A 94,965-nucleotide genomic window follows, 5' to 3' on the forward strand; every position below is an offset into this window, starting at 1 on the left:
ATGTGGTCGCCCGCGATGACCAGGTGCACCCCGGCGCTCGCGCCTTCCCGGTGCAGTGTCTGGATCAGATTGGTCAGCGACCCGCTGTCGTACTCGCTGAGGGTGCCCATGAACCCCTCCCAGCGGTCGAGCAGCAGCACGATGTGGGGCAGCCGTTCGGCCTCGGGCCGGGCCGCGCGCTGCTCGGTCACATCGGCGAACCCGCCCTCGCCGAGCAGTCGTTGACGGTTCTGCACCTCGGCGTGCAGCCGCCTGAGCAGCCGGGCGGCGCGGTCGGTCTCCGAGCGCTGCACCACCGCGCCGCAGTGCGGCAGCCGGGTGAGCGGCAGCAGGGCGCCGTTGCCGCAGTCGAGCCCGTACAGGTGCAGGTCGGCGACGGTGGACTGGCTGGCCGCCGCGGCGGCGAAGGTGCGCAGCGCCATGGAGCGGCCCGAGCGGGGCGCGCCGACGATGTGCAGGTGGCCGAAGGTGGCCAGGTCCACCGTCACCGTCTCCTGGCGCTGCCGCATCGGCAGGTCCTGGATGGCCCACGAGAAGGACGGGTCCTGCCGGGAGCCGCGGACCGGGTCGGCCGTCAGGTCGACCACCGCGGACAGCGGCAGCGGCGGCAGCCACGGGCGGCGCTGCGCGGCGATGCCCAGCATGGCGTTGGCCTGACCGATGGCCGACACCAGGACCGACAGGTCGGTCACCTCGTCGGTCTCGGCGACGGTGCGCGGACGCTGGGGCGCGGGCAGGCCGAGGTCGAGCCAGGAGACCGGGCGCAGGAAGGGCGCGGCCGTCGCGGCGGTCCTGTCGGCCATGGGACGGCGGCCCCCGACCCGGCCGGTCTGGAACGGGATCAGCGAGCTGTGCCCGAGCCGCGCGTACGCCCGTCCGGGCGTGGCCGTCGTGATGGCCGCGGCCTCCCGGGCGTCGATGACGTCGGTGCTCTCCCCCGCGTCGGTCACCCGCAGGGCGACCCGCAGGTTGGTGTTGGCGCGGATCTCCGCCGACACCACGCCGGACGGGCGCTGCGTCGCCAGGATCAGGTGGATGCCGAGGGAGCGCCCGCGCTGGGCGATGTTGACCAGGCCGGTGACGAAGTCGGGCAGTTCACGCGCCATCGAGGCGAACTCGTCGATGACGATGACCAGTCGGGGAATGGGGGGCAGTTCCGGCCTGCGGCCCGCGTAATCGAGGTAGTCCTCCAGGTCCTTGGCGCCCGCCGCCGCCAACTGGTGCTCGCGGTGGGTGAGTTCGGCGCTCAGCGAGGTCAGGGCCCGCTCGACGAGGTGCGGGTCGAGGTCGGTCACCAGGCCGACGGTGTGGGGCAGGTCGACGCAGTCCTTGAACGCGGCGCCGCCCTTGTAGTCGACCAGGACGAAGGTCATGGCGTCCGGGCGGTTGGCGACGGCCAGCGAGGCCACCAGGCTCTGCAGGAACTCGGACTTGCCCGAGCCCGTGGTGCCCGCGACGAGTCCGTGCGGGCCGTGGTTGACCAGGTCCAGGGCGAACGGCCCGTTGAGCGAGTAGCCGACGACGGCCTTGGTGCCACGGCCGGAGGAACGCCAGCGGGCGGCGATCGCCGCGGGGGTCGGCTCTTCGAGGCCCAGGATCTCCAGCAGCCGCGCGGAGGCGGGCAGGGCGGCGTCGCCCTGGTTCTCGCTGACGTCGCGCAGCGGCGCCAGTCTGCGTCCGGCCGAGGCGTACCAGCTCTCCGGGACCTCGTCGGAGACGATGCCGTCGACCTGCGCGGCGCGCTGTCTGCGCAGGGTGGCCGGCCGCGAGCCGCCGCCGATGACGACGGTCGCGCACTCCTCGGGCAGTGTCCGCTCGTCGGCGTCCACGCAGATGCTGTAGACGCCGACCGCGGGGCCTTCCTGGAGGATCGCCACCACTCCGGGCAGCGCCCGCAGCCGCCGGGCGCCGTCCATCAGCACGACGACGTCGGGGTCCGCGAAAGCGGCGCCGACCCCGGCGTTGAGCCGGGCCTGCTGGCGTACGTGGATGAGTTCGCTCAGTTCCGCGACCCGGCGGCCGAGGGTCTCGGCGTCGGCGCCCATCAGGGACAGGGCCTGCTGGCCCAGCAGCGGCCGGGAGTGCGGCAGCCAGGCGGCCCACTCCCACAGGGACTCGCCCGCCGGGTCGGTCAGGATGTACAACTGCACGTCGCGGGGGCTCTGGAGGACGGCGAGCTGTCCGGTCAGCCAGCGCGCCATGTGCCGCGGCCAGCCCTCGGGTCCCACGACGCCGACGACTCCGGCCTCCGCGATGGAGAAGGCGGCCGGTACGTCGGGGGCCGCGCGCAGGTCCCGGCCGCGCCGCGTGCCGTCGCCCTGTTCGACGGCGATGGCCGTGGGCAGGTCGGCGATGCCGACCCTGACCAGCAGGTGGTCGGGGTCGGTGCGGCGGCGTTCCCAGAGCCGGGACCGCGGGCCGGTGGCGATGACGAGCAGTTCGGCGGGGTCGGGGCTCGCGGCGCGGCGGTCGCGGCGCTCCTGTTCGAGCGCCGTCGCGATCTCGGCCTCGGTCGCCTCCAACTGGGCTCCGTACTCGGCCACTTGGCGGCGGTGGCTGATCCGGCCCTGCCGCCGTCCGGTGAACCAGCTCCCGAGCATCATGACCGGCGACATCGCCGCCATCATCAGGAACATCGGGTTGTGGAACATCACCGCGATGAGGCTGCCGAGGACGGCGGGCAGGGCCGCGGTCAGCCACGGAAGCGCGTTCAGGGAGGGCGGCCTGGGCTGGGACGGCAACCGGAACACGGTGTGCTGCACGGGGGGAAGCAGCCGGGGAGGGCGGTTGTAGTCGAGGTACTCGCCGTCGGGCGAGGGCTCGACGACCGCGTCGGGGCGCAGCAGGGGGTGCGCCTCCAGGAAGGTCTCGCCGACCAGGAGTTGGGCCGTCTCGGGCCAGGCCACGTCGTGGTCGGGCAGGGCGACGCGGTCGAGCAGCGCGGAGTGCCCGACGGCGCGCACCCGTACCGAGGCGTCGAGGGAGATCCGGACGACGGCGGCCACCGGCGGCCCGCCGCCCACGTCGACCTGGCAGTCGGCGCCCGATCCGACGCGGTACTCGCCCGCGCCGAGGAACCAGATCCGTCCCGCGCCCGCGCCCGCGACGGCCCGGACGGTCACCAGGCCGACGGGCGGGGTCTCCGCGGGTCCGGGCCGGTCGAGCCAGAGCACGGTGCCGTCGTGGATGCCGCTGCCGGCCAGGGGCAGCGAGAGGTCGAGCGGCTGGTCGGCGAGGTAGACCGCCGCCTCCGCCGGGCCACCGAGCGTCGGGGGCCGCGACCCGTCGAGACTGTCCAGCAGATTCTTGACGACATCGCGGAGCGGGGTGGTGGGATCGGCGTCCACCGCGACGTCGGCCGACCAGTCGGGGGATCGGGCGATGGTGATCATCATGGGCATGGTTCCCCCCTCGTGGATCGGACGCCCGCACGCCCGGCGCGGGGTGCGGGCGGCGCCGGTGGACCGGCCGCGGCCCGCTACTTCTGGTTGAGCGAGCTGGCGAGCTGGGTGTCCATGTCCTGCATCGCGTCCACGGCCTTGTCGAGCCACTGCGACAACTGGTCCAGCGTCTCCATGGCCTGGTTGGCCGACGTGACGAATTCGGTGTGCACCTCGTCGAACCTGCCGGACGCCTGGTCGGTGACGAACCCCGAGCCGGTGAGGTTGTCGACGATGTTCTTGCACTCGGTGAGCTTCTGGTCGATGTCGGCCTTGTTGTTGCGCATCTTGCTCGCGCTGTCCGACATCTCCTGATACGTGATGTTCAGATTCGTCATCGTGCGTCCCTTCTGACGTTGCCGGGCTTGCCGGTACGCGGCGGCACGCCGGGCCCGGACGCGGTCGATGCTAGGAACGGCTCCGATGCCTGGTCCAGGGCTCGCGGGCGACCTTGGGCCCCTGGGCCCAAGGGGGCGCCGCCGCCCCGCGCCCGGCGTTGACACCCCCGTGGCGGGCTACCACCGTTCACAGGACACAGCGTGCGCGGCACACCGCGGGCGCGGCGCGACCGTCCCTGTGACGACGTGAGTGAACGTGCTGACGGCGTGGGCGGACGCGAGTGAAGACGTGAGTGAAGGAGACACAGGTGACACCCCCGTCCCGATCCGCCGATCGCCTTCCTCGCCGCACCGACTGGAGCGCCCGGCTGCGCCGGTCGCGAAGGTCCGGGCAGCGACCGGGTTCGGCGCCGCGTGCCGATCACGGTCTGTGGACCGTGGACCGGGTCATCCGCGTCCTGGCCACCGCCTGCGACCGCGAGAACCGCGCCGTTCCGGTGGCCCATGTGGTGGTCGTCGGGCCCGAGACCGTCTGGTTCCACCTCAGGACGCCCGATCAGCGGCCACCGGCCGGGTGGACCGCAGACCAGGACGGGCGGACCTGGCACGCCCAGTTGCGCTGGCTCCAGAGCGCGAGCGTGGCGGAGTCGCTGCCGGAGCCGTATCCGCGGCTGGTCCCGCTCGGCAACACCGGCAAGGGCTTCGTGCTGCTCAACCTCGGCGAGGTCGGCGGGCTCATCGGTCTGGAGGGCGACGCCCGGCAGGCGCGGGCCCTGGCCCACGACTGGGCCCGCGAACTGGCCGCCAGCCCCTGGTCCCGCGAGGTGCGCGTGGTCCGCGTCGGCTTCAAACCGGTCCCCGGCGCGGGGGCGCCGGCCGAGCCGCAGGAGCCGGCCGACACCGACGCGGCGCTGGAGGACGAGGCGGGCGGGGTGCTGCTGCTGGGCGGCTCGCCCGGCGGCCGGGACCGCGAACGCTTCCAGCGGCTGGCCGACGACCCGGACGGCCGGTGGACGGTCGTCGTCGTCGGCCGCACCGATCAGCCCCGCTGGCGCTTCACCATCGACTCGGCCGGCGTCGTGGACACCGGGCTGCTGGACGAGCGGGTCGCGCACCGGCTCGACCCGGACGCGGAGTTGCCCCCGTCCCAGGAAGGCGACGACATTCCCGTCGGCCGCACGGCCGGGAGGCCCGCCGAGCCCGGCCCGCGGACCAAACCCGTCGTCACCCGGGGCCGGGTCGTCGTCGCGTCGGTCGCCGTGCTCTGCCTCGCGGGGGTCGGGCTCGGGCTCGCGCTGCACGGCTCCTCCTCGCCCTCGACCACCGTCGCGCACGCCTCCGACACCACGACGGCGCCCGCGCCGACCACGGCCGGTCCGTCGCCGTCGGCGGCCTCGCCGTCCGGTGCCGCGCCGGGCTCGGCGCCGCCCGCGTCCGCACCGCCCGCGTCCGCACCGCCCGCGTCCGCGCCGGCCTCGGGACCGGCGTCGGCGGCCAACGCGCCGAAGCCGCCGGGGGCTCCGCTGAAGAACGCGGCGACCGGCAAGTGCCTCACCGCGGGCGCGGGTACGGACGGCACCCCGCTGGCGCTCGCGGCGTGCGACGACAGCCTCGTCCAGCGGTGGCACATCAGCCCCGACGGGACCATCCGCGCCAACGACCTGTGCATGGACGCCGCCTGGGGCGGGACCACCCCCGGCACGGTCGTCCAGGTCGCGAATTGCAGCGGCAACGTCGCGCAGAAGTTCTCGCTGCGCGGCAGCACCGTCTACTCCGCTCACGCGGCCCTGTGCCTGAGCGAGGTCGACAACGGCAGCGGCGTCCGTCTGGCCCCCTGCGGCGCGGGCGGCCCCGAAGCCTTCAAACGGCCCTGACCCGAACCTCGGCCCCTCTCCGACGCCCGGCCGCCGCGATGGCCGGACGGCGGACAGGGGCCCTGTCACACCCCCGCTGTCGGCCCTCCGCCTGTCCCGGCCTGTCGTCGGCGGGCGGGAAGAGGCAGGCTTGGCCGGACAGGACAAGATCGCCGCCGTCCGCCAGGAGAGAAGAAGCGATGAAGCACATCACCCTGCGTGACCTGGACGTTGCCCGGATCGGCCTGGGCGCGATGGGCATGTCCCACGCCTACACCGGCGCGGGAACCGACGACACGGAGTCGGTCCGTACGCTGCACCGCGCCCTGGAACTGGGCGTCACGTTCATCGACACCGCCGAGGTCTACGGCCCCTACACCAACGAAACGCTCGTCGGCCGCGCGCTGAGGGGCCGCCGCGACGAGGTCGTGCTGGCCACGAAGTTCGGGCTGATCTCGCACACCGGCCGCCAGGGCGCGGACAGCACTCCCGCGAACATCCGCGCCGCCGTCGAGGGCTCGCTGACCCGGCTGGGCACCGACCGCATCGACCTGTACTACCAGCACCGGGTCGACCCCGGCACCCCGATCGAGGACACCGTCGGGGCGCTCGCCGAGCTGGTCGCCGAGGGCAAGATCCGGCACATCGGCCTGTCCGAGGCCGGCCCGGAGACCATCCGCCGCGCCCACGCCGTCCACCCGGTCACGGCCGTCCAGTCGGAGTACTCCCTGTTCACCCGCGACCCCGAGGCGCGCGTGCTGCCGGTGCTGCGCGAGCTGAACATCGGCTTCGTGCCCTTCTCACCCCTCGGGCGCGGCTTCCTGACCGGCGCGATCCGCTCCACCGACCAGTTCGACGCCGACGACTTCCGGGCTGACAACCCCCGATTCACGAAGGAGAACTTCCAGCACAATCTGCGGCTGGCCGACGAGGTCGCCGCCGTCGGCGCCGAGATCGACGCCACCCCGGCGCAGGTCGCGCTGGCCTGGCTGCTGGCCCAGGGCGACGACATCGCGCCCATCCCCGGCACCCGGCGCGTCACCCGCGTCGAGGAGAATTCCGCCGCCGACGCCGTCCGGCTCAGCGCGGAACAGCTCGACAGGCTCAGCAGCCTCCCCCCGGCCGCGGGAGACACCCACAACGAGGCCCAGATGCGCATGATGGAGCGCTGACCCCCGCCGCCGCACGACTGACGGGCCGCACGGGAGCGAGCGACACCCGGCCGGGGAGGCGACACCCGGCCGGGGTGCGACGGCCGCGCGGGGGTCCACGGCCGCGCCTCAGCCGTCCTCCGGTGACGGTCCGTCAGACTGGGCATGACGCGTCCCCGCGTGTCGTCCCCTGCACCCCGAGGTACCGATGACCTTCGGTCTGGCCCGCCGCGAACTGCGGCCGAGAGTCCCCCTGCGGCCGGGCGAGGGGGACAAGCAGCACCTGACCAGCATCGAAGGGCTGGCGGCACTGTCGCTGGACGCGCTCAGCTCGGTCGCGTACGGCCCCGAGGCGATCGTGCTGGTCCTGATCGCCGCCGGTTCCGGGGCGCTCAGCGCGACACTGCCGGTGACGCTGGTGATCGCCGGGCTGCTCGCGGTGCTGGTGGTCTCGTACGGGCAGGTCATCGCCGTGCACCCGGACGGCGGCGGCGCGTACGCGGTGGCGAAGAAGGACCTGGGGCAGGGCATCAGTCTGCTCGCCGCCGCGAGCCTCGTCGTCGACTACGTGCTCACCGTCGCCGTCAGCCTCGCCGCGGGCGCCGCGAGCCTCGCCTCCTCCTACCCCTCCCTCGCGCCGCATCTGCTGCCGGTGTGTCTGCTCGGGCTCGCCGTGCTCACGGCCGTGAATCTGCGGGGCGTGGCCGAGAGCGCCCGGGTGCTGATGCTGCCGACGGCGCTGTTCATCGCGAGCGTGCTCGGGATCATCGTCTTCGGCCTGGTGCGCTCGCACCCCGTGGCCGTCGTCGGCACTGCCCAACCCGTGCACATCACCGAGTCGTTGGGGCTGCTGCTGCTCCTGAAGGCGTTCTCGGCCGGCTGCTCCTCGCTGACCGGCGTGGAGGCCATCGCCAACGGGGTGCCCGCATTCCGCGACCCGCGGGTCAGGCGGGCGCAGCGCACCGAGCTGATGCTGGGCGGCCTGCTCGCCCTGATGCTGGTCGGGCTCGCGGTGCTGATCCGCCGCGACCATGTGGCGCCGCGCGGCGACGTGACCGTCCTGGCGCAGCTCACCGCGGGCTCCTTCGGGACCGGCTGGCCGTACGACGCGACGAATCTCGTCGTCACCCTGGCACTGGCGCTGGCCGCCAACACCAGCTTCGGCGGGCTGCCGGTCCTGATGAGCCTGCTGGCCCGCGACCACCGGCTGCCCCACCTGTTCGGTCTGCGCACGGAGCGCCCGGTGTACCGCTGGGGCGTGGGCGCCCTCGCGCTGCTCGCCGCGCTGCTGCTGATCGCCGTGGACGCCGACACCCACCGCATGCTGCCGCTGTTCGCGATCGGCGTGTTCATTGGCTTCACCATCAGCCAGATCGGCCTCGTTCGGCACTGGCGCGGGGAGCGTCCCCGCGGCTGGCGCCAGCGCGCGACGCTCAACGGCTTCGGCGCGGTGCTGACGGCGATCGCCGCCGTCGTCCTGCTCGCCGACAAATTCCTCGCCGGGGCCTGGGTGGTGGTGGTCACCGTGCCGCTGCTGATGCTGCTGTTCGCCCGTATCCAGCGCTACTACACCGAGGTCGGGAAGGAGTTGGGGCTCGGTGAGGTCCCGCCGCCGGTCCGGCGCACCGTGTCCCTGGTGATCGTGCCGGTCGGCGAGGTCAGCAGGCTCACCCAGCAGGCGCTCACGGCGGCCCTCAACCTCGGCACCGCCGTCGTCGCCGTCGCCGTGCAGGGCGACCCCGACAAGGCCCGCGCCCTGCGGGAGAGTTGGGACCGCTGGAATCCGGGCGTACGGCTGGACATCGTGGAGAGCCCGCACCGTTCGCTGGTGCAGCCGATCGTCTCCTACGTCGAACGCGAGGTGGCCAAGGGTCAGCACGTCTCCGTTCTCATCCCCGAGGTGGTGCCGCGCCACCGGCGCTACCAGATCCTCCAGAATCAGCGGGGCCTGCTGCTGGCCTCCGCGCTCAGAGCCCGTACCGACGTCGTGGTGTGCACGATTCCGTACCGGCTGAGCCTGTGAGCGGCCCCTGTCGCCCAGCCGGGGCTGTTGCGAGGGCATCGCACCTGGTCACAGGTGGTATTTCGGGAGTGGCCGCAAGGGGTTCCGTGTGCCACGGTGTTCGACATGGCGGGGACTGAGCACACCCACGGCGAGGCGCACGGCGCCGGTCACCCACACGACCACGACCATGCCGACGACCACGGCCACGGCCATCACCGGGCGCACGGCCACGCACACGCGACGGGCGGTCGTACGCACCCCGGATCGCGGCTGCGGCACCGGCTCGGACATCTCCTGCGGCCCCATTCGCACGAGGCGGCGGACAGCGTGGACGCGGCGCTGGAGTCGTCGGCGCGCGGGATGCGGGCGCTGTGGGTGTCGCTCGCGGTGCTGGGCGCGACCGCGCTCGTCCAGGCGCTGATCGCCGCGGTGTCCGGGTCGGTGGCGCTGCTGGGCGACACCGTGCACAATGCGGCGGACGCGCTGACGGCGGTGCCGTTGGGCATCGCCTTCGTCCTCGGGCGCCGGGCCGCCAACCGCCGCTATACGTACGGCTACGGGCGGGCCGAGGATCTGGCCGGGGTCGCCGTCCTGCTGGCCATCGCCGCGTCGAGCGCCTTCGCGGCCTGGACGGCGGTGGACCGGCTGCTCGATCCGCGTACGGTCACCCACCTGTGGGCGGTGTCCGGTGCGGCGCTGGCCGGATGCGTGGGCAACGAGTGGGTGGCCGGATACCGGATCCGCGTCGGGCGCGACATCGGCTCCGCGGCCCTGGTCGCCGACGGCCTGCACGCCCGTACCGACGGCTTCGCCTCCCTCGCGGTCCTCCTGGGCGCCGCCGGTACGGCCCTGGGGTGGCGCCTCGCGGACCCGGTCGTGGGGCTGCTGATCACCGTGGCGATCCTGGCGGTGCTGCGGGACGCGGCGCGCGGGGTGTTCCGGCGGCTGATGGACGCCGTCGACCCCGAGCTGGTCGACCGGGCCGAGCGGGCGCTCGGCGCGGTGCCGGGGGTGGAGGGGGTGGGGCCGGTCAGGATGCGGTGGATCGGGCACGCGCTGCGGGCCGAGGCGGCGGTCGTGGTCGACCCCGGCATCAGCGTCGTCGCGGCGCACGCCGTCGCCGTGCGGGCCGAGCACGCGCTGCTGCACGCCGTGCCGCGGCTGCGGGCCGCGACCGTCCACATCGACCACGCACCGGCCGGTGCCCACGCCCACGTCCACGGCGCCGGGGACCCGCACGCGCTCCTCGCCCACCACCAGCCCGTCTGACGCCCGGCGCCGGGCGCGGTCCCGTCCCTGGACGAAAGCCGTCGCGGGCGGGAGGCTGGTACGAGAACGCCGACGCATCCGGCGGTCGGCGGATGGGAGCCCCGTGATGGACGCCACCAGGTCCGATACCGCACGGTCCGACACGGCCTTGCCCGGCCCCGCCTCGCCCGGACGTCCCGTGGGGCGCGTCGAAATGACCCCGGCCGCCGAAGCGATGGTCGACCAACTGGCCCGACGGCACGGCCCCCTGATGTTCCATCAGTCCGGCGGCTGCTGCGACGGCAGCTCACCGATGTGCTACCCGCACGGTGAGTTCCGGGTGGGCGGCGCGGACGTCCTGCTCGGCCGGGTCGCCGGGGACACCCCGTTCTGGATGAGCGCGAGCCAGTACGCGTACTGGAGCCACACCCACCTCACCGTGGACGTCGTGCCCGGCCGCGGCAGCGGCTTCTCGCTTGAGGCCCCCGAGGGCGTCCGCTTCCTCCTGCGCTCCCGGCTGATGACGGACGAGGAGGTCGAGCGGATGGAGGCCGAGCCGCCGCTGCCCACCGGGAACACCGTGGACGCCGAGGACACCGAGACCGCGGGCTAGGACCGGCGCGGCCCCGGAACCGGGCCGGGCCCGAAGACGGCCGGACCGGAGCCGGGCCGCGCGTCCGGCACAACCTCCTGGTCTGCGCTCTCGACCGGACGATCACGTCTCCCTAGGATGGAAGTCGTCACCGCAGCTTTCGATCAACGAACCACCGTGAGGGGCCCGATGGAGCACCGGGACGCACCGCTTTCCGACAAGATAGATGTGACGGTGCCCGCTGTGGCACGCATGTACGACTACTTGCTGGACGGGAAGGACAACTACCCGGCCGACCGCGAGGCCACGGAGCAATTACTCCTCCAGGTCCCCAGCATGAAGATCCTGGCCCTGAACAACCGTCAGTTCCTGCGCCGGGTGGTGCGCAGGCTCGCGGAGGACTACGGCATCAAGCAGTTCGTGGACCACGGCTCCGGTCTGCCGACGCAGGACAACGTGCACGAGATCGTGCAGCGCATCAACCCCGACGCCCGCGTGGTGTACGTCGACAACGACCCGATCGTGCTCGCCCACGGCCGCGCGCTGCTCCAGCAGAACGAGAACACCTCGGTGATCCAGGCGGACTTCCGCGACACCGAGAGCATCTGGCAGCACGAAGAACTGACGCGGCTGATAGACCTCAACGAGCCGGTCGCCGCGCTCTTCGTGTCGGTGCTGCACTGCATCCGCGACACCGACGACCCCGCGGGCGTCGTCCGGCGCGTCGCCGAAAAGCTGCCCAAGGGAAGCTTCCTGGTGGTCTGTCAGCTCGTCAGCGACGACCCCGAGACCCGCCGCTTCGTCACCGAGTTCATGGACCAGTCCACCGGCGGCCACTGGGGTGAGGTGCGCAAGCCCAGCGACCTCGCCGGTTTCCTCGAAGGCTACGAGATCATCGAGCCGGGCCTGGTGGAGGTCTCCACCTGGCGCCCCGACAGCGACCTCGGCCTCAAGCAGCCCAGCAAGGAATGGATCGAGTACGGCGGCGTGGCCCGCGTGTAGCAACGCCCCCGGCAGAGCTTCGGCCCGCACCCCCGGCGAGGGGGATGCGGGCCGGCGTCGTTCTCGGGGGCCGCTCTACTTGTAGCGCTTCAGCGCCTCTTCCAGCAGCACGCGGCTCTCCACCGGCGTCGCCGCCAGCGCGCTCAACTCATCGAGCGCGGCACGGTACTTGTCCAGCTCTTCCAGCCGGTCCAGGTACATCGCGCTCGTCATGTGCTCCAGATAGACCACGTCGGGCAGGAAGCCCTGGGCGAACCGCAGATACGTGACCGCGGAGCCGGGCGTCGCCGCCGCGCTCGCCGACCAGGAGGCGATCTGGAGCCGCACACCGGGCTGGCGCAGCACCACCAGCAGATACTCCAACTGCTCGCGCATCACCGCGGGACCGCCGACCGGGCGGTGCAGCACGCCCTCGTCGATCAGCGCCCACAGCACGGGAGCGCCGGGCTCCGCCATCCTGCGCTGGCGTTCCAGCCGCAACTCCACGCGCCGCTCGACCTCTTCGGGCGAGGCGAGCCGGTGGCCGCTGCGCACGACCGCCTGCGCGTACGAGGGCGTCTGGAGCAGGCCGGGCACGAACTGCGTCTCGTACGTACGGATCACGTGGGCGTCGCGCTCCAGACCGATCAGGCCCTGGAGCCAGTCGGGTACGACCTCGCCGTACGGCTGCCACCATTCGGGCTTGGCCGAGCGCTGGACCAGGAAGGCGATCTCCGCCCGTTCCTGCTCCGCGACGCCGTAGAGCGCGAGGAGGTCGTCGACGTCCCTTAACTTGAGGGAGACGTGCGCCGTCTCCATGCGGCTGATCTTCGAGGCGTGGCCACGGATACGCTCTCCGGCCTGTGCCGGGCTGACCCCGGCGGCCTCGCGCAGGGCACGCAGATAGTTGCCGAGCACACGTGCCAACGCCTTGGCGCCCATGTCCGGGCGGCGCTCCAGCAGTTGCAGCGGTGATACGAGTTGCGGCTGAGCGGACATGCGGGCTCCCGGTAGAAACTGGACGCACGCCAGTATTGCACTGCGAGGCGCGCTGTCGCGCCCCTACCGGAGTCACGAATTCCCGACTTCACGCCGTCGCGCTCAGCCGTCAACTGTTCTTGTCGTCATTCACTCAGACGGACGCGCCTGAGCGTAACCGCCTCACGCGGTGAGGAAGTCGAAGTCCCCGTCCTTGGCGCCACCGATGAAGGCGACCATCTCGTCGTGCGTGTAGACGAGCGCGGGACCGTGCGGGTCACGGGAGTTGCGGAACGCAACGCCGCCATCAGGCAGTTTGGCGGCCTCGACGCAGTTGCCGCTCTGATTGCTCCGCCCGCTCTTGACCCACTCGACACCCGGGATCTCGTCCGCCCGCACTCCGTTGTCGAACTGCTTCATCCGGCACCACTCCTCTGTGAGTTGTACTCGATCGCTCGCAGTCACAAGCATGCCCGCGACCGCAACTGCGGATGCAATTCCAGATGCAATTGCATCCAAAGTCGTCCCGCTGATGATACTGACAACGGAGGTGTGATCGAGACTCCTGAGCCCCACCAGTACGTGAAGAAACGGCGGAGGACGAGGCACGGACGCCCTCGTACGCGGACAAAACCGGTTGTCCGTCGCGTACCGGCTCTGCTGTACTCCCGACGACAGTCCAACGGCCCCCGTACGACCGGACCGGCCGACCGTACCCAGGAGATGATCATGCGCGGAACTTCAGTCCCCACCCAGACGGCACCTCCCACCGATCTAGAGGACTTGAAGCTTCTTGCGTACGTTGAACCTCGGCATCCTGGCGCACGTCGACGCTGGTAAGACCAGCCTGACCGAGCGGCTGCTGTTCGCCGCCGGAGTCATCGACGAGGTCGGCAGCGTCGACGACGGCAGCACGCGGACCGACACCCTGGCGCTGGAGCGCCGACGCGGCATCACCATCAAATCGGCCGTCGTCTCCTTCGAGGTCGACGACGTCACCGTCAATCTCATCGACACCCCCGGCCACCCGGACTTCATCGCCGAGGTGGAGCGCGTGCTGAGCGTGCTCGACGGCGCGGTGCTGGTGATCTCCGCGGTCGAGGGCGTGCAGGCGCAGACCCGCGTCCTGATGCGGACGCTGCGACGACTGCGCATCCCCGTCCTGATCTTCGTCAACAAGACCGACCGCCGCGGCGCCCGCTGCGACGAGGTGCTGCGGAGCGTCCGGGGCAAGCTCGCGCCAACGGCCTTCCCGATGGGCCGGGTTGAGGAATCCGGCACGCGGGGCGCGCGCAGCGTGCCGTTCACCGCCGCCGACCCGGACTTCGTCGCCGGTCTGGCCGGCCTGCTCGCCGAGCACGACGACGCGTTCCTCGCCGACTACGTGGCCGACGAGTCCGCGGTCTCGTACGGCCGGGTGCGCGCCGAGTTGGCGGCGCAGACCGCGCGCGGACAGGTGCATCCGGTCTTCTTCGGTTCCGCGATCACCGGCGCGGGCGTCGCCGCGCTGACGGCCGGTCTCACCGAACTGCTGCCCGCGGCGGCCGGTGACGTCCACGGCCCGGTCTCGGGGCGGGTGTTCAAGATCGAGCGCGGACCGACCGGTGAACGGACCGCGTACGTAAGGCTGTTCTGCGGGACGGTACGCACGCGGGACCGGCTGCCGTTCGGCCCGGACTCCGCGGTGGGCAGCGAGAAGGGGCACAGGGACAACGGTGCCGACGGTCCCGACGGGGCCGCGTCGGCCGGCGAGGCCAAGGTCACCGGCATCAGCGTCTTCGAGCGGGGCGCCGCCGTGCCCGCCGCGTCCGTCTCGGCCGGGCGGATCGCGCTGCTCAAGGGCCTGGCCGACATCAGGATCGGTGACACGGTCGGCGATCCGGGCGCCGCTCCCCCGGACGGCCGGCACTTCTCGCCGCCGACGCTGGAGACGGTGGTCGTTCCCACCCGCGCGGGCGACAGGGGGACGCTGCATGTGGCGCTCGCCCAACTCGCCGAGCAGGACCCGCTGATCAATCTGCGGCTGGACGGAGTGCGGCAGGAGATCTCGGTCTCGCTCTACGGCGAGGTGCAGAAGGAGGTCGTCCAGGCCACGCTGGCCGACGAGTTCGGGGTCGATGTCACCTTCCGCGAGACCACGACGATCTGCGTCGAGCGCGTGGTGGGTTCCGGGGAGGCCGTCGAGTTCAACAAGAAGGACGCCAATCCGTTCCTCGCGACGGTCGGGCTGCGCGTCGAGCCCGCGCCGCCGGGGTCAGGGGTGGCGTTCCGCCTCGGGGTCGAACTCGGCTCCATGCCCTACTCGTTCTTCAAGGCCGTCGAGGAGACCGTGCGCGAGACGCTGCGCCAGGGCGTCCACGGCTGGGAGGTGATCGACTGCGTCGTGACGATGACGCACTCCGGCTACTCGCCCCGGCAGAGCCACGCGCACGCCGTGTTCGACAAGAGCATGTCCAGTACGTCGGGCGACTTCCGCAATCTGACGCCGCTGGTGCTGATGGACGCGCTGCGCGGGGCCGGGACCAGGGTGCACGAGCCGATGCACCTCTTCCGGCTCGACGTCCCCGCCGACACCTTCGGTGCGCTGCTGCCCGTCCTGTCCCGGCTCCGCGCCGTACCGCGCGCACCCGAGCCGCACGGCGACTCGTACATCCTGGAAGGCGTGGTGCCGGCCGCGCGGGTGCATGAACTGGAGCAGTCGCTGCCGACGCTCACGCACGGCGAGGGCGTCCTGGAGTCGGCCTTCGACCACTACGAGCCGGTGGTCGGCGCGGTGCCGGAGCGGCCCCGGTCCGACCTCGACCCGCTGAACCGCAAGGACTACCTGTTGCAGGTGCGGCGCCGGGTGAGCGCGGGCCGGGAGGAGGCATGAGGCGTGTCCCGGGCGCGGCGGGGCGCGGGACGGGTACGGCGGGGCGCGGGACGGGTACGGCGGCGGGTCATGACCGCGGGCGCGTCCGGGACGGCCCGGCAGGCGGCGCCGACGATTCGGGCGGGCCCGTAGGCTGAGACCGGCGGAGCCGCCGACCGGCAGGCGCGGCACGATGGATCGGCCACGGGTCCGGCCCGGCCGCCGCCCGCCCCGCACCCGCCGCACCCGCACCCGCACCCGCACCCGCACCATCGGATCGGACACCGCGCATCGTGAAGCCCCGCCCGGCACGTCGTACCGCCACGCCCGACCGCGCGTCGGCACGTCCGCCCGGACGTACGGCGGCGGCCAGCGCGTCCGGCGTGGAGCCCGGCGGGGAATCCGGTGCCGGCCGGCGGTCGGCGCCGCGCCGCAGGCGGCTCGTCGTCACGGCCGTCGTGGCCGCGCTGCTCACCGGCGCCGCGACCGCCGTCGACCTGGCCGTCGAGCACACCGCGCGCGGCCGTATCGCCGAGGCGGTGGCCTGCCGCCTGAAGCCCACGGGGCCGGTGACCGCCGAGCTGACCAGCGCCTTCGCCGGGCTCCGGGTGCTCACGGGGAATCTCGGCAGCGCGCACATCGCCGCCGACGGTGTGCGCAGGGGCGACACCGAGGTGAATGTGGCGGTCGACCTGCACGACGTGTCGACCGACGGCACGACCAGCGGCGGCACGGCGACCGCGACCATCGCCTACGCCGAGTTGCAGAAGCGGCTGGCCGCGCGGGACGGCAAGGTCGCGGGGCTGGCCGTGGGCGGCGACGGCGGCGGGCTCGTACTCACCGGCAGCATCGGCGGTCTGCGCCTGCCCATCACCGTGCACACCCGGGTCACGACCGGGAAGGACGGTCTCACGGTCACCCCGACCACCGTCCGCGTGCTCGGCCGGGACGTCGCCGTCGCCGATCTGGCGTCGCTGCCCGGCGGCGGCGATCTGGCCGGGCGGCTGGGCCCGCGCACCGTGGCCCTCCCCGAACTGCCCGACGGCGTACGGCTGACCGGCGCGCGCACCGACGGTACGGGGCTCGCGCTCTCCCTGGAGCTCGCGCGGGGCGCGGCGGGCAAGGACAAGGACGCCGCCTGCGCGTGAGCGCCTCGGTGCTCAGTGCGCCAGCGCCACGACGCCGGGCGGGACCGCGCCTCGTGAGCCGCCCACGACACGTATCCGGCGCACGGAAAATGCCTCGCGGGGCGGCCTGGTCCGCGCGGTACGGTGCCTGGCATGCCGGAAACCGCTGACCACACGACCGGGCCCGTCACGGCCGACGACCTCGACCGCTCCGTCCAGCTCGCCGTCGCCGCGCTGCGCGAGGCGCCCGCGTCGGCGTGGGAGGACCGCAAGGCCGGGTCGCTGGAGTGGGACTGCTGGGAGACGGTGGAGCACCTGGCCGACGACCTGTTCGCGTACGCGGCCCAACTGGGCCCGAGGCAGCCCCCGTTGAGCACGGACGTGCCCTTCTCCTGGTCGCCGCGCCGGCCGGGCGGCCCGCCCAACGCCATCCACGCGGACCGGAAGGCGGGCCCGGAGGGCCTGTTGCAGGTGCTGGAGGCGACCGGCGCGCTGCTGGTGGCCATGGCGCGTACGGCGTCGCCCGAGGTCCGCGCCCACCACAGCTACGGCGTCTCCGACCCCGAGGGCTTCGCCGCGATGGGCATCGTGGAGACCCTGGTCCACACCTACGACCTGGCGGCCGGGCTCGACCTCGCCTGGAATCCGCCCGCCGATGTGTGCGCGAGGGCGCTGGCCCGGCTGTTCCCGCACGTCCCGCTGACCGCGGACCCCTGGTCCACCCTGCTGTGGGCCACCGGCCGGATCGACCTCCCGGACCACCCGCGCGTCACGTCCTGGCGCTGGTACGGCGCGCCCCGGCCGTAACCCGCCGCCCCGTACCCGGCGGCGCCTCTCCCCCTGCCCGAACCCCGAAACGGACATATCGTGCATCCTGTCGCCCCACGCCACTAGGAGGCCCGTGATGTCCGAACTCATCGTGATCGGTTACGAGGACCCGACCGTCGCCAAAGACGCCTACACCGCCGTGCAGAATCTCCAGAACGACTACGTGGTCAATCTGACCGGTCTGGCCATCGTCTCGGTGGACGAGGAGGGCAAGACGCACGTCGACACCCCGAGCAAGATCGTCGGCGTGTCCGCCGCGTCGGGCGCGCTGTGGGGCATGGTCTTCGGCATCCTCTTCCTCGTCCCCGGCCTGGGCCTGCTCATGGGCGCCGCGATGGGCGGGCTGCTCGGCAAGCTGGGCAAGTCCGGGATCGACGACCAGTTCCGCGGCCAGGTGCAGGCGCTGCTCACGCCGGGCACGACCGCGGTCGTGATCATGGCCTCGAAGATCACCGAGGACAAGTTCGCCGACGCCATGCAGGCCTACGGCGGCACGCTGCTCAAGACCTCGCTCTCGGACGAGGACGAGGAGGAGCTGTCGGAGCACCTGGCGGGCGCCCAGCAGAAGTGACACCGCCCCGCGCGGCCCCGCCTCCGTTCAGTGCGGCGGCAGCGGGGCCGCGCGGGCGGGGTCGAGGAGCGGCGCGAGCAGGTCGCCCTCGACGCTGAGCCGCGCGGGCAGGTCGGCCAGGGTGAAGGTGAGGTCGTCCGGGGTGTGCGCGGCGGCGATCTCCGGCCAGGACAGCGGCGCGGAGACGGTCGGCGTCGGGCGGGCGCGGACGGTGTACGGGGCCGCGGTGGTCTTGTTCCCCGAATTCTGCGACCAGTCGATGAAGACCCGGCAGGAGCGCGCGGCCTTCGTCATCCGGGAGATCACCCGGTCCGGGTGCCGGGCCTCCAGTTCCTGCGCGACCCGTTTGGCGTAGGCGGTCGCCGTCGCCGGGGTCGCGTCCCGCAGCGCGGCGAGCAGGTGCAGGCCCTTGGAGCCGCTGGTCTTGGCCCAGATCTCGATGCCGTCCTCCGCCAGCCGTTCCCTGAGCAGCAGTGCCACCCGGCAGCAGTCCACGACCGTGCAGCCGTCGCCGGGGTCGAGGTCGAGGACCAGCCGGTCGGCGACGCCGGGCTCGTCGGCGCGCCACTGCGGGGTGTGCAGTTCGACGCAGGCCAGATTGGCCGCCCACATCAGCGTCGGCAGGTCGTTGACCTGGACCTGCTCCATGAATTCGCCGCTGCGCCTGACGGACTGCGAGACGGTCACCCAGTCGGGCGTACCGGCGGGCGGCCGTTTCTGGAAGAAACGCTTGCCGTCCACACCGTCCGGGGTGCGGACGAAGCTGACGGGACGGCCGCTGACGTACGGCAGCAGGCCGGTGGCGACGCTCGCGTAGTAGTGCAGCAGCTCGCCCTTGGTGGTGCCGGTCTCCGGCCAGAGCACCCGTTCGAGGTGGCTGACCTTGATCCGACGACCCTCGACTTCCGTGATCGGCATATCATAAAGGTCCCATAGCCTGACAAAAAGGACTCGCTATGCGCAGTGTCTGGTCGGGGAATCTGGCCTTCGGGCTGGTTTCCATACCCGTGAAGCTCGGTTCCGCCGTGTCCAGCCACAAGATCAGCTTCCGGCAGGTCCACCTCACCGACCAGGGCCGGGTGCGGTACCAGAAGACCTGTGAGCTGGACGAGGAGGTCCTGACCGCCGCCGACATCGGCCGCGCGTACGAGACGCCGGACGAGCAGCTGGTCGAGATCACCGACGCCGATCTCAGGGCGCTGCCGCTGCCGACCGCGAAGACCATCGAGGTGAGCGGTTTCCTCGACGCGGCCTCCGTCGACGCGATGCAGCTCGACACCCCGTACTTCCTGGCCCCCGCCTCCCCCGCCGCGAACAAGCCGTATGTGCTGATGCGGGAGGCGCTGGCGCGCGCGGGCAAGGCCGCGGTCGGCAAATTCGCCATGCGCAACTCCGAGCATCTGGCGCTGATCCGCGCCCACGACGACGTCCTGCTGCTCCAGACCCTGCGCTGGCCCGACGAGTTGAACTCCCCCGCGGAGGCCGCCCCCAAGGGCAGTGTCAGCATCAGCGATTCGGAGCTGAAGCTCGCCGACACCCTCATCTCGGCCCTCGGCGAGGCGGATCTGACGAGCTATCACGACGAGTACGCGCAGGCCGTGGAGGCGCTGGTCACCGCGAAGCTGGAAGGTTCCGAGCTTCCGGCGGCCGAACAGGCCGGACCGGGCAAGGTGGTCGACCTGATGGCCGCGCTGCGCGCGTCGGTGGAACAGGCGAAGGGCGGGCGCGGCGAGGGCGCGGGGTCGGGCACCTCGGGTGCCTCCGGTGCGTCCGGCGCCTCCGGCGCTTCCGCTACGGACGAGGCGGCGGACGGCGACGACCGCACCGGGCACGCCAGCGTCACCGAGCTGAAGTCGTCCCGCAGGTCCGGCGCGAAGAAGACGGCGGCCGGGAAGAAGGCGACCGCCTCGAAGTCGAGCGGTACGCGATCGGGCGGCACGGGGTCGGGCGGCACGCGATCGAGCGGTACGCGGTCGGCCGGGGCGAAGTCCGCGAGCGCCAAGTCGGCGGGGACGAAGTCGACGGCGTCGAAGACGGCCGCCGCGAAGGGCGGCACCTCGAAGGCGGGCGCGCGGAAGACGGCGGCCACGAAGAAGACCGCCGCCGCGAAGAAGACGGCCGCCTCCCGGCGGAAGGCGGGCTGATCCGCCGCCGGAGCGCGAACCCCGTCCCCGGTCGGCCCCTGATCCGCCCTCCGTCCGCGAGGCGCGCCCGGACCCGGCCTCCCGCGCGGCCCCGCGCCTCCGGACGGCCCCGCGCGCCTCCGTACGGCCTCGCTCCCCTGCCCGCATGATCTTCCTCTGCGCAAGTCGCGTCATTTTCTTGCGTTACTGATCTTTGTTTTTGCGCACCATCCTGTAGATTGCCTCTGTGACGAAACGACTCTCCCAAGTGGCCAGGTTCGCGGGTGTCAGCGAGGCGACGGTCAGCCGTGTGCTGAACGGCAGCCCTGACGTGGCGCAGTCGACGCGGGACTCCGTGCTCACCGCACTGGACGTCTTCGGGTTCGAGCGGCCCGCGCGGATGCGCAGCGCGCGGGCGCCGCTGGTCGGCCTTGTCGTCCCTGACCTGCAAAATCCCATCTTCCCGGCGTTCACCGAGGCGCTGGCGGGGGCGCTGAACAAGCGGGGGCTGATCCCGGTGCTGTGCACCAGGACCGCGGACGGCGTCTCGGAGGCGCACTACATCCAGATGCTGCTGGAGCAGAACATCGAGGGGATCATCTTCGTCGGCGCGAGCTACGCGGACGCAGGCCCGGAGCACGGGCGGGACCTGCGCGAGCGCCAGGTGCCGATCGTGCTGATCAACGCGGCGGACGAGAACCGGCAGATATCCCAGGTCTCGGTGGACGACGCGGCGGCCTCCGAGCAGGCGCTGACGCATCTGACGGGGCTGGGCCACGAGCGGATCGGCCTGGTGCTCGGACCGGTGGGGCATGTCCCCTCGGCCCGCAAACTCGCAGGTTACGCGGCTTTCTGGGAGCAGCGGGGGCTGTCGCCCGCGGACTGGCGGCCCCTGGTGGCGCACGCGATGTTCTCGATGGAGGGCGGGGCGACGGCGATGCCCCGGCTGTTCGCGGAGGGGGTCACCGCGGTGGTGTGCGCGAGTGACGCGCTCGCGCTCGGCGCGATCCGGGCGGCCCGGCGGCACGGGATGAAAGTCCCGGACGATCTGTCGGTGATCGGTTTCGACGACTCGCTGTACATGGTGGCGACCGACCCGCCGCTGACCACCTCGCGCCAGCCGGTGCAGGCGATGGCCGCCGCGGCCATCGCGTCGCTCGTCACACAGATCGACGGCCACGCGGTCACCGACGAGGTGATGCTCTTCGAACCGGAGCTGATCGTGCGCGGCTCCACCCGGATGCGCAAGGTCGTGAAAAGCGGCTGACCTGCACCGTCGTCCGTAGGGCGACGGCTTTCCGACTCCGCGCGAGGGCGGGGCGCCAGGACCGGTTCACGGTCCCGGAGCCCCGCCCTCCGCGTATGCGCTCGCGCCCTCTGCCGGTCCCGCGCCGACCCGCGTCCGGCGACGGGCGGACGCGTACCGCCGCCCGTCCGGACACCCCGGCCGGCCCGCGTGTCGATGACACTGCGTTACGGGCACAAATCCTCCGGATTACTTTCTTGCGCGGATTGATTGACATCTTGCGTGACCCGATCCTACTGTCGGCGCCAACGCCAGGCGGCCGGACGTCCTGGTAACCCCGCCGTTACGCAAGCGGACGCAAGCGCACTCGCCCCTCGGGACGGGTACGTCCGCTGCCGTTTCCCAGGAAGGTCCGATCCCCATGGACGGCTCCAGAACCCGCCCCGCCCTCGGCGTCACCGCCATCGCCATCTCGCTGGTCCTCGGCGTCACCGCATGCGGCGGCGGCTCGTCCCACTCCTCCGGGGCGGACAAGAACGGCGTGGTCACGATCAGCGTGAACGGGCTGCCTCCGGCCACCCAGACCGTCGACCGGAAGAACTTCGAGGACGACATCAAAGCCTTCGAAGCGAGCCACCCGAAGATCAGGATCGACGCCCGTGAGGGTCTGATGGACCCGAAGACCTTCGCCGCGAAGCTCGCGGGCGGGCAGTTGGAGGACGTCTACTACGTCTACTTCACCGATCCCGCGGGGCTCATCCAGCGCCACCAGGCCGCCGACATCACCGCGCAGCTCAAGGACTTCCCCGCCCTGAACGACGTGCGGCCGGAATTGCAGAGCGTCTTCAAGGACGCGGGCGGCAAGGTCTACGGCCTGCCCACCGGCAACTACTCGCTCGGACTGGTCTACAACCGGGCGCTGTTCACCAAGGCCGGGCTCGACCCGGACAAGCCGCCGACCACGTGGGACGAGGTCCGCGCCGACGCCAAGAAGATCAGCGCGCTCGGCGACGGCACCACCGGCTACGCCGAGTTCAGCAAGAACAACCAGGGCGGCTGGCACCTCACCTCGTGGATCTACTCCGAGGGCGGCGACGTCGCGGTGAAGGACGGCGGCGCCTGGAAGGCCGCGTTCAACAGCGACGCGGGCCGCAAGGCGCTCCAGACGCTGCACGACATGCGCTGGACCGACCGGTCGATGGGCACCAGGCAGCTCCTGGAGATCCCCGACGTGCAGAAGATGATGGGCGCGGGCAAGCTCGGGATGTACATGGCGGGCCCGGACAACATCCCCACGATCGTCAAGCAGTTCGAGCGGAAGTACGACGACTACGGGCTGGCCGCGCTGCCCGGCACCGCGACGCTCGGCGGCGGTGACGGCTTCATGTTCAACCCGAAGGACAGCCCGGCGAAGATCAAGGCCGGTCTCACCTGGATCCAGTGGAAGTACCTCGACCCGGACCGCGAGGAGGAGATCACCAAGAAGTCGGCGGGCACCGACATACCGATCGGCCTGCCGCAGCCGAACCTGTGGAGCGGGGCCGGCCAGGCGAAGGTCGACGCGGCGCACAAGAAGTACGCGAACGTGCCGCAGAAGAACTACCAGCCCTTCGTGGACCGCAGCGGCGAGGTCGCGGTGAAGGTCGAGCCGCCGAACGCCCAGCAGATCTACACCGTGCTCGACGGTGTCATGCAGGCGGTGCTCACCAAGAAGGACGCGAACATCGACCAGCTTCTCAGCGACGCCGAGAAGAAGGTCAACACCATCCTGGCCACGGTCAAGTGACAGCCGAACCGCTGACGTCGGCCCGCGCCGCCACCGCGCGGACGCCGAAGGCGCCTGCCGGGGCGGGGCGGTCCGGCCGGTCCCGCCCCTCGCGGGACCGGCTGCGCCGGGCCGTCGTCGACAACCTGGTGGCGTATCTCTTCCTGGTCGCGGGCGTCGCCGCCTTCGCGGTGTTCTCCTGGTACCCGATCGTCCGCGGTGTGCTGCTCAGCTTCCAGCAGGTCAACTACGCGGAACCGGCGCGGTGGGTGGGCCTGGACAACTTCCACCGCCTGTTCGCCGACCCGCTGTTCGTCACCGCGTGGCGCAACACCGCGTACTTCAGCCTGCTGGCCCTGGTCTTCGGCTTCGCGGCGCCGTTCGTGACCGCGATCGTGCTCAATGAACTGCGGCACGGCAAGGCGTACTTGCGGATGACGGTCTATCTGCCGGTGATGCTGCCGCCGATCGTCACGATGCTGCTGTGGCGCTGGTTCTACGATCCGGGGCCCGGCCTGTTCAACAACGTGCTGCGGATCGCGCACCTGCCCGCGCAGTCGTGGCTGGAGTCGCAGAATCTATCGATGATCTCGCTGGTCCTGGTCTCCACCTGGGCCAACATGGGCACCACCACGCTGATCTACCTCGCGGCGCTCGGCGGTGTGCCGGGCGAGCTGTACGAGGCCGCCGAGCTGGACGGCGCGACGGTACGGCAGCGGCTGTGGCATGTGACGATCCCTCAGATGCGGTTCATCCTGATGATCACGCTGCTGCTCCAGGTGATCGGCACCATGCAGGTGTTCATCGAGCCGTTCGTGCTGACCGGCGGCGGACCCGACGACGCGACCGTGACCGTACTGCTCCTGTTGTACCGCTACGCGTTCGTCTACAACGACTTCGGCCTGGCCAGCGCGATGAGCACGGTGCTCTTCGTGGTGCTGGGGATCTTCGCCGGGGTGTACCTGCGGCTGACCCGCAGCAAGGGCTGAGAGGGGAACGACCATGGCCGCACAGACCGCTGTCCGCACGCTGATCGCGCCGACCGAGATGAACCGCCGCACGGGGAGGTTCCTCTACCGGTTCGTGCTGGGCGCGACGCTGCTCGGCTTCACCGCCGCCTTTCTCTTCCCGCTGTACTGGATGGCCTCGGGCGCGCTCAAGTCGTCGTCGGAACTGGCCCAGCCGAGGCCGACGATGGTGCCGCACTCCTGGCATCCGGAGGCGTACTCCGAAGCCTGGTCGTCGGTCGGGCTCGGCCACTACTTCCTCAACACGCTGCTGTTGGCGGCCGGGGCGTGGGCCTGTCAGCTCGTGGTCGACGTGGCCGCCGCGTACTCGCTGTCCAAGCTGCGGCCGGTGCTGGGCAATGTGGTGCTCGCCATGATGCTGGCCACGCTGATGCTGCCGGTGTCGGCGCTGCTGGTGCCGACGTATCTGACCGTCGTGAACGTGCCGTTGATCCACGTCAATCTCATCAACACGCCGATGGCCGTCTGGCTGCCGGCCTGCGCCAACGCCTTCAACATCTTCATCCTCAAGCGGTTCTTCGACCAGATCCCCACCGAACTGCTGGACTCCGCCCGGATCGACGGCGCGGGCACGGTACGGATCCTCGTGTCGCTGGTGCTGCCGCTGTCCCGGCCGGTGCTCGCGGTCGTGTCGATCTTCGCGGTGGTCGGTGTCTGGAAGGACTTCCTCTGGCCGATGCTCGTGCTGCCCGATCCCGCGAAGCAGCCGATCACGGTCGCCCTGAACCGGTTGGCGGACGACATGCCCGCCAACCAGTTGCTGGCCGGAATGGTGATGGCGAGCATTCCGCTGCTCGTCCTCTTCCTCATCTTCCAGCGCAGCATCATCAACGGCCTCACCGCGGGCAGCCTCAAGGGCTGACCGGGCGCGGGCCCGCGCTCACCCCCCACGCATGGCAACCCCCGCCGCACGACGTCGTGCGGTGCTCAGGGAAGGATCACCCATGTCTCCAAGCGCCCCAACCCACCGCGCCAGAACGCTCGCGGCGGTGCTGCCCGCGGTGCTCGCGGTGCTGATCGCACTGCTGGTCTGGCAGGCGTCGCCGTCGGCGCACGCCGCGACCACGGTCGTCGAGGCGGAGTCCGCGACGCTGTCCGGCGGCGCGGTCGTCGCCACCGACCACACCGGCTATACGGGCAACGGCTTCGTCGGCGGCTACACCGACGCCAACAAGGGCACCGCGTCCACCGCCTTCCGGGTCACCGCCACCTCGGCGGGCGCCGGAAGCGTCACCATCCGTTACGCCAACGGCACCACCGCCACCATGACACTCAGCCTCTACGTCAACGGCGCCAAGATCCGCCAGATCAGCCTCCCCGCCACCGCCAACTGGGACACCTGGACCACCACCGACCAGGCCATCACCTACACGGCGGGCACCAACACCATCGCGCTCACCTTCACCACCGCCGACAGCGGCAACGTGAACGTCGACAACATCACCGCGACGACGCCCAGCGGCAGCACCACACCGCCCGCCGCGACCGGTCAACTGGAGGCGGAGTCCGCGTCGTTGGGCGGCGGGGCCGTCGTCAGCAGTGACCACACCGGCTACACGGGCAGCGGATTCGTCGGCGGCTACACCGACGCCAACAAGGGCACGGCCTCGACCGGCTTCACGGTCAGCTCGGCCGTCGCGGGCGCCGGAAGCGTCACCATCCGCTACGCCAACGGCACCAGCGCCACCATGACGCTCAGCCTCTACGTCAACGGCGCCAAGATCCGCCAGATCAGCCTCCCCGCCACCGCCAACTGGGACACCTGGACCACCACCGACCAGGCCGTCACCTACACGGCGGGCACCAACACCATCGCCCTGACCTTCACCACCGCCGACAGCGGCAACGTGAACCTGGACAACGTCGTGGTGACGACGCCGACGGGCACGACGCCGCCGACCACACCTCCCACGACGCCGCCCACCACACCCCCGGCCGGTTCGCTCACGCACCAGGCGGAGGACGCGTACTTCTCGGGCGGGCCGAGCGTGGCCACGACCGCCTCGGGGTTCAGCGGCAGCGGTTATCTGACGGGCTTCGGCGCGCCGGGCGCGCGGGTGGTCTTCGCCGTCAGCGCGCCCGGCGCGGCGAGCTATCCGGTGGCGGTCGCGTACCGGACCGGGAGCGGTTCCGCCGCGTCGATCACGCTGACGGCCAACGGGCTGAAGGTGGCGCAGGTCGCGCTGCCGGGTACGGGCGGGGCGTGGTCGACGGCCACGGTCAGCGCACCGCTGCGGGCCGGGCTCAACACGCTGACGCTGCGCACCGAATCCGGTGACTCGGGCGCACCCGACATCGACGGCGTCGCGGTGACCGGCTCGGTCGCCAACGCCACGCGCGGCGCCACCGTGCCGTACACGTCCTACGAGGCGGAGAGCGGCACCACCAACGCGAGCACGATCGGCCCCGACCGCACCTATCTGACGGTGGCGTCCGAGGCGTCGGGACGCAAGGCGGTGGTGCTCAACAGCACCGGCCAGTATGTGCAGTTCACCCTGACCAAGCCCGCCAACGCGATGACACTGCGCTACTCGATCCCGGACAACGCGGCGGGCACCGGCACCTCGGCGCAGCTCAGCCTCTACGCCAACGGCAGCAAGGTCCGCGATCTCGACCTGTCGTCGAAGTACGCCTGGGTGTACGGCGGTTACCCGTACAACAACGACCCCTCGCAGGGCTCGGCGCACCACTTCTTCGACGAGTCGCGGTTCAAGATCGGGGACTTCCCGGCCGGGACAGTGCTCAAGCTCCAGAAGGACGCGGGCAGCACCGCCGCCTCGTACACCCTGGACCTGATGGAGACCGAGCAGGTCGCCGCGGACCAGGCCATGCCCGCGACCGGCTTCGTCTCCGCGACGACGCTCGGCGTCACCCCGAACGACGGGAGCGACGACACCTCGGCGCTCAACAACGCGGTGGCGACGGCCAAGTCGCAGGGAAAGGGCCTGTGGCTGCCCGCGGGCACGTACAACATCTCCGGGCACGTCAATCTGACCGGAGTCGCGCTGCGCGGCGCGGGCGAGTGGGCCACCGTGCTCCAGGGCCTCAACGGCAAGGGCGGGCTCTTCGGGCAGGGCGGCACCAACACCGTCCAGGACCTGACGATCTCCGGTGACGTGTCGTACCGCGACGACGCGAATTTCGACGCCGCGATCGAGGGCGACTTCGGCAACGGCTCGACCATCCAGGACGTGTGGATCGAGCACACCAAGGTCGGCCTGTGGATCGACGCGCCGACCAACGGCCTGTACGTGGGCGGCCTGCGAATCCGCGACACCGCCGCCGACGGCGTCAATCTGCACAAGGGCACCGCGAACACCGAGGTGTGGAACACCAGCGTTCGCAACACCGGGGACGACGGTCTCGCGATGTACTCCGAGGCGAGCGCGGTCACCAACTGCGCCTTCCGCTTCGACACCGTGCAGATGCCGCTGCTGGCGAACGCCGCCGCGATCTACGGCGGCAACGGCAACCGGATCGTGGACAGCGTCGTCGCCGACACGGTGACCGGGGCCTCGGGCATCGCGGTCAGCACCCGCAACTTCAATCCCGCGCCGGTCCCGTTCAGCGGCACCACCACCGTCGCGCGCAACACCCTGCTGCGCACCGGCGGCTACGAGCCGAACTGGCAGAGCAAGCTCGGCGCGCTGTGGATCTACGCCGACGGCTCCGACATCACGGCGCCCGTCGTGGTCAAGGACCTCGACATCACCGACAGCACCTACAGCGCGGTCCTGATCTCGTATCAGAAGACCGTCACCGGGCTGACGTTGAACAACGTCAAGATCCAGACGGCCGGCGCGTACGGCCTGGAGATCGACTCGAAGGGCTCCGGCAGCTTCGGCGGCGTCACGGTCAGTGGCGCGGCCTCCGGCGGGCTCAGCACCACCGGGACCTTCACCATCAACCGGGGCTCCGGCAACACCGGCTGGTAACGCCCCCGCACACCCCGGTCCGCCCCGCACCCCTGACGGGGCGGACCGGCCCCCGCGCATGCCCTGCGGCCCTCCGGGCCCTGGCTCTCCACGACCGTCAAGGAGACTCCCGTGACACTGTCCGCCTCCCCCACCGCACCCGCCTGGTGGCGGCACGCCGCGATCTACCAGATCTATCTGCGCAGCTTCGCCGACGGCAACGGTGACGGCATGGGAGACCTCGCCGGGGTCCGCGAGCGCCTCCCCTACCTGCGGGATCTCGGCGTCGACGCGCTCTGGTTCAACCCCTGGTACGTCTCCCCGATGGCCGACGGCGGCTACGACGTCGCCGACTACCGTGACATCGACCCGATGTTCGGGACGCTCGCCGAGGCGGAGCGGCTCATCGTCGAGGCGCACGAGCAGGACCTGCGGGTCATCGTGGATCTGGTGCCCAACCACGCGTCCGACCAGCACCCCTGGTTCCGGGCCGCGTTGGCGGCGGGTCCGGACGCGGCCGAGCGGGAGCGCTTCTGGTTCCTGCCGGGCCGGGGCGCGGACGGCGAACTCCCGCCCAACGACTGGCAGTCGTACTTCGGCGGCGCCGCCTGGACCCGGATCACCGAGGCGGACGGCACGCCGGGCCCCTGGTACCTGCACATGTTCGCGCCCGAGCAGCCCGATCTGAACTGGGAACACCCGCAGGTGCGGGCGGAGTTCGAGAGCATCCTGCGGTTCTGGCTGGAGCGCGGCGTGGACGGCTTCCGGATCGACGTGGCGCACGGCCTGGCCAAGAAGCCTGGGCTGCCCGACGTCGGCCGGGACCCGGACGTCACCGACCTTCCCTACCAGGACTGCGACGCGGTGCACGAGATCTACCGCGACTGGCGGAAGATCGCGGACGGCTACGCGCGCAGCCCCCGGCCCGGCGGGGCGCCCGGCGAGCGGGTGTTCGTCGGCGAGGTGTGGCTGCCCACGCCCGAGCAGTTCGCCCGCTATCTGCGCCCCGACGAGCTGCACTCCGCCTTCAACTTCGAGTTCCTGTGCTGCGCTTGGGACGCGGCCGGGCTGCACGAGGTCGTCGACGCCACGCTCGCCTCGCACCGGCTGGTGGGCGCGCCGCCCACCTGGGTGCTGTCCAACCACGACACGATCCGGCACGTGACGCGGTACGGCCGCGAGGACACGTCCTTCGACATGGGCGACAAGCGGCTCGGCTCGCCGAGCGACACCGTCCTCGGCCGCCGCAGGGCCCGCGCCGCGGCGCTGCTCACGCTGGCCCTGCCGGGCGGTGTGTACGTCTACCAGGGCGACGAGCTGGGCCTCGCCGAGGTCGAGGACATACCCGACCACCTGATCCAGGACCCGACGTATGCCCGCTCCGGGGGCCGCGACCGGGGCCGGGACGGCTGCCGGGTGCCGTTGCCGTGGTCGGCGGAGCCGGGCTCACTGGGCTTCTCGCCGGACGGCGCGAGCGCCGGACCGTGGCTGCCGCAGCCCGCCGAATGGTCGGGGCGGTCCGTCGCGGCCCAGCAGGGCGATCCGCACTCCGTGCTCGCCCTGTACCGGGCCGGTCTCGCGCTGCGCGGGGAGTACCTCCGGTGGCTGCCGGAGACGCTGGAGTGGGTGGACGCGGGTCCCGGCACGGTGGCCTTCCGCCGGGACGGCGGCTTCCAGTGCCTGGTCAACCTGTCCGCCGAGCCGGTCGCGCTCCCCGCCGGGCTCCGGGTGCTGCTGGCCAGCGGCCCGCTGGAGGACGGCCTGCTGCCCTCCGACACCTGCGTCTGGCTGACCGCCGAATGACCGGCGCGCCCGCGCGCTGATCCCACGAGCCCCGGCCCGTCCCCGCTGATCGCGTAGAAGACCGCGTCCCCCTCCGGTCCCGCGGAAGACCCCCTCCCCGCCGATCCCCGTGTCCCGTCCCGGCCGACCGCCGGGGGACGCGGGGATTTGTGCGTGGCGGTCGGCGGACCGCGCGTCCCACCTGGCGGAATTCACAACGCGTTCATTGACGTGGCACGCGCCACCTGGCTGACTTACGCCCAGGCCGGACCGCTGTCCGGCCCGGACTCACGACGCGAGGCCCCTACGGGCCGGCACAAGGGGAGGTGACCAGGGTGTACGCAGCTACGAGGACGGCCGCCGCCTGGCGCCGTCATCTCCGGGACGACGCGTACCGCAACCGGCACATCGACCTGCTGCGTGTCAGCAGCGCTCTGTGTCGACGCTGAATCCCGGGCCCGCCGCACGCTTCTGACGCGTTGTCACATCGGGCCCCCGCGCACTCCACCGCCCCTTCTCATGGGGCGGCTGCCGACGTCTCCCTTCGCGCTGGAGTTCCCCGATGAGCGAGCCACCCCGCCCCGCCGTGCCCGCGGGCGCGACCGACACCGTCACCACCCCTGCTCCACCGCCGCCGCGCACCCCGCCCGCCGACGACAGACGCGTCGGCCGGTCTGCGCAGCGCGTCGTCCCGCTGCGGCACCCCTGGCGCTGGGCGCTGACCGCCGTCGCCCTGGTGCTCGTCGCGCAGATCACGCACGGCCTGGTCACCAACCCCTTCTTCCAGTGGGACCGCTTCCGCTACTGGTTCCTGCGGCCGGTGATCCTGGACGGGCTGCTGGTCACGCTCCAAGTCGCCGCCTGGAGCGCCCTGTTCGGACTGCTCGGCGGCATCCTGCTCGCCCTGTGCCGACTGTCCAGGAGCCCGGTGCTGCGCTCGGTGAGCTGGATCTACATATGGCTGTTCCGCTCGGTGCCGCTGATCGTCATCCTCCTGTTCCTGTTCAACTTCTCCTCGCTGTACGCCACATTGAGTCTGGGCGTGCCCTTCGGTCCCGGCTTCGTGCACTTCGACGAGTCGCGGCTGGCCACCGACATGGTGGTGGCCGTGGTCGGCATCAGCCTCAACGAGGCCGCCTACGCCGCCGAAGTGGTGCGCGCCGGAGTGCTCTCGGTGGACCAGGGACAGCACGAGGCCGCCGCCGCGCTCGGCCTGCCGCGCGGCTACCAGTTCACCCGGATCGTCTTCCCGCAGGCGCTGCGGGCGATCGTGCCCTCGTACGTCAACCAGTTGATCGGGCTGATCAAGAGCACCTCGCTGGTCTTCTACGTCTCCCTGCTCGACCTCTTCGGCAAGGTGGAGAGCATGGGCAGTACGTATCCGGGTGACGTCGTCCCGCTGCTGCTGGTGGCGACCGTCTGGTACGTGATCCTGACCAGCGTCGTCTCGGTGGTCCAGTTCTACGTCGAGCGGTACTTCTCACGCGGCGCGCTGCGGACCGTACCGCCGACGCCGTTGCAACGCCTGCGTACGGCAGTGCGCGATCTGCGGGCGCGCGCCGAGATCGGATCGATCGCATGAGCGCCGACCGCTTCCCCGCCGACACGTTGGTCACCGCGGTGACCGCGCGCCCCGCCGCCGTGACCGTCCACGACGCGCACAAGTGGTACGGCACGCACCAGGTGCTCTCCGGTGTCGATCTGACCGTGCAGCCCGGACAGGTGACGGTGATCCTCGGCCCGTCGGGCTCCGGCAAGTCGACGCTGCTGCGGGCGATCAACCACCTGGAGAAGCTGGACATCGGCTACGTCAGCCTCAACGGCGAGCCGATCGGCGTACGGCACCACCGCGGCCGGCTCAAGGAGATCAGCGAGCGGGCGATCCTCGCCCAGCGCCGCCGGATCGGCTTCGTCTTCCAGGGCTTCAACCTCTTCCCGCACCTCAGCGTGCTGGACAACGTGGCCGCAGCGCCGGTCGCGGCCCGGCAGAAGACCAGGGCCGAGGCGGAGGAACTGGCCCGCGCGCTGCTCGGCCGGGTCGGGCTCGCCGACAAGGTCGACGCCTATCCCCGGCAGCTCTCCGGCGGCCAGCAGCAGCGGGTGGCCATCGCCCGCGCGCTGGCCCTCGAACCCGGCGTCATCCTCTTCGACGAGCCGACCTCGGCGCTCGACCCCGAACTCGTCGGCGAGGTACTGGCCGTCATCCGGGATCTCGCCACCAGCGGTACGACGCTGATCGTCGTCACGCACGAGATCGGCTTCGCCCGCGAGGTCGCCGACACCGTCGTCTTCCTGGACGGCGGCCGGATCGTCGAACAGGGCCCGCCCGACCAGGTGTTGGACAACCCCCGGCACCCCAGGACCCGCGAATTCCTCAGCAAGGTCCTCTGAACCCTCCTCCGAACCCCCGTACGCCGCGGGCCAAGGCGCGGACACAGGCGCCTTCCACAGCGACGGCCGCCTGCCCGCGGGCGCCCGATACGTCACCCCCCGCACATCCGCTCACCATCAGCGAGGTTCACCATGCCCGACATCCGTACCACCGCCACCAGACGCGTCGCCGCGGGCATCGCCGTCGCCGCCCTCACCTTCGGCCTCGCCGCCTGCGGCAGCGACAGCGGCTCGGACGCCGCGGCACCGGCCGCCGCGGACGCCAAGGGCACCGTCGTGGTCGGCGCGCAGTCCAACGGCGCCGCCAAGGAGATCACGCTCACCGTCCCTGAGGTCGCCGCCATCCGCGCCGAGCTGCCCAAGTCCGTGCTCGACAGCAAGCAACTCGTCATCGGCCTGGGCTTCCTGCCCGCCGGCTCGCCGCCGATCGGCTACGTCGGCGCGGACCAGAAGACCATCACCGGCTCCGAGCCCGACCTCGGCCGGCTGATCGCCGCCGTCTTCGGCCTCAAGCCCGTGCTGTCCAACGCCACCTGGGACAACCTCTTCGTCGGCATCGACAGCGGCAAGACCGATGTCGGCTTCTCCAACATCACCGACACCGAGCAGCGCAAGGAGAAGTACGACTTCGCCAGCTACCGGCAGGACAATCTCGGCTTCGAGGTGAAGAAGAGCGACACCTGGAACTTCGACGGCACCTACCGCAGCCTGGCGGGCAAGACCGTCGCGGTCGGCGCGGGCACCAACCAGGAGAAGATCCTGCTGAAGTGGCAGAGCGAGCTGAAGGCCGACGGCAAGAAGCTCACGATCAAGTACTTCCAGGACTCCAACAGCACCTATCTGGCGCTCAACTCCGGCCGGATCGACGCCTACTTCGCGCCCAACCCCAGCATCGCCTACCACGGCACGCAGACCGCGGGCTCGCCGAACGCCACCCGCAGCGCGGGCAAGTTCTCCGGCGCCGGGGCGTCCCTGCAAGGGCTGATCTGCGCCACGGCGAAGAAGGACAGCGGCCTGGCCAAGCCCCTCGCCGACGCGATCAACCACCTGATCAAGAATGGTCAGTACGCGCAGTGGCTCGCCGCGTGGAATCTGGCCAACGAAGCGGTGCCCGCCTCGCTGGTCAACCCGCCGGGGCTGCCGCTGACCAACTCCTGACCCCGTACCGGCCGCGGCACGGCCCCGCACCGACCGAAAGGAAGTCGACCGCCATGACACGCAGGAAAGTCGTCGTCGTCGGAGGCGGGGCCATGGGCTCGTCCGCGGCCTGGCACCTCGCCTCGCGCGGCGCCGAGGTCACGCTGCTCGAACAGTTCGCGCCCGGCCACGACCGGGGCAGCTCGCACGGCAGCTCCCGGATCTTCCGGCTCGCGTACGCCGATCCGTTCTACGTCGGCCTCGCCGTACGGGCGCTTCCGCTGTGGCGGCGGCTCCAGGACGAGACGGGCAGCACCGTACTGACCCTGACCGGGGCCGTCGACCACGGGCCCGCGCGGGCCGTCGCGGCGCTGCGGGACGCGCTGCGCGGGGCCGGGCGGCCCAGCCAGGAGCTGACCGCGCGGGCCGCCGCCGAGCGCTGGCCGGGGCTCGTCGCGGACACCACCGCGCTGTTCCACCCCGAGGCCGGGCGGCTGCACGCCGACGACGCGGTGGCCGCCTTCCAGCAGGCCGCGCGGGCCAAGGGCGCGACCGTACGGCACGGCGTCAAGGTCGGCGCGCTGCGGCGGCGCGGCTCGGGCGCCGAGGTGGTCACCGCGCAGGACGAGGTGATCGCCGCGGACGCCGTGGTCGTGGCCGTCGGCGGCTGGGCGGCCCGCACGCTCGGCCAGGTCACCGAGGGCCCGCCGCCGCTGCGCGTCACCCAGGAGCAGCCGGTGCACTTCCCCGCCCCCGACGCGCCGGACTGGCCCGCCTTCATCCACCACGGCGGGGCCGGTATCGACGAGGCCGCGGGCGTGTACGGCCTCGGCAGCGCCGACGGGGTGAAGGCCGGATTCCACGGGATCGGCCCGGTCGTGGACCCGGACGACCGGGACCGCACGCCCGATCCCGTGGTCCTCGGCAGGCTCCAGGAGTACGCCGCCCGGTGGCTGCCCGGTGTCGATCACACCCGGCCCACCCCGGTGACCTGCTTGTACACCACGACCCCCGATCATGACTTCGTGATCGACCGTGTGGGACCTTTCACCGTCCTCGCGGGATTTTCCGGGCACGGATTCAAGTTCGCATCAGTGGTCGGCGAAATCGCCGCCGACCTCGTGGACGGCCGTCCGGGGTCAGGACGGTTCGCGATCGGCCGTCCGTACCGCCCGGCGACAGCGCAGTGACGGCGACACGCCGTACGACAGCAGAACGGAGAGTCACGGCGACCATGTCGACCAGCCTTCAGCACCCGCAGCAGCAGCCCCAGAGCCCCGGACCCACCGGCGACCAGGTCTTTCCCGCGTCGCCGCACCCGCTGGACAACCCCGCCTGGGCCGCGCTGACCGGGGCGCACCGCCATCTCGCGCAGATCGTCGGCTCCGCCGCGCGCTACCCGGAGGACGTCTCGCCCTTCGTGGCGCTCGCCGACCCCGCCGATCCGGCCGCGTGGGCGGACCTCGCCGCCCTCATGGGTCCCGGCGCGACCTTCGCGCTGGCCGGCGTCCCGGCCACGCCCGACGGGTGGCGCAGCGAGTGGGGAGCCGAGGGCGTGCAGCTCGTCGGGACCGACGCCCTGCTGGACGAGGCCGATCCGGAGGCGCGCCCGCTCGGCCCTGCGGACGTACCGGAGATGCTGGACCTGGTCGAGCGGACCAAGCCGGGTCCGTTCAGGCAGCGCACCATCGAACTGGGCGCCTACTACGGCATCCGCCGCGACGGAAAGCTCGTGGCCATGGCCGGTGAGCGGCTGCGGCTCGACGGCTGGACCGAGATCAGCGCCGTGTGCACCGACGACGCGTTCCGCGGCCAGGGCCTGGCGTCCCGGCTGGTGCGGCACACGGCGGCCGGGATCCGCGGCCGGGGCGACCGCCCGTTCCTGCACGCGGCGGGCAGCAACGTCAACGCCATCCGGCTCTACGAGTCGATCGGCTTCGCGCTGCGCCGCACTACGCACTTCCGGGGCGTACGGGTGCCGGGCGGCGACGGCGACGCGGAAGGCACCGGCGGCGCGGGCGAATGAACGCCGGTGACGGACACCGGTGACGGACGCCATTGCGCGGGACGGTATCCGCGAGATAGCGTCGAATTCAGGTGATGAGTGTCAGCGACAAGCCCTGGCTGGCTGACCGGCAACCCTCCCTCGCGGCGGGGTGCTCCAGGTGACAACCAGGCGGGTCCCGACCGGACCCGCAAGCGCGACTCCGGTACGGCCCCCGGCCGTACCGCCCGGACGGGGGTGACGACAGTGCGAGCGGACTTCGACCGCGCCGACGTGCGCACCCTCGTCCCGCGCGGACCCGTCGTGCATCTGTACGGGCGCCAGCACATCGATCTCCAGCGCGTCGCCGGCGCGCTCTGTTGCGCCTGATCTGACCCCGCCGACGCGACCGCCATGGGGCGGCCGTGTCCTCCTCCGGTCGATCAGGAAGGCACTTCGCCGTGTCCGCACACCCGTCATCCCTGTCCTCCTCCGCCTCCCCCGAGCCCGCTTCATCACCTTCGTCCGTTCCGTCGGCGTCCGCCGCCCGTCCGCCGCTGCACCTCGCGGTCGCCCTGGACGGCGCGGGCTGGCACCCGGCCGCGTGGCGGGAGCCGGACGCGCGACCCGGCGAACTGTTCGACGCCGCCTACTGGGCGGACGCCGTGACCGAGGCCGAGCGCGGCCTGCTGGACTTCGTCACCATCGAGGACTCCCTCGGGCTCCAGTCGACCGGGTACGGCGACCCCGACGAGCGCACCGACCAGGTGCGCGGCCGGCTGGACGCCGTGCTCATCGCGGCCAGGGTCGCCCCGCTGACCAGCCACATCGGTCTGGTGCCGACCCTGATCGCCACGCACACCGAGCCGTTCCACCTGTCCAAGGCCATCGCCACCCTGGACTACGTGAGCGGCGGCCGGGCCGGGCTGCGCATCCAGATCTCCGCCCGACAGCACGAGGCCGCGCACTTCGGCCGCCGCGAATTCCCGCCGTTCCGCATCGAGGAGTACAACCAGCCGCACGTCCAGGACCTGGTCACCGACCTCTTCGACGAGGCCGCGGACTACGTCGAGGTGCTGCGGCGGCTGTGGGATAGCTGGGAGGACGACGCGGAGATCCGGGACGTGGCCACCGGCCGCTTCGTGGACCGCGACAAGCTCCATTACATCGACTTCCAGGGCCGCCACTTCGGCGTCAAGGGCCCCTCGATCACACCGCGCCCCCCGCAGGGCCAGCCGCCGGTGACCGCGCTCGCGCACGCGACCGTGCCGTACCGGCTGGTGGGGCGCGCCGCGGACATCGGCTATGTGACCCCGCACGACGCGGGGCAGGCGGCGGCGATCGTCGCGGAGATCCGCGCCGAGCAGCGGGCCGCGGGCCGGGAGGCCGAACCGGTCCATGTCTTCGGCGATCTGGTGGTCTTCCTCGACACCGACCGCGCTGCGGCCGAGGCCCGCAGGGACCGGCTGGACGCGCTGCTCGACCAGCCGTACACCAGCGACGCGACCGTCTTCGCCGGGACGCCCGCCGAACTGGCCGACCTGCTGCTGGAGTGGCAGGACGCCGGGCTGACCGGTTACCGGCTGCGGCCGGCGGCGCTCGGCCACGACCTGCCCGCGATCACCCGCGGCCTGGTGCCCGAGTTGCAGGCGCGCGGCGCCTTCCGACGCGCGTACGAGGCCGGCACACTCCGCGGCCTGCTGGGGCTCGCGCGCCCCGCGAACCGTTACGCCACCACCAGCGCCTGAGCCGGAGGATCCGACCGTCATGAGCAAGCCCCTGAAGCCGATCCATCTCGCGGCCCACTTCCCCGGCGTCAACAACACCACCGTGTGGAGCGACCCGGCCGCGGGCAGCCACATCGAGTTCAGCTCCTTCGCCCACTTCGCGCGCACCGCCGAGCGGGCCAAGTTCGACTTCCTCTTCCTCGCCGAGGGCCTGCGGCTGCGCGAACAGGGCGGCCATATCTACGACTTGGACGTCGTCGGCCGCCCGGACACCTTCACCGTGCTCGCCGCGCTGGCCGCGGTGACCGAGCGGATCGGCCTGACCGGCACGATCAACTCGACGTTCAACGAGCCGTACGAGGTGGCCCGGCAGTTCGCCAGCCTCGACCACCTGTCCGCGGGCCGCGCCGCGTGGAACGTCGTCACCTCCTGGGACGCCTTCACGGGCGAGAACTTCCGGCGCGGCGGCTTCCTTCCGCAGGACGAGCGGTACTCCAGGGCGCGGGAGTTCCTGGCCACCGCCAATGAGCTGTTCGACTCATGGCACGGCGACGAGATCGTCGCCGACCGGGAGACCGGGACGTTCCTGCGGGACGCGCGGGCCGGGGCCTTCGTCCACAAGGGCCAGCACTTCGACATCCAGGGGCAGTTCAACGTCCCGCGCAGCCCGCAGGGCCGCCCGGTGATCTTCCAGGCGGGGGACTCGGAAGAGGGACGCGAATTCGCCGCGTCGAGCGCGGACGCGATCTTCAGCCGGTACAGCACTCTCAAGGAGGGGCGGGAGTTCTACACGGACGTCAAGGGGCGCCTGGCCCGGCACGGCCGCAGGGCGGACCAGTTGCTGATCCTGCCCGCCGCCACCTTCGTGCTCGGCGACACCGACGCCGAGGCGGAGGAGCTGTCCCGCGAGGTGCGCCGCGCGCAGGTCAGCGGTGCCACCGCGATCAAGCACCTGGAATTCGTCTGGAACCGCGACCTGTCCGGGTACGACCCGGAGGGCCCGCTGCCCGAGATCGACCCGGATCTCGGCGAGCACACCATCGCCCGCGGCCGGGCTCAAGTCCGGATGTACCGCGACCCGTTGGCGACCGCCCGCGAGTGGCGGGAGCTGGCGGCGGCCAACAAGTGGTCCATCCGCGACCTGGTCATCGAGACCGGCAACCGCCAGTCGTTCGTCGGCTCCCCCACGACGGTCGCGGAGACCATCAACTCCTTTGTGCAGGCCGACGCGAGCGACGGTTTCATCCTCGTCCCGCACATCACCCCCGGCGGTCTCGACGTCTTCGCCGACACCGTCGTGCCGCTGCTCCAGGAACGCGGTGTGTTCCGTACCGAGTACGAGGGCGGCACGCTGCGGGACCACCTCGGCCTGGCCCACCCGGACGCCGGGGGCGACATCGCGGACGTACGGGAGTCGGTGGCATGAAGTTCCTCGCCATCACGCTGATCGTGCACCGGCCCGACCCGGTCACCGGCATCCTGAAGTCCACTCATGAGCGCTTCAGGGAAGTCCTCGACAACGCGGTGCTCGCCGAGGAGTTGGGCTTCGACGGGTTCGGGGTGGGAGAGCGGCACGAGCGGCCTTTCATCTCCTCCTCGCCGACGGTGGTGCTCAGCCATGTCGCGGCGATCACCCGGCGCATCCGGCTCTTCACCGCGGTCACCACGCTGAGCCTGCTGGACCCGGTCAGGGCGTACGAGGACTACGCGACGCTCGACCATCTCTCCGAAGGCCGCCTGGACCTGATCATCGGCAAGGGCAACGGCACGGCGCAGCGCGAGCTGTTCCACGTCACACCCGAGGACCAGTGGGACCGCAACGCCGAGAGCTACGAGGTGTTCCGGCAGATCTGGCGGCAGGACAAGGTGACCGCGCGGACCCGCTTCCGCCCCGAGCTGAAGGACGCGGAGGTCTGGCCGCGGCCGTACCAGCGGCCGATCCGGGTCTGGCACGGCAGCGCGACCAGCAAGGAGTCCGTGGACCTCGCCGCCCGCTACGGCGATCCGCTGTTCTCGGCGAATGTCACCAACCCCATCGAGCCGTATGCCGAGTTGATCCGCTACTACCGGGAGCGCTGGGAGCACTACGGCCACGATCCGGCGGACATCGCGGTGGGCGCGGGTTCCGCGGGGCTGTACGTGGCCCGCACCTCGCAGGAGGCGCTGGAGGTCTACCGGCCGATCTTCGAGAGCAATCTGGCGTTCCAGAAGGAGGTGGGCCTGCCGGTGGTCTTCGGGACGCTGGAGGACTTCGTGGAGCGCAGTTCGGCGCTGATCGGCAGCCCGCAGCAGGTGATCGAGAAAGTGCACCGCTATCACGAGGAGTTCGGGCACACCGTGCTGCATCTGCACGCGGACGCGAGCGGGCTCGGCGAGGCCGAGCACCGTACGTCGCTGGAGCGTTTCCAGTCCGAGGTCGCGCCCGTGCTCCGCGCGGAGATACCCGATCCGCCGTGGAACTGGGGGCCGGTGAACACGGCCTCTCCGCGTAAGGACACCGTCGGCGCAGGCACCATCGCAAAGGAGGGCGACGCCGCATGAGCGTTCCCGCAGCTTCCGGCTCATCGAACCCCTCACGTCCGTCGGACCCTTCGAGTTCCCCGGACCCTTCCGCCTCTTCGGCTTCCTCGAACTCGGCGTCGGTGCCGCTGTCGATTCTCGACCTGTCGCCGATCAGTTCGGGCTCCACCGCCGCGCAGGCGCTGCGCAACACCGTGGACCTGGCACAGCGCGCGGAGGCCGCCGGATACGCGCGCTACTGGCTGGCCGAGCACCATCTGACGACCGGGGTCGCCGGGGTGTCGCCCGCGCTGGTGATCCAGCTCGTGGCGGCGGCGACCGCACGAATCCGGGTGGGCGCGGGCGCGGTGCAGCTCGGGCACCGCACACCGCTGTCGGTGGTCGAGGAGTTCGGGCTGCTCGACGCGCTGTACCCGGGCCGGATCGACCTGGGCCTCGGCCGTACCGGATTCCGTAAGCCGTCCGCGTCCGGCGGCGCGCCCGCCGCTCCCCCGGCGCCGCGCCGCACCGAGGCCCGGTACACACCGGAGGGGCTGCTGATCCCCGCGCCGTACGACTTCAGCCGGCTGATCGGCTCTCCGCTGCTGACCCGCTACACGCAGCTCGTGCAGTACCCGGGGGCCGAACTGCCCGAGTACCGCGACCAGCTCGACCAGATCCTCGGGCTGCTGCGCGGGGACTACCGGACCCCGGAAGGACTCGACGCGCACGCGGTGCCCGGCGAGGGCGCCGATCTCCAGGTGTGGGTGCTGGGCAGCAGCGGCGGGGCGAGCGCGCAGGCGGCGGGCGCGCTCGGCCTGCCCTTCGCGGCGAATTACCACGTGAGTCCGGCCGCCGTCCTCGAAGCGGTGGACGCGTACCGCAAGGCGTTCGTGCCCTCCGCCACACTCGACGAGCCGCATGTGCTGGTCTCGGCCGATGTCGTGGTCGCCGAGGACGACGCCACCGCGCGGCACTTGGCGTCGCCGTACGCGCTGTGGGTGCACAGCATCCGCTCGGGTCAGGGCGCGATCCCCTTCCCGAGTCCGGAGGAGGCCGCGGTCCACTCGTGGACGGCGGACGAGCGGGCGCTGGTCGAGGACCGGGTGCGCACCCAGTTCACCGGCACACCCGAAAGTGTCGCGGACCGGCTGCGGGTGCTCCAACAGGCCACGGGCGCCGATGAGTTGCTGGTCACCACCATCACCCACGACCACCGGGACCGGGTCCGTTCCCACGAGTTGCTGGCGGACGCCTGGCGGCGGACCGCATGACCTCACCCGTATGACGTCACGCATGACGTCACCGCTCAGCGCGATCAGGAGGCTCCCATGACCGACCACCCCACCGCCACCGACGGCTATCTGGAGAACAACACGGCGTACGCGGCGGCCTTCGAGGGTCCGCTGCCGCTGCCGCCCGCCCGGCACACGGCGGTTCTGGCGTGCATGGACGCCCGGCTCAATGTGTACGGGGCGCTCGGTCTCGCCGAGGGCGACTCGCATGTGATCCGCAACGCGGGCGGGGTGGCCACCGACGACGCGATCCGTTCGCTGGCGATCAGTCAGCGGCTGCTGGGCACACGGGAGATCGTGCTGATCCACCACACCGACTGCGGCATGCTCACCTTCGGCGACGACGCCTTCCGCGAGTCGATCCGCGAGGAGACGGGCATCAAACCGCCGTGGGCGGCCGAGGCGTTCACCGATCTGGAGACCGACGTCCGCCAGTCCGCGGCCCGGATCAGGAACAGCCCGTTCATCCCGCACACCGACGCGGTGCGCGGCTTCGTGTTCGACGTGGCGAGCGGCAGGCTCGCGGAGGTGGCACTGCCCGACTAGGTCCTGTCCGGCGGATCATGGGCGGTCCCGGCGGTGCCCGGTGCTCCCCCCGGACTCCGTCCGGGGGGACCCGCTGAGCGCAACGCACCGGGATGCCCGCAGAGCGGAGCTATTCGGGCATTCCGGCAACGCGACGGGGGTGCGTGCCAGCTGCCGAAGGGGCCGTTCGTGATCCGCCGCGCTGTCAGACCCTCCTCACCGTCAGACCCTCCTCACCGTCAGGCCCTCCTCACCGTCAGGCCCGAGGAGCCGTCAGGCCCGAGGAGCCGTCAGACCCGAGGAGCCGTCAGACCCGCCGCGTCCAGGACGGCGACGGCCGTGCTCAGCGCCAGGCCGTCCAGGACCTCCGCCTTGATCCCGGCGCGGGCGCTGGCGCCGTCGAAGACCAGGGTGAGCTGGCGGGCCAGCAGTGCGGGGTCGGCGGCTCCGCCGCGCGCGGCCTCCGCGCGGAAGAAGTCGGTGAGCACCTGCTTGTTGCGGCGGGCCACGACACTCGCCGGGTGCTCCGGGTCCTTCAGCTCGACCTGCGTGGCGAGGAAGGGGCAGCCGCGGTAGTCGGCCGAGGCGGCGGTCTCCTCCAGCCGCTCGAAGACGTACAGGACGCGGTCGCGCGGCGCCGCGGGCGCGCCGGGCGGCGGCAGCAGCCGGGCCTCGACGGGCGGCCCCTGCCGGTCGAGCGCGGCGGCCAGCACCTCGTCCTTGCTCGCGAAGAGCTGGTACATCGAGCGCTTGGACACCCCGGCGGCCTTGCACAGCGCGTCGATGCCGGTGCCGACGCCTTCCCGGTAGAAGAGCCCGGCCGCGGCGTCGAGCAGGCGGTCGCGCGTGCCGGACTTCTCCGTAGCGCCGGACTTCTGTGTCGTGGTCATACCCCGAGGTTACCGCTCCGGCTTGGCATCGGAAACCGATCGGTATACGGTGGTGGAAACCGATCGGTTTCCATGGTCGGCCGCATCCGTGCGGACCGCACGCGACCCCCGGGCCGCGCGCGTACCGGCCACGGACCGCTCTCCTCCCGAAAGGCACTCCCATGCAGATCAACGGCGCTGTCGCCCTCGTCACCGGAGGCAACCGCGGCCTCGGCGAGAAGTTCGTCCAGGCCCTGCTCGACGGGGGCGCGGCCAAGGTCTACGCCGCCGCCCGCAACCCGGCCTCGGTCACCGTGCCGGGCGCCGTACCGCTCGCGCTGGACATCACCGATCCCGAGTCGGTACGGGCGGCGGCCGAGGCGGCCGGTGACGTCACCCTGCTGATCAACAACGCGGGCGCGTCGAACGGGGTGGACCTGCTCACCAGCGAGATGGACGTCGTCCGGAACGAGTTCGAGACCCACGTCTTCGGCACGCTCGCCGTCAGCCGCGCCTTCGCGCCGATCCTGGCCCGCAACGGCGGCGGCGCGGTGCTCAACGTGCTGTCGGCCCTGTCCTGGTTCACCACGCCGGGCAGCGCCGTCTACTCGGCCGCCAAGTCCGCCGAGTGGTCCCTGACCAACGCCACCCGCCTGGCGCTGCACGGCCAGGGCACCCTCGTCACCGGCCTGCACGTCGGCTACATGGACACCGACATGGCCGCGGGCGTCGACGCCCCCAAGTCGGACCCCGCCAAGATCGCCCGCATCGCGCTCGACGGCGTCGAGGCCGGGCTGTACGAGGTGCTGGCCGACGACACCAGCCGTCAGGTCAAGGCCGGCCTCGCCGCAGACCCTTCGGCTCTCTACGCCGAACTCGCCGCGCGCTGAACGCTGAACGCTGAACGCTGAACGCTTCTGAGGATGCGTCAGTCAGCAGTGCGGGACGTGCGGCTGCCACTGGGCGGCGGAACCGGTCGTCAGATACCAGTCGTTGACGTAGCCGCTGTCGCCGTCGAAGTCGAGCATGAACCAGTAGTGGCCGCCGTGCCCGTCGGCGTCGCCGTCACCGGTCGTCCAGCAGGCGAGTTCCCTCTCCTCGCCGTTGTAGTAGCGCCGCCTGGTCTGACCGGAACCGTAGCTCGGCCCGTAGTGCGAGGCCAGATACGAGCCGGGGTCGACGGCCGTCACGGTGGCGCACCATTAGGAAGGCCCCCGTCCGCGCCGCTCCTGACAAACGTCAGGGCACATCCGCCGCGGCCATGACCGCGGTCAGCCCCGGTACTCCTCCAGCAGGCGCAGCCACACCTCACTGATCGTCGGGTACGCCGGGACCGCGTGCCACAGCCGCTCGATGGGCACCTCGCCCGCGACGGCGACCGTCGCGGAGTGCAGGAGTTCGCCGACGCCGGGGCCGACGAAGGTGACGCCGAGCAGGATGCCCCGGTCGAGGTCCACGACCATGCGGGCCTTGCCGCGGTAGCCGTCGGCGTAGAGGGAGGCGCCCGCGACCTGGCCGAGGTCGTAGTCCACGACCTTGGTCCGGTGTCCGGCGCGCTCCGCCTCGCTCGCCGTGAGGCCCACGGAGGCCGCCTCGGGGTCGGTGAAGACCACCTGCGGCACGGCGGCGTCGTCGGCGGTGGCGGCGTGCGGGCCCCAGGGCGCGTCGTCGACCGGCTCGCCCTTGGCGCGGGCGGCGATCACGGCCCCGGCGATCCTGGCCTGGTACTTGCCCTGGTGGGTGAGGAGCGCGCGGTGGTTGACGTCGCCCGCCGCGTAGAGCCAGCCGTCCGGCACACCGGTGACCCGGCAGGTGACGTCCACGCCAAGCCAGTCCCCGGGGCGCAGGCCGACCGTCTCCAGCCCGAGGTCGCCGGTGCGCGGCGAGCGGCCGGTGGCGAAGAGGATCTCGTCGGCGACGACCCGCTGGCCGCCCTCCAGGCCGACCCGTACCTCGCCGTCCGCGCCGTCGCGCTCGACGATCGGCACGTTCGTACCGAAGTGCACCTCCACGCCCGCCTCGCGCAGGCCGTCGGTGACCAGTTCGCCGACGAAGGGCTCCATGCGCTCCAGCAGGCGGTCGCCGCGCACGAGCATGGTCACCCGCGAGCCGAGCGCCTGCCAGGCGGTCGCCATCTCGACGGCCACCACACCGCCGCCGACCACGACCAGGCGGCCGGGGACCTCCTTGGCGCTGGTCGCCTCACGGCTGGTCCACGGGTTGATGTCGGCGATGCCCGGCAGCTTGGGCAGCGCGGCGGAGGTGCCGGTGCAGACGGCGACGGCGTGCCGCGCGGTCAGCCGTACGGTCTCGCCCTCCGGCGTCAGCACCGCGACCTGCTTGGGACCGTCCAGGCGGCCCTGGCCGCGTACGAGATCGACGCCGACCGACTCCAGCCAGCCCACCTGGCCGTCGTCCTTCCAGTGCGAGGTGAACTCGTCGCGGCGGGCGAGGACGTCAGCGGCGTCCAGCGGTCCCGCGACCGCGCGGGCCAGCCCCGGCAGCCGGCTCGCGTCGGCGCGGGCGACCACCGGGCGCAGCAGTGCCTTGCTCGGCATGCACGCCCAGTAGGAGCACTCGCCGCCGACCAGCTCGCTCTCCACAACGACCGTGCTGAGCCCTGCGGCCTGCGTGCGGTCGGCGAGATTCTCACCGACCGGTCCGGCTCCGATGACGATCACGTCGTAGGTACGGGCAGCGTCGTTCATACCGGCTCCTGGGCTGCTGTCTGAATCACGCGGTGGTGTGCACACGTCTGTGCACACACATCTGTACTCACATGTCGGTGTTCACACATCCGGGTCGCGCGCGGAGAGGGGTGGCCAGGCCGTCATCCTACTGACGGGACCGGGCGGACGTATGATCACTTCGGGGCGCCGAGGGGCGCCGCGGGAGGTGTACCGATGGGCGAACTGGTACTGATCCGTCACGGCGAGACCGAGTGGACGCTGACCGGCCAGCACACCAGCTACACCGATCTGCCCCTCACCCCGAACGGCGAGGAGCAGGCCAGAACGCTGGCTCCGATGCTGGCCAGCAGGCACATCTCCACCGTGATCACCAGCCCGATGCGGCGCGCGCGGGACACCGCGAAGCTGGCCGGGCTCGAGCGCACACGGGTCGACGCCCACCTGTGCGAGTGGGACTACGGCGGCTACGAGGGCGTCACCACCCGTGACATCCACCGCACCCGTCCCACCTGGGATCTGTGGACCGACGGGGTCCCCGAGGGCCCCGAGGGCCATCCGGGGGAAACGGCGGAACAGGTCGGCGAGCGGGCCGACCGGGTGCTGGCCCTCGCCGACGCGGCGTTCACCAACAGCGACGGCGGCGATGTGGTGCTGGTCGCGCACGCCCACTTCCTTCGGGTGCTGACCGCCCGCAGACTGGGGCTGCCCCCGGCCGACGGCGCTTTGTTCCAGCTCGCCACCGGCACCGTCAGCCGACTCGGCCTGGAACACGGCCGCCATGTGCTGACCGCGTGGAACCGGCTGCCCTGAGCGCGCGGTGACGTCTGCGACGGCGGTGGCCTCCGGACGAGCAGTGGTCTCTGTACGGGCGCCGGTGTCCGTCCGAGCGATGGCGTCCGGACGAGCGGTGGTATCCGGACGAGCCGCGAGGCCGGTGTCAGCCGTGTAGCCCGTGTCAGCCGTGTAGCCCGGACGGACCGCCAGGAGCGGCGGCATCCGGTGGGGTCCGCGAAGACTGGGAGCAGCCCGGCGGTCCGGAGTCGGACCGGGACCGGGGCCCGGCACCAGGAGAGGACCCGGTCATGGCACTCGCGCACCGCAAGGACATCGGACTGCTGGCGTTGCGCGCGGGGACCGGCGGGGTGCTCTTCGCGCACGGCGCGCAGAAGCTCTTCGGCTGGTTCGGCGGCGGCGGGATCGACGGCACCTCGGCGGCCATGGAGCAGATGGGCTTCAAGCCGGAGCGGGCGAGCGCCGTCGCGGCCGGGCTCGGCGAGGCGGGCGGCGGGCTGCTGCTGGCCCTGGGGATCGCCACCCCGGCCGCGGGCGCGGCGGCGGCTGGCGCCATGGCGGGCGCGGTCTCCGTCCACGCCCCCGCCGGTTTCTTCAACACGTCCGGCGGCTACGAGTACCCCGCCTTCCTCGGCTTCTGCGCCGCCGCTTTGGGTGTCACGGGACCCGGCCGCTACTCTCTGGACCATCTGACCGGCCATGTCCTGAACCGCCCGTGGGTGGTGGCCGCCGCCTTCACCGGCTCGGCAGCCGCCGCTTTCACGGTCGTACGCCGCCGCGCCGTCGGCAACGGTCCCGCGCCCGAGGATCTCGCCGTGCTGGAGGACCAGGACGGCTGAGCCGCCCACGGACCGGTGCGGGGAACGCCGTACCGACCGGGGCAGCGGCACGCGCGGCGGCCACCGGCGGGTGCGCGGCGACGCGCGGGCGACGGCAGGGACACGGCGGCACGGGGACGGCGGCATGCGGACGACACGCCGTCGTCCGCATGCCGCCATCCGCGCAGGGTAGGCCGGAGCCAGGAACGCCTGAGCGGATTCGGCGCGGATGGCGGCATGGGGACGGAACAGGGCGGAACAGGGCGACGGTGAACGGCGGCGAGGGAGCACGCATGACGGTGACGGCGCAGGAGCAGCGGTCACGGCTGTCCTCGCCGTGGGCGCGCGGGCTGGGCGCCGCCGCCGCCGGGGCGCTCCCGGCGCTCGCCTTCCCCGCGCCGTCGCTGTGGTGGCTGGCGTACGTGGCGCTGGTGCCGTGGATGCTGCTGGTGCGCTCCGCGGGCAGTGCGCGGCGGGCGGCGCTGGACGGCTGGCTGGGCGGCGCGGGCTTCATGCTGGCGGTGCACCACTGGCTCTTCGCGAGTCTGAACGTGTTCATCGTCGTGCTCGCCCTGCTGCTGGGCGCGCTGTGGGCGCCGTGGGGCTGGCTGGTGCGCAGGCTGCTCGGCGAGGGCACCGGGTCGCGGCGGGCCGCGGCGGCGATGGTGCTGGTGCCGTGCGGCTGGCTGATGGTGGAGCTGGTGCGCTCCTGGCAGTATCTCGGCGGCCCCTGGGGACTGCTGGGCGCCAGCCAGTGGCAGGTGCGGCCCGCGCTGCGGCTGGCCTCCGTCGGCGGGGTGTGGCTGGTCAGCCTCCTGGTGGTGCTCGTCAACACCGCGCTGACCGCGCTCGTCGCGGTGCCCGCCGTCCGCAGGCCCGCGGCGACCGCGCTGGCAGCGGCCGCCGTGCTGACCGGCATGGTGTGGCTGTGGGCACCGCACCCGCAGCAGTCCGGCGCCGTGCGGGTCGCGGTCGTCCAGCCGGGCGTCGTCGTGGGCCCCGAGGCCCGGATCGACCGGCAGGTGGCGCTCACCCGCGGCCTGGTGGGCAGCCACCCGGATCTCGTGGTCTGGGGTGAGAGCAGCGTCGGCTTCGACCTCACCTCGCGGCCCCAGCTGGCGGAGGAGCTGGCGGCCCTCTCCCAGCAGGTCGGCGCCGACATCCTGGTCAATGTGGACGCGGAGCGCGCGGACGGCACCGGCATCTCCAAGACGTCGGTGCTGATCGGCCCGGACGGCGTCACCGGGCCCACGTACGACAAGATGCGGCTGGTGCCGTTCGGCGAGTACATCCCCTTCCGGTCGCTGCTCGGCTGGGCCACCTCGGTCGGCAAGGCCGCGGGTGAGGACCGGCAGCGCGGCGACCACCAGGTCGTGATGGACACCGGGACGGTACGGATCGGGCCGCTGATCTGCTTCGAGTCCGCCTTCGCCGACATGAGCCGCAATCTCGCGGACAAGGGCGCCCAGGTGCTGGTGGCGCAGTCGTCCACGTCGTCGTTCCAGGGGTCGTGGGCGCCCGCGCAGCACGCCTCGCTCGCGGCACTGCGGGCCGCGGAGAACTGGCGGCCGATGGTGCACGCGACCCTGACCGGGATCAGCGCCGTCTACGACGCGAACGGCCACCCGGTCGGGCAGCGGATCAGCGAGAGCAGCAGCACGGCGCGGGTCTACGCGGTGCCGCTGGCCACCGGCCGCAGCCCGTACGACCGGTTCGGCGACTGGGTGCCGCGTCTGGCGCTGCTGCTGGTCGTGCTGGCCGCCGCCTACGAGATCCGGCGCGTGGTGCTGGTCAGGCGGTCAGCTCCCGGACCTCGGTGACGACCCGCTCGCACAGCTCGTGGGTGCGCAGCGCGTCCTGGGCGTCGAGGTGCTTGCCCGCGCGGACGGCGTCGAGGAAGGCCAGGGTGATCTGCTCGATGCCGCGCTGCCGGGCCACCGGCACCCAGTCGCCCCGGCGGCGTACCGTCGGCTGGCCCTTGTGGTCGATGACCTCGGCGAGATTCAGCACCTGACGGCGGGTGTCGTCACCGCTGACGTCCAGGCTCTCCTCGGTGGACCCGCTCATCCGGTTCATGGAGCCGATCGCGGTGAAACCGTCACCCGACAGGTGCAGCACGATGTGGTGGACGAGGCCGGCACGGACCTTGGCGGAGACGTGGACGTCCCGGACGGTGCCGGGGGCCAGGAAGCGCAAGGTGTCGACGACGTGGATGAAGTCGTCGAAGATCATCCCGCGGGCCTCTTCGGGGAGGCCGACGCGGTTCTTCTGCATGAGGATCAGGTCGCGCGGGTGGTCGAGACACTGCGCGTAGGCGGGCGCGTAACGGCGGTTGAAGCCCGCCATGAGCGGGACGCCGCGCTCCTCGGCGAGGGCCACCAGTTGCCGTGCGCCGTCCAGATCGCGGGCGAGCGGCTTGTCGACGTAGACGGGGACGCCCGCTTCGATCAGCCGTCCGGCGATCTCGACGTGGAGGTCGGTGGGCGCGTGCACGAAGGCGGCGTCGAGGCCTTGGTCGAGCAGCGTGTCCAGTGAGGTGTGGCGGTGCGGCAGCCGGTAGGCGTCGCCGATCCGGTCGAGGGTCGCCGGGGTGCGGGTCTGGAGGTGCAGTTCGAGGTCCGGCTGCGAGGCGAGGACCGGCAGATACGCCTTCTGCGCGATGTCACCGAGCCCGATCACGCCGATCTTCCGTGGGGCGCTGCCGGATGCCATGCGCTGCTCCTGTCGTTCCTTCTCGCGGTGTCCCCGCAGCATACGGGGACGGTTCGGGAACGCTTCCGGGGCCTTCGGGCAGCGGGAGTACGGCGCGGCCCCGCGACGGAACGGCCCCGGACGGGTGAGCGCGCGGTACGCCCCGCCCGGCCGCTCACCCCTGCGGGGCATACCCGGCTCCGCCATGTTTCGGCACAGTTGTCGGAATGCGCCGCCTACCCGTGGTCGTGTTCCTGGTGGCGGCCTCCGCCGCGGCCGGGTGCACCACCGTCTCCGCTCCCCCGGCCCCCGTCCCCGTCCCCGCTCCCGTGCCCGGCAGGGCCGCGCCACGGGTGGCGGCGCCGGACGGCGGGCCGCTGGTGCCGCGGCCCGACCATGTGCTGCTGGAGACGGCCGAGCCGGATCCGGCCCCTTCCCGGACGCCCTCGCCCGAGCCGGAGCGCGGTGCCGGTGAGTCGGGCGGCCGACCGGGCGCGGCCCCGTACTCCGCGGGTCAAGGGCCGCGGCCTGGCCCTGAGCCGCGGCACCGGCCGGTGCCGCGCTCCCGCTCGGTGCCGCCGCCGAGGTCCCTCCCGCGCGGACCGGCAGCAGCGCTGCCCGGCGCCGCCGACGTCTGCGCGCTGGGCGAGACCTACGGCGGCTGGGCGAAGGACGGGGACGCGGCCCGGATCTGCCGTCAGTCCTACGGCCGGTGAGCCGGGCCGGACGGGCGGCACGGCTCGCGTCGGCTGACGGCCGAAGGGTGACGGGGGACCGCTGACCCCTCACGGCTCACGGCTCACAGCTACGGAAGCTGGTCGGAGCCCAGCAGCCGCAACTCCATCCGGGCCACGGCGGCCCGCACCCCGTCCCCGTACGCGTCGTCGGCGAGCGCGTCGCACGCCTTGCGGGCCAGGCCGAGGTGGCTGCGGGCCAGCCGGTCCTCGTCCACCTTCGCGTAGGAGGCGGCGAGATTGAGGTGGAGCGAGGGGTAGAAGCCGCGGATCTGCGCGGCGCCGGTGGAGCGGCCGGGGCTGTCGGGGCCGCCGGGGCTGTCGGGGCCCCCGCGGGGCTCGGTGCCGCCGCGCGCCGTGACGGCGTCGGCGGCCCGCAACGCCCGCAGGTCCCACGCCAGTTCGTCCTCGGGGTCGTCCTGCGTGTCGGCCATGTAGTGCGCCAGCGTGCAGCGGTGCAGGGGGTCGCCCCGCTCCCCGATCTCGTCCCACAGCGCGCCGAACCGGGTTCTGGCCTCCTCCCGGTCCCCGGCGTGCAGCAGCATCACGACCTGTCCGATCCTGGTCATGATCGCGTCCGGTCCACCCGGCTCGTCCCGTCGCTCCACCCGAGCCTCCTCGCCTCACCCACGAAGCTAACTCGCGGACGCCCCGAGATCGGGGATGCGCCAGTCGATCGGGGTGTGCCCCTGGTCGGCGACGGCCTTGTCGATCTGGGTGAAGGGGCGGCTGCCCATGAAGAGCTTCGCCGACAGCGGCGAGGGGTGCGCGCCCTGGACGACGGCGTGCCGCTCGGTGTCGATCAGCGGCAGCTTCTTCTTCGCGTAGTTCCCCCACAGGACGAAGACGGCCGGGTCGGGGCGGGCCGCCACGGCCTTGATGACCGCGTCGGTGAACTTCTCCCAGCCCTTGCCCTTGTGCGAGTTGGCCTCGCCCTCGCGGACCGTCAGCACCGCGTTGAGCAGCAGGACACCTTGATCGGCCCACGGCATCAGATAGCCGTTGTCCGGAATGGGGTGGCCCAGCTCCTCCTTCATCTCCTTGAAGATGTTCCGCAGCGAGGGCGGCGTCTTCACGCCGGGCCGCACCGAGAAGCACAGCCCGTGCCCCTGTCCCGCGCCGTGGTACGGGTCCTGACCGAGGATCAGCACCTTGACGCGGTCAAACGGCGTCGCCTCCAGCGCCGCGAAGACCTCGTCGCGCGGCGGGAAGATCCGGTGCTCCTCCCGCTCGGCCTCGACGAATTCGGTGAGTTGCTGGAAGTACGGCTTGTCCAACTCCTCGCCGAGAACGGTCTCCCAGGAGTCGGGCAGCATGCTGGGCACGTCAGGAACCTCCGGCAATCGATCCGTTTGCTACTGCCCCAGAACGTACCGCCACCCACTGACATCCCCGCACCCCCGGCCAACTCACCGGCCGGCCCGCCGATCAGCTCGCCGATCGGCGTCGGCCGCCTCACCCGCCCGCCGCGCTCAGACGGCGTCCAGCCGGGCCCGCAGCTCCGGGTCCAGGTCCAACTCCACGGCGCCCAGGGCCTCTTCGAGCTGCGCGAGGCTGCTCACCCCGACCACGGGAACCACCGGCAGCGCGCCGCCCATCTGCCAGGCCAGGACGACCTGGTTGGGCGTCGCGCCCGCCTCGGCCGCGACCTCCCGCAGCACTTCGAGCCTGCGGTGCGACAAGGGGTGGTCGTACTGCGCGAGCAGTTCCTTGTCGGTGCGGGTGTACGCGCCGCTCATCAACGGCCCGTACGCCATCAGCGTCATGTCGTCGTTCGAGGCGACCAGGTCCTGCATGTCGTCGCGGGCGTACCACTGCGCGCCCCACTCGCCGCCCGGCACGGGCCACAGGTAGGTGTAGCGCTGCTGCACGCACGTGTAGCCGGGCAGCCCGTGGTCGGCGGCGTACTGCCGGGCCGCGCCGACGCGCCAGGCGGCGTGGTTGCTGCACCCCAGGACGCGGGTGCTGCCGCCGCGCACGACGTCCGCGAATGCCTGGACGGTCTCGGCCATCGGCACGTCGCGGTCCTCGACGTGCGCGTAGTACACGTCGACGTGGTCGGTGCCCAGCCGCCGCAGGCTGCCCTCGATCCCGGCCTCGATCGCCTTGGCCGACAGCCCTTCCCAGGCGTCGGGCCACACGGCCGTCGATCCGACGGGCGGCCGGGCCCCGACCTTGGTGGCGACGACGGTACGGTCCCTGGCGCCGCGGCTGTGCAGCCAGCGGCCGAGCAGCAGTTCGCTCTCGTCGCCGGTGCCGCCGGGGGCCCAGACCGAGTAGTTGTTGGCGGTGTCGACGTAGGTGCCGCCCGCCTCGGCGAAGCGGTCCAGGATGGCGAAGGACGTGGCTTCGTCCACGGTCGTGCCGAACGGCAGGATGCCCAGGCACAGGGCGCTGACCTCGGGCCCCGCGCCTCCTGCGAGTGTGCGGTAACGCATGTGCGGTCTCCGTAATCCGTAACGTGGGAAGTCCTCGGCGGGCGACCGTCGCGGTCACCCACACGAGGACTGTGCACGTTGGAGTACGGACGAAGGCAAGCCCGCGCGTCCGGGCCGCGTCCGTACGGGCCGGCTCGCGGACCCCTCGGACGGCCGCCGCTACGCGACCCCCGCCTGGAGGAAGAGCCCGCCGTCGAGGACGAGATTCTGCCCGGTGATCCAGCTCGCCTGGTCGGAGAGCAGGAAGGCGGCGGCGCCGCCGATGTCCTCGGGCAGACCGAGCCGCTTGAGCGGGTACGCGGCCGCGGCCTCCGCCTCCCGGCCCTCGTACAGCGCGGCGGCGAATTTCGTCTTCACCACGGCGGGCGCGACGGAGTTGACCCGGACGCCGGGCGCCATCTCCGCGGCGAGCTGCACCGTGAGGTTGATCATCGCGGCCTTGCTGATGCCGTAGGCGCCGATGAGCGGCGAGGGGGCGAGGCCCGCGACGGAGGCGACGTTGACGATCGCGCCGCCGTTCTCCTTCTGCCACGCCTTCCACGTCTGCTGGGCGAAGCCGAGCGCGGAGATGACGTTGGTCTCGTACACCTTGCGGGCGACGCCGAGGTCGAGGTCGGCGAGCAGCCCGTAGACCGGGTTGGTGCCCGCGTTGTTGGCGAGGTAGTCGACGCGGCCGAACGCCTCCATGGTGCGTTCCACGGCGACGGCCTGGTGCGCCTCGTCGTGGGCCTTGCCCGCGACGCCGATGGCGCGGTCGGCGCCGAGCCTCTCGACGGCTTCCTTGAGCGCGTCCTCGTTGCGCCCGGTGATGCACACCCGGTCGCCGCGGGCGACGAGGGCTTCGGCGATGCCGTAGCCGATGCCCCGGCTGGCGCCGGTGACGAGGGCGACACGCCCGCTGTCGGGGGGCTGGGTCATGGTCTGGGGCCTCCGGCCTGTCGGTTGTGGGGTGTCACTCGGTCGGCGCGGCGCGCGTCAGTCGAGCGGGCCACCGGCCACGTACAGGACCTGGCCGGACACGAAGCCGGCCTGCTCGCCGGTGAAGAAGGCGATGGCGTTCGCGACGTCGTCGGGGACGCCGACCCGCTGGACCGGGATCTGGGTGGCGGCGGCGGCCTTGAAGTCGTCGAAGCCCATGCCGACGCGCGCGGCGGTGGCGGCGGTCATGTCGGTGGCGATGAAGCCGGGCGCGACGGCGTTGGCGGTGACGCCGAACTTGCCGAGTTCGAAGGCGAGGGTCTTGGTGAAGCCCTGGAGACCGGCCTTGGCGGCCGAGTAGTTGACCTGGCCGCGGTTGCCGAGCGCGGAGGACGAGGAGAGGTTGACGACGCGGCCGAACGCGGCGTCCACCATGTGCTTCTGGACGGCGCGGGTCATCAGGAAGGCGCCGCGCAGGTGCACGTTCATGACCGTGTCCCAGTCGGACGCGCTCATCTTGAACAGCAGATTGTCGCGGAGCACACCCGCGTTGTTCACCAGGATCGTCGGCGCGCCCAGTTCCTGGACCACCTTGGCGACGGCCGCCTCGACCTGCGCCTCGTCGGACACGTCGGCGCCGACCGCGATGGCCTTGCCGCCCGCCGCGGTGATCGTCTCGACGGTGTCCTTGCAGGCGCTCTCGTCGAGGTCGAGTACGGCGACGGCGCGGCCCTCGGCGGCCAGGCGCACCGCGGTGGCGGCGCCGATTCCGCGCGCGGCACCGGTGACGATCGCGACGCGCTGCTCGGTGGTGGACATCTGATCTCCTCAGCCCTGTGGTGCGGCGCCGTCCGTGCCCGGCCCGCGCCTGGCACATGAGCGACCGCTTAGTAGGTCCCGTTGCCGAAACCGTAGGAGCGCCGTGACCCTGTGTCAACGCCACCACGGCCGATGTGGCTCAGGGCACGGCTTTGACGAGATGGCTCAGCGCACCAACAGCTCCAGCAGCCGGTCCGCCTCCCGGCCCGCGTCCGCGGTGAGACCGGTGTGGATCGGGCCCGGCTGCACGATGGTGCTGCGCGGCGCGGTGAGCCAGCGGAAACGGCGTCCGGGGTCGTCTCCCGCCGCCTGTCCCGCCCGCTCGCCGCCCTCGCAGATGTCCTCGTAGCCGCGCAGCGCCACCCGCACGCCGAGCACGTCCACCTCCGCGTCCAGGCAGCGCAGCCTGGCCTCGTCCAGGTGCACACGGGCCCCGACGAAGCCCTGCGCGCGGCAGTACACCAGCACGCCCGCGTTGATCATCTCGCCGCGCTCGATCCGCGGCACCACGCGCACCAGCGCGTACTCGAAGACGTCCCGGCCGGTCACTGGGCGTTCTTCCCCTCGACCCAGGTCCGCAGCCACTCCGGCGGCGGCTGTTTCTCCTCCTGCCGGGGCGCGAGCGTGGTCCGCAGGTGTACGTCCCCGGCGCGGGCCAGCAGCAGCTCGCGGTAGGCGCGGCGTACGTCGTCGGGCGAGTCGAACCCCGGCTCGCCGGTCAGCCACTCGTCGGGGACCAGCGCGGTCACCTCGGCGAGCAGCGCGTCGGTGACGAGTGGCCCCAACTCGGCCGCCGCGGCGGCCGGATCGGGCGAGAAGCGGGACAGCGCGTGGTCGGCGGCGTTGTACGGCTTGTCGGAAGCGGCTCGCGCCGTACGCCAGTTGTGGTGCCAGATCAGTGAGGCGCCGTGGTCGATGAGCCACAAGTCCCGGTGCCAGACCAGCATGTTAGGATTCCGCCACGATCTGTCGACGTTGCCGATGAGCGCGTCGAACCAGACGATGCGGCTCGCCTCCGCGGTGTCCACGGGGAAGACCAGTGGATCGAAGCCGAGAGATCCGGGCAGGAAGTCCATTCCGAGATTGAGCCCGCCGCTCGCCTTCAGCAGATCCTGGATCTCCTGGTCGGGCTCGCCGGGCGCGATGGCCGGATCGAAGTGGAAGCGCACCAGCTCCGGCACCCGCAGGCCCAGCCGCCTGGCCAGCTCGCCCGCGATCACCTCGGCGATCAGCGCCTTGCGGCCCTGGGCCGCGCCGGTGAACTTCACGACGTACGTACCGAGATCGTCGGCCTCGACGACACCGGGCACCGAGCCGCCCTCGCGCAGCGGCGTCACATAGCGGATGCCCGTCACTTCTCTCAACATCGCTCCAGGCTAATGGGCCAGAGTCCCCTCATGGACACCGATAACCCGGCACCTGACCTCGCGCGTGACCCGGCGCGCCCCCCGCTCCGTACCCCTTCCGGCGGCCTGCCCCGCCAACTCGCCCGCACCCAGCGCTTCTCGCTCGGCGTGCCCCGCTCCTTCACCCTCTCCCCCGACGGCGGGAGGCTGCTCTTCCTCCGCACCCGCGGCGGCGAGGACCGTACGAGCTGTCTGTGGCTGCTCACGGACGGCGAGGAGCGGCTGCTGGCCGACCCGGACGCGCTCGGCGCCGCGCCGGGCGAGGTGCCGGAGGCGGAGCTGGTCAGGCGCGAGCGGACCAGGGAACGCAGCGGCGGCATCGTCGCGTACGCCACCGACGCCGCCGCGCACACCGTCGTCTTCGCGCTGGACGGCGCCTTGTGGACGGTGCGGACCGACGGCGGCGCGGCGCGCCCGGTCGCCACCGCCGGGCCCGCGGTCGACCCGCGGCCGGACCCGACCGGGCGGCGCGTGGCGTATGTGACGGAGGGCGCGCTGCGGGTGGCCGACCTCGACGGCGGCGCCGATCTGCTGCTCGCCGCGCCGGAGACCGCGGACGTGACGTACGGGCTCGCCGAGCACGTGGCGGCGGAGGAGATGCACCGGTACCGCGGCCACTGGTGGTCGCCCGACGGCGCCGCGGTCCTCACCGCCCGCGTCGACACCGCCCGCGTCCGACGCTGGTGGATCTCCGACCCGGCCGATCCCGCCAAGCCGCCGCGCGCGGTGCCCTACCCGACGGCGGGCACGGCCAACGCCGATGTCTCGCTGCACGTGCTGGGTCTGGACGGGACGCGCACCGAGGTCCGCTGGGACCGCGCGGCGTACGAATATCTGACGAGCGCGGACTGGGACGCGCACGGCCCGCTGCTGGCGGTCCAGAGCCGGGACCAGCGGACGGTACGGGTGCTCGCCGCCGACCCCGGCAGCGGCGGGACACGGCTGCTGCACGAACAGCGCGACCCGGCGTGGGTGGAACTGATCCCCGGCACGCCCGCCAGGACCGCGTCCGGCGCGCTGGTGCACACCGCGGACACCGGCGGGTCCCGGCGGCTGACGGTCGGCGGCGAGCCGGTGACGCCGGACGGTCTGCACGTCCGCGAAGTCCTCGGCGCGGCGGGCGAGTCGGTGCTCTTCACCGCCTGCGACGAGCCGACCGAGGAGCACCTGTGGTCGTACGACCGCGAGCGCGGCCCCGTACGGCTCAGCTCCGGACCCGGCGTGCACACCGGCCTGCGCGCGGGCGGCACGCTGCTGCTCGACTCCCGCACCGAGCGCGGCCACCGCACGACGCTGCTGCGCGACGGCGGTCAGCAGACCGCGGTCGGCTGCCTGGCAGCGGAGCCCGTCCTGACCCCGCGCGTGACCTGGCTGCGGGCCGGTGAGCGGGAGATCCGCACGGCGCTGCTGCTGCCGTCCTGGTACGAGCCGGGCGGCGGGCCGCTGCCGGTGCTGGTCGCCTCCTACGGCGGGCCCGCGATGCGGCTGGTGACGCGCGGCGGGGGCTGGTCGATGTACGAGGCGCAGTGGTTCGCCGAGGAGGGCTTCGCGGTGGTCGTCGCGGACGGGCGCGGCACACCGGCGCGCGGCCCGGCCTGGGAGAAGACCGTGCGCGGTGACTCGCTCAGCGCGCCGATCGAGGACCAGGTCACGGCGCTGCGCGCGGCGGCCGAGCACTGCCCCGACCTCGACCTCGGGCGCGTCGGGATCCGCGGCTGGTCGTACGGCGGCACGCTCGCCACCGCGGCGGTGATCCGCCGGCCCGAGGTCTTCCACGCGGCGGTCAGCGGCGCGGCGCCGAGCGACCAGCGGCTGTACGACACGCACTGGCGGGAGCGCTTCCTCGGCCACCCGGACGAGGAGCCCGCCGCGTACGACCGCTCGTCGCCGATCGGCGAGGCCGCGGACCTGCGGCGCCCGCTGCTGCTGGTGCACGGCATGGCGGACGACAACGTGGTGGTGGCGCACACGCTGCGGATGTCGGCGGCCCTGCTCGCGGCGCACCGCCCGCACCAGGTGCTGCCGCTGTCGAACGTCACGCACTCGCCGACGGACGAGACGGTGGTGGAGGGACTCCTGAGGCACCAGGTGAACTTCTTGCGTGCGGCGTTGAACGTTCCGGAGCGGACGCCCGTATGAGACAGCACGCGTGACACCACGCTGCCGGGCGGTGTCCCTCCGCCGCCCGGCCCCACGAACGGACAGGACGCACCTCATGGCAGAGACCCCCCGATTCTCCGTGCCTCCCACGCGTCGCGGCTTCGTAGCGGCGGCGGGCGGCGTGGGACTCGCCGCGGCCTTGGCCGCCTGCGGCAGCTCGGACGACTCGTCGAACGCCGCCTCCGACTCCGCGTCGCCGTCGGACGCCGGGGCGCCGACGACCTCGGCCGACGCGGACCCCACCACGTCGGACGCGGGCACGGCGCCCACCTCGTCCGCGGCCTCCGGTGGCGGCGGCACCGCGCTCGGCAAGACCTCGGACGTCCCGGTCGGCGGCGGGAAGATCTACGCCGACCAGAAGGTGGTCGTCACCCAGCCGACCGCCGGGCAGTACAAGGCGTTCTCCTCGACCTGCACCCACTCGGGCTGCCAGGTCGGCAGCGTGTCCGACGGCACGATCAACTGCCCTTGCCACGGCAGCAAGTTCCACGTGGCCGACGGCAGCGTCGCCAGCGGCCCGGCGACGAGGCCGCTGCCTTCGGAGAACGTGACGGTGTCGGGTGACCAGGTGATGCTCGGTAGCTGATCGGTCCGGACGTACGGCTCACGGGCTCACGGGTCTACGGGCTTACTGGCTTACGTCGTCGGCTGCGGTGCCGGGCGCGGCGGGTGGGTGCCGCGTCCGGCGCCGGGTGGCGACCGGAATCCGCAGCGGCCAACAGCGCTTCGGGGCAACGGTGTTGTGGCGCTCGCGTCACCGCTTCCAGGCGGCCAGGATGTCGTCGGTCGTCGTCACCGTGGCGACCAGCGACAGGCTGTGCCGGACGACGGCCGCCGCGTAGTCGGCGGGGACTCCGGCGACGGCGTCGGCGGGCAGCACGACGTCGTAGCCGAGGTTGACGGCGTCGAAGACCGCGTTGGGGACCGCGATGTTGAGCGAGACCCCGGTGACGATCAGGGTCCGGCAGCCGAGGTTGCGCAGCAGCGCGTCGACGTCGGTGCCCGCGATCGGCGAGAGGCCGTGCAGCCGGGTGACCGTCAGGTCGGTGTCGGCGAGCGGGATCTCCTCGGTGAGCCGTACGGCGTCGGTGCCGTCGAGCTGCTTGACCGGCAGCCGGTCGGCGGCGCGGAACAGCCGGGCGTTGCGGTTGGCGCCGCGCCCGTCCGGGCGGCGGATCGCGACGGCGTGCAGGACGGCGGCGCCCGCGGCGTGCGCGCCCGCGACCAGGCGGCCGACGCGGTCCAGCACGCCCGAGTCGCGTGCCGCGGCGGCCAGTTCGGGCAGCGCGCTGTCGCTCCCGACCACACCGCGCTGGCACTCGACGGTCAGCAGCGCGGTGGTCGCGGGCCGCAGCAGTGCGGCGAGGCGGTCGGCGGAGGTCATGGCGCGCACCATAATTGACGGTCCGTCAGATCAGAAGGGATCAGGGGCTGGACCCTCGCGGTCCGGTGCCGGATGATTCCGGCGGAGGACCTGACATGGGATCAGCTCCTCGTCAGCCATGGGCGATGCGCACGGAGGTGCCATGACCGCCACCCAGCGTCGGGGCCGCAGGATCATGATGAGCGCTGCGGAGATCGACGTCTTCCTCGCCGGACACCGCACCTGCCGGGTCGCGACCGTCTCGCCGGACGGCCGTCCGCACGCGGGCGCCCTGTGGTTCGCCTGGGACGGCACCTCGCTCTGGCTCTACTCCCTGGTCCGCAGCCGCCGTTGGGCCGACCTGCGGCGCGACCCGCGGATCGCCGTGGTCGTGGACGACGGCGAGGACTACGGCGAGCTGCGCGGCGTCGAGCTGTCCGGCTCGGTCGACTTCGTCGGCGAGGCCCCCCGTACCGGCGTGCCGCACCCCGAACTCGACACACCGGAACGCCTTTTCTCCGAGCGGAATTTCGGCCTGCCCGCGATGCCGCACGACGGACGGCACGCGTGGCTGCGGCTGACACCGGAGCGGGTCGTCTCGTGGGACTTCACGAAGATGGCCGCCGCGGCGGCCGGGCCGGAGCCGGGGCGCCCCTGAATCCGCCGGCCGGCGCGAGCCTCACCGTCCGACCGGATTCCGGAGGCCACTGCGGGCCGGGCTCCGTACCGCTTCGCCGGGGGTCAGTCGCCCACGCGTCCCGCCGAGCGGCGCAGGGCCTCGACCGCCACGCGGATGGCGGGGCGGCGGTCCGCGTCCTCGCGCCAGACGGCGTAGACATGGCGGCGCATGGTGTGCTGGACGGGGGCGATGCGGACGCCCCCCGGCATCGGGTCGCGGCCGAGACGGGGCATGACGGCGACGCCGAGACCGGCGGCGACGAGCGCGAGCACGGTGGCGTGCTCCTCGGCGTGGTGCGCGATCCGCGGTTCGATGCCCTTGCCGCGCAGGGTGAACAGCAGCCATTCGTTGCAGAAGCCGCCGTCGGGCCAGGCGATCCAGTCCTCGTCGATCAGTTCGTCCAGCTCGATCTGGTCGCAGCCCTCCAGCCGGTGCCCCACGGGCAGCGCGATGTCGGCGATGTCGTCGACGAGGGGCGCCTTGGCGAGGCCGCCGGGCAGCGACAGCGGCTTGTTGTACCAGTCGAGGACGACCGCGAGGTCGATGTCGCCGCGTGCCAGCCGGGCCAGCGACTCCTGCGGCTCCAGCTCGTGCACGACGGTCCTGAGCTGCGGGTGCTCGCGCCGCAGCGCGTTGAGGGCGTCGGGGAACAGGCCCCGGACGGCGGTGGGGAAGGCGCCGGCCCGCAGTTCGCCGACGGCGGCGCCCCGGTGCGCCTCCAGGTCGGCGTGCGCCAGCTCGACCAGGGACAGTATCCGGTCGGCGTGCCCGGACAGCAGCCGTCCCGCGTCGGTCAGCCGTACCCCGCGGCCGTTCTTCGTGAGCAGGGACTGGCCGGTCTCCCGCTCCAGCTTCGCCATCTGCTGCGACACGGCCGAGGTCGTCACACTCAGCACGTCCGCCGCGGCGGACACCGAGCCGTAGGTGTCGATGGCGTGCAGGACGCGCAGGCGCTCCAGACTCAACATGTTAGTAATCCTACGTCGTCCGTGTACAAATTCTCGCTTGTTCTACGAGGTCGAACGCGCCATCGTAGTCGCATGACCGCACCCGCCGAGCCCAGGACAGCCGCTTCCGCTCCCGTCTCCCCGACACCCGCCTCCTCTTCGCCCCGCTCCGGCCGGACCTCGCGCCGCATACCGCGCAGGACCGTCGACTGGCGGATCCGCTTCGCCGCGCTCGGCCTGGTCTGGGGCTTCAGCTTCCTGTTCATGAAGGTGGGCAACGAGGCGTTCGCGCCCCTCCAGGTCACGCTCGGCCGGATGGTCTTCGGCACGGCGGTGCTGGCCGTGGCCGTCGCGGTCAAGCGGGAGCGGCTGCCGCGCGGACCGCGCGTCTGGCTGCACCTGGCGGTCGCCGCGGTACTGCTCAACGCGCTGCCGTTCTCGCTCTTCGCCTACTCCGAGCAGACCATCCCGTCGATGCTGGCAGGGATATGCAACGCGGCGACACCGCTGTTCTCGATGCTGGTGTCCGTGGTCGCGCTGTCGGAGGACCGGCCCTCGCGGCAGCGCTTCGCGGGAGTCGGCCTCGGCTTCATCGGCGTGCTGACCGTGCTCGGCGCCTGGCAGGGCTTCTCGGGACAGGACCCCAAGGGCACGATCATGGCGCTCACCGCGGCCTTCAGCTACGCGGTCGGCTGGGCGTACGTGCGCCGCACCCTGTCCGGCACGGACAGCTCCCACCTGGCCATGTCCGCGAGCCAGTTGAGCCTCGGCACCGCGCAACTGCTGCTGGTCACGCCGTTCTTCACCTCGATGCCCGACTCGTACCCGCTCAAGTCGGTGCTGTCGGTGCTGGCGCTGGGCGCGCTCGGCACCGGGGTCGCCTTCCTCATCCAGTACGGCCTGGTCGCGGAGAAGGGGCCGACGATCGGCTCGATGGTCACCTACCTCATCCCGATCGTGGCCACCGCCGCCGGCGTCCTGCTGCTCGGCGAGGCGCTGAGCTGGAACGAGCCGGTCGGCGCCGCCGTCATCCTGATCGGCGCGGCCCTCACCCAGCGCCGCCCCAAGGCCGCGCCCGCACCGGAACCGGACCCGGCCGCCGTGCCCGTGGAGGCCGACGTCCGGCTCCAGACGCTGATACGGACGGAGGACGCGCTGCCCGCCGCGGAGCCCCGGTCCGCGGCCGAGCCCGAGGCGAACGCGACCGCTTCGGCCGTCAGGGCTCAGCCGTAGCGGCCCGCGCCTGACGCCGCGCCCGGCCCCGCGGGGCGCAGTACGGCGGCGACGGCGTCGGCCAGCGGGACGACGTCGGCGGGGGCGAGCGCGGAGACGGTCAGCCGGATGCCCGGCGGTGAGGCCAGCCGGAAGCGGGCGCCCGGCGCCACCGCCCAGCCGCGCTGGAGCAGCCCGGCCACCGCGCCGGTCTCGTCACTGACCGGCACCCATACGTTCATGCCGCTGCGGCCGTGCGCCGTGATCCCGCGCTCGGCCAGCGCCCGCACCAGACCGTCGCGCCGCTCCCCGTAGGACCGCGCGGTGCGGACCGGATCGACGGCGCCGGACTCCCAGAGGTGGACGACGGCCCGTTGCAGCAGGTGGCTGACCCATCCGGCGCCGAGGCGGTGCCGCCCGCGCACGCGGTCGACGGTCACGGCGTCGCCGGTGTAGAGCGCGAGCCGCAGGTCGGGGCCGTACGCCTTGGCGGTGGAGCGGACCAGCGCCCAGTGGTCGGTGACCCCGGACAGGCAGTGCAGCGGCAGGTCGACCAGTCCGTGTACGTGGTCGTCGTCGATGACCAGCACCTGCCGGTGGTCGGCGAGCAGGGCGCGCAACTCGCGGGCGCGGGCGGCCGAGACGGCCGCGCCGGTCGGATTCTGTCCCCGGTCGGTGACGACGAGCGCCCGGGCGCCCGCCCGGACGGCCCGCGCCACGTCCTCGGTGAGCGGTCCCTCGTCGTCCACGCCGACGGGGACGGCGCGCAGCCCCATCGCCGGTACGAGGTCGAGGGTGCTGCCCCAGCCGGGGTCCTCGACGGCCACGGCGTCGCCGGGCCGCAGATGGGCGGCCAGGACGCGCTCGATGGCGTCCAGCGAGCCGGAGGTGATGCCGATCGGGCCGCCGGGAACGCCGTCGGCGTCGAACGCGGCGCGGGCCGCCGCCGCCAGTTCGGGATCGACCGGGACGGCGCCGTAGAGCGCGGGTGCCTCCGCGTGGCGGGCTGCGGCGGCGGCGAGCGCCCGGTCGAGCGGCGGCAGCAGCGCGAGGTCGGGGTTGCCCGAGGCGATGTCGCGGACGCCCGCCGGGACGTCGATCCGGATCTCGTCGCGGGGCGCGGTGGCGGGCCGTGACCGTACCCGGCTGCCGCGCCGCCCCGCCGTCTCGATCACCCCGCGGTCGCGCAGCAGCCGGTAGGCGGCGGCCACGGTGTTCGGGTTGACGTCCAGCTCCTGGGCCAGTTCCCGCAGCGGCGGCAGCGCCTCACCGGGACGCAGCGCGCCCGTGCCGACCGCGCTCTCGACGCTGGCGGCGATATCCGATGCGCCCCGACCTGTGATCCGGTAATCTCCTAGCACAAACCTTATTATGCACTAGTGCAAAGGATCTCGCCATGGCCTCCGCACCTCCCGTCGGATATCCGCCCACCGACCGCACCGTCCCGACCCGCAGCCGCGAACGCGCCGCGTACGACCGGGAGGTGGTGCACGGCATCCTGGACGAGGGCTATGTGTGCCACCTCGGCTTCATCCGCGACGGCGCGCCGGTCGTGCTGCCGACGCTCTACGCCAGGTCGGGCGAGCGGCTGTACGTGCACGGTTCGACCGGGTCCCGGCCGCTGCGCGGGGCGCGGGCCGACGACGGGCTCGCGGTCTGCCTCACCGTCACCCACGTCGACGGCCTGGTGCTGGCCCGCTCCGCCTTCCACCACTCGATCAACTACCGCTCGGTGGTGGTGCACGGCATCGCCCACCAGGTGACCGACCCGGCCGAGCGGTCGCTCGCGCTGGACGCGATCGTCGAGCAGGCCGTGCCCGGACGCGCCGCCGACTCCCGCCGGGCGGACGCGAAGGAGCTTGCCGCCACCGCCGTCATCCGGCTCGACCTGCTGGAGGTCTCGGCGAAGCTCCGCACCGGCGGCCCCAACGACGAGCCGGAGGACATCTCGCTCCCCTACTGGACCGGCGTGGTCCCGGTCGCCAGGACCTACGGCGCCCCGATCCCGGCGGACGACCTCGACCCGTCGATACCGCTGCCCGGCTACCTGCCCGGCCGACCGGGAAAGTGAGGGCCGCGGCATGCTGATCCACCCCTGGGACGCGCCCACCTCCGACAGCGAGTGGCAGGAGTGGCTGGCCCTCCACGACTTCGGCCAGCTCACCGTCAACGGCCTCGACGGAGAGCCGCCGTTCGTCCAGCCGCTGCACTTCGCCTACGACCCGCGGGCCGGCGCCGACAGCCCCGGACCGGCCGGGCTGGGCGAGGCCATCACGCACCTCGCCCGCCCGAACCCGATCTGGCGAGCCCTGGAGGCGAGCCCGCGGGTCACGCTCAGCGTCGTGGACGACTACACGTTCATCCCCGGCCCCTGGCACACGCCCGAGGGCGCCCCCACGGAACACGGCACACCGACCAGCTTCTACGCCGCCGTCCTGCTGTACTGCACCGCCCACATCGTGGACGACCCGCAGCTCAAGGCCGACCTCCTGCGGCGCCAGGTCGGCCACTTCCAGCCCGGAGGCGGCACCGCGCCCGTGGAACCGGGCCAGGAGCCGTTCGGCCGCATGCTGCCCGGCATCCGCGGTGTCCGCCTCGACGTCACCGACGTACGGGCGAAGTTCAAGTACGGCGGCAACAAGCCGGAGCAGATGCGGCGGCGCGTCATGGACCTGCTCGCGGACCGGGACGGGCCGCACGACGCGGCGGCCCGTACCCATCAGATCCGCCGCCTGTCCGCGGCGGCCGACGCCGGGACCGGCGCCTGAGGGCTCACCCCACGGGCGCCGCCCTCCGCTGCGCCGACGCGGACCTGGCCTCCTCGAGACCGAGACCGGTCACGGCCGCCAGCAGGATCACGGTGCCCGTCACCGTCGCGGCCGTGAGATGTTCACCGAGCAGTGCCACGGCGATGACGGCCGCCGAGACCGGCTCGATCAGGGCGATCACCGAGACGGTCGCGGCCCGCAGGACCGCGGCGCCCGCGAAGTACAGCCCGTACGCGGCGGCCGTCGGCACCGACGCCAGGTAGCAGAGCAGCAGCACCGTACGGCCGAGCCCCGCCGCCTGCGGCAACAGCCCCTCGGCCCAGGCCGCGGGCAGCAGCGCCACCGCGCAGATGCCGAACGACCACAGCGAGGTGTCCAGCGGGTCGCCCGCCGAGCCCGTGCGCCCCAGCCACCGGGTGAGCAGCGTGATCGCCGCGTACCCCGTGGCGGACAGCACCGCGAGCAGCACACCGAGCGGCCGTACGCCCGTACCGCCGTCGCCCAGCACCAGCACCGCGAGGCCGCCGAGCGCGCCCGCCACGGCCGCCGTACCGCCGCGCCCGAGCCGCTCCCCCATCGCCAGCCGCGCCACGACCGCGATCAGCACCGGGCCCGACCCGAGCGTCACCACCGTGGCCACCGCAAGCCCGGTGGACTTGACCGCGCAGAAGTACGCGGTCTGAAAGAGCGTCAGGCCCGCGCCGGTGACCAGGATCCGCACCGCCTTGCCCCGCCGCGGCTCCGCCCGCACCACCCGCACCGCGGCGGCCGGACGCACCGCGCGCACCGCCGACAGCAGCAGAAAGCCGCCGGCCGCCCGCCAGAAGGTCAGCGACAGCGGGCCGAGCCCGCTCCCGTCGTACAACAGCGCCGCCGCGGCGCCCGCCGTGCCCCAGGCGGTGGCCGCGAAAACGACATAGATCAGGCCCCGGTTCGTCGACAGGGCAGCGTCGACCGGGGTGTGGACATGCGTGAGTGACACGAGAATTCTCCCGCGGAAGAGGTGGGGTGAGGTCGCCGGTCGCCATATGCGGACAGCGGCGACCCGGCCGTTCACCTCGAACGCGAGTCACCGCGCCGGGTCCGGCCCCAGGTCTTCCGAAATGTCGCCGCCCGCGTCAGACGGCAGGAGGCGGGAGAACGGTGAGATGCATGGGGGAAGCTTACGTGAGGGGGGTGGGGTCGGGGGGGTGGGCTCGGGGGGGAGGGTGAGGGCAGGGCGGTGGAGAGAGGCGGGTTGGGGGCGGGGGCTCTTGCGGGGGGGGGCGGGGGTGCGGGTGGCTCTCTTGCGGGGGGGCAGGGGTGCGGGTCGCCCGCTCGCGTCAGGTCACCGGTACGGCGAACCGTGCGTGGGAGCCCTCTTGCGCAGGCGCACCGTCCTTCCCTTTTTTTGCCGCCCTCTCGCCTCCGGCGGCTTAGATCCGGTGTCGACGCTCCTCTTCGACGGTCGCTCGTTCCTCGCTCCCTGCTCATCGTCGCTTTCGACACCGGCGCCGCCTTCGGCTCGCTGGCTACCGGCGAACCCCACCGCGCAGCGGTGCCGCAAGGGCGCAGCCCCTTGTGCAGGGGCACCCGTGCGGCGAACCGCGGCGGGGAGGCGTTTGGCGCTAGGCGTCGGCCAAGTCGGGTTCTGGGAGGGGGTCCGGCGTCGCCGCCGGCTTGGCGCGGCTGGCCGTTTGGGCCGTGAAGGCGCCCGCCAGGACGAGGGCGCCGCCGACGACCTGGGCGGCGCCCAGGTGCTCGTCGAGGAGGACCCAGGCGAGGACGGTGCCGACGATGGCTTCGAGGGTGGCGACGACCCCGGCGATCTGAGGGGTGAGGCGGCGGACGGCGAGGACGCCTGCGAGGTAGGCGACGACGGTGGAGACGAGGACGATCCAGGCGACGAGGAGAACGGCCGGGACCTCGCGCTCACCGAGCGCGGACTGCTGCCAGACGATCGCCCAGTCGATGTTCCAGGGGCGGGCGACGACCGAGAGGACGGCGGTGCCGACGAGGAGGCCGTAGGCGATGACGGCGATGGGTTCCGGCGCGTCCGCGCTCTCCGCGCCGTCGTCGGCGAGGACGAAGTAGGCGACCTGGCAGCAGGCGGCGCCGAAGGCGAGGAGCAGGCCGAGCGGGTCGAAGGCCAGGCCGGACCAGATCTCGACGACGGCGGCCATGCCGGCGATGGCGAGGACGACGCCCAGGGCCGCAGACCGGCTGACGGGGCGGCGCTGGACGAAGCGGACCCAGCCCAACAGCAGGGCGGGGCCGAGGAATTCGACGAGGATGGCGACGCCGACCGGGATGCGGGAGATGGCCACGAAGTACAGGGCCTGGCAGCCGGTGATGCCGAGGAGGCCGAACCCGAGGATCAGTCCCGGCCTGCGGCGGGGCAGTTCGCGGTGGCGCAGGGCGATGGGGAGCAGGATGAGCGCGGCGCCCGCGACGCGCATCCAGACCACGTGCAGCGGGTCGAGCCCTGATTCGATCAGCGGTTTGGCGGCCACGCCCGAGCCGCCGAAGGCGAAGGCGGACACCAGAGCGAGCCCGAGGCCCCCGTTTCGCCGCTGAGTTACGTGCATCGGGTCATGATGTCAGCTCGCGACAGGACCGTCATCCCGGTAGCCGCTGACGTCGAGTCCGGCGGCGCGCAGCACGTCCACGGCGCGGCATTCGGGGTCGGAGGCGAGCGCGTCGAGCAGGTCGATGCCGTCGGCCTGGGTGCGGCCACGGCGGCGGGCGAGGGCGACGGCGTTGCGGATCGCGGCGGCGGCGGAAGGGCTCCAGCCGGTGCCGGCGACGGCCTGGACGGTGGGCAGCGCGCCGGAGTCCTCGACGGTGCCGCGCCAGCGCAGTCCGTAGCCGATGCTGCGCTGCACCAGGTAGCCGAGCACGCGGACGACCTGGCCGGTCCCGGCGTCGCAGGCGGCCCGCGCCAGGGGGTCGATCTCCAATAGGGAGTGCAGCAGGTGGGCGGTGTCGATCTGCTGGTCGCCGTCGCGCGTGGCCCGGCGGCGCGCGCTGGCCGCCACGGAACGCAGTTCGACCGTGAGGCGGAGGTCGTCCGCCAGGTGGCTCAGGTCGAGCGGCGGCCCGTGGTTGCTGTACACGCCATCCACTTCATCAGGCGGCCCCGGTGTGGCGCATCCGCACCGGGGGCCATCCGTGCCTCCGCCCATGGAGGGGGTTGGCCGGTTCCCGCGTCATCCCCAGGGATGAGTCATGGCCACAGCAGGGTCCGGGTCCAACCGCCGTCCGTGTCCCCGTCGCCGCGCCCGTCCCGGCCCTCCCCCGCCTGGCCGGAGCGGGTGTAGCGCAGCCGTACGTGGAAGCGGCCGGGGTCCGCCTGGAAGAACTCCGCCTCCTGGGCACGCAGCCGGTACACGGTGTGGCCCTCGGGAATCCGTTCCGGTTCCGCGGCCACCAGGGCGTCCGCCGCGGCGCGCGCCCGCTCGTACTCCATCGCTCCGGTCAGCGGGCCGCTCATCCGCCCGGTGAAGCCGGCGGCGCGGGAGGCCGGGGAGCGGCCGAGGAAGTCCCGCCGGGCGGTCTCCTCGTCCAGTACGTCGACCGGTCCCGTCATCCGGATCTGCCGTCCGTGCGCGGGCCAGTACCAGGTCAGCGCGGCGACGGGGTGCGCGGCCAGGTCGCGGCCCTTGCGGCTGACCGCGTCGGACGCGAAGTCGACGGCGCAGTCGGCGGTGTCGACTCCGCGCAGCATCAGGACGCGGGCGCTGGGCGTGCCGTCGGCGCCGACCGTGGCGAGCGTCATGACGTGCGGTTCCGGCAGTGCGTCGGAAAGCGCCAGTTCCAGCCAGGTCGCGAAGAGCGGGCCGGGGGTGTCGGGTGCGTCGGACGGGTCGAATTCCGGCAGCGGCCCGGCCAGTACGGGGGCGGCCCGCAGCCTGGCGAGCAGTGCCGCGTCGCCCGGCGTGGGGTCGCCGGGCGACGTTCGCCCGCGTCCCGGTCCGCCGGGTGCCGCCTCGTCCGGCGGCGCGTTACCGACTGCCGCCCCGGCGGGTGCCGCATCATCGGGTGACGCGCCCCCGGGTGACGCGTCGCTTCCGCCGTCGGGGGTAGCCGGACCGTCGTCTTCGCGCATATGTCCTCCCGTCCGACCCGCAACCGTACCGGCCGTCGCCTCGTCCCTCTCTGGCGACACACACCGACCTGCCCCGCCACCGGGGAAGGAGTTCCATGGTCCGACCGCTGCTCTTCCTGGATGTCGACGGTGTGCTCAATCCGGTGCTGCCCTCGCCGGACTTCACCGTGCACGACATCCTGACCCACACCGTGCTGCTGTCCGCCCGGCACGGCGTGTGGTTGCGCGAACTGGCGGATATGTACGACCTCGTCTGGGCGACCACCTGGGAGCACGAGGCGAACACGCACATCGCCCCGCGCCTGGGTCTGCCGCCGCTGCCGGTGGTGGAATTCAGCGGCTACCGGCCGCGGCCCGGCGATCCGCCGCTGCGCGAGGCGGAGCGGTACTCGGCGCGCAAGTGGGCGCCGATCCTGCGGTACGCGGCGGGGCGGCCCTTCGCCTGGACCGACGACGTGATCCCGCGCCGCCTGGTCCGCAGGGCCAGGTTCCGTCCTGACCGGCTGCTGCTGCCGGTCAATCCGGCGCACGGTCTGCCGCGGGCGCACGTGAACCGGCTGCTGGCCGCTCCCCCGACGCTGTCGCGCAGTGTCGGCAGGCCGCACTCCCCGTATCTGACGGTCCATCAGTATTGAGTGTTGCGGCGCCCGCGGTTACGGTGCGCGGCACGACCGGTACTCAGGGAGTGGACCGGTACTCAGGGAGTGATCGCATGGCCGAAGTCTCCGCACAGGCGCGTATCGCGGCCCCCGCAGGCAAGATCTGGGACCTGCTGACCGACTTCTCCTCCTACGGCGAGTGGAACGCCACCCACACCGCCTTCCCCGACGGCGGCCCGCGGCCGCTGACGGCCGGGGCCACGTACCAGGAGAGCCTGCGGATGATGGGCTTCCCCGCGGACGTGACCTGGACGGTCGACGAGTTCGAGCCCGAGCGGGTGCTGGGCAGCAGCGGCAAGGGGCCGATGGGGGTGAGCCTCGGGATGCGGTACGCGCTCACGCCCGACGGCGACGCCACCGAGGTACGGATCGACGGCACCTTCACCGGGGCCGCCGTCTCCCTCATGGCGGGCAAGCTGAAGGACTCGGCGACGACCGCGCTCAACGACTCGCTGCGCGCCATCGCCGGGCTCGTCGAACCGGCCGAGCCCCCCGCGCCGGGCGCGTGACGGTCCGCCCGTACGCGAAGCGCCGGGCCGCGCGAGGGGGTCGTCCCTCACGCGGCCCGGCGGTGTGCGTGGATCAGCGGACCGTCACCGTGGCGGTCTGCGTCCCCGCCGTGAAGACGTAGGCGCCGCGTGCCACTTCCTGCTTGCCCGCGCCGTTGACGTCACCGGGGGTGACGGCGAGACGGCTCGGCGGCACGTCGAGCGCGACGGTACGGGACTGCCCGGCCTTCAGGTGCACCTTGGTGAAGGCGACCAGCTTCCGGGACGGGGCGAGCACGTCGCTCGACGGCTGCGACACGAACACCGGCACCACCAGATCGCCGTCACGGCCACCGGAGTTGGAGACCTTCACCTTCAGGTGGACGGTGTCCCGGGCCCGCACGGTGGACGAGTCGGCCTTGACCGAGTCGAAGCCGTAGGTGGTGTACGACAGGCCCGCCCCGAAGGGGTAGGCGGCGTCGACGAAGGACTCGGGGCCGCCGTTGGTGCCGGGCAACTGCTGGTAGTACATCGGCTCGTTGCCGATGTCCTTGGGCCAGGTCGCGTTGAGCCGGCCGCTCGGGTTGACCTTGCCGAACAGCACGTCGGCGACGGCGTTGCCGCCCTCGCTGCCGGGCAGCCAGGACATCAGCAGGCCCTGGGTGCCGTCCGCCTCGCCGAGCACCAGCGGGCGTCCGGCGAGGACCACGGTGACCACCGGCTTGCCGGTCGCCTTGAGGGACTTCACCAACGCCACCTGGTCGGCGGTCAGTGCGGGCCGCGGGCTGTCCGCCGCGCCCTCGGCCGCCGCCTTCTCGCCGACGACCACCACGGTCAGATCGGCGTTCTTGGCCTGCGCCACCGCGTCGTCCGCGGTCTTGGCCTGGACGACCTCCGTACCGGAGGGCGCCGCCTTCTTGATGCCCTGGAGCACGGTGGTGCCGGGCAGCGTCACCCCGTCGGGCACGCCCTGCCAGCCCACCGTCCAGCCGCCGACCTGGTCGTTGATGTCGTCGGCGTAGGAACCGGCGACCACGATCTTCTTGGCGGAGGACGAGATCGGCAGCACATTGCCGTCGTTGCGCAGCAGCACCTGCGACGCGTCGGCCGCCTGCCGCGCCAGCGCGGTGTCGGCGCCGAGCACCCGGCCGTTGGCCTTCGAGGCGTCCACGTAGGGGCGTTCGAACAGGCCGAGTTCGAACTTCATCTTCAGGATGCGGGACACGGACTGGTCGATGCGCTTCTCGGTGACCAGGCCGCGCTGCACGGCGGTCTTCAGGCCAGTGCTCCAGCCCTGCGCGTCGTACGGCTCCATCGCCATGTCCAGGCCCGCGTTGACGGCCTTGGCGATGGCCTCGGGGTAGTCGGCGGCGACGTGGTACGCGGTCTGCAACGCGGCGACGTCCGCCCAGTCGCTGACCTCGACGCCGTCGAAGCCCCACTGCTTGCGCAGCACATCGGTGAGCAGGTAGTGCGAGGCGGTCGCCGGAATGCCGTTGACGGCACCGGAGTTGATCATCACCGACTGCGCGCCCGCGTCGATGGCCTGCTTGTACGACGGCAGCAGCGTGTCCTGGAGGTAGCGCATCGAGACGTCGCCGGGCACGCGGTCGTGGCCGTTGCCGGGCTCGCCGTAGCCGGGGAAGTGTTTGACGGTGGCGGCCACGTTCTTGGCGCCGTTGGCGCCCTCGATGCCGTCGACCGCCGCGGCGGCGAGTGTGCCCGCGAGCAGCGGGTCCTCGCCGAACGTCTCGTAGTAGCGGCCCCAGCGCTGGTCGCGCGCGATGTCGGTGACCGGCGCGAAGTTCCAGTCGATGCCGGTGGCCGCGACCGCCTTGGCGGTGGAGGCGGCGGAGTTCTTGGCCAGCGTCGGGTCCCAGGCGGAACCGAGGCCGATCTCCTGCGGGAAGATCGTGGCGCCCAGCACGTTGTTGTGGCCGTGCACGGCGTCGACGCCGTAGATGATCGGGATGTGCAGCCGGGATTTCTCGACGGCGTATTTCTGCACCGTGTTGACCATCTTCGCCCAGTTCTCGGGCGTGTTGACCGCAGGTCCCGCGCCGCCGCCGGACAGTACGGATCCGGCCGCGTTGTCGAGAAGCACGCTCTTCATGCAGGATTCGGTGAATTCGCCACCGCTCCACTCGCAGTCGCCTTGCATTCTGACCACGGAGATCTGGTCCATCTGACCGATCTTCTCGGCCAGTGTCATCCGCTTCAGCAGATCCTTCACCCGGACGTCGACCGGTGCTTTCGCGTTGGTGTACGTCGGATTGTCCCCGGCCTCCGCCGGTACGGAAGCGACCGCGGCCACACACGCCGCGGCGGTGGCGAGTGTCAGAATGACTCTGAGGCGTGGTCGTCGTCGTGCGTTCGTAGGCATCGCAGGCGTCCCGTTCCTGTCGGGGTCCCGGCCGGTTGTCGGGACCTAGTGCCGTAAACGTTTCCGATCGGCCGGAAGTCTGTCCTCGCCTTGACTGATCGTCAAGACTGTACGCAGGAGTCACCTTTCACCTGTCCCAAGTTTCCACGTTGTTCCCCTCGCGCAGAATCAGGTACGCCGTGAACATTCGTGAACTCGCCCGCCGCAGTGGTGTGTCGACCGCCACCGTGTCCCGGGCTCTCAACGACCGCGCCGAGGTGAGCGAGGCCACCCGCGCGCGAATCCGGCAACTGGCGATCGAGTTGGGCTACGCGCCCAATGAACCGGCCCGCACCCTGGTCAGGCGCCGCTCGGACACCATCGGTCTGATCTGGGACAGCGGACAGGAGGCACAGGGACTCCACAACCCTTTTCTGCTCGGCCTGTTGAGCGCGGTGCGCACCGCGCTGTCCGAGGCGGACTACCACCTGATGCTGCTGACGACGCCGGGCCCCGAGGACCCGGACGCCGCGCATCTGCAAGCGGTGCGTCGGCACAATCTCGAAGGCGTCATCGTGCTGACCACCCCCGCCGACGACCGCTGCCTGCGCGTCCTGGCCGCGTCCGCCGTGCCCTGCGCGGGCATCGACACCGCGTTCACCGGGCCGCGTACGGTACGGGTCAGCTCCGACAACGCGGCGGGCGCGGAAGCGGCGGTGGAGCATCTGTACGCGCTGGGGCACCGCAGGATCGCCACCATCACCGGTCCGCTGCACCTTCCCCCGGCCGCCGAGCGGCTGGCGGGCTACGAGCGGGCCTGCGCCCGGCTGGGGCTCCCGGTGCCGCCGCAGTACGTGACCGAGGGCGACTTCTTCCTCGACAGCGGCGAGGAGGCGGCCCGCAGGCTGCTCGCGGTGGCCGAGCCGCCGACGGCGATCTTCGCGGCGGGCGACCAGATGGCGGTCGGCGCGATGCACGCGGCGGCCGACGCCGGCCTCTCGGTGCCCCGCGATCTGGCGGTGGTCGGCTTCGACGACATCGACGCCGCCGCGCTGGTGCGCCCGGCGCTGTCCACAGTGGCGCAGGACCAGCGCGGGCTCGGTGAGGCGGCCGTGGAGGCGCTGCGCGAGCTGATCGACGCGGCGCCGGTCGACACGGCGGAGCCGCGGATCATCCCGACCCGCCTGCTGATACGCGGATCGAGTCGGCCCGGAGCGTGACGCCCCGGGCCGACTCGATGATTCGCGGGCGGCGCCGGTACGGGACCGGGCGCCCGGTGACCGCCGACGTCACTCCTTGGTGAGGTCGGTGACGTCCTCGTCGGCCAGGATCAGGTAGAGCTTCTTGCGGGCGTCGTTCACCACGGTCAGCGCCTTCGCGCGCTGCTCAGGGGTGCCGGTGGCCCACACCTGGCGGAAGGCCTCGATGAGACCGCCGCCCGCCTTCCTTATCTCGTTCATGGCATCCCAGTCGACGCCGCGGCCGGCGTCCTCCCACGGGGCCTCGGGGCCCGCGTCGGCTTCTGTCCTGCCGTTGTCGGTGAGCGTGAAGAGCTTCTTGCCGCCCTCGCTCGCGCTGCTGATCAGGCCCTCGTCCTCCAGCAGTTGCAGCGTCGGGTAGACCGAGCCGGGGCTCGGCTTCCACGCGCCGCCACTGCGTTCGGCGATCTCCTGGATCATCTCGTAGCCGTGCATCGGGCGGTCCTTCAGCAGCGCCAGGATCGAGGCGCGTACATCGCCCCGCCGTGCCCTGCCGCGCGGTCCGCCGCGCCCCCGGCCGCCGGGCCCGAAGGGGCCTCCGCCGAAGGGCGGTCCGAACGGCCCGAAGGCCGACCGTCGCTCGTCCCGCTCGCCCCAACCGTGATGTCCGGGGCCGCGGTGTCCATGTTCGTGTCCTTGGGAACGCATGATGACGCTCCTTTCATCGTTGATCGTTCGCGATGGCTCAACGATATATCGGAACTGTTCGGATGGCAAGGCCCCAGGTCGACGGCGGCGACGGGAGGGCGACAGGGGGGCCGCGGGGCGGGCGCGGCACGGGTCACGAGCGGGCGCGGTCACCGGAAGCGGAATCCGCCGAACACCGCCCGCCGGGCGTGGGGCGCGCCGCTACGCTCTCGCCATGCGCATCCGAATAGTCGACGCCTTCACCGACCGCCCGTTCACCGGCAATCCGGCGGGGGTGCTGCTGCTCGACTCGGAGGAGTTTCCGCCGGACCGGTGGCTTCAGCAGGTCGCGGCGGAGCTGAATCTGTCAGAGACCGCGTTCGCGCACCGGCTGGCCGACGCGCCGGAAGCGGACTGGGCGCTGCGCTGGTTCACCCCGGTCACGGAGGTGGGGCTGTGCGGGCACGCCACGCTGGCCACCGCCCATGTGCTGCGCACCAGCGGCGCGCACAAGGGCACGGTCTGGTTCCGTACCAGCGCGGGTGTGCTGTCGGCGGAGGCGGCCGGGGACGGCTCGATCACCTTGGACTTCCCGGCGGCCCCGCTCACGCCGGTGGCCGCGCCGACGGGTGTAGCGGCGGCGCTCGGCGCCAAGCCGCTGACCGTGCTGGACACCGGCCCCGACTGCGGTGACCTGCTGATCGAGGTCACCGACGAGAAGACCGTACGGGCACTGGCGCCCGACTTCGCGGCGCTCGCCCGGCACTCGCGGCGCGGGGTGATCGCCACCGCGGCGGCCGAGGACGACTCGCGCGGATACGACTTCGTCTCGCGCGGCTTCTTCCCCGCCGTCGGCATCGACGAGGACCCGGTGACCGGTAGCGCGCACACCGCGCTGGCGCCGTTCTGGTCGCAGCGGCTCGGCCGCACGACCCTCACCGGCTTCCAGGCGTCCCCGCGCGGCGGGCTGGTCCGTACCCGGGTGCGCGGCGAGCGGGTGCTGCTGACCGGCGCCGCGGTCACCGTGGTGGACGGCGAGCTGCACGCGGTGCCGTAAGGCCGCGGTGCGTCACGGCGCGGTGCCGTAAGCGCCGTAAGGCCGTAAGGCCGTAAGCGCCGTAACGCCGTAAACGCTGTCGCAAGGGCTCCGCTCGCGCGTCACCCCGTGGGCAGCCACCCCACCTTCCCGGCCAGCAGCGCGTAGCCGACGAAGGCCACCGTGTCGATGAGGGAGTGGGCCGCCACCAGCGGCCCCACCCGGCCCCACCGCCGGTACAGCAGCACGAAGACGACGCCCATCACCATGTTGCCGACGAAGCCGCCGACGCCCTGGTAGAGGTGGTACGAGCCGCGCAGCAGCGCGCTCGCGGCCAGCGCGGCGGCCGGGCTCCAGCCCAACTGGCCGAGCCTGCGCAGCAGATAGCCGACCACGATCACCTCTTCGAGCACCGCGTTCTGCACGGCGGAGGCGATCAGGACCGGGATCTTCCACCACACGTCGGGCAGCGACTCGGGCACGACGGTGAGGTTGAAGCCGGCCGCCCTGACCCCGAGGTAGAAGGCGAGCCCGGTGCCGCCGATGACGGCCGCGACGGCCGCGCCCCGGGCCAGGTCGAGCCGCGGCCGGGTGCGGTCGAAGCCGATCACGGGCATGCCGACCCGCTCCCTGGCCAGCAGGTGGGCGACCAGCGCCACCGGGGCGAGCGCGGTGGCGATGGAGAAGACCTGCCAGGCCAGATCCAGCCACGGCCGGCCCGGCGCCTGGGAGCCGACGAGGGTGGCCGCCTGGTCCTTGAGCGCGCCCGGCCTCGTCACGGAACCGATGAAGTCGATCAGCGCGGCAACGCCGCTCGCTCCCAGCGACAGCGCCAAGACGATCAGGGTCTCGCTGCGCAGCGTCCGCCGCTGCAACCCTGCCTCCACCTCGTATGACTCTGCGTGCACGCGGACCTCCATTTACGTCATCCCGCTTCAGCGCCGTCCGCGCATGGCTATGGTCTCCGGCAAAGATACGAAGGCCGGGGTCTACTGTTCGTAGCCACCCCAGGAGAGGCACGGAGCGATGGGTCGTCACCGCATATCCGATGGCCGGGAATCGACGGGTGGAGCGCCGCCCGCCAGGACCCGGCGCCGTGCCACCGCGGCGGCCACCGCGCTGGTGATCACGGCGGGCGCGGGCACCTTCGCGGTGCTGCGCGGCGGACTGCTGCCGCTGAGCGGCGCGTGCCGCGGCGGCACGGTACGGATCGGCGCGGTCGCCTCGCCCGACATCGCGCCCGCGCTGACCGCCGTCGCCGACCGGGCGCGCCGCGAGCACGACACGACCGACGGCCGCTGTCTGGACGTCCGGGTGACCGCGCGGAACTCCGCCGACGTCGCCGCGGAACTGGTCGACAACACCAAGAAGCCGGATTTCGCGGTGTGGGTGCCGGACGACAGTCTGTGGGTGGCCCAGACGTCCGCCACCGGCAGCGCCAGGGCGCTGACCAAGCTGCGGTCGGTCGCCGAGTCCCCCGTGGTGGTCGGCGCGCTCCAGTCGCAGGCCAAGACGCTGGGCTGGCCGTCCAAGACGTACACCTGGGCGGAGTTGGCCGGGGTGGCGGGCAGCAGACCGGACCTGCGGTTCGGTACGGCCGATCCGGCGCTCAACTCCACCGGCATGCTGGCGCTGGCGATGATCAACGCGTCGATCGCGCGGGCCGGCGGGAGCGAGGGCACCGACTCCGACACGGAGTCGGCGGCTGCCGCGAAGGCCCTCGCGCAGCGCACCGAGCCCAGCGACGAGCAGGCGGTCGCGACGCTGCCGCGCGACACGACGCCTGCGGAGCTGGCCGACCCCGAGCGGAGCCAGGCGCTGATCCTGTCCGAACAGGCCGCGTTCGCGCACAACGGCGGTTCCGCGCCGCCGCTGCGGCTGTTCTACCCCTCGGACGGCGCGGCGACCCTGGACTACCCGTACACGATGGTCGACGACCTGCATCTGAGCACCGATCAGGGCCGGGCCGCCAACCGCTTCCTGACCCTGCTGGGCAACGACGAGGGCGTGCGGACGATCGCGGACGCGGGTTTCCGTACGCCCGGCGGCGATCCGGACACGGAGACCGTGCGGCGCGCGGGCGGCCAGTCGCCGCAGCCCCTGTCGGCCACGCCCGCGCCCTCACCCTCCGCGCCCGAGCTCCAAAAGCTCCGGCTGATGTGGCAGATCACCGTGCAGAGCGCGCGGATCACCACGGTCGTGGACGTGTCCGGGTCGATGGCCGACGTCGTCCCCGGTTCGGGCGGCAGGTCGCGGCTCGACATCACCAAGGAGTCGCTGCGGCAGGCGCTGTCGCAGTTCACCCCGAAGGACGAGATCGGGCTGTGGCGCTTCTCCACCCGGCTCAGCGGCTCGCGCGACTACCAGGAGATCGTCCGCACCGGCCCGCTCGGCGGCACCGTCGCCAAGGGCGTCACGCGCCGCCAGCAGCTCGACAGCGCGTTCCATGACCTCCAGCCGGTGCCGGGCGGCTCGACCGGCCTGTACGACACGGCGCTCGCGGTCTACCGAAGCGCCGTCTCCTCGTACGGGACCGGCAAGTTCAACGCGGTGGTGATCCTGACCGACGGCGCCAACGAGGACCCGGGCAGCATCTCGCTCAACGCCCTGACGTCCAGGCTGAAGACGCTCGACGACCCGGCGCGGCCGGTGCCGCTGATCGCCATCGCGGTCGGCGCGAACGCCGACAAGGCGGCCTGCGACCGCATCGCGAAGGCCACCGGCGGGGCCGCGTATCAGGTCAACGACCCCTCGGAGATCCAGGCGGTCCTGCTGAAGGCCGTCGTGGCGGCGGCCACCAGCGCCGCCGCGAAGGCGCCCTGAGGCCGCTGTACGGGCCCGCGCCGCATGAGGCCCCCGTGCGCCACGGCTCACGCCACCGGCCAGGAGTGCACCGGCTCGCCGTCCAGCATGAGTTCTCGGTACCGCTGGGTCATCGCGGCGAGCGCGGGCCGCCGGTCGAGGCCGCGTTCCAGCATCCGGTGGAAGACTGCCGACTGCCATTCGGCGCCGTTGGTACGGCGACGGCAGCGCTGTTCGATGATGCCGAGGTAGTGGTCGCGGTCGACGGCCTCGATGCCCCACGCGTCGAGCCCCGCCGCGGCCAGCGGCAGCAGTTCGTCGAGGATCAGGTCGGTGGCGGGGATCTCCGCGAGGCCGCCGTTGCGGCCGCGCGGCCACTGGAGGACCGCGCCGATGCCGTCGCGGCAGGACGCCTCGAAGTTGGCCGCGGCGGCGGCGAAGGGCAGCTTGTGCCAGACCGGGCGTGACGCCTCGGCCAGGGCGCGGACCAGACCGTAGTAGAAGGCGGTGTTGGCGACGACGTCGGCCACCGTGGGACCGGCGGGCATCACCCGGTTCTCCACGCGCAGGTGCGGGACGCCGTCGACCACCTGGTAGACGGGACGGTTCCAGCGGTAGATCGTGCCGTTGTGCAGGGTGAGTTCGCGCAACTGCGGCACTCCCCCGTCGTCCAGCACCCGCAGCGGGTCCTCCTCGTCGCAGATCGGCAGCAGCGAGGGGAAGTACCGTACGTTCTCCGCGAAGAGGTCGGCGGCGGAGTCGATCCAGCGCTCGCCGAACCACGTGATGGGCCGCACCCCTTGGGCCACCAGCTCCTCCGGGCGGACGTCGGTGGCCTGGAGGAACAGCGGCGCGCGGGTCTCGCGCCACAGCTCACGGCCGAAGAGGAACGGCGAGTTGGCGCCGACGGCCACCTGCGGTCCCGACACGACCTGCGCCGCGTTCCACACGTCGGCGAAGCGGCCGGGGGTGACCTGGAGGTGCATCTGCGTGGAGGTGCAGGCGGCCTCGGGCGCGATGGACGCGGAGGTGTAGAGCAAGCGTTCGGCGCCCTCGATGTCGAGGGTGATGTCCTCACCGCGCATCGCCAGTATCCGCTCGTTGAGCAGCGTGTACCGGTCGGCGCGGGAGAGGTTGGCGGAGACCAGGTCCTGGGCCTCCAGGGTGGGCAGAATTCCCACCATCACGATGTGCGCGCCCACCTCGCGGGCCATCCGGTCGGCATACCCGAGACCGATCCGCAGTTCCTCGGCGAGGCGGTCCATGACCCGGCCGGAAAGCCGGTGCGGCGCGATGTTTACTTCAATATTGAACTGCGCGAGCTCGGTCTGGAAATCCCGGCTCGCGATGCGCTCGAGCACCTCTTCGTTCATCATGCGCGGCAGCCCGTCGGAATCCGCGAGATTCAATTCGATCTCCAGACCCATCAGATTGCGCGGCCGGTCGAATCGCTTCTCGTCCAACAGCCGCTCCAGCCCCACGAGACACTGCCGCAGCTTGCGCCGGTACAGCCTCCGGTCGGCCAGGTCGAACCCGTTGGCAACGACCTTCTCGCCCATCGACGCGTCCTTCCTCGTACGGATACTCACGGGAGGATGCCCACCCAAATGATCGATAACGCCACGGCGGCCCCGCGTCTGCCACTAGGCTGTGCACAACGGCAACACAGTGGGTTCCTGTGGCACATACCACGGTCACGGCGCGGCGTAAAAACTTCGTGAATACGACCGGCGGGATCCAGCCGTCCGCAGCGGGCAGAAATATGCGGCGCACACCGCGCACCCTGCACGAATGGTTCGTGGGCCATCGCAGAAGAAGGCGATTTCTCGCCTTGCGCGTAATACTGGCTGCGACTAGACGAAACACGGAGCGAACACACGTCGTATAAACTCCGTGAACAAGGCAAAGCATCCGCCCTCGCCGGACGCGCCTGAGCCGATCCCCTTTCCGCCCTCATGCGCCGTCCGCACCCCTGCCCCCGCACCACTGTTTGTCTCCCAGTGAGAGGCGACACCATGCCGCTGCTTGTCCCCCCAGCACCTGCTCCCGCTCTGCGGAGCATCCTGGCCGCGCTCAGCTCTCCCACCGCGGTCCAGGAGGCCCGGACGCCCGCGCTGCGGAACGCCCAAGGGCCCCTCACCGCCGAACACCCGCTCCCTGTCCATGTGTTCGAACCGGCGGACGTCCCCGGCGGCCTGCCTCGCGCACGATTGACCGGCTGGCGGTTCCACATCCTCGCCGGGGGCTGGCCGCAAGGCACCGTCGCCGCGGGCGAGACCGTGGCGACGGCTGACGGCTGGGTCTTCTCGCGCTTCTCCGAGGGGCCGTTCCTGGCCTCCACCGAGCGGGCGCTGCGCCAGGGGGACACGCTGCCCGCCACTTACCAACCGCATCTGCTCTCCGTGCCCAGCCTGTACATGCTGGCGCTGTGGCTGCACTGCGACCCGCGTGCCGACGCCTCGACGGCCCAGCCCACCCCGGCGGACGTGCTGGTGCCGCTGGCCCCCGCGCCGCCCGGCATCGCCCCGCACCGCCTGCACCGGCTGGCGGAGCTGATGCCGCTGCTCTCGGTACGGATGGCGCCGCCGCCGCTGCTGGGGTCGCCCGCCTGACGGCCTGTCGCCGCCTCTCCACGGTGCCCCCGCGAGCCACTGGGCCGCGGGGGCACCGTCGCGTCCCGCCCTCGCAACCGTCCGGCGGAGTGACGCGTCCTGTCCTCCAAGGGATTGCCTGCGTGAAATCCCTGCGGATCGACGTCAGTAGAGCAACACTGGGAACGGCCGTACCAACGGGGGAACGGATATGAACCAGTCAGGCAGCGCAATCATCCGCACCAGCCACCTCTCGCAGCGAAAGACACCATCCATGTGCCAGCACAAGCCCCAGTGCCCCACCGCAGAGTGCCCCGACCGTGAGGCCGCGCACACCCTGGCCCACCACCCGGAGCAGGGCTGGAGCCTGCTGTGCAACGGCGTGCTCCTCTTCGAGGACACCGGCGAACTGCTGCCCGACGGGCAGATCATCGCGCCGCACCGCCCCCTGGGCACCGAGCAGATCACCGCCGCGGCCTGACCGGTACGGGGCCGCCCGCACACGAGACCGCGCCGCACCGCGCACCGCCCCACACACAGAGCCGGTTCCACTGCTGACAGCGGAACCGGCTTCGTCATGTGCGGGCAGCCTCGCGCGAGACCGCCGGGCCCGTACCACCGGACCCGGTCGGCCCAACGCGCTCAGCTCTCGTACGCGCTCAGCTCTCGTACGCGTCCAGCGGCGGGCAGGAGCAGACCAGATTGCGGTCGCCGAAAGCGCCGTCGATCCGCCGTACCGGCGGCCAGTACTTGTCGGCCGCGACGACCCCGGCGGGGAAGACCGCCTCCTCGCGGCTGTACGGGTGCGCCCAGTCGCCGCCGAGCGCCGCCGCGGTGTGCGGGGCGTTGCGCAGCGGGTTGTCGTCGGCCGGCCAGTCGCCCGCGCCGACCCGGTCGATCTCGCCGCGGATCGCGATCATGGCGTCGCAGAAACGGTCCAGCTCCGCCAGGTCCTCGCTCTCGGTCGGCTCGATCATCAGCGTGCCCGCCACCGGGAAGGACATCGTCGGCGCGTGGAAGCCGTAGTCGATCAGCCGCTTGGCGATGTCGTCGACGCTGACGCCGGTCTCCTTGGCCAGCGGCCGCAGGTCGATGATGCACTCGTGCGCGACCAGCCCGCCGGGGCCGGTGTAGAGCACGGGGAAGTGCGGCTCCAGCCGCTTGGCGACGTAATTCGCGCCCAATACCGCCATCTGGGTGGCCTGCTTGAGCCCTTCCGCGCCCATCAGCCGTACATACGTCCAGGAGATCGGCAGGATGCCCGCCGAGCCCCACGGCGCGCCCGAGACGGGGCCGACGCCGGTGGCAGGTCCCGCGGTGGGCTGGAGCGGGTGGTTCGGCAGGTACGGCGCCAGGTGCGCGCGGACCGCGACCGGGCCGACGCCGGGGCCGCCGCCGCCGTGCGGGATGCAGAAGGTCTTGTGCAGGTTCAGGTGCGAGACGTCCGCCCCGAACCGGCCGGGCCTGGCCAGACCGACCAGCGCGTTGAGATTCGCGCCGTCCACGTACACCTGGCCGCCCGCGTCGTGCACGGCCGCGCAGACGTCGGTGATGTTGTCCTCGAACACGCCGTGCGTGGACGGGTAGGTGACCATCAGCACGGCGAGCTGGTCGCGGTGCTGCTCGATCTTGGCGTGCAGGTCGGTGACGTCCACGTCGCCGTTCTCGCCGGTCTTGACCACGACGACCTTCATGCCCGCCATCACGGCGCTCGCGGCGTTGGTGCCGTGCGCGGAGGACGGGATCAGGCAGACGGTACGGCCGGTGTCGCCGTTGGCGCGGTGGTAGGCGCGGACCGCGAGCAGCCCGGCCAGTTCGCCCTGGGAGCCCGCGTTGGGCTGGAGGCTGACCTTGTCGTAGCCGGTGACCTCGGCGAGCTGGTCCTCCAGGCCGTGGATCAGCGCCAGGTAACCCTCGGCCTGCTCGACCGGCGCGAAGGGGTGCAGCGCGCCGAATTCGGGCCAGGTGACCGGCTCCATCTCGGTGGTCGCGTTGAGCTTCATCGTGCAGGAGCCCAGCGGGATCATCCCGCGGTCCAGCGCGTAGTCGCGGTCGGCCAGCCGCCGCAGGTAGCGCAGCATCGCGGTCTCGCTGCGGTGCTGGTGGAAGACGGGGTGGGTCAGATACGCGTCGGTGCGCAGCAGTCCGGCGGGCAGCGCGTCCTCGGTGGCCGCGTCCAGCGCGTCGAGGTCGGCGGCGCTCCCCTGGACGCCGAAGGCGTCGAGGACGGCCGCGAGGCGGGCCCGGTCGGTGGTCTCGTCGCAGGCGATACCGACCAGGTCGGCGTCGGTCAGCCGCAGATTGACCCCGGCCTGACGGGCGGCGGCCACGACCTCGGCCGCGCGTCCCGGCACCCGCGCGGTGAGCGTGTCGAAGTAGCCGTCGTGCACGATCTCGACGCCGCCCGCGCGCAGACCCGCGGCGAGCACCGCGGCGTAGCGGTGGGTGCGGCCGGCGATCTGCGCGAGCCCGTCGGGGCCGTGGTAGACCGCGTACATCGCGGCCATCACGGCGAGCAGGACCTGCGCCGTACAGATGTTGCTGGTGGCCTTCTCGCGGCGGATGTGCTGCTCGCGGGTCTGGAGGGCCAGCCGGTAGGCGCGGTTGCCGTCGGCGTCCACGGAGACGCCGACGAGGCGGCCGGGCAGGTTGCGGGCGTAGGAGTCGCGTACGGCCATGTATCCGGCGTGCGGTCCGCCGAAGCCCATGGGGACGCCGAAGCGCTGGGTGGTGCCCACCGCGATGTCCGCGCCCAGCTCGCCCGGCGAGGTGAGCAGCGTCAGCGCCAGCAGGTCGGCGGCGACGGTGACGACCGCGCCCAGCTCGTGCGCGCGCTCGATGACCGGGCGCGGGTCCCGTACGGCGCCCGAGGCGCCCGGGTACTGGAGCAGGACGCCGAAGACGCCACGCTCGACGATCTCCGCCGGGATGCCCTCGGACAGGTCGGCGACGACGACCTCGACGCCGGTCGGCTCCGCGCGGGTCCGGATCACCGCGACGGTCTGCGGGAAGGTGTCGGCGTCGACCAGGAAGACGCCCTGCTTGACCTTGCCGACCCGGCGGGACAGCGCCATCGCCTCGGCCGCCGCGGTGCTCTCGTCGAGCAGCGAGGCGCCGGAGGTGGGCAGCCCGGTGAGGTCGGCGACGACGGTCTGGAAGTTGAGCAGCGCCTCCAAGCGGCCCTGCGAGATCTCCGGCTGGTACGGCGTGTAGGCCGTGTACCAGGACGGGTTCTCCATCACATTGCGCAGGATGACGGGCGGGGTGAAGGTGCCGTAGTAGCCCAGGCCGATCATCGGAGCCAGCACCTGATTGCGGTCCGCCAGCGCCCGCAGCTCGGCCAGCGCCTCGGCCTCGGTGCGCGCCTCGGGCAGCGCCAGGGCCTGCGCGCTCCTGATGGTGTCGGGCACGGCCGCTTCGGTGAGTTCGTCCAGGGAGCCGTAGCCGACCTGGGCGAGCATCTTCGCCTGCGCCGCTGCGTCGGGTCCGATGTGGCGCCTGGCGAACGGCACGCCCGCTTCCAGCTCGGCGAGGGGAATGCGACGGGAAGTCATCTGCGGAGGCCTCCTGGTCTGCGACGACCTTCGGGGGGTGCCGCGACGCGCGGACACCCGTACGGCCTCCCCCTCTGTCATCAGAACCTGAGAGCTTCACCGCCCCCGTGGGAGCGGCTTTCACCGTCGGTGAGGGCCCGTGCCGGAAAACCGCTCCCGGTGCGTGCCCTGCTTTCCAGAGTGACCTCGTCCATGCGGTACGGATGCCTGAGAGATTCCGGGGAGGATTTGCTCCTTCGGCGCCTCCGACACTGTCTCGGAGGCTCTCCCGCACGGGGTCTGCGGCCGATCACCAGCCTACCAGCGAGGCGGCGGGACCCGGCGGGGGCGGGGGGCGGTGATCACTGCCCGAGTCGACACCGGCCAGGATGTGCCTTTGGCTGTACCCAGACATCGCTCGTCATTGGTTGGAGGGACCGTGCAGACCGACATCGATCCGCGCAGCCTGATCGGCCGCCGCGTCTTCGACCATGACGGTACGAAGATCGGCACGGTGGACGAGGTGTACCTCGACGACGCGACCGGCATACCGGAGTGGGCGGCCGTCAGGACCGGGCTGTTCACGCGCGACGCGTTCGTACCGCTGGAGCCCAGCGAAGTGGTGGACGACGAATTGCGGGTGCCGTACAAGAAATCGCTGATCAGGGACGCGCCGGACTTCGGTGTGGGGCGCCACCTGTCGCCGGAGCAGGAGTTGCAGCTCTACCACCACTACGGGATGGACGTGCCGACGTCCGGCTCGGAGCCGCCGCCGCCCCCCGACCGGGACTTCGGGCGGCTCGCGGGCGAGGACTGAGCGTCCTCCTCCCCCTTGTCCGGACTCTCTTCCTTCCCCCGGCCCGCACCCGCCGCTTCCCCCGGGTCGAGCGGCAGCGGATCGCGGTGCGCGAGCGCCGGGTCGTCCACGGCGAAGGTCCGCACCCGGCCGGGCACGGTGTCCGAGGGCACCTCGAAGCGCACGGTGACCCGCCCGACCCCGCTTCCCTGCACCCATCCGGAGCCGTACGTCTCGTGCTCCACGTCCTGGCCCGGCCACCAGAGCCTGGCCCGCTCCGGTGCGGGCGGCGGCGCCGAGGGCAGCTCCTCGGGCGCGTTCTCGTCCTCCTCGCCCTCCCCCGCCGCGTGCGCGAACAGATCCTCCTGCGTGAAGTCGGCGAGCCCGGCGACGCCCACCCCGAGCAGCCGCACACCGCCGGTGGTGTCGACGGCCTCCATCAGCCGCCTGGCGGTCTCCCGTACGAGTCCCGGGTCGTCGGTCGGCGCCCGCAGCGTCTCGGAGCGCGTCAGGGTCGAGAAGTCGTATCTGCGGACCTTGACGACCACCGTCCGCCCGGAGCGGCCCGCGCCGCGCAGCCGCTGCACGCAGCGCTCGGCGAGCCGGTCGATCTCGTACCGCACATGGGCGCGGTCGGTGAGGTCGGCGTCGAAGGTGTCCTCGACGGAGATGGACTTGACGTCGCGGTCGGCGACCACGGGGCGGTTGTCGAGGCCGGCGGCCATCGAGTGCAGGCCCGTGCCGTGCGCCTTGCCGAGCAGCCGGACCAGCTCCGGCTCCCCCGCGTGCACGATCTCGCCGACGGTGGTGATGCCCACGCGCCGCAGATGCTCGGCGGTGGCGGGTCCGACGCCGGGCAGGGTGCGTACCGGCATCGGTTCGAGCAGCGCGCGCTCGGTGCCGGGCTCGACGACGACCAGGCCGTCCGGCTTGGCCTGCTCGGAGGCGATCTTCGCCAGCAGCTTCGACCCGGCGAGCCCCACCGAGGCGGTGAGCCCGGTGCTGGCCCGGATCTCGGCGCGCAGCCGCCGGGCGACCGCCCGCGGGTCCGCGCCGTGCCCGCCCGCCTCCAGGTCCACGAACGCCTCGTCCAGGCTCAGCGGCTCTATCAGGGGTGACACCTCGTGCAGCAGCGCCATCACGGCCTCGCTGATCTGCCGGTAGATGCCGAAGCGCGGTACGAGATAGGCGGCGTTGGGGCTGAGGCGGCGGGCGTGGGCCATCGCCATCGCGGAGTGGACGCCGTGGACGCGCGCCTCATAGGACGCGGTCGATACGACGCCGCGGGGGCCGAGGCCGCCGACCACCACCGGCTTGCCCCGCAGGCTCGGCTTCGACGCCTGTTCGACCGCGGCGAAGAACGCGTCCATGTCCAGATGCAGGATCGTCGGCGCACTTCTCACAAGTACCGATCGTGCCGCACGACACCGACAATCGCCGTACACGTGTACGGCACGGCGTCGGTGAGCCGTTCAGACCGCCCGATTGCGCCGCTTCGCCAGCTCGTCGGACGGATTGTCGCCGACCAGGGTCTCGCCGGTGTCCACCCGCTCCCCGTGCATCTGGGACAGCGAACTCTCCACGTCCCGCCAGACCACGCCCACGGCGATGCCGAAGACCCCCTGGCCCCCCTGGAGCAGATCCACCACCTCGTCGGGCGAGGTGCACTCGTAGACCGTGGCACCGTCGCTCATCAGCGTCATCCTGGCCAGCTCCGTCGGCCCGACGGAGCGCAGGTGCCGTACCGCCGTCCGGATGTTCTGGAGCGAGACGCCGGTGTCCAGCAGCCGCTTCACTATCTTCAGGACGACGACGTCCCGGAAGCTGTAGAGCCGCTGCGTGCCGGAGCCGTAGGCGGGGCGGACGCTGGGCTCGACCAGGCCGGTACGGGCCCAGTAGTCGAGCTGGCGGTAGGTGATGCCGGTCGCCGCGCACGCGGTGGGCCCGCGGTAGCCGATCTGCTCGGGCGGTACGTCCTGTGCCGCCCCGCCGCCGCCCGCGTCAGCGGTGGCGCGCGCCAGTGCCCCCTGGGTCGGATACGGGCCGCCGGTCGCCAGACCGTCGCCGGTGCTTCTCACGCCGCCCTCCGTCCCTTCGCGTCCCGGGGCCGCGTGCACGTGCCATCGGGACTTTCCTCTCCGAAGGTAGGCAGTCGCCAGGGGTGCGTCAACGATCGCCACACTCGGCACGCCGAGTGATATTCACCCCACGAGTGGTTTGGCGTGTCCCGGTATCGGGAACGGCTCACTGGTTGCTCGTGCCGAAGTCCTCGGGCGAGATCTGGTCGAGGAACTCGCGGAACTTCTCCACCTCGTCCTCCTGCTCGTCCGGGATCGCGATCCCGGCGTCGTCGAGCACCCCGTCACTGCCGTAGATCGGCGTACCGGTGCGCAACGCGAGGGCTATGGCGTCGGACGGACGGGCGCTGACCTCCACGCCGCTGGCGAACACCAGCTCGGCGTAGAAGACGCCTTCGCGCAGGTCGGTGATACGGACCTCGGTCAGCGTCTGTCCGACCGCTTCGAGTACGTCCTTGAAGAGGTCATGCGTGAGCGGTCGCGCAGGCGTCATGCCCTGCTGCGCGAAAGCGATGGCCGTCGCCTCTCCCGGCCCGATCCAGATGGGCAGGTACCGGTCGCCTCCCACTTCACGCAGGAGCACGATCGGTTGATTGGAGGGCATTTCGACCCGGACACCCACAACGTCGAGCTCGTTCACACAGCAACCCTAGGACGTGCCTGCCGGGTTTGGGTAGTCGGGCACCCCCTGGGCCGGACTTCGGCGGCTTCGTGAAGCCCGGCACAAAGTCGGCACGAGCCCCGCGGGAGACCGCTGAAAAGCCCGTACCCGCCCGGTACCGGCGCCTTTACAGGGCGTGGGAAAAACCGAAAAACCGCTCAGAGGAGCTTGACCCGCAGCGCGGACTGCACCATCGCCGCGTGCAGCCGAACGGAGAGCGCGGCCAGCTCGCGCGCGGTGACCTCGGCGTGGGTGCGCGTCTGCGGATTGCGGTGCCGCCGCAGCGGCGCCACGACCTGCTCCACCAGACCCGCCTCCCGGTCGGCAGCGGCCTTCACCGCCCGCAAATGGCGCGGTTCGAGCCCGAAACGGCCGAGGTCGACGATGAGCCGTCCGATGTTCACCGTGTCGGCGTCGTATCCGCCGTCCCGGCCGGCCTCGACCAGGCCGTAGGACTCCCACTGGTCCAGTTCCTCGCCGTCGGCCCCGGTGGCCGCCAGCAGCTCCGTACGGCCGATCCGCAGCTCCGCGGGCGCCTGGGGCTCGATGGCGGCCTCCTGGGCCTCCCTGGACTCCGCGGGACCCGGCAGCGCCACGTGCTCGCCGCGGTCGAGCGCGTCCAGGTGCTCCCTGATCACCCGCAGCGGCAGGTAGTGGTCGCGCTGCACGCGCAGGATGTAGGCGAGCCGCTCGACGTCACGGGCCGCGAACTTGCGGTATCCGGACGGGGTGCGCTGCGGCTCGACCAGACCCTCGGCCTCCAGGAAACGGATCTTGGAGATGGTGACCTCGGGGAACTCGTCCTGGAGCTGCCCCAGGACGGCGCCGATGCTCAACAGCGCGCTGTCGGCGGTGGCGGTGCCGTCTCCGGCACCGCCCTGCGTTCTCGGCATGAACACCTTCCCTGGGGTCCCCCGGACCGGGTCCGGGGGATAAAGAGCTAGATCCCCCGCTGGCTCGCGTAGAAGACCAACCTGTACTTGCCGATCTGGACCTCGTCACCGTTGGACAGCGGCACCGCGTCGATCCGCTCCCGGTTGACGTACGTGCCGTTGAGGCTGCCGACGTCGGAGACGGTGAAGCCGCCGTCCGGGCCGCGGCGGAACTCCACATGGCGACGGGAGACCGTGACGTCGTCCAGGAAGATGTCGCTCTGCGGGTGGCGGCCGGCCGTGGTCAGCTCACCGTCCAGCAGGAAGCGGCTGCCCGAGTTCGGCCCCCGTCGCACGATCAGCAGCGCGGAGCCCATCGGCAACGCGTCCACGGCCGACTGCGCCTCGGAGGAGAGCGACGGCGTCACATGCTGGCCGGTGACCTCCGCCTCGTACGCCTCGAGGCCCGAGATGGAGATCGTGGAGGTGGTCTCGGACGCGCGTTCCTGCCCGGCCCCTGAACCGCGCAGCGGCGCGCCGCAGTTGTTGCAGAAGCGGCTCGCCTCCGCGTTCGTGTGCCCGCACCTCGTACAAACCGGCAAGCCGAACCCTCCACCCGGGGTTGAGGTTGATGGTTCCCCGAAACCTATGCGGGGGGACGAGGCAGGGTCAACAGGCGCCACGCCGGGGCCACCGGAAAAGTCACCGCCGCCTTGCTGGTCCTCGTGCCGGAACAGCGGGCGGTCGCCGGACTGGCTCTCCTCCCCGGTGTTCCGCGGAGCACGGTGGCGCGCCGTCGCCGGGTCACCCGACTGCCGCGCGCTCTTGCCGAAAAACTTCCCAAACAACTTCACGGGCGATTCCCCTTGAAAGAAACAGACCCGCCCGTGGGGCAGGACGAACCCTCGCTACACACAGTTTCCACCACACAGCACCCCACAGATGCCCCGACCCCCCGCCTCACTGGGATGACGACCGAGCGTAGTCAGGCTGCTTCGACGGCCGCAAGGCGGACACAACGATCTTCTGCGACCTGACGACATCGGCCGTGGCCTGCTCCTTCTCCAGCGTCTGCACGACCCCGCCCGGGATGTTGAGGGCGGGCTCCAGATCCTGCGGATTTCCGATCACCTTGAACTCGTACGGCTGGGACACTTTGTGGCCGTCGATGAGCACACCGTCCGTACCCTCCGTGAAGTACGTGTCGGCGACGACCCGTACATCGTTGATCTGGATCGCCTCCGCACCGGCCGCCCGGAGTTCCTGAAGGGTGTCCAGGAGCGAGTCGGCCTGGACACCGCCCTTGGGGTCGGTGATCGTCAGCGTGATACCCGGCCCCTGGGCGGCCACCGTGCCCGCCAGGATGCCGAGCTGCTGCGCCTTGGCCTGGGTCTGCTTGAGCGCCTCCGCGGCCTGGTTGGAACTGGTCTCCAGCTCCGACCGCTGGCTCTCCAGACCCCGCTTCTCGTCCTCGAGCCGCTGGGTGCGGTTGTCCAGCTCGGTCAGGATGCGGACCAGGTCCTCCTTGCGCGCGCCGCGCAGCGCGCCGCCGCTGTCGCTCGTGGAGCTGACCTGGATCGCCAGCCCGAGGCCGAGGACGAACAGCAGGACGGCCACGGTGAGCTGGGCGCGTGACAGCCGCGGCGGCCACAGCCCGGCGACCAGGCGCTGCCGCCCGGTGACCGGCGGCGCGGCGTGCTCCGGCTCATGGGCGTGCGCGGCGTGGGCGGGCTCGTGATCGTGCGCGGCGTGGGCCGGGCCGTGCTGCTGGCGGTCCCGCCCGTCGTCCGCGGACTCGTGGTGCTCGTCGCTCATACCGTCGTCACGCCCGGAAGACGTGGCGGCGGATGGCCGCCGCGTTGGAGAAGATCCGGATGCCGAGGACGACCACGACGCCGGTGGAGAGCTGCGCGCCCACCCCGAGCTTGTCGCCGAGGAAGACGATCAGCGCCGCCACCACCACGTTGGACAGGAAGGAGACCACGAAGACCTTGTCGTCGAAGATCCCGTCCAGCATCGCCCGCAGGCCGCCGAAGACCGCGTCGAGAGCGGCGACGACGGCGATCGGCAGATACGGCTCGACCCCGGTCGGCACCACGGGACGGACCACGAGCCCGACCACGACTCCCACGACGAGGCCCAGTACGGCGATCACTTCGAACCCTTCCCTGTTGTGGCGGAGTCCGCCTTCTGCTGGCCGGGGACCGGCTTGGCATACCGCACGATCAGGCTGGGCGCGGCGGCCAGGTGCAGCGTGCCCTGGACGGAGATGCTCGCGCGGATGCCGTAGTTCTGCTCCAGGACGTGCAGGTACTGACCGTCCGCACTGTCCTGGAATGCCGCGCTCAACCGCTCCCCGTCCCCGATCGCCAGCACCGTGTACGGCGGCGCCAGCGGCTTGTTGTCGACCAGTATGGCGTCACCGGCGGCCCGGATGGCGGACAGTGCGGTGAGCCGTTGGCCGTTGACGGTGATCGCCTCGGCTCCCGAGGACCACAGCCCGTTCACCACGCGCTGCATGTCGCGGTCGCGGACCCTGCCGGTGTCGGAGAAGCCGCTGCTCTCCCGCGGGCCGCCTGTGCCGCCTTCTGACGCCTCCTTGGCGTCGTCCACGACCAGCTTGACGCCGGGACCGTCCACCGGGGTCGCGCCCGACAGCAACTCGACCAAGGCGCTGCTGTCGCCGCCGTGGTCCTCCAACGCGGCCCGCTGCTCGGCGGCCACGGTGTCGCGCAGGCCGTCCACACTGCTCTGGAGCTTGTCGGCGCTGTCGGTCTCGGTCTTCACCTGGTCGATGAGCTTCTGGCGCTCCTTGGCCTCGGTGGGCGCGGCCACCCGCGTCTGGGCCGCGCCCACCGTGACGACGATGGCGGCGAGTACGAGACCCGCGGCCAGGCCCAGCTTTCCGCTCAGCCGCTTCGGCAGCCTGGAGGTGCCGACCTCGCCGCGGCGCGCGGCGGCCTCCGCGTACCCGTCGTCGAGACTGTGCTCCATGACGTTGGTGAGCAACGACATCGAGGCGTCAGGACGCCGCCGGGCAGCCCCGGGGACGGGGCTGCTCCGATCGGGTTGCTGCTGCGGCATGCCGCACATCGTCGCACGTCGGGGCCGCCACACTCGAATGGCCCCCTCACGGCGCGCCGTTCGGCCGAAGGATCAGCGCCCGGCGCTCTCCACGACCTCCGCCCACTCGTCGAGCAGTGCCTCCGCGGAGGTGTCGTCGGGCCCTTCCGCCCACAGATGCGTGACGGCCTCCGCCGGGTCGGGCAGCACCATCACCCAGCGTCCGTCCGCCTCGACCACGCGCACGCCGTCGGTGGTGTCCACCGAGCGGTCGCCCGCCGACTCCACCACGCGCCGCATCACGGAACCCTTGACGGCCCACGGTGTCGGCACGTCCCGCTTGATGACATGAGCGCGCGGGATACGGGCGTCGATCTGGCTGAGCGTGAGCTGCGTACGCGCCACCAGTCCGATCAGCCGCACGAAGGCGGCCGACCCGTCGAAGACGCTGCTGAACTCCGGAATGATGAAGCCGCCGCGCCCGTCGCCGCCGAAGATGGTGCCCTCGGCCCTGCCGACCCTGGTCAGGTCGTCGGGCGACGTCGTCGTCCACTCGACCTGGGTGCCGTGGTACGCGGCGACCTGCTCGCCGATCCGGGTCGTGGTCACGGGCAGCGCCACCCTGCCGCTGCGGCGCTCGGCCGCGACGAGGTCGAGCATGACCAGCAGCGCCCGGTCGTCCTCGATGATCCGGCCCCGCTCGTCCACCAGGGACAGCCGCTCGCCCACGGGGTCGAAGCGCACGCCGAAGGCGGCCCGCGCCGAGGCGACGATCTCACCGAGGCGTACGAGTCCGGCCCGCCGGCTCTCGGTGGTCTCGGTCGGACGGGCCTCGTCCAGACCGGGGTTGACGGTGAGCGCGTCCACGCCGAGCCGTCCGAGGAGGCTGGGCAGCACGAGCCCGGCACTGCCGTTGGCCGCGTCGACCACGACCTTCAGACCGGCGTCGGCGATCCCGGAGATGTCCACGGCCCGCAGCAGCGCGCCGGTGTAGGAGTCGAAGACCGTGGCGGGGAACCGCAGGTCTCCGATCTCGCCGGGGAACGCCCTGCGGTACTCCTGACGGGCGAAGACCCGGTCCAGCTTCCGCTGTCCGGCCGCGGACAGGTCCGCGCCCCGCTCGTCGAAGAACATGATGTCCAGCGAGTCCGGCCGCCCCGGTGAGGTCCGGATCATGATGCCGCCCGCGCTGCCGCGCGCGGTCTGCTGCCGTGCCACGGGCATCGGCACGTTCTCCAGGTCGCGCACGTCGATCGCGCTGGTCTGGAGCGCGGAGATCACCGCCCGCTTGAGCGCACGCGCACCACGTGAGTGGTCACGCGCGGTGGTGACCGTCGCGCCCTTCTTCAACGTCGTCGCGTACGCGCCCGCCAGCCGTACGGCCAGCTCGGGCGTGATCTCGACGTTCAGAATGCCGGACACCCCGCGGGCGCCGAACAGATGCGCCTGCCCGCGCGACTCCCAGATGACCGAGGTGTTGACGAAGGCGCCGGCCTCGATCGTCTTGAACGGATAGACGCGTACGTTGCCGGCGATGTTCGATTCCTCGCCGATCAGGCACTCGTCGCCGATGACCGCGCCGTCGTCGATCCGCGCGGCCCGCATGACATCGGTGTTCTTGCCGATGACACAGCCGCGCAGATTGGTCTGCTGGCCGATGTAGACATTGTCGTGGATGACGGCCTTGTGCAGGAAAGCGCCTGTTTTCACGACCACATTGGAGCCGATGACGCTGTGCTCGCGAATCTCGGCGCCCGCCTCGACCTTGGCGTAGTCGCCGATGAAGAGCGGGCCGCGCAGGATGGCGTCGTGGTGCACCTCGGCGCCTTCCGCGACCCACACGCCGGGGGAGATCTCGAAGCCGTCGATGTCGACGTCGACTTTGCCCTCGAGTACGTCGGCCTGGGCCTTCACGTAGCTCTCGTGGGTGCCGACGTCCTCCCAGTAGCCCTCGGCGATGAAGCCGTAGACGGGCTTGCCCTCCTTCATGAGCTGCGGGAAGACGTCGCCCGACCAGTCGACGGACACGTCGGCCTGGACGTAGTCGAAGACCTCGGGCTCCATCACGTAAATGCCGGTGTTCACCGTGTCGGAGAACACCTGGCCCCAGGTGGGCTTCTCCAGGAAGCGTTCCACCTTGCCTTCGTCATCGACGATGGTGATACCGAATTCGAGGGGATTGGGGACCCGGGTCAGGCAGACCGTGACCATGGCTCCCTTCTCCTTGTGGAATTCGATCAGCTCGGTGAGATCGAAGTCCGTCAGGGCATCACCGGAGATCACGAGGAAGGAGTCGTCCTTCAACGCCTCTTCGGCGTTCTTGACGCTTCCGGCCGTCCCCAGCGGCTTCTCCTCGTTGGCGTAGGTGAGCTCCATTCCAAATTCTTCGCCGTCCCCGAAATAATTCTTCACCAGGGAGGCGAGGAACTGGACAGTCACCACCGTCTCAGTGAGTCCATGCCGCTTGAGCAGTGTCAGAACATGCTGCATGATCGGGCGATTCACCACTGGCAGCAGAGGTTTGGGCATGCTCGAGGTCATTGGGCGAAGGCGAGTGCCTTCACCGCCGGCCATGACAACCGCCTTCATGTCGGAACGTCCTCCTCGTGACTCAGTCAGCCGTGGTGTCCGCCCGCACAAGTCGGCGGACCTGCACCACATAGAGGATCCCTGCCCACCAGTACAGGGTTGTACCCCAACCTGCGAACGCCCAGCCGAAAATAGACGCCAGTGTCGCAAGCCATCCGCTTCCGTCGCTCAGGAGGAGCAGCGGAAAGGCGTACATGAGGTTGAAGGTAGCCGCTTTCCCGATGAAGTTCACCTGGGGAGGTCCGTACCCGTGCCTCCGCAGAATCAGCAGCATCACCGCCATCACGGCCTCACGGGCGAGCAGCAGGACCGTTACCCACAGTGGGAGGATGTCGCGCCATGTGAGTCCTACCAGCGTGGACAGTACAAACAGCCGGTCGGCCGCGGGATCGAGAACCCGGCCGAGACTGCTGACCTGATTCCACCGCCGGGCCAGCTTGCCGTCCAGATAGTCACTGATGCCGCTCAGGGCGAGTACGAGCAGCGCCCAGCCGTCAGCCTTCGGTCCGCCGAACTCGGGCCACAGAATCAGCCACAGGAACACGGGTACGCCCACCAGGCGGGCCATACTCAGGATGTTGGGGATCGTGAAGATCCGATCCGTTTGCACCCTTGTCTCCTGGACCTCCACCGGGGCCCCTCCTGTATGTATGTCCTGACGTTTCCGGCCAGACTCTACCGCAGACGCAAAAGAGGCCCGGCGTCGGATCCTAAGATCCGAGGCCGGGCCTCTTCCATAAAAATTGTTCGGCGGTGTCCTACTCTCCCACAGGGTCCCC

85 protein-coding genes and 2 riboswitches (1 of these 87 cut by a window edge) are annotated in these 94,965 nt (G+C 72.0%); of the genes, 47 read left to right on the forward strand and 38 right to left on the reverse strand.

Annotated elements, in window-relative coordinates:
- Both ACIQCJ_RS32160 and ACIQCJ_RS32165 read right to left on the reverse strand, forming a co-directional pair.
- A protein-coding gene (locus ACIQCJ_RS32160) for an FtsK/SpoIIIE domain-containing protein (protein WP_402713326.1) crosses the window boundary here: on the reverse strand, positions 1-3,401 show its 5' portion. Its footprint begins 1,021 nt before the window's first position; only the first 3,401 of its 4,422 coding nucleotides appear in the window; the start codon lies at positions 3,399-3,401; its stop codon lies beyond the left edge, outside the window.
- A gap of 77 nt (positions 3,402-3,478) precedes the next feature.
- The gene (locus tag ACIQCJ_RS32165; protein WP_188285763.1) at positions 3,479-3,778 is read right to left on the reverse strand and encodes a WXG100 family type VII secretion target; all 300 of its coding nucleotides are present in this window, start codon (positions 3,776-3,778) and stop codon (positions 3,479-3,481) included.
- 437 nt (positions 3,779-4,215) lie between these two features.
- Here ACIQCJ_RS32165 and ACIQCJ_RS32170 point away from each other — a divergent pair, with 437 nt between their 5' ends.
- From ACIQCJ_RS32170 to ACIQCJ_RS32195, 6 genes are all read left to right on the forward strand, one after another.
- On the forward strand, positions 4,216-5,652 hold the full coding sequence (locus ACIQCJ_RS32170) for a ricin-type beta-trefoil lectin domain protein (RefSeq protein WP_402713329.1): 1,437 nt from the start codon (positions 4,216-4,218) through the stop codon (positions 5,650-5,652).
- 179 nt (positions 5,653-5,831) lie between these two features.
- Complete coding sequence (locus ACIQCJ_RS32175; protein ID WP_391162887.1) at positions 5,832-6,803, forward strand: aldo/keto reductase; 972 nt, start codon at positions 5,832-5,834, stop codon at positions 6,801-6,803.
- 187 nt (positions 6,804-6,990) lie between these two features.
- Positions 6,991-8,805 (forward strand): APC family permease, encoded by a 1,815-nt coding sequence (locus tag ACIQCJ_RS32180; protein ID WP_402713331.1) that lies wholly within the window; start codon positions 6,991-6,993, stop codon positions 8,803-8,805.
- A 105-nt stretch (positions 8,806-8,910) separates the two neighbouring features.
- Positions 8,911-10,056 carry a cation diffusion facilitator family transporter gene (locus ACIQCJ_RS32185; protein WP_402713333.1) on the forward strand — a complete coding sequence of 382 codons (1,146 nt, stop codon included), beginning with the start codon at positions 8,911-8,913 and terminating at the stop codon, positions 10,054-10,056.
- A 193-nt stretch (positions 10,057-10,249) separates the two neighbouring features.
- The gene (locus ACIQCJ_RS32190) at positions 10,250-10,648 is read left to right on the forward strand and encodes a DUF779 domain-containing protein (RefSeq protein WP_402713418.1); all 399 of its coding nucleotides are present in this window, start codon (positions 10,250-10,252) and stop codon (positions 10,646-10,648) included.
- A gap of 168 nt (positions 10,649-10,816) precedes the next feature.
- Positions 10,817-11,629, forward strand: a complete 813-nt coding sequence (locus ACIQCJ_RS32195) for an SAM-dependent methyltransferase (RefSeq protein WP_355335559.1) — start codon at positions 10,817-10,819, stop codon at positions 11,627-11,629.
- A 75-nt stretch (positions 11,630-11,704) separates the two neighbouring features.
- On the opposite strand, the gene ACIQCJ_RS32200 is transcribed toward ACIQCJ_RS32195, so the two are convergent.
- Positions 11,705-12,607, reverse strand: a complete 903-nt coding sequence (locus tag ACIQCJ_RS32200; protein WP_355335562.1) for a helix-turn-helix transcriptional regulator — start codon at positions 12,605-12,607, stop codon at positions 11,705-11,707.
- Positions 12,608-12,769: 162 nt separating this feature from the next.
- A complete protein-coding gene (locus ACIQCJ_RS32205; RefSeq protein WP_355335565.1) occupies positions 12,770-13,006 on the reverse strand; it encodes a DUF397 domain-containing protein in 237 nt (78 codons plus the stop codon).
- A gap of 373 nt (positions 13,007-13,379) precedes the next feature.
- Between ACIQCJ_RS32205 and ACIQCJ_RS32210 the strand changes: the two genes are divergently transcribed.
- The 4 genes from ACIQCJ_RS32210 to ACIQCJ_RS32225 all read left to right on the forward strand — a co-directional run bounded on the left by ACIQCJ_RS32210 (position 13,380) and on the right by ACIQCJ_RS32225 (position 17,963).
- Entirely contained in the window at positions 13,380-15,458 is a 2,079-nt protein-coding gene (locus ACIQCJ_RS32210) for a GTP-binding protein (RefSeq protein ID WP_402713335.1), read from the forward strand.
- A 272-nt stretch (positions 15,459-15,730) separates the two neighbouring features.
- Positions 15,731-16,585 carry an LmeA family phospholipid-binding protein gene (locus ACIQCJ_RS32215; RefSeq protein ID WP_402713337.1) on the forward strand — a complete coding sequence of 285 codons (855 nt, stop codon included), beginning with the start codon at positions 15,731-15,733 and terminating at the stop codon, positions 16,583-16,585.
- Positions 16,586-16,717: 132 nt separating this feature from the next.
- Complete coding sequence (locus ACIQCJ_RS32220; RefSeq protein ID WP_355335572.1) at positions 16,718-17,371, forward strand: hypothetical protein; 654 nt, start codon at positions 16,718-16,720, stop codon at positions 17,369-17,371.
- A gap of 97 nt (positions 17,372-17,468) precedes the next feature.
- Positions 17,469-17,963 (forward strand): DUF1269 domain-containing protein, encoded by a 495-nt coding sequence (locus tag ACIQCJ_RS32225; RefSeq protein WP_355335575.1) that lies wholly within the window; start codon positions 17,469-17,471, stop codon positions 17,961-17,963.
- Positions 17,964-17,990: 27 nt separating this feature from the next.
- On the opposite strand, the gene ligD is transcribed toward ACIQCJ_RS32225, so the two are convergent.
- Positions 17,991-18,881 (reverse strand): non-homologous end-joining DNA ligase, encoded by an 891-nt coding sequence (ligD, locus tag ACIQCJ_RS32230; RefSeq protein WP_402713339.1) that lies wholly within the window; start codon positions 18,879-18,881, stop codon positions 17,991-17,993.
- Between the two features lie 38 nt (positions 18,882-18,919).
- Between ligD and ACIQCJ_RS32235 the strand changes: the two genes are divergently transcribed.
- The 18 genes from ACIQCJ_RS32235 to ACIQCJ_RS32320 all read left to right on the forward strand — a co-directional run bounded on the left by ACIQCJ_RS32235 (position 18,920) and on the right by ACIQCJ_RS32320 (position 41,400).
- Positions 18,920-20,107, forward strand: coding sequence for a Ku protein (locus ACIQCJ_RS32235; protein ID WP_402713341.1), 1,188 nt, complete (start codon positions 18,920-18,922; stop codon positions 20,105-20,107).
- 226 nt (positions 20,108-20,333) lie between these two features.
- Positions 20,334-21,353, forward strand: a complete 1,020-nt coding sequence (locus ACIQCJ_RS32240; protein ID WP_355335582.1) for a LacI family DNA-binding transcriptional regulator — start codon at positions 20,334-20,336, stop codon at positions 21,351-21,353.
- Positions 21,354-21,753: 400 nt separating this feature from the next.
- Positions 21,754-23,118, forward strand: a complete 1,365-nt coding sequence (locus tag ACIQCJ_RS32245; RefSeq protein ID WP_402713343.1) for an ABC transporter substrate-binding protein — start codon at positions 21,754-21,756, stop codon at positions 23,116-23,118.
- On the forward strand, positions 23,115-24,086 hold the full coding sequence (locus ACIQCJ_RS32250; RefSeq protein WP_391051199.1) for an ABC transporter permease subunit: 972 nt from the start codon (positions 23,115-23,117) through the stop codon (positions 24,084-24,086). The genes ACIQCJ_RS32245 and ACIQCJ_RS32250 overlap by 4 nt, the downstream gene beginning before the upstream one ends.
- Positions 24,087-24,099: 13 nt before the next feature.
- A complete protein-coding gene (locus tag ACIQCJ_RS32255; protein ID WP_402713345.1) occupies positions 24,100-24,987 on the forward strand; it encodes a carbohydrate ABC transporter permease in 888 nt (295 codons plus the stop codon).
- A gap of 82 nt (positions 24,988-25,069) precedes the next feature.
- Positions 25,070-28,060 (forward strand): carbohydrate-binding protein, encoded by a 2,991-nt coding sequence (locus ACIQCJ_RS32260; RefSeq protein WP_402713347.1) that lies wholly within the window; start codon positions 25,070-25,072, stop codon positions 28,058-28,060.
- Positions 28,061-28,171: 111 nt separating this feature from the next.
- Positions 28,172-29,842 carry an alpha-amylase family glycosyl hydrolase gene (locus tag ACIQCJ_RS32265; protein ID WP_402713349.1) on the forward strand — a complete coding sequence of 557 codons (1,671 nt, stop codon included), beginning with the start codon at positions 28,172-28,174 and terminating at the stop codon, positions 29,840-29,842.
- Between the two features lie 541 nt (positions 29,843-30,383).
- Positions 30,384-31,403 carry an amino acid ABC transporter permease gene (locus ACIQCJ_RS32270; protein ID WP_402713350.1) on the forward strand — a complete coding sequence of 340 codons (1,020 nt, stop codon included), beginning with the start codon at positions 30,384-30,386 and terminating at the stop codon, positions 31,401-31,403.
- Complete coding sequence (locus ACIQCJ_RS32275) at positions 31,400-32,212, forward strand: ATP-binding cassette domain-containing protein (protein WP_391162901.1); 813 nt, start codon at positions 31,400-31,402, stop codon at positions 32,210-32,212. Before ACIQCJ_RS32270 ends, ACIQCJ_RS32275 begins: the two co-directional genes overlap by 4 nt.
- A 132-nt stretch (positions 32,213-32,344) precedes the next feature.
- Positions 32,345-33,370 carry a transporter substrate-binding domain-containing protein gene (locus tag ACIQCJ_RS32280; protein ID WP_355335599.1) on the forward strand — a complete coding sequence of 342 codons (1,026 nt, stop codon included), beginning with the start codon at positions 32,345-32,347 and terminating at the stop codon, positions 33,368-33,370.
- Between the two features lie 53 nt (positions 33,371-33,423).
- Entirely contained in the window at positions 33,424-34,539 is a 1,116-nt protein-coding gene (locus ACIQCJ_RS32285; RefSeq protein ID WP_401854811.1) for an FAD-dependent oxidoreductase, read from the forward strand.
- A 44-nt stretch (positions 34,540-34,583) separates the two neighbouring features.
- A complete protein-coding gene (locus tag ACIQCJ_RS32290; protein WP_402713353.1) occupies positions 34,584-35,375 on the forward strand; it encodes a GNAT family N-acetyltransferase in 792 nt (263 codons plus the stop codon).
- A gap of 70 nt (positions 35,376-35,445) precedes the next feature.
- Positions 35,446-35,557: riboswitch (SAM riboswitch) on the forward strand.
- A 34-nt stretch (positions 35,558-35,591) separates the two neighbouring features.
- Positions 35,592-35,723: a putative leader peptide gene (locus ACIQCJ_RS32295; RefSeq protein WP_355335606.1), complete on the forward strand. Its 132-nt coding sequence runs from the start codon at positions 35,592-35,594 to the stop codon at positions 35,721-35,723.
- 167 nt (positions 35,724-35,890) lie between these two features.
- The gene (locus ACIQCJ_RS32300) at positions 35,891-37,081 is read left to right on the forward strand and encodes an LLM class flavin-dependent oxidoreductase (protein ID WP_402713419.1); all 1,191 of its coding nucleotides are present in this window, start codon (positions 35,891-35,893) and stop codon (positions 37,079-37,081) included.
- A gap of 19 nt (positions 37,082-37,100) precedes the next feature.
- Positions 37,101-38,486: an NtaA/DmoA family FMN-dependent monooxygenase gene (locus tag ACIQCJ_RS32305; RefSeq protein WP_402713355.1), complete on the forward strand. Its 1,386-nt coding sequence runs from the start codon at positions 37,101-37,103 to the stop codon at positions 38,484-38,486.
- Positions 38,483-39,601, forward strand: a complete 1,119-nt coding sequence (locus ACIQCJ_RS32310; protein WP_402713357.1) for an LLM class flavin-dependent oxidoreductase — start codon at positions 38,483-38,485, stop codon at positions 39,599-39,601. The genes ACIQCJ_RS32305 and ACIQCJ_RS32310 overlap by 4 nt, the downstream gene beginning before the upstream one ends.
- 101 nt (positions 39,602-39,702) lie before the next feature.
- Positions 39,703-40,833: an LLM class flavin-dependent oxidoreductase gene (locus ACIQCJ_RS32315; RefSeq protein WP_391051181.1), complete on the forward strand. Its 1,131-nt coding sequence runs from the start codon at positions 39,703-39,705 to the stop codon at positions 40,831-40,833.
- Positions 40,834-40,890: 57 nt separating this feature from the next.
- Complete coding sequence (locus tag ACIQCJ_RS32320; protein ID WP_355335616.1) at positions 40,891-41,400, forward strand: carbonic anhydrase; 510 nt, start codon at positions 40,891-40,893, stop codon at positions 41,398-41,400.
- 269 nt (positions 41,401-41,669) lie between these two features.
- Here ACIQCJ_RS32320 and ACIQCJ_RS32325 read toward each other — a convergent pair whose 3' ends face one another.
- A complete protein-coding gene (locus ACIQCJ_RS32325; protein ID WP_391125537.1) occupies positions 41,670-42,269 on the reverse strand; it encodes a TetR family transcriptional regulator in 600 nt (199 codons plus the stop codon).
- Between the two features lie 161 nt (positions 42,270-42,430).
- On the opposite strand from ACIQCJ_RS32325, the gene ACIQCJ_RS32330 reads away from it, so the two are divergent.
- Positions 42,431-43,138 (forward strand): SDR family oxidoreductase, encoded by a 708-nt coding sequence (locus ACIQCJ_RS32330; RefSeq protein WP_402713360.1) that lies wholly within the window; start codon positions 42,431-42,433, stop codon positions 43,136-43,138.
- A 42-nt stretch (positions 43,139-43,180) separates the two neighbouring features.
- Here the strand turns inward: ACIQCJ_RS32330 and ACIQCJ_RS32335 are convergent, their stop codons facing one another.
- Positions 43,181-43,438, reverse strand: a complete 258-nt coding sequence (locus tag ACIQCJ_RS32335; protein WP_402713362.1) for a hypothetical protein — start codon at positions 43,436-43,438, stop codon at positions 43,181-43,183.
- 81 nt (positions 43,439-43,519) lie between these two features.
- Positions 43,520-44,956, reverse strand: a complete 1,437-nt coding sequence (locus ACIQCJ_RS32340; RefSeq protein WP_402713364.1) for a dihydrolipoyl dehydrogenase family protein — start codon at positions 44,954-44,956, stop codon at positions 43,520-43,522.
- 195 nt (positions 44,957-45,151) lie between these two features.
- Between ACIQCJ_RS32340 and ACIQCJ_RS32345 the strand changes: the two genes are divergently transcribed.
- The 3 genes from ACIQCJ_RS32345 (at position 45,152) to lnt (ending at position 48,368) form a co-directional block, all read left to right on the forward strand.
- Entirely contained in the window at positions 45,152-45,748 is a 597-nt protein-coding gene (locus ACIQCJ_RS32345) for a histidine phosphatase family protein (protein ID WP_355335627.1), read from the forward strand.
- Positions 45,749-46,020: 272 nt separating this feature from the next.
- Complete coding sequence (locus ACIQCJ_RS32350; RefSeq protein ID WP_355335630.1) at positions 46,021-46,569, forward strand: DoxX family protein; 549 nt, start codon at positions 46,021-46,023, stop codon at positions 46,567-46,569.
- Positions 46,570-46,841: 272 nt separating this feature from the next.
- Positions 46,842-48,368 (forward strand): apolipoprotein N-acyltransferase, encoded by a 1,527-nt coding sequence (gene lnt / locus ACIQCJ_RS32355; RefSeq protein WP_402713367.1) that lies wholly within the window; start codon positions 46,842-46,844, stop codon positions 48,366-48,368.
- Here lnt and ACIQCJ_RS32360 read toward each other — a convergent pair.
- On the reverse strand, positions 48,340-49,260 hold the full coding sequence (locus ACIQCJ_RS32360) for a Gfo/Idh/MocA family oxidoreductase (protein ID WP_355335634.1): 921 nt from the start codon (positions 49,258-49,260) through the stop codon (positions 48,340-48,342). The genes lnt and ACIQCJ_RS32360 overlap by 29 nt on opposite strands.
- A gap of 206 nt (positions 49,261-49,466) precedes the next feature.
- Here ACIQCJ_RS32360 and ACIQCJ_RS32365 point away from each other — a divergent pair, with 206 nt between their 5' ends.
- On the forward strand, positions 49,467-49,955 hold the full coding sequence (locus tag ACIQCJ_RS32365; protein ID WP_402713369.1) for a hypothetical protein: 489 nt from the start codon (positions 49,467-49,469) through the stop codon (positions 49,953-49,955).
- Between the two features lie 89 nt (positions 49,956-50,044).
- On the opposite strand, the gene ACIQCJ_RS32370 is transcribed toward ACIQCJ_RS32365, so the two are convergent.
- From ACIQCJ_RS32370 to ACIQCJ_RS32400, 7 genes are all read right to left on the reverse strand, one after another.
- The gene (locus ACIQCJ_RS32370) at positions 50,045-50,581 is read right to left on the reverse strand and encodes a hypothetical protein (protein ID WP_402713371.1); all 537 of its coding nucleotides are present in this window, start codon (positions 50,579-50,581) and stop codon (positions 50,045-50,047) included.
- 27 nt (positions 50,582-50,608) lie between these two features.
- Entirely contained in the window at positions 50,609-51,289 is a 681-nt protein-coding gene (ung, locus tag ACIQCJ_RS32375; protein ID WP_355335794.1) for a uracil-DNA glycosylase, read from the reverse strand.
- A 156-nt stretch (positions 51,290-51,445) separates the two neighbouring features.
- On the reverse strand, positions 51,446-52,411 hold the full coding sequence (locus ACIQCJ_RS32380) for an aldo/keto reductase (protein ID WP_391051161.1): 966 nt from the start codon (positions 52,409-52,411) through the stop codon (positions 51,446-51,448).
- 159 nt (positions 52,412-52,570) lie between these two features.
- Positions 52,571-53,329, reverse strand: coding sequence for a glucose 1-dehydrogenase (locus ACIQCJ_RS32385; protein ID WP_391051159.1), 759 nt, complete (start codon positions 53,327-53,329; stop codon positions 52,571-52,573).
- Between the two features lie 57 nt (positions 53,330-53,386).
- Positions 53,387-54,148, reverse strand: a complete 762-nt coding sequence (gene fabG, locus ACIQCJ_RS32390; protein ID WP_391125570.1) for a 3-oxoacyl-ACP reductase FabG — start codon at positions 54,146-54,148, stop codon at positions 53,387-53,389.
- Between the two features lie 165 nt (positions 54,149-54,313).
- Positions 54,314-54,697 (reverse strand): DUF3037 domain-containing protein, encoded by a 384-nt coding sequence (locus ACIQCJ_RS32395; RefSeq protein ID WP_355335651.1) that lies wholly within the window; start codon positions 54,695-54,697, stop codon positions 54,314-54,316.
- On the reverse strand, positions 54,694-55,515 hold the full coding sequence (locus ACIQCJ_RS32400) for a HipA family kinase (RefSeq protein ID WP_402713374.1): 822 nt from the start codon (positions 55,513-55,515) through the stop codon (positions 54,694-54,696). Before ACIQCJ_RS32400 ends, ACIQCJ_RS32395 begins: the two co-directional genes overlap by 4 nt.
- 30 nt (positions 55,516-55,545) lie before the next feature.
- Between ACIQCJ_RS32400 and ACIQCJ_RS32405 the strand changes: the two genes are divergently transcribed.
- Both ACIQCJ_RS32405 and ACIQCJ_RS32410 read left to right on the forward strand, forming a co-directional pair.
- Positions 55,546-57,693 carry a prolyl oligopeptidase family serine peptidase gene (locus tag ACIQCJ_RS32405; protein ID WP_402713376.1) on the forward strand — a complete coding sequence of 716 codons (2,148 nt, stop codon included), beginning with the start codon at positions 55,546-55,548 and terminating at the stop codon, positions 57,691-57,693.
- A 76-nt stretch (positions 57,694-57,769) separates the two neighbouring features.
- Entirely contained in the window at positions 57,770-58,300 is a 531-nt protein-coding gene (locus tag ACIQCJ_RS32410) for a Rieske (2Fe-2S) protein (RefSeq protein ID WP_402713378.1), read from the forward strand.
- Between the two features lie 168 nt (positions 58,301-58,468).
- On the opposite strand, the gene ACIQCJ_RS32415 is transcribed toward ACIQCJ_RS32410, so the two are convergent.
- A complete protein-coding gene (locus ACIQCJ_RS32415) occupies positions 58,469-59,098 on the reverse strand; it encodes an isochorismatase family protein (RefSeq protein WP_402713380.1) in 630 nt (209 codons plus the stop codon).
- Between the two features lie 142 nt (positions 59,099-59,240).
- On the opposite strand from ACIQCJ_RS32415, the gene ACIQCJ_RS32420 reads away from it, so the two are divergent.
- Positions 59,241-59,735 (forward strand): pyridoxamine 5'-phosphate oxidase family protein, encoded by a 495-nt coding sequence (locus ACIQCJ_RS32420; RefSeq protein ID WP_391162916.1) that lies wholly within the window; start codon positions 59,241-59,243, stop codon positions 59,733-59,735.
- 83 nt (positions 59,736-59,818) lie between these two features.
- Here ACIQCJ_RS32420 and ACIQCJ_RS32425 read toward each other — a convergent pair whose 3' ends face one another.
- Positions 59,819-60,724 (reverse strand): LysR family transcriptional regulator, encoded by a 906-nt coding sequence (locus ACIQCJ_RS32425; RefSeq protein ID WP_355335669.1) that lies wholly within the window; start codon positions 60,722-60,724, stop codon positions 59,819-59,821.
- Positions 60,725-60,796: 72 nt separating this feature from the next.
- Between ACIQCJ_RS32425 and ACIQCJ_RS32430 the strand changes: the two genes are divergently transcribed.
- Positions 60,797-61,936 (forward strand): DMT family transporter, encoded by a 1,140-nt coding sequence (locus tag ACIQCJ_RS32430; RefSeq protein WP_402713383.1) that lies wholly within the window; start codon positions 60,797-60,799, stop codon positions 61,934-61,936.
- Here ACIQCJ_RS32430 and ACIQCJ_RS32435 read toward each other — a convergent pair.
- A complete protein-coding gene (locus ACIQCJ_RS32435) occupies positions 61,927-63,276 on the reverse strand; it encodes an aminotransferase class I/II-fold pyridoxal phosphate-dependent enzyme (protein WP_402713385.1) in 1,350 nt (449 codons plus the stop codon). The genes ACIQCJ_RS32430 and ACIQCJ_RS32435 overlap by 10 nt on opposite strands.
- Positions 63,277-63,311: 35 nt before the next feature.
- Between ACIQCJ_RS32435 and ACIQCJ_RS32440 the strand changes: the two genes are divergently transcribed.
- Together ACIQCJ_RS32440 and ACIQCJ_RS32445 are read left to right on the forward strand one after the other, a co-directional pair.
- Positions 63,312-63,986, forward strand: a complete 675-nt coding sequence (locus ACIQCJ_RS32440) for a pyridoxamine 5'-phosphate oxidase family protein (protein WP_402713387.1) — start codon at positions 63,312-63,314, stop codon at positions 63,984-63,986.
- Positions 63,987-63,996: 10 nt separating this feature from the next.
- Positions 63,997-64,683 (forward strand): FMN-binding negative transcriptional regulator, encoded by a 687-nt coding sequence (locus tag ACIQCJ_RS32445; RefSeq protein ID WP_402713389.1) that lies wholly within the window; start codon positions 63,997-63,999, stop codon positions 64,681-64,683.
- 4 nt (positions 64,684-64,687) lie between these two features.
- Here ACIQCJ_RS32445 and ACIQCJ_RS32450 read toward each other — a convergent pair whose 3' ends face one another.
- The 4 genes from ACIQCJ_RS32450 to ACIQCJ_RS32465 form a co-directional block, all read right to left on the reverse strand.
- The gene (locus ACIQCJ_RS32450) at positions 64,688-65,665 is read right to left on the reverse strand and encodes a DMT family transporter (protein WP_402713391.1); all 978 of its coding nucleotides are present in this window, start codon (positions 65,663-65,665) and stop codon (positions 64,688-64,690) included.
- 625 nt (positions 65,666-66,290) lie between these two features.
- Complete coding sequence (locus ACIQCJ_RS32455; protein WP_355335685.1) at positions 66,291-67,250, reverse strand: EamA family transporter; 960 nt, start codon at positions 67,248-67,250, stop codon at positions 66,291-66,293.
- Between the two features lie 12 nt (positions 67,251-67,262).
- Positions 67,263-67,778, reverse strand: a complete 516-nt coding sequence (locus tag ACIQCJ_RS32460) for a Clp protease N-terminal domain-containing protein (RefSeq protein ID WP_355335688.1) — start codon at positions 67,776-67,778, stop codon at positions 67,263-67,265.
- Positions 67,779-67,888: 110 nt separating this feature from the next.
- Positions 67,889-68,770, reverse strand: a complete 882-nt coding sequence (locus ACIQCJ_RS32465; RefSeq protein WP_402713394.1) for a pyridoxal 5'-phosphate synthase — start codon at positions 68,768-68,770, stop codon at positions 67,889-67,891.
- Positions 68,771-68,865: 95 nt separating this feature from the next.
- On the opposite strand from ACIQCJ_RS32465, the gene ACIQCJ_RS32470 reads away from it, so the two are divergent.
- Together ACIQCJ_RS32470 and ACIQCJ_RS32475 are read left to right on the forward strand one after the other, a co-directional pair.
- Positions 68,866-69,405: an HAD domain-containing protein gene (locus tag ACIQCJ_RS32470; protein WP_355335693.1), complete on the forward strand. Its 540-nt coding sequence runs from the start codon at positions 68,866-68,868 to the stop codon at positions 69,403-69,405.
- A 77-nt stretch (positions 69,406-69,482) separates the two neighbouring features.
- The gene (locus ACIQCJ_RS32475) at positions 69,483-69,938 is read left to right on the forward strand and encodes an SRPBCC family protein (RefSeq protein ID WP_355335695.1); all 456 of its coding nucleotides are present in this window, start codon (positions 69,483-69,485) and stop codon (positions 69,936-69,938) included.
- Between the two features lie 73 nt (positions 69,939-70,011).
- Here ACIQCJ_RS32475 and ACIQCJ_RS32480 read toward each other — a convergent pair whose 3' ends face one another.
- Positions 70,012-72,231 carry a glycoside hydrolase family 3 N-terminal domain-containing protein gene (locus ACIQCJ_RS32480; RefSeq protein ID WP_402713397.1) on the reverse strand — a complete coding sequence of 740 codons (2,220 nt, stop codon included), beginning with the start codon at positions 72,229-72,231 and terminating at the stop codon, positions 70,012-70,014.
- A 248-nt stretch (positions 72,232-72,479) separates the two neighbouring features.
- Between ACIQCJ_RS32480 and ACIQCJ_RS32485 the strand changes: the two genes are divergently transcribed.
- On the forward strand, positions 72,480-73,499 hold the full coding sequence (locus ACIQCJ_RS32485) for a substrate-binding domain-containing protein (RefSeq protein ID WP_391051132.1): 1,020 nt from the start codon (positions 72,480-72,482) through the stop codon (positions 73,497-73,499).
- Positions 73,500-73,568: 69 nt separating this feature from the next.
- Here ACIQCJ_RS32485 and ACIQCJ_RS32490 read toward each other — a convergent pair whose 3' ends face one another.
- Positions 73,569-74,186 carry a PadR family transcriptional regulator gene (locus ACIQCJ_RS32490; RefSeq protein WP_188283150.1) on the reverse strand — a complete coding sequence of 206 codons (618 nt, stop codon included), beginning with the start codon at positions 74,184-74,186 and terminating at the stop codon, positions 73,569-73,571.
- 214 nt (positions 74,187-74,400) lie between these two features.
- On the opposite strand from ACIQCJ_RS32490, the gene ACIQCJ_RS32495 reads away from it, so the two are divergent.
- Entirely contained in the window at positions 74,401-75,222 is an 822-nt protein-coding gene (locus ACIQCJ_RS32495) for a PhzF family phenazine biosynthesis protein (RefSeq protein ID WP_355335705.1), read from the forward strand.
- Between the two features lie 101 nt (positions 75,223-75,323).
- Here ACIQCJ_RS32495 and ACIQCJ_RS32500 read toward each other — a convergent pair whose 3' ends face one another.
- Positions 75,324-76,121 carry a type II CAAX prenyl endopeptidase Rce1 family protein gene (locus ACIQCJ_RS32500; protein WP_391051129.1) on the reverse strand — a complete coding sequence of 266 codons (798 nt, stop codon included), beginning with the start codon at positions 76,119-76,121 and terminating at the stop codon, positions 75,324-75,326.
- Positions 76,122-76,227: 106 nt separating this feature from the next.
- On the opposite strand from ACIQCJ_RS32500, the gene ACIQCJ_RS32505 reads away from it, so the two are divergent.
- Positions 76,228-78,024, forward strand: a complete 1,797-nt coding sequence (locus ACIQCJ_RS32505) for a substrate-binding and VWA domain-containing protein (RefSeq protein WP_402713400.1) — start codon at positions 76,228-76,230, stop codon at positions 78,022-78,024.
- 47 nt (positions 78,025-78,071) lie between these two features.
- On the opposite strand, the gene ACIQCJ_RS32510 is transcribed toward ACIQCJ_RS32505, so the two are convergent.
- Positions 78,072-79,562 (reverse strand): glutamate--cysteine ligase, encoded by a 1,491-nt coding sequence (locus tag ACIQCJ_RS32510; protein WP_355335712.1) that lies wholly within the window; start codon positions 79,560-79,562, stop codon positions 78,072-78,074.
- Positions 79,563-80,018: 456 nt separating this feature from the next.
- On the opposite strand from ACIQCJ_RS32510, the gene ACIQCJ_RS32515 reads away from it, so the two are divergent.
- Positions 80,019-80,615 (forward strand): hypothetical protein, encoded by a 597-nt coding sequence (locus ACIQCJ_RS32515; RefSeq protein WP_355335715.1) that lies wholly within the window; start codon positions 80,019-80,021, stop codon positions 80,613-80,615.
- Between the two features lie 253 nt (positions 80,616-80,868).
- On the forward strand, positions 80,869-81,075 hold the full coding sequence (locus tag ACIQCJ_RS32520; RefSeq protein ID WP_355335718.1) for a DUF5999 family protein: 207 nt from the start codon (positions 80,869-80,871) through the stop codon (positions 81,073-81,075).
- Between the two features lie 178 nt (positions 81,076-81,253).
- Here ACIQCJ_RS32520 and gcvP read toward each other — a convergent pair whose 3' ends face one another.
- Entirely contained in the window at positions 81,254-84,148 is a 2,895-nt protein-coding gene (gene gcvP, locus ACIQCJ_RS32525) for an aminomethyl-transferring glycine dehydrogenase (RefSeq protein ID WP_402713403.1), read from the reverse strand.
- A 185-nt stretch (positions 84,149-84,333) separates the two neighbouring features.
- A riboswitch (glycine riboswitch) is annotated at positions 84,334-84,429 on the reverse strand.
- 137 nt (positions 84,430-84,566) lie between these two features.
- Here gcvP and ACIQCJ_RS32530 point away from each other — a divergent pair.
- Positions 84,567-84,944, forward strand: coding sequence for a PRC-barrel domain-containing protein (locus ACIQCJ_RS32530; protein WP_401719789.1), 378 nt, complete (start codon positions 84,567-84,569; stop codon positions 84,942-84,944).
- Here the strand turns inward: ACIQCJ_RS32530 and ACIQCJ_RS32535 are convergent.
- The 10 genes from ACIQCJ_RS32535 to ACIQCJ_RS32580 all read right to left on the reverse strand — a co-directional run bounded on the left by ACIQCJ_RS32535 (position 84,860) and on the right by ACIQCJ_RS32580 (position 94,817).
- The gene (locus tag ACIQCJ_RS32535; RefSeq protein ID WP_401854876.1) at positions 84,860-86,326 is read right to left on the reverse strand and encodes a DNA polymerase IV; all 1,467 of its coding nucleotides are present in this window, start codon (positions 86,324-86,326) and stop codon (positions 84,860-84,862) included. The genes ACIQCJ_RS32530 and ACIQCJ_RS32535 overlap by 85 nt on opposite strands.
- Before the next feature lie 69 nt (positions 86,327-86,395).
- The gene (locus tag ACIQCJ_RS32540) at positions 86,396-87,001 is read right to left on the reverse strand and encodes a MerR family transcriptional regulator (RefSeq protein WP_355335727.1); all 606 of its coding nucleotides are present in this window, start codon (positions 86,999-87,001) and stop codon (positions 86,396-86,398) included.
- 166 nt (positions 87,002-87,167) lie between these two features.
- The gene (locus ACIQCJ_RS32545; protein ID WP_031518684.1) at positions 87,168-87,641 is read right to left on the reverse strand and encodes a bifunctional nuclease family protein; all 474 of its coding nucleotides are present in this window, start codon (positions 87,639-87,641) and stop codon (positions 87,168-87,170) included.
- A gap of 179 nt (positions 87,642-87,820) precedes the next feature.
- A complete protein-coding gene (locus ACIQCJ_RS32550; protein ID WP_355335731.1) occupies positions 87,821-88,555 on the reverse strand; it encodes a MerR family transcriptional regulator in 735 nt (244 codons plus the stop codon).
- 47 nt (positions 88,556-88,602) lie between these two features.
- A complete protein-coding gene (locus ACIQCJ_RS32555; protein ID WP_355335734.1) occupies positions 88,603-89,136 on the reverse strand; it encodes an FHA domain-containing protein in 534 nt (177 codons plus the stop codon).
- A 358-nt stretch (positions 89,137-89,494) separates the two neighbouring features.
- Entirely contained in the window at positions 89,495-90,349 is an 855-nt protein-coding gene (locus tag ACIQCJ_RS32560; protein ID WP_402713407.1) for a DUF881 domain-containing protein, read from the reverse strand.
- A 7-nt stretch (positions 90,350-90,356) separates the two neighbouring features.
- Entirely contained in the window at positions 90,357-90,689 is a 333-nt protein-coding gene (locus ACIQCJ_RS32565; RefSeq protein WP_033175851.1) for a small basic family protein, read from the reverse strand.
- The gene (locus ACIQCJ_RS32570) at positions 90,686-91,627 is read right to left on the reverse strand and encodes a DUF881 domain-containing protein (protein ID WP_391051111.1); all 942 of its coding nucleotides are present in this window, start codon (positions 91,625-91,627) and stop codon (positions 90,686-90,688) included. Before ACIQCJ_RS32570 ends, ACIQCJ_RS32565 begins: the two co-directional genes overlap by 4 nt.
- Before the next feature lie 63 nt (positions 91,628-91,690).
- On the reverse strand, positions 91,691-94,186 hold the full coding sequence (locus ACIQCJ_RS32575; protein ID WP_355335743.1) for a mannose-1-phosphate guanyltransferase: 2,496 nt from the start codon (positions 94,184-94,186) through the stop codon (positions 91,691-91,693).
- Between the two features lie 22 nt (positions 94,187-94,208).
- The gene (locus ACIQCJ_RS32580; RefSeq protein ID WP_355335745.1) at positions 94,209-94,817 is read right to left on the reverse strand and encodes a CDP-alcohol phosphatidyltransferase family protein; all 609 of its coding nucleotides are present in this window, start codon (positions 94,815-94,817) and stop codon (positions 94,209-94,211) included.
- Positions 94,818-94,965 lie beyond the last annotated feature (148 nt).

The organism is Streptomyces sp. NPDC093221 (assembly GCF_044753885.1).
Classification (GTDB): Bacteria; Actinomycetota; Actinomycetes; order Streptomycetales; family Streptomycetaceae; genus Actinacidiphila.

Excerpts from the sequence above, each read along its gene's own strand:
- ACIQCJ_RS32165 (WP_188285763.1), bottom strand. The coding sequence starts at position 3,778 with ATGACGAATCTGAACATCACGTATCAGGAGATGTCGGACAGCGCGAGC.
- ACIQCJ_RS32175 (WP_391162887.1), top strand. The coding sequence starts at position 5,832 with ATGAAGCACATCACCCTGCGTGACCTGGACGTTGCCCGGATCGGCCTG.
- ACIQCJ_RS32180 (WP_402713331.1), top strand. The coding sequence starts at position 6,991 with ATGACCTTCGGTCTGGCCCGCCGCGAACTGCGGCCGAGAGTCCCCCTG.
- ACIQCJ_RS32185 (WP_402713333.1), top strand. The coding sequence starts at position 8,911 with ATGGCGGGGACTGAGCACACCCACGGCGAGGCGCACGGCGCCGGTCAC.
- ACIQCJ_RS32190 (WP_402713418.1), top strand. The coding sequence starts at position 10,250 with ATGACCCCGGCCGCCGAAGCGATGGTCGACCAACTGGCCCGACGGCAC.
- ACIQCJ_RS32195 (WP_355335559.1), top strand. The coding sequence starts at position 10,817 with ATGGAGCACCGGGACGCACCGCTTTCCGACAAGATAGATGTGACGGTG.
- ACIQCJ_RS32200 (WP_355335562.1), bottom strand. The coding sequence starts at position 12,607 with ATGTCCGCTCAGCCGCAACTCGTATCACCGCTGCAACTGCTGGAGCGC.
- ACIQCJ_RS32205 (WP_355335565.1), bottom strand. The coding sequence starts at position 13,006 with ATGAAGCAGTTCGACAACGGAGTGCGGGCGGACGAGATCCCGGGTGTC.
- ACIQCJ_RS32220 (WP_355335572.1), top strand. The coding sequence starts at position 16,718 with ATGCCGGAAACCGCTGACCACACGACCGGGCCCGTCACGGCCGACGAC.
- ACIQCJ_RS32225 (WP_355335575.1), top strand. The coding sequence starts at position 17,469 with ATGTCCGAACTCATCGTGATCGGTTACGAGGACCCGACCGTCGCCAAA.
- ligD (WP_402713339.1), bottom strand. The coding sequence starts at position 18,881 with ATGCCGATCACGGAAGTCGAGGGTCGTCGGATCAAGGTCAGCCACCTC.
- ACIQCJ_RS32235 (WP_402713341.1), top strand. The coding sequence starts at position 18,920 with ATGCGCAGTGTCTGGTCGGGGAATCTGGCCTTCGGGCTGGTTTCCATA.
- ACIQCJ_RS32245 (WP_402713343.1), top strand. The coding sequence starts at position 21,754 with ATGGACGGCTCCAGAACCCGCCCCGCCCTCGGCGTCACCGCCATCGCC.
- ACIQCJ_RS32255 (WP_402713345.1), top strand. The coding sequence starts at position 24,100 with ATGGCCGCACAGACCGCTGTCCGCACGCTGATCGCGCCGACCGAGATG.
- ACIQCJ_RS32260 (WP_402713347.1), top strand. The coding sequence starts at position 25,070 with ATGTCTCCAAGCGCCCCAACCCACCGCGCCAGAACGCTCGCGGCGGTG.
- ACIQCJ_RS32270 (WP_402713350.1), top strand. The coding sequence starts at position 30,384 with ATGAGCGAGCCACCCCGCCCCGCCGTGCCCGCGGGCGCGACCGACACC.
- ACIQCJ_RS32275 (WP_391162901.1), top strand. The coding sequence starts at position 31,400 with ATGAGCGCCGACCGCTTCCCCGCCGACACGTTGGTCACCGCGGTGACC.
- ACIQCJ_RS32280 (WP_355335599.1), top strand. The coding sequence starts at position 32,345 with ATGCCCGACATCCGTACCACCGCCACCAGACGCGTCGCCGCGGGCATC.
- ACIQCJ_RS32285 (WP_401854811.1), top strand. The coding sequence starts at position 33,424 with ATGACACGCAGGAAAGTCGTCGTCGTCGGAGGCGGGGCCATGGGCTCG.
- ACIQCJ_RS32290 (WP_402713353.1), top strand. The coding sequence starts at position 34,584 with ATGTCGACCAGCCTTCAGCACCCGCAGCAGCAGCCCCAGAGCCCCGGA.
- ACIQCJ_RS32305 (WP_402713355.1), top strand. The coding sequence starts at position 37,101 with ATGAGCAAGCCCCTGAAGCCGATCCATCTCGCGGCCCACTTCCCCGGC.
- ACIQCJ_RS32310 (WP_402713357.1), top strand. The coding sequence starts at position 38,483 with ATGAAGTTCCTCGCCATCACGCTGATCGTGCACCGGCCCGACCCGGTC.
- ACIQCJ_RS32320 (WP_355335616.1), top strand. The coding sequence starts at position 40,891 with ATGACCGACCACCCCACCGCCACCGACGGCTATCTGGAGAACAACACG.
- ACIQCJ_RS32325 (WP_391125537.1), bottom strand. The coding sequence starts at position 42,269 with ATGACCACGACACAGAAGTCCGGCGCTACGGAGAAGTCCGGCACGCGC.
- ACIQCJ_RS32330 (WP_402713360.1), top strand. The coding sequence starts at position 42,431 with ATGCAGATCAACGGCGCTGTCGCCCTCGTCACCGGAGGCAACCGCGGC.
- ACIQCJ_RS32340 (WP_402713364.1), bottom strand. The coding sequence starts at position 44,956 with ATGAACGACGCTGCCCGTACCTACGACGTGATCGTCATCGGAGCCGGA.
- ACIQCJ_RS32345 (WP_355335627.1), top strand. The coding sequence starts at position 45,152 with ATGGGCGAACTGGTACTGATCCGTCACGGCGAGACCGAGTGGACGCTG.
- ACIQCJ_RS32350 (WP_355335630.1), top strand. The coding sequence starts at position 46,021 with ATGGCACTCGCGCACCGCAAGGACATCGGACTGCTGGCGTTGCGCGCG.
- lnt (WP_402713367.1), top strand. The coding sequence starts at position 46,842 with ATGACGGTGACGGCGCAGGAGCAGCGGTCACGGCTGTCCTCGCCGTGG.
- ACIQCJ_RS32360 (WP_355335634.1), bottom strand. The coding sequence starts at position 49,260 with ATGGCATCCGGCAGCGCCCCACGGAAGATCGGCGTGATCGGGCTCGGT.
- ACIQCJ_RS32365 (WP_402713369.1), top strand. The coding sequence starts at position 49,467 with ATGCGCCGCCTACCCGTGGTCGTGTTCCTGGTGGCGGCCTCCGCCGCG.
- ung (WP_355335794.1), bottom strand. The coding sequence starts at position 51,289 with ATGCTGCCCGACTCCTGGGAGACCGTTCTCGGCGAGGAGTTGGACAAG.
- ACIQCJ_RS32380 (WP_391051161.1), bottom strand. The coding sequence starts at position 52,411 with ATGCGTTACCGCACACTCGCAGGAGGCGCGGGGCCCGAGGTCAGCGCC.
- ACIQCJ_RS32385 (WP_391051159.1), bottom strand. The coding sequence starts at position 53,329 with ATGACCCAGCCCCCCGACAGCGGGCGTGTCGCCCTCGTCACCGGCGCC.
- fabG (WP_391125570.1), bottom strand. The coding sequence starts at position 54,148 with ATGTCCACCACCGAGCAGCGCGTCGCGATCGTCACCGGTGCCGCGCGC.
- ACIQCJ_RS32400 (WP_402713374.1), bottom strand. The coding sequence starts at position 55,515 with ATGTTGAGAGAAGTGACGGGCATCCGCTATGTGACGCCGCTGCGCGAG.
- ACIQCJ_RS32405 (WP_402713376.1), top strand. The coding sequence starts at position 55,546 with ATGGACACCGATAACCCGGCACCTGACCTCGCGCGTGACCCGGCGCGC.
- ACIQCJ_RS32410 (WP_402713378.1), top strand. The coding sequence starts at position 57,770 with ATGGCAGAGACCCCCCGATTCTCCGTGCCTCCCACGCGTCGCGGCTTC.
- ACIQCJ_RS32415 (WP_402713380.1), bottom strand. The coding sequence starts at position 59,098 with ATGACCTCCGCCGACCGCCTCGCCGCACTGCTGCGGCCCGCGACCACC.
- ACIQCJ_RS32420 (WP_391162916.1), top strand. The coding sequence starts at position 59,241 with ATGACCGCCACCCAGCGTCGGGGCCGCAGGATCATGATGAGCGCTGCG.
- ACIQCJ_RS32425 (WP_355335669.1), bottom strand. The coding sequence starts at position 60,724 with ATGTTGAGTCTGGAGCGCCTGCGCGTCCTGCACGCCATCGACACCTAC.
- ACIQCJ_RS32430 (WP_402713383.1), top strand. The coding sequence starts at position 60,797 with ATGACCGCACCCGCCGAGCCCAGGACAGCCGCTTCCGCTCCCGTCTCC.
- ACIQCJ_RS32440 (WP_402713387.1), top strand. The coding sequence starts at position 63,312 with ATGGCCTCCGCACCTCCCGTCGGATATCCGCCCACCGACCGCACCGTC.
- ACIQCJ_RS32445 (WP_402713389.1), top strand. The coding sequence starts at position 63,997 with ATGCTGATCCACCCCTGGGACGCGCCCACCTCCGACAGCGAGTGGCAG.
- ACIQCJ_RS32455 (WP_355335685.1), bottom strand. The coding sequence starts at position 67,250 with ATGCACGTAACTCAGCGGCGAAACGGGGGCCTCGGGCTCGCTCTGGTG.
- ACIQCJ_RS32465 (WP_402713394.1), bottom strand. The coding sequence starts at position 68,770 with ATGCGCGAAGACGACGGTCCGGCTACCCCCGACGGCGGAAGCGACGCG.
- ACIQCJ_RS32470 (WP_355335693.1), top strand. The coding sequence starts at position 68,866 with ATGGTCCGACCGCTGCTCTTCCTGGATGTCGACGGTGTGCTCAATCCG.
- ACIQCJ_RS32475 (WP_355335695.1), top strand. The coding sequence starts at position 69,483 with ATGGCCGAAGTCTCCGCACAGGCGCGTATCGCGGCCCCCGCAGGCAAG.
- ACIQCJ_RS32490 (WP_188283150.1), bottom strand. The coding sequence starts at position 74,186 with ATGCGTTCCCAAGGACACGAACATGGACACCGCGGCCCCGGACATCAC.
- ACIQCJ_RS32495 (WP_355335705.1), top strand. The coding sequence starts at position 74,401 with ATGCGCATCCGAATAGTCGACGCCTTCACCGACCGCCCGTTCACCGGC.
- ACIQCJ_RS32500 (WP_391051129.1), bottom strand. The coding sequence starts at position 76,121 with ATGGAGGTCCGCGTGCACGCAGAGTCATACGAGGTGGAGGCAGGGTTG.
- ACIQCJ_RS32505 (WP_402713400.1), top strand. The coding sequence starts at position 76,228 with ATGGGTCGTCACCGCATATCCGATGGCCGGGAATCGACGGGTGGAGCG.
- ACIQCJ_RS32510 (WP_355335712.1), bottom strand. The coding sequence starts at position 79,562 with ATGGGCGAGAAGGTCGTTGCCAACGGGTTCGACCTGGCCGACCGGAGG.
- ACIQCJ_RS32515 (WP_355335715.1), top strand. The coding sequence starts at position 80,019 with ATGCCGCTGCTTGTCCCCCCAGCACCTGCTCCCGCTCTGCGGAGCATC.
- ACIQCJ_RS32520 (WP_355335718.1), top strand. The coding sequence starts at position 80,869 with ATGTGCCAGCACAAGCCCCAGTGCCCCACCGCAGAGTGCCCCGACCGT.
- gcvP (WP_402713403.1), bottom strand. The coding sequence starts at position 84,148 with ATGACTTCCCGTCGCATTCCCCTCGCCGAGCTGGAAGCGGGCGTGCCG.
- ACIQCJ_RS32550 (WP_355335731.1), bottom strand. The coding sequence starts at position 88,555 with ATGCCGAGAACGCAGGGCGGTGCCGGAGACGGCACCGCCACCGCCGAC.
- ACIQCJ_RS32560 (WP_402713407.1), bottom strand. The coding sequence starts at position 90,349 with ATGAGCGACGAGCACCACGAGTCCGCGGACGACGGGCGGGACCGCCAG.
- ACIQCJ_RS32570 (WP_391051111.1), bottom strand. The coding sequence starts at position 91,627 with ATGTGCGGCATGCCGCAGCAGCAACCCGATCGGAGCAGCCCCGTCCCC.
- ACIQCJ_RS32575 (WP_355335743.1), bottom strand. The coding sequence starts at position 94,186 with ATGAAGGCGGTTGTCATGGCCGGCGGTGAAGGCACTCGCCTTCGCCCA.